Below are 115,343 nucleotides of genomic sequence, written 5' to 3'. Positions count from 1 at the left end.
CCTGTGTCCCAGACTTCGATGACCAGGCGCTGCGCGTCAAAACGACCCCGCACTTCCACGGTATGCCCGTCCTGCAGCTGATACGCATGTTCGACGACGTTATTGACGGCTTCGACAACCGCCAGCTCAAGCTGCATGGTCGCGGCCTCCGACATGCCTGCCTGTTCTGCCAGTTGATGCAACCAGGGTGCGACCAGATGAACGTCATCGTAGCTGCTTTTGATCGAGATTCTGTGACTGTCCATAATGAAGTCGCCTGGTTACTTGTGATTGGGAGGGTCTGCACGCATCAGTGCAGCGATTTCCTGCGCCGTGTCGTGCGGCTTTACCGCGTTTCTGACATCGTCCAGCACGAACCCGATGTCTGCGGCTTGTATATCGATCACGGTGTCATCCATGGGGTCGATGCATTTATTACCGAACACGATCTTGCCTTCGAGATGAGCAAGGCCGCTGACCCGCGTGTAGTCCTCGACGATACAATCCTTGAGCAGGGCACCAGACTCCACCACGCAGTTGGCACCGATCACCAGCGGACCGACCAACTTAACGCCGGGCTGGATCTGTGTGCTGCCACCGATATACACGGGGGGTGTGATCTCCACCTGATCGAAATCCACACTGACATTGATGCCGGTATGGACGCCAGGCCGGATCTCGCGACCTGGCATCCTGAAGCCATGCACCTCGCCTTCGAGGATGCTGCGCGTCACAGTCCACACATCCTGCACATTGCCGATGTCCAGCCACTGGAACGGCAGCGCGATGCCATAGAAGGCTTTGCCAGCACTGGCCAGGGCCGGGAACAGCTGGCCGCCGATGTCGTACTCTGTCGCAGACGGGATGTAATCCAGCACTTCGGGCTCAAAGATGTAGATGCCGGTGTTGGCCATATTGGATACGGCCTGCTCGGGTGCGGGCTTTTCCTGGAATTGCAGGATGCGTCCATCGTCATCCAGCTTCACCACGCCATACTTGAACACTTCTTCGGGTGGCACCTCGCGGATGATGATACTGACGATGGCCTGTTTCTCACGGTGGATGCGCAGGGCTTCGGTGAGGTCCAGATCGATCCAGGCATCCCCGCACACCACCACGAAGGTCTCATCGAAGAAGCCGGAGAAATCCTGGATCTTCTTCATGCCACCCGCCGAACCCAGCGGGCAGCCGGTGGCCACCCCATCCACGAAGGAGCCCTCGTAGGAATACGCCATCTGTACACCGAATTGCTCGCCGTCACGGAAGTAATCTTCGATGACCGGCGCAAGGTGACTGGTGTTGACCATGATCTGGGTCACGCCATGCTGCTTGAGCAAAGCCACGATGTATTCCATCACCGGCTTGCGCACCAGCGGTATCATCGGCTTGGGAATGTCATGGGTGATGGGCCGCACCCGTGTTCCCTTGCCCGCCCCCAGTATCATGGCTTTCATGGCCGCTCCCGATCAGCTATTCAATTTGGCGACAGCATCGGCTTCGCTGGCAACGATCACGAACACCCGGTCCATGCGGGTCAGTTTGAACAACTCGGCCACGATGCCGGTCGCGCCGCATAGCACCAGATCACCACGTGCGCCCACGGTCTTGAGCACCGCGACCACCGCACCCAGCGCACTGCTGTCCATGAACTTGACCGCTGTCAGGTCCAGCACCAGCCGGGTCTTGCCTGCCGCGACCGCATCCACGAAGAACTGCTTGAACTGCACCACCTTGGCGGCATCGAAGCGCTCCTGATTGAAGCTGATGCAGCTCACCCCGTCGACCGTTTTTTCATCGAGGAACATAGATATCGTCTCTTTCTAATTTTTGAATGGGTGCACTATCCCCGTTGAACTCCAGGATCAGGCAACTCACATCGTCATTGAATGGTTGGCCCAGACCCCGCCAGTTTTTCACCTGCTCATAGATCGCCTGCTTGCACTGGTCCAGCGCTTGGTCGTGCATGATGCGGAACAAGGATTTCAGCTTTTGCTGTCCGAACACCGAATGCTTGGCATTCTCGCAATCGGTCACGCCATCCGAGTAAACGCACAAGCGGTCACCACGCTTCAAGCTCAGCTGGACCGCTTCATAGCTGGCATCTTCCACCAGCCCGATCGGAAAACCACCTTCGCCCAGGCATCGTATGTCACGGCCACCGGCTGACATCAGCAAGGGGCAAGGATGCCCGGCCTGCACCAGCGCCAGCTCACCAGTACGCGTATCGATGATACCAAACAGCATGGTGAAGTATTCGCCAGTATCGGTCTTGCGCATGTAACGGCTGTTATACAGGGTAAGAAAGGAGGTGGCTGTTTCGGATAAATCACCAAAATGGGCCAGCAACTCGGCGATATGGGCCGTGGAGGCCAGCATGTCGTTGTGCACGGTGAATGCATGCATGGCCGCTGTCACGCCGTGACCGGAAACATCCACGGCATAGAACATCACGCGATGCTCGTCCACCTGGAAATAATCCATGATGTCGCCGCCTACATGGTTGGAGGCCTCGAAGAACCATTCGAACCGGACATTGCAGATCGTCGTCGGGGCGGGCAGCAAGGCAACCAGGGTATTGCGTGCTTCGGCAAGCTCCTGCTGCAGTTTGTGGTGTGATTCCGACAACGAGGCATGCAGGTCTGCCTTTAAGCGCATGTCACGCCGCAGGAAGCGGTCTGCGAACAGCAGGCTGCTGGCGATGATGATGAACAACACGATCAGTGCCGCTTCAAGCTTCAGGTAATAATCATGTTCGGAAGCACGACGGCTTTGTAGCAATGCAGCTTCAGTCGCCAACATGCCATCGAACAGCCCAAGGATCTCGGCATCGTCAAAGATCAGCGTCTTGGCCTGTGCTGCCTTGATGACTTCGTCCGGGGTAAGCGTGCCACGCAGACTGATGAGCTTGCGATGACTGCCAGTACGATCACCGATCAGTTGCAGCAGCGTTTCCAGCTTGCCTTGCTGCTGCTGACTGTCCGACATGAGGGTGGTCAGTTTGACCATGGACTGGTTCAAGCCCAGATAAGCCCGGTCATAGCGCTTCAGGTATTCTTGTTCGGCACTGAGCTGATAGCGCAGGTGATACAAAGACAAGTTGTTGAAATGGAACTTGGAATCCGCGATCTGCAGCATCACCGCTTCGGTGTGCGAGACCCATTGTGTGCTCTGGTTCAGGGATTGTTTGAGCAACAGTGCGCCGACCAGTACAGCGAACGAGAGCAAGGTAGGCGCAATCAATATCATCGACACCTTGGTCTCGATATCGATCTGACTAAACCACGATTTGAGCCTGGAATTGAGGTTCTGAATGGCCATCTACATCCGAATACAGTTCAGGTAGGCTGACCATCAACATGATGGTTGCCATGACGAATCTAACCATATTCAGCGGCTAATTGAACAGCGCTCAGAAAAAATTACAGCAAATCTTTACGCCTCAACTGCATGCATACAACAGATATCCCGGCCGTGATGGAACAGGGGGTCAGTCGCGGCGGATGCGGTACATGGCCAGGCTACCCAACAGGTTGGGCAGGCGGTGCACCGCCTCACCGTTGGTGATGACGCGCCGCTCCAGCACCTGAATGTGGTGATTGACACAGAATTCGTCAAAATCCTTGATGGTGCACAAGTGCACGTTAGGCGTGTCGTACCACTGGTAGGGTAGCTCTTCAGACACTGGCATCTGCCCGGCGATCAGCTGCATGCGGTGACGCCAATAGCCAAAATTCGGGAAGGTGACGATGGCTTCACGGCCGACGCGCAACATCTCCTGCACGATGCCCTCGGTGTTGCGCATGGCCTGCAGGGTCTGCGACAGGATGACCACATCGAAGGAACGCGCCTCGAAACCGGACAGGCCGGCCTCCAGGTCCATCTGGATCACATTGACGCCGTTGCCCATGGCGGCCAGGCAGTTGGCATCGTCTTTCTCCACGCCATAGCCGCGCACTTCCAGCGATTGCCGCAGGAACTGCAACAGGCTGCCATCACCGCAGCCCAGGTCCAGCACCTTGCCACCGAAGGTCATCCAGCCTGCGATGATGGCAAAATCCTGCCGGAACTCGGCGCTATTCAGCGGGCTGGTCATGATGCAACTCCTGTATCAGCAGCACTGCGACTAGCGTCATCCGCTGCACTCAGCACCGTACCCAGATAGGTACGCAGAATGGCGTGGTAATGCGGATCCGGCATCAGGAACGCATCGTGGCCATGTGCCGCGGTCACTTCGGCATAGCTGACCGACAGCTCGTTATCCAGCAGCGCCTTGACGATCTCGCGTGAGCGCGCCGGCGAGAAGCGCCAGTCACTGGTGAAAGACACCACCAGGAATTTGGCTTTGACCCCGGCCAATGCCGCCGACAAGTCGCCACCATAAGGCAGCGCCGGGTCGAAATAATCCAGCGCACGCGTCATGCGCAGATAGGTATTGGCGTCGAACTCGCCGGCGAACTTGTCGCCCTGATAGCGCAGGTAGGATTCCATCTCGAATTCCACATCGAAGCCATATTTGATGTTGCCGTCGCGCAGCTTGCGCCCGAACTTGGCGCCCATGGCGTCATCGGACAGGTAGGTGATGTGGCCCAGCATGCGCGCGATGCGCAAGCCACGGCGCGGCACCACACCCTGCGCGTAATAATCGCCACCGTAGAACTCCGGGTCAGTGATGATGGCCTGGCGTGCCACTTCGTTGAAGGCCATGTTCTGTGCGGTGAGGTTGGGCGCCGAGGCGATCACCAGCGCATGACGCACACGCTCCGGGTAGGCCAGCGTCCACTGCAGCGCCTGCATGCCCCCCAGGCTGCCGCCGATCACCGCGGCCAGCTGCGAGATGCCCAGATAATCGGCCAGCCTGGCTTGTGAATTGACCCAGTCTTCCACGGTGACTACCGGGAATGCGGCACCCCAGGGCTTGCCAGTAGCAGGATTGAGGGTGGCCGGCCCGCTGGAGCCATGACAGCCACCCAGATTATTGAGGCCGATCACGAAGAATTTATTGGTATCCAGCGGACGCCCCGGGCCGATCAGGTTATCCCACCAGCCCGGATACTTATCCTCCTCGCTGTGCTTGCCCGCCACATGGTGGTGGCCGGACAGGGCGTGACAGATCATGACCGCATTGGAACGGTCGGCATTCAGAGTGCCATAGGTCTCGTAGACCAGGTCGTATTGCGGCAGGATCTCGCCGCTTTTCAATGCCAGCGGTTCGCTGAAATGAGCGATTTTTGGCGCGACGATGCCGATAGAAGTAGATTCAGACATGCGCGGATTATACTACGCCTTATGCATAGCAAACTCTCGGCCTATCAAGGCATTGCGCCGGTTCTGGCGGCTGGCGTGTACGTTCATGACAGCGCCACCGTCATCGGTGACGTGCATGTTGGAGAAGATGTCTCCATCTGGCCCGGCGTGGTGATCCGTGGCGATGTGAACCATATCCGCATCGGGCGCGGCAGCAATATCCAGGACCTCTCCGTGCTGCACGTCAGCCACAAGAGCGCCGCTGACCCGCAAGGCTCGCCCCTGATCGTGGGCGATTACGTCACCGTGGGGCACAAGGTCATCCTGCACGGCTGCACCATACAGAATGAATGCCTGATCGGCATGGGCAGTATCGTCATGGACAAAGCGATCATCGAGAACCAGGTGTTACTGGCGGCGGGCAGCCTGGTGCCTGAAGGCAAGGTGCTGCAAAGCGGGCATCTGTACATGGGCAGCCCGGCGCGGCAGGTGCGCGCCTTGACCGCAGACGAAGTCGCGTATCTGCGCTACTCTGCCGACAATTATATCGCGCTCAAAAACCATTACCCGGAATCGACGACGCCTCGCTGACGGGCGTGGCGCGATGCACGCGACCAGCCCAGCCAGCGCTTAGTGCTTGCGTGTATAGCGTGCGCTCATAAACTGCTGCCACACGCCACCTTCTCCCAAGGTGTACGAAGTCAAGCGGCGCTCACCTTCATTGACGATCTCGATCACGTCACGGTATTGCAGGACCTTGCCTGGCGCAGTGAAATCCGGTCCGCTGGTACTCAGTGTCAGGATACGGCCTGTAGTATCCAGCTTTCCTTCGTACACCCATAGATGGCTCATCATCGAGCCTAGCCAGGTACCCACATAGACTTGCTTGACCGGGTCATACCCCAAGGTCATTTGCATGGTGGCAACACCCCCGCCCGGCATCTCGCCCTGCCCACTAAGCTGCACCCAGAAATCGCCCAACATACGGCCGGTTTCCGTACTTTTGAACTGTTGAGCGGCCTGCCCTGGCTCGCACACTCCCTCGGATTCACCTTGCCACTCACCTTGCAACTGCTTTAACCAGTCATGTTCTGGACCAGGCTGCATCTCCATACGGCCTCCTGAATGAAATATAGATAGATCGTTGTCGAATCTAGCGCTGGTTGCCATCATGTTGCGAGCTTGATTGAACAGGAAACATGCTAAGCCCTGAAAGGTGTGATGACAACCATGCGAAGAGCGCAGCCAGTGCAACTAGGCGTGGTGAGCAGGATGCCAGCGGGCTGTCAGTTCAAACTCGCCGACTCAAACTCCCGGTTCAAATGAGAACAAAGGTGTGCAGCGCGAGGTCAAGCTGCCTTGCGCAGCGTCAGGTTGATGCGGACATTGCCCAGCAAGGGGTGTGAACCAGGCTTGACCGGCAGCACGCCATGGTAGCGCAGCCTGTCCTCCCCACCCCACACCAGCACATCGCCATGCTGCAGCGGCACACGCATGGCTTTGTCGCTGCGGCGGGCACCTCCCCACAGGAACACCGCCGGCAGGCCCAGCGAGACCGACACGATGGGCTGATTGAAATCCTGTTCGTCCCTGTCCTGATGCAGTCCCATGCGCGCGCCGGGTTGATACTGGTTGATGAGGCAGGCATCGGGCACGAAGTCCGCATAGCCGGCTTGCGCAGCTGCCTGGGTGGCCAGTTGCAACAACACCGCTGGCATAGGTGGCCAAGGCTGATTAGTGTGCGGGTCACGTTCGCTGTAGCGGTAACCACGCCGGTCACTGATCCAGCCCAGCGCGCCACAACTGCTGGTCAACACCGACATGGGCTGACCGCCGGGTGTGACCATCTGCCGCAGTGGCGCGTGTGCCAACGCGTCTGCGATACCTGCCAGCAGTACGGATTCTTCTGCCAGGGCATTACCGTGCAGCCAGACACTACCGCTGCCCAGACGCGTGGATTGAGACTCAGACTGCCATAGCGACAAATCCATGACCTCTGCACCACTCTCGCTGTGTTTTCTGCTGTTGCTGCAATGCTGTTCCAATCACTAAAATGGCGGGGCCGCCGCTTGCCGGAGCTTGATCAGCCGCGACCGCTGTGCGCCATGATCGCGGCATGAAAGTTCGCCACGGCATGCTGCATCTGGCCATCTTCAATCAATTGCGCCAGCGTATTGTGCTCACCGTGCTTGCCAGCCAGCAATGACACATTGGGCAAGTCTAACAGGCGCTCGGCATGTGCCACGTCAAAGCGGCAGGTCGATCCATAATGGCAATGCACCACCGCATGGGGGCTGCGAGCCGCCAGGCCAGGCAGCACATCGTGTGGAACACTGGCTCCGCGGGCCAGGATACGCTTGAGTATGGAAGCACGGCCGCCGCCTGATTCTTCAAGATTGGGCATCTTGGTGTGCGGCGACAGGGCCAGAGCACCTGCAGCAGGCATTTCGCCTGCATAAATCAGCGCGCCTGTCGCATTCAGCGAATACCCCATCAGACCATAAACCGGATAAGAAAGCGCCTGCAACTGTTCCGCCAGAAGCTGCTGGGATGCCGGTCGATTGAACAAGTTCGTACCAAAACCGAACAGGCCGCCCAGACGTGAGCGGTCTATGACCCGCACCAGGGAGATCTTTTGCTCACGCAGCATGGATAACACGATCTCGAAATCAAACATGATCTCTTTGGCGGGGCCGGTGATCCAGACGATGCAGCTATCATGACCAAACCGGTAATGGTGGATAGCGCCATCATCAAACATCTCATCCGGGCGTGAATGGTGCTGGGCCACTGCAAACTGGCTGGCTGGAGCCGTGCTGACTTCTTCAACACGCTGAGCCAGCTGCCGGATCTCTTCATGATCATCCGGCAAGGCTGCGGATTTAAGGATCAGCCCCTGCAGGCGCTGCGCCTCCTGCCAGACCCCCAGCTCAAGCAGTCTATGGGCAAACTGTATGCGCAAATGCGCGCCTTCTTCACCGGGCGTGGCGTTCAGCATGATCGATATTGCCTGACGGTACATGCCCATGCGCAGCGCGATCTCGATACGCCGCTTGATACGTTGCTGCTTTTTCAACAAGGACAGGCTGGCTGAGCTCGCGCGCAGCTCCTCCTCGGACACCGCAGCAGGCAGACCAAAGTGCACCAGCAGGGCATTACGCTGACGTGGCTGACTGAGACCGTCCGATATCGCGGTGAGCAGCTCTGCTGAACGCAGCCTGAGCTCTGCAGGCAGGGCTGCAATCAATTCCTCCAGGAACTGAATGCCTGTCTTTGGAATGTTGGCAACCACCAGACCATCAGCATGCTCAGCCAGGTCGGATGGCCGATAAACACGCAAAAGCGCCACAGCAAACAGCTTGAAACTGGCATGGACTGGAACCGACGCTGCGACGGACTGCAATTGCAACAATGAATCAAAACTGGCAGTGGCTGCACAGGCATACAACCAACGTGAATACTGCTTGACCCCGCTCACCGCGCCGGGACTGGCTTGCATCAGCACGAGATAAAAACCGAACTGGCGATGCGTATAAGCAAGCTCGGCCAGCTTGCGCAAACCGGCTTGCGAAATAGCGCCCTCGCGCAAACAGCGTTGCAGCGTCAGGATGGCATCCTGTTCACGCTCAAGACTGAGCTCGGCCGCACACTGCATCAAGCGCATGGCAGACAGCTGGTCCGTTTCGGTTGCGGTCATCTGCGCCAGAATGGCCAGGCATTCAGCCAGCTTTCCACTTGCGCGTGCGGCCTCCGCTTTCAGCATGTGGATGGCAAAGCCGGATTTACCCGTATAAGCCGCCAACCAGTCATCGGCCTGCGCATAGGCTTTGACTGACAACGCCAGCCGCACCGCCGACATCAGAATACCGGCCGAATTCCTCTGCAAGGTTATGGCCTGTTCAAGCGCCGCCAGGCCCGCCGCCATGTCATTCACCTGTAAAGCCTGCCGTGCCTGATCGACCAGGCTTCTGGCTTGCGCCATCGAAACTGCCAACATCATTTTATCCATGTGCCCCAAGCCACTAGTTCATATCATCGCGGATTATTATGATTTTTTATACATCGTTTTATCCCTGCTGATAACTACCCAACATAATGGGTTTCATGTTCATAAAACCCGTCACTGTCACGAAACCGGCACAGCCACACATGATGCTGGCGGGGATCAGACAGCCCAGCGGCGTCTGTCATCATGTTTCACTGCATAAACATAGATATAGACAACTCGCCCTGCTTGATGTCTATATATTGTGTTTTTAATGGTTGACACCCACCATACCTTCCGCGCTATAGTGACAACACTACGGTTCTCGGTGCTGTTTCCAGCATCGGATTAAAAGGGAATCCGGAAGCCCTGTATCCATTTCAACTCATGCCCAGCGCATCGGTTGCGCTGCACACAAGGCCAAGCCGGAGCTGCCCCCGCAACTGTGATCGGCGAGCCTGTTGTCCATCTAGCGTCACTGGGAGTGTTGTATAACTTCCGGGAAGACCGACAACCTGCATAGACCCGATAGCCAGGAGACCTGCCGTGGATTTTCATCAACGTTTGAGGCGGGGTGTCCTCGGCACGGAATTGGCGCGCGCTGTCTACGCGGTGACCGCCGCTTCTTTGTAGTCTCCAGTCGCTGACATGCTGTGCTGCCGGAGCCGTCCCCCGCCCTTTGACAGGGAGCCCCACATGGACGACACCGTATTTTCCAGCCCGCATGCCGCCACACTGCAAGTCATCCGCCGCAATGGCAGCGTGGTGACCTTCGACGCCGACAAGATCACCCTCGCCTTACACAAAGCCTTCCTTGCCGTGAACGGGCAAAACAAGGTATCCAGCCATCTGCGTACGCAATTGCAGACGCTGACGCAGACCGTGCTGCAAGCGCTGATGCGCCGCCTGCCATCCGGTGGTGCCGTGCACATCGAAGACATCCAGGATCAGGTGGAACTGGCACTGATGCGCTCCGGCGAACACGATGTGGCGCGCGCCTATGTGCTGTACCGCGAGAAACGCGCAGCCGAACGCAGCCAGCAGCAGGCCGCAACACCCACGCTGCACATGCTGTGCAATGGCCAGCGCCAGCCCTTGCAGCCTGCGCTGCTGATCGCGTTGGTCAGCGACGCCTGCATAGGCCTGGGCGACGCGGTACAACCCGCCCGCGTGGTGGATCAGGCCCTGCGCGACCTGTACGACGGCATCCCCTTCGACGAAGTGCGCCGTGCCCTGATCCTGTCTTCACGCAGCCTCATCGAGCACGAACCCGCTTACAACCAGGTCACCGCGCGCCTGCTGCTGGACCAGCTGCGTGCCGAAGTCCTCGGCGAAGCCACCCCGCATGCCGCCATGCACCAGCGTTATGCCGAATACTTCAGCGACTACATCCGCATCGGCGTCAATGCCGAGCTGCTCGACGAGCGCCTTGCTCAGTTCGACCTGCAACAGCTGGGGGCTGCGCTGGAGGCCGACCGTGACCTGCAATTTGCTTATCTGGGCCTGCAAACCCTGTATGACCGTTATTTCCTGCACATCGAGGAACGCCGCATCGAGCTGCCGCAAGTGTTCTTCATGCGCGTGGCCATGGGCCTAGCCATCAACGAGATCGACCGCGAAACACGCGCCATCGAGTTCTACCGCGTGCTGTCCAGCTTCGATTTCATGAGCTCCACGCCCACCCTGTTCAACAGCGGCACGCGCCATTCGCAACTGTCCAGTTGCTACCTGACCACGGTCAGCGATGATCTGGACGGCATCTATCAGGGCATCAAGGAGAACGCACTGCTGCAGAAATTCGCAGGCGGCCTGGGCAATGACTGGACCCCGGTACGTGCGCTGGGCTCGCGCATCAAGGGCACCAATGGCAAGAGTCAGGGCGTGATCCCCTTCCTCAAGGTGGTCAACGACACCGCCGTTGCCGTCAATCAGGGCGGCAAGCGCAAGGGTGCGGTATGTGGCTATCTGGAAACCTGGCATCTGGATCTGGAAGAGTTCCTGGACCTGCGCAAGAACACCGGCGACGACCGCCGCCGCACTCACGACATGAACACCGCCAACTGGATCCCCGATCTGTTCATGCAGCGCGTGCAGGCCAATGCCGACTGGACATTGTTCTCACCCTCCGACGTGCCCGACTTGCATGACCTGTACGGCAAAGCCTTCGAAACCGCCTACTGCCACTATGAGCGCCGTGCCGACAATGGCGAGATCAAGCTGTTCAAGCGCGTACCGGCCGTGCAGCTATGGCGCAAGATGCTGTCCATGCTGTTCGAGACCGGCCATCCGTGGATCACCTTCAAAGACCCATGCAACATCCGCTCGCCGCAGCAACACGTGGGCGTGGTGCATAGCTCCAACCTGTGCACCGAGATCACCCTGAACACCTCGGACACCGAGATCGCCGTGTGCAACCTGGGCTCGGTCAACCTGCTGGCCCACCTCAAGGCCGAAGGCGAAAGCTATGTACTGGATCAGGACAAACTGGCCGCCACCATCCGTGTGGCGATGCGCATGCTGGACAATGTGGTGGACATCAACTTCTACGCCGTAGGCAAGGCACGCAACGCCAACTACCGTCATCGCCCGGTGGGTCTGGGCATCATGGGCTTCCAGAATGCCTTGCATGCCATGCGCGTAGCCTACGCCTCGCAAGCCGCGGTGGAGTTCGCGGACCGCGCCATGGAAGCAGTGTGCTACCACGCCTACCTGGCCTCCACCTATCTGGCCGAAGAGCGCGGTGCCTATTCCAGCTTCAAGGGCAGCCTGTGGGATCAGGGCATCCTGCCGCTGGACACGCTGAACCTGTTGTCCGATGCACGCGGTGGTGCTGTGGAGGTGGACCGTACCGCCACGCTGGACTGGGATGCTCTGCGCAGCCGTATCCAGCAAGTGGGCATGCGCAACTCCAACTGCGTCGCCATCGCGCCAACCGCCACCATCTCCAATATCGTTGGCGTGTCGGCCAGCATCGAGCCGGAATACCAGAACCTGTACGTCAAATCCAACCTGTCCGGCGAGTTCACCGTGGTGAATGAACAACTGGTGCAGGACCTGAAAGCGCGCGGCCTGTGGGATGACGTGATGATCTCCGACCTCAAGTACTACGACGGCTCGCTGGCTGCCATCGCCCGCGTACCGGCCGAGCTCAAGCAGCTGTATGCCACGGCCTTCGAGGTGGATCCGGTATGGCTGGTGGAAGCCGCTGCGCGCCGCCAGAAATGGATCGATCAGGCGCAATCGCTGAACCTGTATTTCGCTGCACCTTCAGGCAAAAAACTCAATGACGTCTACATGCTGGCCTGGTTGCGTGGCCTCAAAACCACCTACTACCTGCGCTCGCTGGGGGCCACGGCGGCCGAGAAATCGACCGGCCAGGGCGGCGAACTGAATGCAGTGTCGTCATCGGTGACGGCACCCGCAGAAGCCGAGCCTAAACAGTGTTTGATTGATGACCCGGAGTGCGAAGCCTGCCAGTAATGCGAATGGGTAAGTCGCGCTGAACATCCTGACCGTCATTCCCGCGCAGGCGGGAATCCAGGCAAGTCTGAAAAGCAGACGAAGCTTGAGACTAATCGCTGGTTATATTTACTTCGTTAATTAGGACTGGATTCCCGCCTGCGCGGGAATGACGAAGTGGATGCAAGGAGGGGCAGGGTTTGCAATGTCGAGAATTAGAACAACGGTTTGCCACAACAAATACCGCAAACTTTACCAAGAACAGGAAACCAATATGTTGAATTTTGAAGAAGCCATCATCACCGCCCCTCCGGCCTCGCCGCTGGAAAAAGCACCTGAGTTGCCCCTGGCGCCACTAACATCCGTGCCGCCAACGCCGCTGGTCGCCGCCAACCAGCCCTCCGCCAGCGGCCGCGTCAATGCCAACGACAAGCGCATCATCAACGGCCAGACCGATGTGAATCAGCTGGTGCCGTTCAAGTACCACTGGGCCTGGGACAAATACCTGGCGGGCTGCGCCAACCACTGGATGCCGCAGGAGGTATCCATGAGCCGCGACATCGCACAGTGGAAGGACAGCACCGCGCTGAGCGCCGACGAGCGCCTCATCGTGAAGCGCAATCTGGGCTTTTTTGTCACCGCCGATTCGCTCGCCGCCAACAACATTGTGCTGGGCACCTACCGCCACATCACCGCGCCCGAATGCCGTCAGTATCTATTGCGCCAGGCCTTTGAAGAGGCTATCCACACCCACGCCTATCAGTACATCGTGGAAAGTCTGGGGCTGGACGAGAGCGAGATCTTCAACGCCTACCAGGAGATCCCCAGCATACGCGCCAAGGATGATTTCCTGATCCCGTTCATCAACACGCTGACCGACCCCGAGTTCAAGACCGGCACGCAGCACAGCGACCAGCAACTGCTGCGTTCGCTGATCGTGTTCGCCTGCATGATGGAAGGCCTGTTCTTCTATGTGGGCTTTGTGCAGATCCTCGCGCTGGGCCGCCAGAACAAGATGCCGGGGGCCGCCGAGCAGTATCAGTACATCCTGCGCGACGAATCCATGCACTGCAATTTCGGTATCGACCTCATCAACACGCTCAAGCAGGAGAACCCGGCGCTATGGACGCCCGCCTTCCGTGAGGAGATCCGCGACCTGATGCAGCAAGCGGTGGAGCTGGAATACCGCTACGCCGAAGACACCATGCCGCGCGGCGTGCTGGGCCTGAACGCCGGCATGTTCAAGGAATATCTGCGCTTCATCGCCAACCGCCGTCTGCAGCAGATCGGCATCGATGCGCTGTATCCGGGTGCCAGCAACCCGTTCCCGTGGATGAGCGAAGTGATTGACCTCAAAAAGGAGAAGAACTTCTTTGAGACCCGGGTCACCGAGTATCAAACGGGTGGGGCGTTGAGCTGGGATTAAAAAGCGGAGATGCGCCAAGCCAGCATTGGCTAGGCTCTCATAGGCTAAGCGGTCATCGAACGCGCGCCAGCTCCACAAACGCGCGCAGGTAGTCGATGTCGGCATCGGCTTCGCGCACACCCAGAAAGATCTGTTTGGCGATGCCAGCCTGGCCCAGCCGGATGGCGCGCACATTCAGCTTGGCCGCGTATTCCTCCACCAGCCAGCGCGGCAAGGCCGCCACGCCGCGACCACTGGCCACCATCTGCAGCATGATGTCAGTAGTCTCGATCGGCTTGTGCCGCCTGGGGCTGATGCCGGCCGGCATGAGGAATTGCGTGTAGATATCGAGCCGGTCTATGGCCACCGGATAGGTGATCAGCACTTCATCCAGCAGCTGTTCGGGCTGCACGTACACTGCATCGCGCAAGGGATGCTCAGGCCCGACCACCAGCACCTGCTCGTAATCGAACACCGGCTCGAACAGCAGGCCACTTCGGTACAGCGGATCCGGCGTGACCAGAATATCGATGTCATAGCCGAACAGCGCGCCCAGGCCACCGAACTGGAATTTCTGCTTCACATCCACATCCACGTTCGGCCAGGCGGCCAGATAAGGCGAGACGATCTTGAGCAGCCACTGGTAGCAGGGGTGGCATTCCATGCCGATGCGCAAGGCACCGCATTCACCGCGTGCGAATTGCTTGAGGCGCTCTTCCGCGTGGCTCAGTTGCGGCACCAGCCGGTTGGCCACGGCCAGCAGATATTCACCCGCCTGAGTGGGGTGCAGGCTGCGACCCTCACGGCGCCAGATGGCCACGCCTAACTGGTCTTCCAGCTTGCGCATGGTGTGACTCAGCGCCGACTGGGTCAGATGCAAACGCTGGGCGGCCGCCGTCAGCGAGCCGTGCTGATCCACCTCACGAATGATGGCCAGATGCATGCGTTCCAGTATCGCCATATCCATCCTTGATGAAAAATATTCATTGATAGATGAAACAATACCATTTTTATTCATTTGAATAGCACTCTACGATAGCGCTACTCAAAAACCACTCAAAAAATACAAGCGAAGGAAAACAGCATGGCACACACCCATAACCTCGGCTTCCCGCGCATCGGGGCCAAGCGCGAGCTGAAGTTCGCGCTCGAATCCTATTGGAACGGGCAATCTTCGCGCGAGGAACTCAAATCAGTAGGCGCTGCATTGCGCCGCAAGCACTGGCAGGAACAGTCGGCACTGGACCTGACGCCCGTGGGCGATTTCGCCTTTTACGATCAGGTGCTGGACATGAGCTTCACGCTGGGCAACCTGCCTGAACGCGTGCGCGATTTTCATGGCGACCCGCTGGACAACTATTTCCGCGTGGCGCGCGGCCGCTCTGCGCAGCCTTCAGAAGCGCATGACCATTGCTGCCATGGCGTTGCGGCGGGCGAAATGACCAAGTGGTTCGATACCAATTACCACTATATCGTGCCCGAATTCAGCTCCAGCACCGCGTTCCAACTGGATGCCAGCCGCCTGCTGGAACAACTGGCCGAAGCGCGGGCGCCGGGCGTCAAAGCCAAGCCGGTGATCATAGGCCCGCTCACCTATCTGGCCATCGGTAAAACCAAGGATGGTTCCGAAAAGCTGACGCTGCTGGAGCGCCTGTTGCCGGTGTACGTGGAACTGCTCGCCACACTGGCCGCACAAGGCGTGGAATGGGTGCAGATCGACGAGCCCATCCTGGTGACGGAGCTGGATGCCAGCTGGCAGCAGGCGTTCACGCATGCTTATCAGGTGCTGGGCGCCAGCAAGGTCAAGCTGCTGCTGGCCACTTATTTTGGCGAACTGTGGGACAACCTGCCGCTGCTGGCCAGCCTGCCGGTGCAGGGGGTGCACATCGACGCCATCAACGCACGGCAGGAAGTGGACGCGCTGCTCGCCCAACTGCCGCCCGAGCGCGTGCTGTCGCTGGGCGTGATCAATGGCCGCAACATCTGGAAGACCGACCTGAACGCCACGCTGGACTGGCTGGAACCGCTGGCCCAGCGCCTGGGCGATCGGCTGTGGATCGCGCCATCCTGCTCTTTGCTGCATGTGCCGGTGGATCTTGATAGCGAGCAACAACTGGATGGCGAGATCAAATCCTGGCTGGCGTTCGCCAGGCAGAAACTGGAAGAGCTGCAGGTGCTGGCCAGCGCGCTGAATCAAGGCCGTGCCGCCGTGAAACAAGCGCTTGCCGCCAACCGCGCCGCCATCGAAGCACGCCGCCACTCGGCACGCGTGCACAACCAGGCCGTGAAAGCCGCCATCGCTGAAATCAACCCGCAACTGGGTGAGCGCAACAGTGCGTATACACAGCGCGCCGCCCGGCAGGCCGCCTTGCTGAAGCTGCCAAAATTCCCGACCACGACCATAGGCTCGTTCCCGCAGACCGCTGCGATCCGCCAGGCGCGTCGCCGCTTCAAGGCGGGCGAGATCGACGAAGCCACCTACAACGCCGCCATGCGCGCAGAGATCGTGCACAGCGTGCGCGAACAGGAGGCTCTGGGGCTGGATGTGCTGGTGCACGGCGAAGCCGAGCGCAACGACATGGTGGAATACTTCGGTGAACAGCTGGAGGGCTACGCCTTCAGCCAGTTCGGCTGGGTGCAATCCTACGGCTCGCGCTGCGTGAAGCCGCCCATCCTGTATGGCGACATCAGCCGCCCCAAGGCCATGACCGTGCACTGGACCCGCTTCGCACAAGCGCTCACCGACAAGCCGATGAAAGGCATGCTCACCGGCCCGGTCACCCTCCTGAACTGGTCCTTCGTGCGCGACGACCAGCCGCGCTGGGTGTCCTGTTACCAGCTGGCGCTGGCGATACGCGCCGAAGTGCTGGATCTGGAAAAGGCCGGTGTGCGCGTGATCCAGATCGACGAAGCCGCCCTGCGTGAAGGCCTGCCGCTACGCAGATCGGAATGGCAGCACTATCTGGAGTGGGCCGTCACGTCGTTCCGCATCAGCGCCAACGGCGTGGGCGACGCAACGCAGATCCACACCCACATGTGCTATTCCGAGTTCAATGACATCATAGCCGCCATCGCCGACATGGATGCCGACGTGATCACCATCGAGACTTCGCGTTCGGATATGGAACTGCTGGACGCCTTCGACCACTTCAATTACCCGAACGAGATCGGGCCGGGCGTGTACGACATCCACTCGCCCAACATCCCCAGCGAAGCGCACATCGTGCAACTGATGCAGAAAGCCGCCGAGCGCATCCCGGCCGAACGGCTGTGGGTGAACCCGGACTGCGGCCTGAAAACCCGGCAATGGCATGAAGTGATCCCTGCGCTGCGTAATATGGTGGCCGCCGCGCAGAAGTTGCGTGAAACGCTGGCGTAAACGCGAACGGAAGTGTGAAAAACAAGACCCTGATTTCAGCGCGACTAGCTAAATACTAGCGCTGAAGGCAGGGCCTTTTTCTGCAGATCGACTGTGCGATATGTGTGGATTCGACCATACCGCCAAAACAGGCAGCAACTTAGCCTAAGCCCCTGAAATTTTAGACCAGCTGCTCGAACAAGCGCCTGGTCCTCAAACCTTGCATTCGAACCGTAAATAGTCAGTAAGCCGCCTGGACTCCGCAATGTCATCGTGTGGCACCAGCAGGTAACGCCAAGGCTTGCCACCGACCGATACAGCGTATTCCGACGCATGCTTGCACCAGCTCACTGCTGCTGCAGCTTTGGCCTGCACTTCTTGGGTTTCGATGTCAGCCCGGGCTTTGGTCTCGACCATGAAAATCATGGCTTCCGTCTCGGCCACAAAGTCAGGGATATACTCCGGCTGCTCACTGCCCAACTTGTAGTAAATCTGGAACTGCCCCTTGGCGGGCTTGAACCACTTCAATGTATCCCGTTCAAGAATGACTGCAAAACGCCGCTCCGTGTCAGAGTCAAACTTCTGCAACGGATACAGACAGCGAGTAAAGCCACCAAACAGCATCTGTTTGATCTTGCCCAGCTCAGTCACGGTTTCGCGATAGTGTTGCGCCGTCTGCCCCGCGATTACAGTGTAGTTACAAGGTTTAAGTTCGGTGTAACCACGGCTGACCTGCACATCGTATCCAGCTGCATCTTCCCAGAAATGAGCCATCATCTCGACCCGAATCAATCGCGCCAGCTCTGCACCATAGGTGTCGAACACCTCGTGCAGTTCATTTTCTGAGTAATTCTGCTTTTGGTAATGAGCAACTGCCTGCCCAGCCAGGTCGTACAGCAGCTCAGCCTGTGTGAAGTAGTCGATATCATCAAAGTCGATCAGCTTCTTGACGATGTAATCCTCAAAGCGCTGCTCCTTGAGGCCTGCCTCCCGGCTCATGGTGAACTGCTCATTCGTGCGAAGTTCCTGCCCGACGATTTCACGCTGCCCCGGCTGAAAGTTGGGTAGCGCACCCAATTTGAACGGATGGAAGCCAGTAGTGACTTTGCCCGTAGGCACTACCGCTATTCGGGGAATGTCGATAGTTTGTTGCACCACGATTGCGGTGGTCCTGGATACTACTGCCGACAGATCAAAGGCAGGCGCGTTATCATCCACGTCCGCCAGCAAGTCGCCCTGGGCAGGCTTCAGCCGTTCTGCCACTTCAGCAAGAATAGCTGATTGGACTTGGGGGTTAAGCAATGCTGCGCTGGTCGGCACAAACTCGCGCTTTGCCTCGTACTGACCGATCACCGCCATCACCGCACGTGCAGCTTGAAGCTCGCGTTCCGTGGTGAACATTGGGACAAAGGATGATCTGGCCGAGCCCATGTCTGCATTTGTATGGGCACTGCTTATCGGTGGCAGATTGGTAAGCCCAAGCTGAGTCATCGCCCCGGAGCCCACCTGCACACTCACCTTTTTGTCGTCAGCACTCGGCGCCTCAAGGATTACCTGTTTCAGCCTGATCGGTGAGTCGCCCCGGTTGGCTTCGTCGATGATCTCCTGAAACTTGTCATGTGCCACGATGTTGAGCCGATCTACCGCTGCCACGCCCGTGCGCTTTCCATAAGGCAGTCGTAGACCACGCCCGATGGACTGCTCGATTAGCGTGCGCGCGTTGGCGGCGCGCAGTGGCACGATAGTGTAGAGGTTGGTCACGTCCCACCCCTCTTTGAGCATGTTGACGTGAATGACGATCTCGGTGGGTTCATCCACGCTTTCCACCGCAAGAAGGCGTGTGATCATCTCTTCTTCCTCCGCGCCGGTGCGGCTGGAGTCCACCTGGATCACCTTGCCCTGGTAACGGGCATCAAAAAAGGCTGCTGACTCCATAAGCGCCAAAAGTTGCCCGGCATGTGTGGTATCCCGCGCAATCACAAGCATGAAAGGCTTGACCACCTTGACGCCGTTTTCGCGGGCGTACGTTAGCAGCTCGACCTTGGTAGTTTCGTGCAGGCGAACACCATCCTCCAGCTTGATCTTCTCGGTCTCTTCGGCTGAATGCGCCTTGGCGTCAAAGTTGCGCTGGGTCACAGCCGCTGGCTCTTTGACGAAACCGTCTTCCATCGCTCGTGCCAGTGGGTAGTCCATCACCACGTTCTTGAAAGGCACGGGGCCACGGGATGACTCGACAAAGGGTGTTGCGGTCACCTCAAGACCAAACAGCGGCTTCAGCTCATTGATGGAGCGCACCCCGGCGCTGGCGCGGTAGCGGTGTGACTCATCCATCAGCAGCACCAGATCGTCCAGGCCGGCCAAGTGGTTGAAGTAGCTGTCGCCCAGCACCTCTTTCATCCGCTTGATACGCGGCTCCCTGCCGCCGCGCACTTCCGAGTTGATCTTGGAGATGTTGAAGATATTGATACGCACATCGTGCGCAAAACCGCCCAGTGTCGATACAGCCTGATCCTGCACAACAGCGCCCGTCTGGTCGTAGTTGTCGCCCGTGATGATCAATGGTGGTTGCTGAGCAAACTCGGCGATCCCCTTGAACACGTACTTGGAGGTGTTGCGGGTAAAGTCAGCAATCAGCTTGTTGTAGATCGTCAGGTTCGGGGCCAGCACAAAGAAGTTGTTGATGCCATGCGCCAAGTGCAAATAGGCGATGAAGGCCCCCATCAGGCGCGTTTTACCTACCCCCGTTGCCAGCGAGAAACACAGGGAGGGGAACTCGCGCTCAAAGTCTTCCAGCGTGGAAAATTCAGCCTTGAGCGTGGACAGAATGGCGGAGACATCGCGCTCGTGAGTCAGCAACTCGGGTGCAGCCTCCAGTGCCCGCAACAGACGGGAGAGCGATTCCGCCTGCGGCGACCGCAATGACAAACGGGCCGCAATGTGGTTCTGAACGCGGGCGCTCATGCTTCATCTTCCTTGTTATTGATATCAGTTATCCGAAAATTTCGGATAACTGATTCTTCCGCCAACTCACTCTCCAGCTCTTCCACCGTTGGCAGGCTTGTTGCCAAGGTTTCCGGCAGTGAGCGCACCAGTTCGTACTCGGCAATACCAATCGGCTTGTCTATGCCTGAGAGCGCATATTCGGCCACCAGCCGGTCCTGGGTTTTGCATAACAGCAGGCCGATGGTGGGTTTATCGTCTGGCGCTTTAATTTGCCGATCCACGGCGGTCAGATAAAAATTCAACTGCCCGGCGTGTTCGGGCTTGAACTCGGTGGCTTTCAGCTCCACCACCACATAGCACTTCAGGCGCGTGTGATAGAACAACAAGTCGATAAAGAACTCCTTGTCGCTTACCTCCAACCGGTATTGCTGCCCGACAAAGGCAAAGCCGCTGCCCAGTTCCAGCAGGAAGCGGGTAATGTGCCGTACCAGCGCGTTTTCGATATCGCGTTCATGCGCTTCATCACCCAAGCCGAGAAAGTCGAACAGATAGGGGTCTTTCAGCGTTTCGTGCGCCAGTTCCGAATGCGGCTTCGGCAATCGGGCCTGGAAGTTGGTGACGGCTTGACCTTGGCGTTCGTGCAGCTGGCTGCGGATATTCAGTTCCAGCGTAACGCGCGACCAGCCCTCGGCGCGGGCTTTCTCGGCGTAGTACAGCCGCAGGGAGGGGTCTTTGATCTTGTCTAGCAGCGTACACAGGTGGAACCACGGCAATTGTGCAGCAGACTGCTGCACAATTTCGACGTCCGGCCAGCTTTCCGCAAACGCCCGCATATACATCAGGTTACGCGTGGAAAACCCCTTCATCTCCGGAAAAGCGATTCGCAGGTCGCGCGCCAGCCGCTCGATCACCTTGCTGCCCCAGCCTTGTTGGGCTTGTCGTTCCAGAATGTCGCGGCCGATCTGCCAGTAAAGCCGCACCAACTCGGCGTTGGCAGCCAGCGCCGCGCGCTGCCGGGCCGCGGTCACGCGCGACTTGATGTCGGCCAGCCAGTCAGCGTAGTCCGCAGGAAACAAGGCACTCTTCTTGTTCATGCCTTACCCCCCCGCATCGCCAAACAAATCCACCGTCTGCGAAACCGCTTTTTTATTGCCCCCTTTTCCCGCCTGCGGGAGAAGGGCCGGGGGTGACGGCGGCTGCGCCAAGGGCAGGTTCGCTACATTCAGGCTGTAGTCATCGCGGCCCCACTCGCAACGGGCCAGTACCATCTTGGGAATCTTTTTCAGCGTAAGGTTAGGCCAGCGCTCGGAGGCCAAGGCTGCAGTGATGCCGTGGAAGGCGGCGCAGCAGACGAGCAAGCTCTGATCGCTACCGACTTCATCGGATAGCGCTTGCAGTTGCTCGGCCGACAGGTTTTGAGTCGTGACGTAGATGAAGTCACGCTCGCTGGAATGCCCGTGCTGCCACCATTGCACCTCGGATGGTGCATAGGTAAAGCCCTCCAACTTGGCAAGTGCCTCCGCCAACTGCGCCGCGTTGTACTCGGGATTGATGACCGGATTGCCCCAGCGATCACTGACGATCAGGCTAGGTGCGAGCTTATAGTAGCGGAAGCCACCACCACCCTGCCAGCTCACACTTTCGGTAATGCCGCCCTTGTCTTCACCATCAATCACCTTTTTAAGACGCGGGATGATATGCGTGTGGCAGTGCTCGCCCAGCTCTACCATGATCCAGCGGCGGCCCATTTTGTGCGCGACTGCCCCGGTGGTGCCGGAACCGGCGAAAGAGTCGAGTACCAAATCACCCGGCTGAGTCGCTACATGCAAAACAGTTTGGAGCAGCCTTTCTGGCTTTGGCGTTGAAAAAACTTCATGCCCGTAAAGGGCCAACATCTCCTTTGCGGCGTCTTGGTTGTGTCCAGCCAAGGTGTGCTTCCAGAGTGACATCGGCATCATTCCCTGATTGATCTCAGAAAAGAAATTTTTCAGTGCAGGGACACTATTTTTTCCTTTAGTACCCCACCATATCCGGCCCTCACGCGCGTTCTTCTCGTGCACTTCGCGCGACATTGCCCATACGCGGGTGCGTTTCGGTAAGACTTCTTCGCCTGTATTTGGTTGGCGGATTGGGTAGTACAGATTAGGACGCTCATCTACACTGTAACGACACGTATAGTCCATCGCCTTCCAAGGGCCGCGAGGGTCGTTGTCTGGATTTTTGTATCGCCCAGATTGATCTTCTGTCAGTGGGAAAAGATTTCTCCGAAAGCTTGCGCTCTTTCGGTAAACAAGGATGTGATCGTGGACATATCCAAAATCCTTGGTGTCAGGTGGTGGGGAATACCTCTTCTCCCAGGCGATGTCACAAAGAAAATTGCTGCGCCCAAAGACCTCATCGCAAATGACCTTGAGATAGTGAGCTTCATTGTCATCAATGGTGATCCAGAGCGAAGCCTCGTCTGACATCAGCCGACGAATGATCTCTAGCCGATCACGCATTAGGCCTAGCCAAATGGAGTGCTCCAAACCGTCGTCATAGTGCTCGAATGCGCTGCCGGTGTTGTAGGGAGGGTCAATAAAAACGCATTTCACTTGGCCCGAGAATTCCTGTTCCAGCGCCTTAAGCGCAAGAAGGTTGTCCCCGAAGATCAGCCGGTTATCGAAAATGTCGTTGTCAGAAAATCGGTGTGTAGCATGGAATGACCTGTGCGGGTCTTCCAGCAGGATGCGCGGCTCCAGCTTAGGCCGCTTTTCCTTGCCGATCCAAGTGAGTTCTAGTTTTTGTTTGTTGTTCATTGACGGTCTCCGCTCATCCCACTTTCTTTTTGACGGGTGCGTCAAACATTTCATGGTTGATGGGGGATTCGAGACGACCGTTATTGAGCAGCGTCAGAACTAAATCTACATTGCTTTCGTTGACCACAATGACTCCATCCTGAACGATCAGCCCCCAGTTTTTCTCTTGATTCACCTTGATAAGGTCGACCAGATACTGTGGATTTTTGTAATACCCACTTTTCTGAATGGACGATATTTTTCTCAACAGGTGAAGGTTCGCCCCGACACTTTTACGGATTGGCTCTACGTCGTTGAATACCTTTAACTGAAGGAACTCGCCGAGAACAACATCCCGGTTTTTCTCCATGCCTGCCCTGAAATTCAAGGCGTTTTCAAATTCTTTTTTATTGGTGATAAAGGTTGTTCCGTCATAGGCGAAAAAGTCGATATGGGTGTCAATGGCAAATATTTTTTTGTCTTCAAGATCGACCAGTTTTTTGTCCTCGAACAGAAAATAAGACACCGACGTGACCTTGGCCGCTTGCGTGAATTTGTTGATCTTCCGTACGCCGTACACCACGTTTTCGCCGTGTTCAAGTTTGATGACATAAGCCCATGAATTCAGCAGGTCTTCGTATTTTTCAACTTTAGGATTGGTGAGTCCTTTATCGACCTCGCCCTGAATTTTCACAAAGTCGGTTTCAGATGACTCGATAGTAAATAGCTGGTTGTCCTGGTCTGCCGTGAGGAAGTCATACGCTTCGAGCTTGTAGTCAGCCCCTTGTATCCGGTCTGTGACAGCTTTCTTGAGCTTGTTCAGCAGCTTTTTGTCGACGTCAACACGCAACACGGAATAGTGGGCCTGCTTGTGAAGATCTAGACGCCGCTTGACTAGCCATATCGTTGTTGCCCAAGGGTTGAAATCGGTTTGGCGTAGTTGGCTTATTTTGTTTTTGATCGTGGTCGCCATTATTTTTGTTCCTCAGGTTTGACACTGCTGACGAAGTAAAGGTGGCTGGATAAGCGCTCAATGATGCAGGTGTCACCCAGCTGGAATTCATGTTTAGAAATCAGCAAGCCTTGAACATCACGCTTGCCATCCTTGAACTGGCAGTCATAAAGGCCGTAGCCAGCCAGTGCCATAACGGGGTTGATGAATACGTTCTTTGTCCGGTAGGCCAACGCAAACATCAGTGCCATGAAGACGAAAAGACTCAGCAGCGTCTTCCAATCGCCAAGGTTGAAGTTGTAGAAAGAGATCATGTAGGGAATGGTGTAAGTGAACATGTCGCCTGATTTATTCGAGACCTTCGTCACTTTTACAGGCAGACCACTTTTGATCTTGTTGGCAGCCAAGAGAACAACTGCGCAAGCCAGCGAGGTCACGACGACAATCATCGCAGCCGTCACCGGGTGACTGGGGAGGTAGGTCTTGTTGTCTAAATCTTTGATGATAAAAATGAGCGCCAATGGAAAATAGGAGCTGATGAACATCAATAGTGATGGAATAAATCGCAATTTCATTGCAACGCCCATTCAACGGTGAACAGGGTCTGCTCTTGCATATCCTGCTGCAACTTAGCTTCCAACTGATTGATAAGATCATTGCGCTCAGACTCAATGGCATCTTGGCGATTGAACAGCTCGTGCCGGAGCTTCGTTCGCTTGCCTTCCAGCTCCCTTTGCTGCTTCTGCCATGACAGTTTCTCTTCCAGTGTGGGCGCACTGGCTGCCGTGCGCCGCACTTCCTTGATCTGGCGGTCGATCTCTTTGATCTCTTGCTCAATGCCCAGCTTCAGGTCGTCCGCCCATGCATCGAGCTTCTGGACTTCCTGCTCGAAGTAGCCTAGGTTGCGTTGATTGATTTCTCGAAGCACGGCGCTTGCGCGTGCCTTTAAGTCATCACTGAGAGGCGATGCCTCGGCGCAACCATAGTCGAGAGGATGCGCTCGTGCGGGTAAGCGCAGCAGCTTTTCAGGGTCGTCTTCAGCCAGCACGTGGCCGTCTGATGTGATAGCTGCCACAACCAGGCACTGCTCCTGACTGCCCAGGGCTTCAACCGACACTAACTTCAAAGTTAACAAGCCGGTTTTGCCACGATACGGCTTAAGGGTGCTGACTTGGGCGCCGTGTGCATCGTAATCAAAAACAAGCCGCGTGCCGGCAAGCTCACGGCTCCTGGCTTGCGTTGTTACCCACTCTGCAAGGGGGTGGCCGATCCTATAGAGGTGTGCATCGCCAGAGCGGCGAGGCAACTCATAGCGCCCCAGCTCAACCATGCCCAGACTGCTTGCTGGCAGGTGCTTAAGCACGAACCCATCGTCGTCAAAAAGGGCATAATCCGCCAGTTCGGCTCGCGTCAGGGCTAACAGCATGTGTTCGTATTTGCTGCGTGCGGCGCGGCTGTCTTCCGCCCGGATGCGCAATTTGTCTTGTACTTCTTCGTCGAAGTTTTCCAGCAGAATTTGCCGCGTCTTGACCATGGCCTCGTTGATCTCGCCAGAAAGGTCGCGCTGCAACTGCTCGAAGCTGGCCTTGATTTCCTCGGGGTCTCGGCAGTGCTGGTAGATATCTGCAATGCGCCGCTCGAAATCCACACCGGAGCCAATGGCCCCAAGCACTTCGTCACTGGCACCAAACACGCCTTCAAACAACTGGAATTTTTGATCCAGCAGTTCGTAGACTCTGGCGTCAGCTTCATTGCTGCGGTCCACGAAGTTGACTACCACCACATCGAACTTCTGCCCGTAACGATGGCAACGGCCGATGCGCTGCTCGATGCGCTGCGGGTTCCATGGCAGGTCGTAGTTGATGACCAGCGAGCAAAACTGCAGGTTGATGCCCTCGGCCCCCGCTTCGGTGGCGATCATCACTGTACCGCGCTCTTTGAAGTGCTCGACCAGTGCGGCACGTGTGTCGGCGGTTTTGGAGCCAGTGATGCGATCTGTTCCCTCATGGCGCTTGAGCCAGTCTTTGTAGACAGCTTGTGCTCGGCTATCGCTATTGGTGCCGTTGAACAGGACAATGCCCTCTCCGTAAGGCGTACCCGCCAGGAGAGAAAGCAGATATTCCTGCGTGCGCTTGGACTCGGTGAAGATGATGGCTTTTTTGGCCGCCCCAAGACGCTCCAGCTCTGCGAATGCTCTATCTAGCGCGGTCAGCAATGCTTTGCCCTTGGCATTGTCGCGAATATTAGTCGCTAAGGCCTTGAAGTGCCTTAATTCGGCGATTTCATGCGCGATTGCGTCTCGTTGGCTGTCGAGAGATGTTGCGTTGTTTTTTTCCTGCTCATTCGATTCGTCAGCGCGCTCTTCTTCGGTTTGGTCGAGTGACTCATAGTCATCATCAAATACTTCCACAAGATCAGGAATATCGGCAGACTCGTCGAGTTCGCCTTGAAGCCGCTTGGCCATGGTCTCCAGCGCACCCGCAATTGCGTGGGTAGATGAGGCCAGCAACTTCCATAGCACCAGAGAGATCAGTTGCCGTTGCCCCTCTGGGAGCGCTTTGAGATTAGGCCGCCGCAGATACTCTGCGACAAGGTTGGATAGTTCCCGCTCCTCGGTGGATGGAGTGAACTCTTCAACGATGGCCCGCCTTGCTGTGTAAGGCACGTACTGCTGAACCTGGCGGCGCAACGTGCGTTTACACACAGTGGCGAGGCGGCTTCTAAGCGCGGTGAAAGCCTGTTCCCTAGGCTGCGCCGTGAACTGCGAGCGAAAGCTGTCAATGTCACCAAAGACGCGGTCATCGATCATGCTGACCAGACCGTAAAGCTCCAGCAGCGAGTTTTGCAGCGGTGTTGCAGTCAACAGCACTTTTGAATGCACGTGGGCTAGAGCATCTTTCAGCGTCTTGGCGATCACGTTGCTGGTTTTGTAGACGTTGCGTAACCGATGCGCCTCGTCGAGCACCACCAAATCCCAATCGATGGCCTTGATGTCGTCTGCTTTCGACTTCGCAAACTGGTACGAGCAGATGACTGGACCCGATGCCATCAGGAATGGATTCTGACGCTCCTGCTTGCGTATGGCGTTGTAGTTCTTGGCCTCCAGAATCAGGCCCTGCAGATTGAATTTGTCCTGAAGCTCCTGATGCCATTGCTTGCGCAAGTTGGCGGGTACGATGATCAGAATACGGCGGCGACGTTCGGCCCAGCGCTGCGAGATCACTAACCCGGCTTCGATGGTTTTCCCGAGCCCGACTTCATCCGCCAGAATGACCCCTCGCGAGAGCGGATTGGCGCAGGCGAACAGGGCTGCTTCAACTTGGTGCGGATTGAGGTCAACCTGAGAGTCAACCAGGGTGGATGCAAGGGACTCCACACTGTCGCCCGCTGCGCGCCGGGTCAGCAGCCACGCGTAGTACATGCTTTGTTGTGGAGTGAGGAGCTGCTGTGTCATCAAACTGGAGTTTTCAAGCCATCGGGTTTAATTAAAATTTAGACTCAAATTTCTAATCGCTTTCGAAACGACAAGTTGAACATATCACAACTAGATAATTAGCTCATCAGAATGAGGGGGTTCTCGCTGCAGTCACTCTTCGATGTCCGGCCAGATCGTTGGCATGGCTGATCTCGGTAAACCTTTCGAACTTCATTAACCCAGCTACTGCATCCGCCTGGTCATAGCCATGCTCCAGCATCAGCCAGCCACCCGCTACCAGGTGGTGCGGCGCTTGCGCGACAATATGGCGGATGTCATCCAGGCCGTCGGCCCCGGAGGCGAGCGCGCTCATGGGCTCAAAGCGCAGATCGCCTTGTGTGAGATGCGGGTCACCGGCGGCGATGTAAGGCGGGTTGCTGACGATAAGATGGAATCGCGCGCGGTCAGGCGCACCTTCTGGCTGGCTGTTCAGCGCGCTGAACCAGTCGCTTTGCAACAGCCGCACATTGGCAAGACCGAGCTGCAGGGCGTTGTGCTGGGCTACGTTGAGTGCGGCGGCGGAAGCATCGACAGCGGTGACCTGCACCTGCGGGCGCTGCTGCGCGATAGCAAGTGCGATGGCGCCGGTGCCGGTGCCGAGGTCCAGTACCTGAAAGCCCTGAGCCTGGCAGCCTTGCTGCAGGTCATCAGGCTTGAGCAAAGGTGTTGCCGGGATCTTTGCCAGCGCGGCTTCGACCAGCGTTTCGGTATCCGTGCGCGGGATCAGCGTATCGGCCGTGACGCGCAGCGCCAAACCGTAGAACTCACGCTGCTCAAGGATATAGGCGATGGGTTCACCGGCCAGTCGGCGCTGCAGCAGCGCGTCGAACGCGGCCTGCTGGGGGGCGGTGAGTGCTTCCTGATCATGGCTGATCAGCCAGGCATGACTGACGCCCGCCAACACGGCGGAGAGCAGCATACGCGCCTCATTACGCGCTTCACGGCTATCAAGAAGTAGCACGTCGGCCAGTTGTTGATGGGCGGCACGCAACAGCTGCTGTATGGAGGCCATGGCGGTCAAGGACGCAGATTGCGCCACAGCACAACAACGATGATCAGGTTGAGCTGCAACAGCGCCAGCACCAGCCAGGAAGGCTGACGCAGCAGCTCGATCACTTCCAGCGGCAGGTAGACCGCAGCACTGGCCAGGCCCAGCCATTTGGCCCAGCGCTTGCCGAACCAGAGTCCGTAGGCCTCGGCCCAGCGCAGCGCGACATAGACCAGCCCGCCTGTGGCGATCATGAGCATGCGCGGCTGGGTGAAATCGTGCGCCAGTTCCAGCAGGAAACGAGGCGTGTGTTTGGCGGGGTTGAGGTGCAAGTGCAACATGACCTGTTCCAGCGCCATCTGCCAGTCGGTATCCAAGTGGCTGAACAGGGCGATGGCCGTGAGCAGGATCAGCAAACCGCGACCAAAGGCCAGCAGCGCGATGGCGCGCAAGCTGGCTGGTGTACTTTCTGGTGTACTTACGGCGCCACTTTTCACACTTGCTGGCTTGATCGCCATGCGGGTTCCCGGTTGTTCTAGTGCTGGTTGGCTTGCGACTGGTTCACTCAGCCTGCTTACATTCTGGCGGCTGATCACTCAGCCTGCCCAACTTGAATCAGGCTTAAATTAGCCTTGCCTGAATTAGCTTAGCCTGATTATCCGTATTTGATTAACCAAACTTAATTATCTTCGCCCAGCGTGGCCAGCAGGTCGGCCTGGTGCTCCGCCGCCAGCGCGCCGATGAGTTCGTCCATATCGCCCTCGGTGATGGCGTCGATCTTGTACAGCGTGAGGTTGATGCGGTGGTCGGTGATGCGGCCCTGCGGGTAATTGTAGGTGCGGATGCGTTCGGAGCGGTCGCCCGAACCGATCAGCGATTTACGCTCGGAGGCGATCTTGGACTGCTGCTCGTCTACCTGCTTGGCCTTGATACGCGCGGCCAGCACCTGCATGGCCTGCGCTTTGTTGGAATGCTGGCTGCGGCCATCCTGACACTCGACCACCAGGCCGGTAGGGAAATGGGTGATACGCACGGCGGAGTCAGTCTTGTTGATGTGCTGACCACCCGCGCCAGAGGCACGGAAGGTGTCGATACGGATATCCGTCGGGTTGATCACCACATCACTCACCTCATCGGCTTCCGGCAGGATGGCCACGGTACACGCGGAGGTGTGGATGCGGCCCTGGGTCTCGGTCTCCGGTACGCGCTGCACGCGGTGGCCACCCGATTCGAACTTGAGTCTGGAGTAAGCACCGAAGCCCTCTATCTTGGCGATGACTTCTTTATAGCCGCCCACTTCGGATTCGCTGGCCGACACCACTTCCACCTTCCAGCGTTGACGCTCGGCATAGCGGCTGTACATGCGGAACAGGTCACCGGCGAACAGCGCCGATTCATCACCACCCGTACCGGCGCGGATCTCCAGGAAGATGTTGCGCTCGTCGTTGGGGTCCTTGGGGAGCAGCAGTTTTTGCAGCTGCAGAGCGATCTCCTCCTGACGCGCCTTGGCGGCTTCGATCTCTTCCTGTGCGAAGGCTTTCATCTCCGGGTCGGACAACATCGCCTCGGCTTCACGCAGGTCGGCCTGGCAGCGCTCGTAAGCACGGTATTGCTCGACGATGGGGGTGATCTCGGCGTGTTCACGCGTGAGCTTGCGGTAGCCGTCCATGTCGTTGGTGGCGCCTTCACTGGACAGCAGGCGGTTCAATTCGTCTAGGCGCTCGCTCAAGGAGGCGAGCTTTCTGAGCATTGAAGGTTTCATAGGGCGGGTTTCATTCGGCTTGTTTCTTGGTGTTGAGTCACTCAGCGGCAGGTTGCGGGCGACAGGCCGCGGTTAATTGTCCAGCTGGTACAGCTGTCGCAGCAGCGTATCCAGTTGCGCGTGGTCATGCCCGTGCTGCTGGTTGAGCGCATGACTGGGGCCATGCAGCAGTTTGTTGGTGAGCGCATTACTGAGCGCGTCGAGGACGGCGGCCGGGTCTTCGCCACGCGCCAGCATGCGCTGGGCTTTTTCCAGCTCGTTCTGGCGCATGCGCTCGGCCTGGTCACGCAGCGCGCGTATGGTGGGCACGGCCTCGCGGTTCTTCAGCCAGTGCATGAAATGGTCGACACGGGCGGCGATGATGGTCTCGGCCTCGGCGGCGGCTTCCTGCCGACTGCCCAGACCCTGTTGCACCACTTGCGCCAGGTCATCCACGGTATACAGGAACACGTCATCCAGCGCCGCGGCTTCGGCTTCCACATCGCGCGGCACCGCCAGGTCGACGATGAACATGGGTTTGTGTTTACGTGCCTTGATGGCGCGCTCCACCATGCCCAAACCGATGATGGGTAACTGGCTGGCGGTACAGGTGACCACGATATCGAATTCGGCCAGCCGGTCCGGCAGATCCATGAGCAGCATGGCCGCCCCGCCGATCTTCTCGGCCAGCGCCTGACCGCGTTCCAGCGTGCGGTTGGCCACCACCATGGCGGCCGGTTTCTGCGCAGCAAAATGGTCGGCACACAGGGCGATCATCTCGCCCGCGCCCACGAACACCACCTTGCGACCGGCCAGGTTGCCAAAGATTTTCTGCGCCAGCTTGACCGCTGCGGCGGCCATGGACACCGAATTGGCGCCGATCTCGGTGGTGGTACGCACTTCCTTGGCCACGGCGAAGGTGCGCTGGAACAGCTTGTGCAGCAAGGTGCCCAGCGTGCCTGCATCTTCGGCGATACGCACCGCCTGTTTCATCTGCCCCAGGATCTGCGGCTCGCCCAGCACCATGGAATCCAGCCCGGCGGCCACGCGGAAGGCGTGCTTGACCGCGTCCTGCTGTGGCAATGTGTAGGTGTAAGGCTGGATGTTCTGCGGATTGAGCTGGTGATATTGCGCCAGCCAGGCCAGCGCGCGTTGCGGGTCGTCGGTGTTGCAATACAGTTCGGTGCGGTTGCAGGTGGACAGGATCGCCGCCTCGCTCACGCCGAAACCCGCGCCCGGCGCGGTCAGCGCACGCAGGGCGGGGCCCAGATGCTCGTGCTGAAAGGCGACATGTTCGCGGATGGAAAGCGGAGCGGTGGTGTGGTTAACCCCGACGGTGAATAATTGCATGGGCGTGATTTTCCAGCATCAGACGGGCATAAGCAACAATTTCAGCCGCTTAGGCTGTATCTGTCGCGCAGATTGCGGTTAAAATAGGGTCTTTTCGCGCAACCGAAGTTAAAAACAACATGGCCAAACAATTCCGCATCGCCCCTAGCATCCTTTCCGCCAACTTTGCCAAGCTGGGCCAGGAGATCACCGATGTGATCACTTCCGGCACCGACATCGTGCACTTTGACGTCATGGACAACCACTACGTTCCCAACCTGACCATAGGCCCGCTGGTGTGCGAAGCGATCCGCCCGGTCACCGATGCCATCATCGACGTGCATCTGATGGTGAAGCCGGTGGACCGCATCATCCCGGATTTTGCCAAGGCCGGTGCCAACATCATCACCTTCCACCCGGAAGCGTCCGACCATATCGACCGCAGCCTGTCGCTGGTGCGTGAGCACGGCTGTAAATCCGGCCTGGTGTTCAACCCGGCCACGCCGCTGGATTACCTGGATTACGTCATGGACAAGGTGGACATGATCCTGCTGATGTCGGTGAACCCTGGCTTCGGCGGCCAGAAGTTCATTCCAGGCACGCTGGACAAGCTGCGTCAGGCCCGTGCCCGTATCGATGCCTACACCGAAAAGACCGGCCGCGAGATCTGGCTGGAGATCGACGGTGGCGTGAACCCACAAAACATCGCCGAGATCGCCCGTGCGGGTGCCGACACCTTCGTGGCTGGCTCTGCCGTGTTCGGCAAGGCCAGAGACACCGACCCTAACCGCTACAACACCGTGGTCGGCGAACTGCGCGCCGCACTGGCGACGGTTTAAGGCCTGTAACCATGACATTTCCTATCCTGAGCTGGCGATGGTGGCACTGATCTAGCCACTGGCCCGGTTTGTCCGGGCATCGTCATCGTCTGTACTCAGGATTAGGGGATTTTCATGTTGCACACTATCAATCAAGCGGAATTCGACGCCCTCGCCAGTGAGGGTTATAACCGGATCCCGCTGGTGGTCGAAACCTACGCGGATCTCGACACACCACTTTCGCTTTACCTCAAACTCGCCAATCAGCCGTATTCCTATCTGCTGGAATCGGTGCAGGGTGGCGAACGCTTCGGCCGTTATTCCATCATCGGTTTGCCCGCCAGCACCCGCATCGTCGCGCGTGGCCGCTCGGTTGAGGTCATCCGCAACGGGCAGGTCATCGAACAGGCCGCGGACGTCAATCCGCTGGATTTCGTACAGGCGTTTCAGCGCCGCTTCAAAACGCCACCTTATGCTGGCCTGCCACGCTTCACTGGCGGCCTGGCCGGTTACTTCGGCTATGAGACCGTAGGCTATATCGAGCGCCGCTTGGCCGAGGTGAGCAAACCCGATGCCCTGGGTGTGCCGGACGTGCTGCTGATGGTGTCCGAGCAACTGGCCGTGGTGGACAACCTGTCGGGCAAACTGTATTTCATCGTGTATGCCGACCCGGCGGAGGCCAACGCCTACACGCAGGCCCGCCAGCGCCTGAGCGAACTGCTGCAACTGCTGCGTACGCCCGCCAGCATCCCGTCAGCCCGCCCGCTGCCTGCCAGCAGCGCCAGCTCCGAATTCGGCGAAGCTGGTTTCAAGGCAGCGGTGGAGCAGGCCAAACGCTATATCTTCGATGGCGACATCATGCAGGTGGTGCTGAGTCAGCGCATGTCGCAGCCCTTCGCCGCGCCGCCGCTTTCCTTGTACCGTGCGCTGCGCAGCCTCAACCCCTCGCCCTATATGTTTTATTACGACATGGGCGATCACCATGTGGTGGGCGCTTCGCCGGAGATCCTGGTGCGTCTGGAACATGACATGGTGACCGCACGTCCCATCGCCGGTACACGGCCACGCGGCAAGACGCGCGAACAGGATATTGCGCTGGCCGAAGAGCTATTGGCAGACCCCAAAGAGCGTGCCGAACACGTGCAGCTGATGGACCTCGGCCGCAACGATGTGGGCCGCGTGGCGCAGACCGGCACGGTCAAGGTCACCGACAGCATGGTCATCGAGCGCTATTCGCATGTGATGCACATCGTCTCCAATGTGGAAGGCAAGCTGAAGCCGGGCATGGATGCCATCGACGTGCTCAAAGCCACCTTCCCGGCCGGCACCGTGAGCGGCGCCCCCAAGGTGCGCGCCATGGAGATCATCGCCGAACTGGAGCCCAGCAAGCGCGGCATCTACGCGGGCGCGGTGGGTTATCTGGGCTTCAATGGCGACATGGACGTGGCCATCGCCATCCGCACCGGCGTCATCAAGGACAACACCCTGTATGTGCAGGCCGGGGCTGGCATCGTGGCTGACTCGGTAGCGGACAGCGAATGGATGGAAACGCAGAACAAGGCCCGCGCCGTGCTGCGTGCTGCCGAGCTGGTGCTGGCCGGCCTCGATACCGATTGCGAAGGAGAGTAAGCGTGTTATTGATGATAGATAATTACGACTCCTTCACCTACAACCTGGTGCAATACCTGGGTGAGCTGGGGCAGGACGTGCAGGTGTACCGCAACGACGAGATCGACCTGGCCACCGTGGCCAGGCTGAAGCCACGCCATATCGTCATTTCACCCGGCCCGTGCACACCTAACGAAGCCGGCATCTCGGTGCCGCTGATCCACGAATTCGCAGGCAAGATCCCCTTGCTGGGCGTGTGCCTGGGCCATCAGAGCATAGGCCAGGCTTTTGGCGGCCGTATCATCCACGCCAAGCAGCTCATGCACGGCAAGACGTCGCAGATCCACCACCACAATGTCGGCGTGTTCCGCGACCTGCCCAACCCGTACACCGCCACGCGCTATCACTCGCTGGTGATCGAGCGCGAGACCATCCCGGACTGTCTTGAGATCACCGCGTGGACAGACGATGGAGAGATCATGGGCGTGCGCCACAAGACGCTGCCCATCGAAGGCGTGCAGTTCCATCCGGAATCCATCCTCACCGAGCATGGCCATGCCCTGCTGGACAACTTCCTGAAGGCGTACTGACATGGCCGACATCAAGGCGGCACTGACCCGGCTACTGGCGCGCGAGAACCTCACGCACGCCGAGATGCATGCGCTGATGCAGGACGTGATGACAGGCGCGCTGACCCCGGCACAGATCGCCGGTCTGCTGGTCGGCCTGCGCATGAAGGGCGAGACCGTTGAGGAGATCAGCGCAGCTGCGCAGGTGATGCGCGAGCTGTCCACCAAGGTCGCCATCCAGGACACGACCCATCTGGTTGACACCTGCGGCACCGGCGGTGACGGCATCCAGACCTTCAATGTCTCCACCCTGAGCGCCTTTGTGGCCGCTGCAGCAGGCGCCAAGGTGGCCAAGCATGGTGGCCGCTCGGTGTCTTCCACCTGCGGCAGCGCCGACGTGCTGGAAGCGCTGGGCGTCAATGTCAACCTGAGCCCGCAGCAGGTAGCACAAAGCGTGGACAGCATAGGCATAGGCTTCATGTTCGCGCCCAACCACCATAGCGCCATGAAACATGCCTCGCCGGTGCGCCGCGAACTGGGCATACGCACACTGTTCAATCTGCTGGGCCCGATGACCAACCCGGCGGGTGCACGCCGTCAACTGATGGGGGTGTTCCACCGCGACCTGACCGGCCTGCTGGCCCGTGTGCTGCAGCAACTGGGCAGCGAGCATGTGCTGGTGGTGCACGGCGCGGACGGCATGGACGAGATCTCCTTCTCTGGCGATACCTGGGTAGCCGAGCTCAAGCACGGTCAGGTGCAGGAATATGTGGTGAATCCGCAACAGTTCGGCCTGCCGCTGCATCCACTGGCCAGCATCCAGGTGGCCGATGCGGCCGCTTCGCGTGACATCATCCTGTCGGTGCTGGCAGGCCACACCGGCCCGGCACGCGACATCGTGCTGCTGAATGCAGGCGCGGCTATCTATGTGGCGGGTGTGGCCCGCGACATGCAGGCCGGCATCGCAGAGGCCGCACGCATGCTGGACAGCGGTCTCGCGCTAGACAAGTTACATGCGCTGCAGGCCTTGAGTAACAGCGCATGATGCGCCTGCTGCTGATCCTGGTGATGGCCGTGATCTTCACGGTCAACCGTCACAATGCCAGCAGCGCACCAGATCAGTGGCAGCAAGATGGCGTCAGCGCTATTGCACAAGCCTATGCTAAGCAGTGCAGCAAGTTAAAAGTGCAAGCGGAAGGCGTGTTCAGCTCATGTGCTTGATGCAAAGACAGCAGCTCCGTTATTACGAAAGAACCTCATGTCGGACATACTGAACAAGATCATCGAAACCAAACGCGTCGAGATCGCCGCGGCACAAGCGCTCATGCCCGTGGACGAACTGCGCCAATTGGCGCATGACGCACCGGAGGCCCGTAATTTTGCCGGCAGCCTGCACAGCAAGCTGCTGGCCGGCAAGCCCGCCGTGATCGCCGAGATCAAAAAGGCCAGCCCATCCAAAGGCGTGATCCGCGAAGACTTCCGTCCGGCCGAGATCGCACGCAGCTACGCCAACGCCGGGGCCGCCTGCCTGTCGGTGCTAACCGATGCGCAATACTTCCAGGGCTCGGCAGACTATCTGAAGCAGGCACGCGCCGCCTGCAAGCTGCCGGTACTGCGCAAGGACTTCATGATCGACGCTTATCAGGTGTATGAAGCGCGCGCCATGGGGGCAGACTGCATCCTGCTGATCGTGGCGGCGCTGAGCCTGCCGCAGATGCAGGAGCTGGAAGACATCGCCAATGACCTGGGCATGGCCGTGCTGGTGGAGTCGCACAACGCCGAGGAACTGGAACTGGCACTGCAGCTGGAAACGCCCCTGATCGGCATCAACAATCGTAATCTGCGCACTTTCGAGGTCAGCCTGCAAACCACACTGGACCTGCTGCCCATGATCCCTGACGACCGCTGTGTGATCACCGAATCCGGCATCTTCACGCCTGAAGACGTGGCACTGATGCGCGAGCATGACGTGCAGACTTTCCTGGTCGGCGAAGCCTTCATGCGCCAGCCTGACCCGGGCATGGCGCTGAACGCCGTGTTTGGCTAAGCTGGTGACATCCTCACCGCCTCTTTGACCGCCATCCTGATTGCCTCTGAACGCCACGCCAAGATTGCTACTATGACTTCGAGGAACGCACCATGACCCAGTTCATCGCCCGCCGCCCGCGCCGCATGCGCCGTGACGATTTCTCGCGCCGCCTGATGCGCGAGCATCGCCTGTCCGTGGATGACCTGATCTATCCGGTATTCGTGCTGGAAGGCGAGGGCCAGACCGAGGCCGTAGCTTCCATGCCTGGCGTGCAGCGCCAGAGCATTGATGTGCTACTGAACACAGCAGCGGAATGCGTCGCGCTGGGCATTCCTGCACTGGCGCTGTTCCCGGTGGTGCCCGCCCGATACAAGAGTCTGGACGCCGCCGAAGCCTGGAACCCGGACGGCCTGGTGCCACGCACGGTACGCGCCCTGAAAGCCGCCTTCCCGGAACTGGGGGTGATCACCGATGTGGCGCTGGACCCCTACACCACACACGGTCAGGACGGGCTAATCGCCGACAGTGGCTATGTGATGAACGACGAGACCGTGGAAGCACTGGTACAGCAGGCCTTATGCCATGCGGAAGCCGGTGCGGACGTGGTCGCCCCGTCCGACATGATGGATGGCCGTATCGGTGCCATCCGCGATGCACTGGAAGAAAGCGCTTACATCCACACGCGCATTTTGGCCTATTCGGCCAAATATGCCTCGGCGTTCTACGGCCCGTTCCGCGATGCGGTGGGCTCGGCGGCGAACCTGGGCAAAGGCAATAAATACACTTACCAGATGGACCCGGCCAACAGTGACGAGGCGCTGCAGGAAGTGGCGCTGGATCTGGAAGAAGGCGCAGACATGGTGATGGTCAAGCCTGGCATGCCTTATCTGGACATCGTGCGCCGCGTAAAGGACGAATTCGGCGTACCGACCTATGCCTATCAGGTCAGCGGTGAATATGCCATGCTGAAAGCCGCCGTGCAGAACGGCTGGCTGGACGAACAAAGCTGTGTGATGGAAGCCTTGCTGGCCTTCAAGCGCGCCGGTGCCGACGGCATCCTCACTTACTTCGCCATGGACGTCGCACGCTGGCTGCAGCATAAGTGAATTTAAGCAGCGAAAAGCCGACCTGAACATAGACTGGCGATGGGTAGGCTGTGAGTGCCTAGCCAAGGATGCCACTAGCCGCCGGAAACTAGCTGTTAAAAACTAGCCCAGCGCGGCTTGCGGGTCCGGGGTCGCCTGCTCACGCAGCAATGCGCGCACCTCTTCGATGCCGGCACGCAGTGCGTTGCCACCGCTAGCCGCATGCTTGGTTGGCACACGCTGGCCATCCACTTCGAACACGCTGAGGCGGATCAGCCCGTTCGGGCCGTCCAGCGTGAACACTGGCACCTTTTTGCGTTCACCACCCTTGCGGTGCTCACTGGCACCGCTCACACGGTAGGATTTTTCATTGGTCTCGTACGGCACCTGGCTGTTCAGCAGGAAGATCTCCACGTCCTTGAGGCTGTCCGCAAACAGGTGGATATGGGTCTCGGCATACTTTCCTGCCGTACCTTCCAGCACGGCACCGGTCAGATGTGGATTGAAGCGCTGCAGCAGTTGCATCACCACCAGCGCATCGCTACGCAGCTGGCGCAGGCTGGCCGGCTGGTCGTCGCTGTTGTACAACTCGTGGTAAACACGGATCTCGGCCTCGATCTCGGCATTGCTGGGCAAGTCGGCTGAAGCCGCACCCAGCTGACGCCCTGCCTTCTTCTTCGCGTAGGCGAAATCATGGATGCCGTCCTCGGCCATCATCGCGGCAGCGAGTTGAGCGATGCGCTGGCGCATCTGCCAGCTGGTACTGTCTTTGGCCATGGGCCTTGCCTTGCTAAAACAATTGATCTGGTTGCAGCGGCGAACGTTTCCTGGTGTCGGCTGACTCCGCTCTTCTGGGCTCGGCCTTGGCAGGCGCAGGCTGCGCCATGCGCGGGTCGATCTGCGATTTCGGTTCTGTGACAGGTTTGGTCTCGGCCACCACTCTGCCCGCTGGAGCCGAGGCAGGCGTCACCACGGGGGCTGGTAATGCCGCTCCAGCGCCTGGCGATGGGTGCCCGGGGAACGGGGTGATGGGGTCCGGCTCTTCGGTGTACTCCGGCTCTGGCAAGGTATCGGCTGGCGGGAACTCGTCATAGAAATATTCGTAGTAACCGCCCTCACCCTCGACCGAGCGCAGACCGGTGTAAGGATTGACTTTGATGCTGTTGATGCCGGGAGGCACGCTCATGGGCTGATCCGGCATGCCTTTCAGCGCTTCGGCCATGTAATTGATCCAGATCGGCAAGGCCGCCTGACCGCCGGTTTCGTTGTTGCCCAGCGACTTGGGCTGGTCATAGCCTATCCAGGCCACCGCGACGTGTTTGGGGTTGTAGCCGGCGAACCAGGCATCGAACTGGTTGTTGGTGGTGCCGGTCTTGCCAGCCAGATCACTGCGGCCCAGTTGACGGGCTTTGGCGGCAGTACCGACACGCGCGACATCCTGCATCATCGAGGTCATCAGGAAGGCATTGCGCGGATCAAGCACGCGCGGCGCGTCCTGACCAGCACGCAGGATGCGGCTCTTGTCCACCACCTTGCCCTGACTGTCCTCGATGCGGCTGATGATATAGGGCCGCACACGGAAGCCACCATTGGCGAACACCGCATACGCGCCAGCCAGCTGCCAGGCGGTCACCGAACCGGAACCCAGCGCCATGGCCAGGTAAGCTGGATGGTCTTTGGTGGAGAAGCCGAAGCGCGTGATGTAATCCTGCGCGTAAGACACGCCTATGCCTTGCAGGATACGCACCGACACCATGTTCTTGGACTTGGTCAGTGCAGTACGGATACGGATGGGGCCCTCGAACTTGTTGTCATAGTTGCGTGGTTCCCAGGCTTGCCCGCTGCCGGTTTCGGTGGAGCTGATGTAGATAGGCTCGTCCTCGATCAGCGTAGCCGGGGTGTAGCCTTTTTCCAGCGCGGCGGAATAGATGAAAGGCTTGAAACTGGAGCCGGGCTGACGCCAGGCCTGAGTGGCGTGGTTGAACTTGTTGCGCTCGAAGTTGAACCCGCCCACCAGCGCGCGTACTGCACCATCTTCGGAATCCAGCCCGACCAATGCCGCTTCCACCTTGGGCAGCTGCGAGATATGCCAGACTTCGCCCAGCTTCATGATGCGCACCAGCGCACCGGCCACCAGTTTGCGCTTTTCCGGCTCTTTTTCGTTGAGCTGCTTCTTGACCAACTCCAGCCCGGCACCGGTGATGACGACCACCTCACCGTATTTGGTATAGACCTCCACCTGCTTGGGCGAGGAGGTCATGACCAGGGCAGGCAACAACGGTGGATAGGCTTCGACCTCGTCCAGCGCTTCGTCCATCCAGGTGTTGTCCGTCGCACCCTCAGGGGCTTTGAGCTGTTTTTCCGGCCCACGATAGCCATGACGTCTATCGTAGGTGAGCAGGCCCTGGATCAACGCCTCATTGGCGGCCTCCTGATTGGCTTTGCGCAAGGTGGTATAGACCTTCATCCCGCTGCTGTAGATGTCGTCCTTGTAGCGCTCGAACATCGCCTGACGGGCGATCTCGGCCACATAGTCGGCACTCAAGTCCAGCGCCTGACGCGTCTTTTTGGCTTTGACCGGCGTATCCAGTGCGGCCTGATAGGTCGCATCATCGATGAAGCCCAGCGCGTTCATGCGGCGCAGCACGTATTGCTGACGTGCCATGGCACGCTTTGGGTTCACCAGCGGGTTGTAACGTGATGGTGCCTTGGGCAGGCCGGCCAGCGTGGCCAGTTCGGCGACATTGAGCTTGCTCAAGGGCTTGCCGAAATAGACCTGCGCAGCAGCAGCATAACCATAGGCACGCTGACCAAGGTAGATCTGGTTGATGTAGATCTCCAGGATCTGGTCTTTGGTCAGGCTGTGCTCGATCTTGATCGCCAGCAGGGCTTCGTTGAGCTTGCGTGTGGCGGTCTTTTCGCGCGACAGATAGAAGTTGCGTGCCAGCTGCATGGTGATGGTACTGGCGCCTTCCTTGAAGCCGCCTGCGGTCACATTGGCGATGGCGGCGCGCAGGATACCGATGGTGTCCACGCCACCATGCGTGTAGAAGCGCTCGTCCTCAGCGGCGAGGATGGCATGCTTCAAGTCTTGAGGTACATCCTGAATGGAGACCAGCGCGCGGCGCTCTTCGCCGAACTCACCGATCAGATGACCATCTTCTGTGTAGACGCGTAACGGAACCTTGGGGCGATAATCGGTCATCGCTTCCAGGGAGGGCAGGTTAGGATAGATCAGCACGGCGGCGATGCCGACCAGCGCGGTCGCGACCAGCCCCAGCACCACACCTGCCAGCACCAGTAACTGCAACCATTTTTTCAGGAACATGGGAAAGTGTTTCTAACTAGAATCCAAACCCATCTTAATATATGTGGGCAGGATATTGAACCTAAATCTGCCGCAGCCCTTACTGCGATGGACTCCTCCGGACTGATAACGCAGCAATCGACCCGGTTCATCCTCATGCCTGCTTGAGCTGTAAGCACCGCTCTTCGCCGTGATAGCGCAGGAATCTGACAGGCGCAACGTATTCCCTTAAAATAAAGCGTTTATTTGATCGCTGGACTCTCAGCCAATGCAGGACAATATTTTTCTGGTCGGCCTGATGGGCGCGGGCAAAACCACTGTGGGTCGCCTGCTCGCCAAGCATCTGGGCTATGACTTCTACGACAGCGATCATGAGATCGAGCATCGCACTGGCGTGCGCATCCCGCTCATCTTCGAGATGGAAGGCGAGGAAGGGTTTCGCAAGCGTGAAGCCATGATCATCGACGAACTCACCCAGCTGGGGCCTATCGTACTGGCGACCGGCGGTGGCGCCATCCTGCAGCAGGAGAATCGCGACCACTTGCGCGAGCGCGGCACGGTGATCTATCTAGCGGCCAAGGTGCATGATTTGTGGCAGCGTACGCGCCATGACCGCAATCGCCCGCTGCTGCAAACCGAAAATCCACGCGCACGACTGGAGCAATTGCATGGTCAGCGCGACCCTTTGTACCGCGAAGTGGCGGCACTGGTAGTGGAAACTGGCGGTCAGCCGGTGACACAACTGGTGCACCACATCGAATCTTTATTGAATACCCGCAGGACGGTTCAACAGCATGCAAACCCTTAACGTCGAACTCGGCGACCGCCGTTATCCCATCCATATCGGACGTGGCCTGCTGGCGCAAGCAGCGCTGATCCTGCCGCACCTGAAACGCAAGCAGGTCGCGATCGTCACCAACACCACGGTGGCGCCGCTCTATCTTGAAAAACTGGCACAGCCGCTGCGTGACGCGGGTGTTGCCGTGATCAGTATCGTGCTGCCGGATGGCGAGGCCTACAAGAACAGCGCGACGCTGAACCTGATCTACGATGCGCTGCTGGAGAACCGTTGCGAGCGCAGCACCACCCTGATTGCACTGGGTGGGGGCGTGGTGGGCGACCTCACCGGCTATGCCGCAGCCACCTATCTGCGTGGCGTGCCCTTCGTCCAGGTGCCGACCACGCTGCTATCACAGGTGGATTCTTCTGTAGGCGGCAAGACCGGCATCAATCATCCGCTGGGCAAGAACATGATAGGGGCGTTCTACCAGCCACAGCTGGTGCTGGCCGACATCGACACATTGCACACACTGCCTGAGCGCGAACTGGCAGCCGGGCTGGCCGAAGTGATCAAATATGGCCTGATCCGCGATCTGCCGTTCTTCGAATGGCTGGAAGCACATATCGACAAGTTGACGGCACTGGACACCGATGCCATGCGCTATGCGATCTACCGCTCCTGCGAGAACAAGGCGGAAGTGGTGGCCGCGGACGAGCGTGAATCAGGCGAGCGCGCCCTGCTCAACCTGGGGCATACCTTTGGCCATGCCATCGAGAACGGCATGGGCTATGGCGTCTGGCTGCACGGTGAAGCGGTCGCGGCGGGCACCATGATGGCCGCCGACCTGTCGCGTCGCATGGGCTGGCTCAGTGATGCCGAAGTGGCCCGCATGGATGCCATCTTCCGCGCTGCCAGGCTGCCACTGGAGCCCCCTGGTTTGGGCGCAGACCGCTATCTGGACTTGATGGGGCTGGATAAAAAAGTGCTGGACGGCAAGATCAGGCTGGTACTGCAGCAAGGCATAGGCAGATCCGTCGTTTCCAGTGACTACGATGTGGCCGCTCTGCGCGCCACGCTGGAAAGCCCGCTGCATGGCTGATGCGGTGTCGACGGCTCATACACAGCCGGCTACCATACTGGCCCCTTACGCTGCCGACCCGGCACACAGCCAGGGCCGTCACCACGCGGAACCAGCACCACAAGGGCGCAATGAGTTCCAGCGCGACCGCGACCGTATCATCCACTCCAGCGCGTTCAGACGTCTGGAATACAAGACTCAGGTATTCGTGAATCATGAAGGCGACCTGTTCCGCACCCGCCTCACCCATAGCCTGGAAGTGGCGCAGATCGGCCGCGGCATCGCGCGCTCACTCGGCTTGCACGAAGACCTGGTCGAAGCCATCGCGCTGGCGCACGACCTCGGGCACACGCCATTCGGCCATGCCGGCCAGGACGCCCTCAACGCCTGCATGAAAGAATACGGCGGCTTTGAGCACAACCTGCAATCGCTGCGCGTCATCGACCACCTTGAGCAACGCTACGCCGAGTTTGACGGGCTGAACCTGACCTTCGAACTGCGCGAAGGCGTCCTCAAACACTGTGCGCTCAAGAATGCAAGGCAACTGGGCGATGTCGGCCAGCGTTTTCTGGACAAGACACAACCTTCGCTGGAAGCGCAAGTCGCCAACCTCGCCGACGAGATCGCCTATAACAACCATGATGTGGATGATGGCCTGCGCTCCGGCCTGATCAAGCTGGAGCAGCTTGCGGAAGTCAGGCTGTTCGCCGATCAACTGCAAGGCGTGCAGGAAAAATACCCGGACTTGCGCGGCCGTCGCCTGATCCATGAAACCATACGCCGCATGATCAATGCGCTGGTGGTCGATCTGTGCATGCAAAGCACGCTGAATATCCAGATGGCCGCGCCGGCCGATATCGACGCCGTACGCCGCAGCCCGCCACTGATCGCTTTCAGCAGCGGGATGCAGGCTCAACAGGCTGAGCTCAAGCGTTTTTTACGCAACAAGCTGTATCGACACTACCGTGTCAACCGCATGAGCGCCAAAGCCGAGCGCATCATCCGCCAGCTGTTCGAGGTGTTCATACAAGATGCCAGCCTGATGCCGGACGAATTCCAGCTGCGCGCCCGCGAAGACCATGCACGTGCGGTTGCAGACTATATCGCCGGCATGACAGACCGCTATGCCATACGCGAATATCGCCGCTTGTTCGCCATCGAAGAGCAGCCACTCTAGCCTGCTTACACATTGTTGCGCTTTTGCAACACTTTGATACAACTTACTCAACCAGTCTGCATTCAGCGCTTGCTGTGCGTAATCGCGCTTTGGCATACTGGCCCTACCTTCTCGTAAGGGGAGTTCGCGAACTCTGTCGTCGGATCCGCAACTCAAGGTAGATCAGACGAATTTAATTAGAAATATATTAGGAGATACAGATGAACAAGAAACTAGGCTTGGCAGTTGCTGGTGCCGTCATGGCATTCGGCGCTTCTGCTGCAAACGCTGGCATCATCATCCCAGCTGGCGATTGGACGCTGGACATCGGCGGTAACGTCAACACCTTCTACACCTACAACAAGTGTGATCGTAACAGCGGCATCGCTGGTCAAACCGCTTGCTTCGGTGCTGGCACTGTTGATGACAACCAAACCAACATCACCACCGGCCTGCTGCCTAACTACCTGAGCGTATCCGGTAAGACCCGCCAGAACGATCTGGACGTAGGTTTCACCATCAGCCTGCAACCAGGTAGCTCCACCAACAACGCTCTGATTCAAAACCAGAACGGCAACAACCAAGAAAACCGTCAAGCATTCCTGACCTTCGGTGATGCTAGCTGGGGTACCATCAAGCTGGGTAAGGATCTGGGCATTTTCGGTTCTGACGCTATCCTGAACGACATGACCCTGCTGGGCGTGGGCGGCGGCGGCTTCCTGAGCGGTAACACCACCACCATCGGCGGTATCGGTACCGGTTACCTGTACGCTGACTGGAAGGCACAAGTTTCCTACATGTCCCCTAACTGGAACGGCTTCAGCTTCGCAGCTGGTGTTATGCAACCTTGGAACAACTTGGCTCTGAACGCTGACGCAGCAATTGGCAGCCGTTCTACCCCAGGTTTTGAAGGTAAGGTTAACTACGAGTGGGCTGGTGATGTTTCCGGTAAGATCTGGGCAAGCTTCATCACCCAAAAACTGGAAGATCTGGGCGCTGGTGGCATTCTGGGTGACGAAACCGCTCGCGGCTTCGACGTCGGTGCAACCGTTAAGGTAGCTGGTTTCGGCCTGACCGGTTACTACTACGACGGCAAGGGTATCGGTACCACCGGTTTCCTGCTGGGCGCAGTTGATGCTGCTGGTAAGCGTCGTGATTCCGACGGCGGCTACGTACAAGCTACCTACGCTTTGCCAGGTATTGGCACCAAGCTGGGCGCTAGCTACGGCGTGAGCAATCTGGACAACACCGGAACTGACGGTGCTGCGAACTTCGTTAAGAAGAACGAGCGCTGGACCATCGGTGCTTACCATCCTCTGACCAAGCACCTGAATCTGGTTGTGGAATACTCGCAACTGGATACCGAGTCCCATGCAGCTGTTCAAGACAGCGAGCAAAAGACCATCGCTGCTGGCGCGATTCTGTTCTTCTAATTTAGTTTAGAAGGCAGTACGCTTAAAAACGGCACCCTAGGGTGCCGTTTTTTATTGCCTAAATTAGTTGAAATAAATCAAAACACTAGTCGATTTCAAACCCTAATGCTGGCTTCCTCCTAGCCTTATCCGGCCAGGCATTACTCGTCGATGCCTAACTCCTGGATCTTGCGGGTCAACGTGTTGCGCCCCATGCCAAGTTGATTGGCAGCTTCGATACGTCGTCCACCGGTATGCTGCAATGCCTTGCGGATCATGATGCGTTCAAACTCTTGTGTGCGTGTTTCCAGCACGTCCTGCTCACCGCGATTCAATGCATCCATGACTTCCGCAGCGAGCGCTTCCTGCCAGGAAGCCGTGCTCAATGGCCTGGCTGCGTCTTCTTTAAGCTCAGGTGGCAGGTCAGCGACATCGATGTTCTGACCAGGCGCCATCACGGTCAGCCAGTGGCAGACGTTTTCCAGTTGCCGTACGTTACCACTCCAGTTCATACCCGCCATGTATTTCAGCGCAGCCACAGAAGGCTGTTTTGCCTCCACGCCCAGACCTTGCGCGCTTTGCTGCAGAAAGTGCCGTGCCAGCAAGGGCACATCTTCACGTCGCTCACGCAGTGGCGGCAAGCGTAGACGGATCACATTCAGGCGATGGAACAGATCTTCACGGAACAGGCCCTGCTTGACGCGCTCTTCCAGATCCTGATGGGTTGCGGCGATGATGCGTACATTGACCTTGACCGGCTGGTGCCCGCCCACGCGATAGAACTGCCCATCACACAACACGCGTAGCAGCCGCGTCTGCAGGTCGGAGGGCATGTCACCGATCTCGTCCAGGAACAGGGTACCGCCATCTGCCTGTTCAAAACGCCCGCGACGTGCAGCCTGCGCGCCGGTAAATGCACCACGCTCATGGCCGAACAGTTCTGATTCCAGCAGATCCTTGGGGATGGCTGCAGTGTTGATGGCGATGAACGGCTTGTCTTCACGCGGGCTGTGCCTGTGCAACGCGCTGGCCACCAGCTCCTTGCCGGTACCGGATTCACCGTTGATGAGCACCGTGGCGTGCGACCGGCTCAAGCGGCCGATGGCACGAAACACTTCTTGCATGGCAGGCGCCTGGCCGATGATCTCGGGCGTGGCTTCCGGGGCGACCGCTTCGATCGCCTGCCGCATGCTCTCGTCCACAGCACGGCGGATGATGTCCACGGCCTGGTCCACATCGAAGGGCTTGGCCAGATATTCGAACGCGCCGCCCTGGAATGCGGCAACCGCACTTTCCAGATCTGAATAGGCGGTCATGATGATGACCGGGATATCCGGCAAGCGCTGTTTGATCTCCTGCAGGAAATCCAGCCCGGAGCCATTCGGCATGCGGATATCGCTGACCACCACCTGTGGCGTTTCCTGCTCCAGCCCGTTCAGGGCTTCCGCAATGGACGCAAAGGTCTTGAATTCCATGTCCGTACGGCCCAGCGCTTTTTCGAACACCCAGCGGATGGAACGGTCGTCGTCAATGATCCAGATTGGTTTCATGATGTCCTGTAAGTTACGTGTGGTTCTGAATAATCATTGCCGTGCGGCAACGTGTTTCCTGACACTGCTTTCAATCGGCAAGAGGATGGTGAACGTCGTCCTGCCCGGCTGGCTCTCGCATTCGATCATGCCATGATGCTGGGTCACAAAGGTTTGCGCCAGGGTCAGACCCAGGCCAGAACCACCTTCACGACCAGACACCAACGGATAGAAGATGCGGTCACGTATGTCTTCCGGGATGCCCGGGCCGCTATCCACGATCTGTAATTTGATGGCCACGCGGTAGCGCTTTTTGGCCAGCGTCACCTGCCGTTCGGCCCGCGTTCGCAGCGTGATCTGACCAGTGCCCTGCATGGCCTGTACCGCGTTACGTGCGATATTCAGCACGGCCTGGATCAGTTTTTCGCGGTCACCGATCAGCTCCGGCAAGCTGGTATCGTAGTCGCGACGCACCACGATGCTTTGCGGCGATTCCGCCAGTAACAAGCTGCGTACGCGCTCGAGCACCTCATGGATGTTGGTCGGCTCGTATCGAGGCACGCGATGCGGCACCAGCAAGCGGTCCATCAAGGTCTGCAGGCGATCCGCTTCCTTGATGATCACCTGCGTGTATTCTCGCAGCGAAGGCTGCGGCAACTCATGTTCCAGCAACTGGGCTGCGCCGCGCAAACCGCCCAGCGGGTTGCGGATCTCATGCGCCAGATTACGCAGCAATTCCGCGTTGGCTTGTTGCTGGATCAGCATGCGCTCCTCGCGCGCGATACGCAATTGCTGATCCATCTGCTGAAACTCCAGTACCAGACAGGCCGGCTTGAGATCCACCGGCGTGACCGCACAGGTCACCGCCAATGAGTGCTGACGCAGCGTGGTGATGGGGAATTCATGCTCACGGAACGGGCTATTGTGCTGGATGGCATTATCCACGGCCGAATGCAGGATCTCGCAGCCGGGAAACACCTGCGACAACTCCAGGCCTTCGATCTGACGCGCACTGAGTGCAAACAGGATCTCGGCACCGGGGTTGGTATAAACCACGTGGCGTTCACGGTCCAGCAGAATGACGGCCGTGGCAAGGTGTTCGAGTCCAGCGAATGAAGAAGGGATTGTTTGTACCATGGCGCTCAACTTAAGCAAAAGCCAGGCCAGTGCAAAAGCCAGGGCAGTGATAGACAGCCGGGACAATACTAGCGGATCAGCTGCAGCTCTTTCTGTAGCAACTGGATATTGCGCTCGTGATTGGCGAGATCCGCGCGGATCTGCTCGATCTTTCGGCTATGACGACTGCTGGCACGGCCATCTGCTGCCAGCTCTGGCGCGGCACTCGCTTCTGCATACTGCTTACGCGCCTCAAGCAATGCCTGTTGTTCACTTTGAAGCTCGCTACGCAGGATCACCTTGCGCATGTCGTCGCGTTGCAGCTGAGTGGCTGTGTCAATGCGCGGGAACCCATTACTCAAGGCAGGCGCGGCGATACGTGGCGGCTTATCCACGGCAACGCCATTGGCGGAATTGCTGATCGGCTTGCTGGCAGGCGCAGGCGACTGCGGGATGCGGGTTTCCAGGTTGAGGCTGCGTGCGTCTTTGCTGGGTACATTCGAATAGGTGGCGCGACCTTGCGCGTCGCGGCTCACGTAGATCTCGGCGTGCACGGCGAACGCCTGACACAACGGCCATGCAAGTATCAGCAGAACAGTGACTTTATGCATGCAGGCAGTGTAGTGGAGTTGCTAAAGTGAAACAACCCGAGCACGGGTCTGCGCGCAGCAACGAAGCGTGCAATCTACAGATGCCAGAAACGCAAAAGGCGGGTTTCCCCGCCTTTTGCTTGCTACGCTCTGCTAGTGATTAGCCGCTCTAGCGATTAACAGCGCGATTAGCAGCTGTAGTACAGACCGAACTCAACCGGATGCGGCGTCATGCGCACCTTGTTCACTTCGTCCATCTTCAGTGCGATGTAGCTGTCGATCCAGTCTTCGGAGAACACGCCACCACGGGTCAGGAACTCACGATCCTTGTCCAGGGCTTCCAGCGCCATTTCCAGCGAAGAACAGACGGTTGGGATCATTGCATCTTCCTCTGGAGGCAGATGGTACAGATCCTTGGTCGCTGGCTCGCCTGGGTGGATCTTGTTCTGCACGCCATCCAGACCAGCCATCAGCAGAGCGCTGAATGCCAGGTAGGGGTTGGCGATAGGATCCGGGAAACGGGCTTCGACGCGACGCGCCTTGTCGGAATGTACGAACGGGATACGGATGGAAGCAGAACGGTTCTTGGCAGAGTAGGCCAGCTTCACTGGTGCTTCAAAGTGCGGAACCAAACGCTTGTAGGAATTGGTGCCTGGGTTGGTGATGGCATTCAGGGCACGTGCATGCTTGATGATGCCGCCGATGTAGTACAAGGCGAAATCGCTCAGACCAGCGTAGCCATTGCCTGCGAACAGGTTCTTGCCATCTTTCCATACGGACTGGTGCACGTGCATACCGGAACCGTTATCACCAAAGAATGGCTTGGGCATGAAGGTAGCGGTCTTGCCGTAAGCGTGGGCGGTGTTCAGCACCACGTACTTGAGGATCTGGGTCCAGTCAGCGCGCTGTACCAGCGTGCTGAACTTGGTACCAATCTCACATTGACCAGCAGTCGCGACTTCGTGGTGATGCACTTCAACAGGCACGCCCATGGCTTCCAGGGTCATTACCATGGCGGAACGGATATCGTGCAGGGAGTCGACGGGGGGCACGGGGAAATAACCGCCCTTTACACCAGGACGGTGACCGGTGTTACCGCCTTCGAATTTTTCATTGGATGCCCATGCACCTTCTTCGGAGTTGATCTTCACGGAACAACCCTGCATGGTGTTATCCCACTGGATCGAATCGAAAATGAAGAATTCCGGCTCTGGACCGAAATAGGCCACGTCACCGATACCGCTGGATTGCAGATAGGCTTCAGCGCGCTTGGCGATGGAGCGTGGATCACGATCGTAACCCTTGCCATCAGTCGGGTCGATCACGTCACAGGTCAGGATCAGGGTGGGCTCGTCCATGAATGGATCGATGTTAGCCGTATCAGCATCAGGCATCAGTTGCATGTCGGAAGCCTGGATACCCTTCCAGCCAGCGATGGAAGAACCATCGAATGCATGACCTTCGGTGAACTTGCTTTCGTCAAATGCAGAGACAGGAACCGTTACGTGCTGCTCTTTACCCCGGGTATCGGTGAAACGGAAATCGACAAACTTGATGTCGTTGTCCTTCACCATTTGCATTACATCAGCGACCGCCATTTAATTCTCCTAATTAGATAGGTTTTGTTAAAAATCCGACATGTAACTCTAGCAGGAAATGTGCCACGATAAAATTGCAATATTTCATTTTGGCACAGCCGCTTAACCCGCGCCAGCAAGGCCGTTCGCACATTTATGGTGCGGCCTTATTATACCTCGCACCAATTGCGTGCACCTGCAAGCCTGCTTGTTTTGGCGCTATACTTGGCACTTATAGTATCCGGTAATTTGGAGTCATCATGGAGACACTGAACAAGATTTTGTTGCGTGCAAAGCAACGCGCAGAGCAATTACAGCTGCCGTACGCTGGTGCATTGACGCCAAACGAAGCGCATCAGGTGCAGCAACTGGTACCACAAGCCACCCTGATCGACGTGCGCAGCCGTGCCGAGCTGGAACTGGTGGGGCGCATCCCTCAAGCCGTGCACATCGAATGGGCGTTCTATCCCGGTATGAGTGCCAATCCGGATTTTGCAGCACAACTGGACACTCAAGTGGACAAAGAGCTGTTGACCATGTTCATCTGCCGTACCGGTGGGCGCTCGCACAACGCGGCGGCGGTAGCGGCAAAGCTGGGCTTTACCGAAGCCTATAACGTGCTGGAAGGCTTCGAAGGCGAAGCGACGCCAGACAGCAAACAACGCGGCAGGATTAATGGCTGGAAAGCCGCCGATCTGCCGTGGACCAACGCCTGACAGGTCATGCGCGATCACTACGCCGTCATCGGCAACCCGGTACAGCACAGCAAATCCCCACAGATCCACGCCATGTTCGCCGCCCAGACCGGCCAACACATCGATTATGGCCGGGTGCTGGCCGCCATTGATGGCTTCAGCAGCACCATCCACAGCTTGCGCGAGCAAGGCTACCGTGGCGCCAATGTCACCGTTCCGTTCAAACTGGAAGCGTTTGCGCTCAGCGATCAACTCTCCGAACGCGCGCATGATGCCGGTGCCGTCAACACGCTGATCTTCAATGAGCATGGCATCACCGGCGACAATACCGATGGCGCCGGTCTGGTGCGTGACATTCAACACAATCTGCAGCGCCCCCTGCAAGGGCAGCGCATCCTGCTGATAGGCGCGGGTGGCGCCGCCGAAGGCGTGCTGCATCCTCTGCTGGAACAGCAGCCACAGCTGCTGGTGATCGCCAACCGCACACTGGACAAAGCCTTGCGCATGATACGCCGCGTCGAAGAGCGCGGCGACCTGCGCTATGTGTCGGTCAATGCACAAGCGTTCGAAGCACTGGCAGGCCAGACCTTCGACATCGTCATCAATGCCACCTCCACCGGCTTAAGCGACAGCCAGTTACCCTTGCCGGAGCAGTTGTTTGCAGCGGGCGCGCTGGCATACGACATGATGTACGGCCGCGAAACCCCGTTCATGGCCTATGCGCGCCAGCAGGGCGCCGCCATGATCGCGGATGGCCTGGGCATGCTGGTCGAGCAGGCCGCTGAAGCCTTCTTTGTGTGGCGCGGCATACGCCCGCACACCGCCGCAGTCATCGCTGCACTGAGAGGATGACGCCATGAAAGCCTTGCGCCGTTGGCTGCTGCGCGGCCTGTTCCTGTTGTTCGTGATCGTGGTGGGCTATCAGCTGTGGATTTTTCTGCACATCTGCTGGTGGATAGACCACAACCCTGGCTCCAGCGCCTTCATGCGTGACCGGCTGGCAGTCATGCAGAAAGAGGATCCGAACGCCAAACTACGTCAGCAGTGGGTGGATTACCGGCATATCTCGGTCAGCCTGAAGCGTGCTGTCATCGCCTCCGAAGACGCCAAGTTCCTTGAACATCAGGGCTTCGACTGGGAAGGCATCCAGAAAGCCTACGAAAAGAACCTCAAAAAGGGCCGCATCGTCGCTGGTGGCTCCACCATCAGCCAGCAACTGGCCAAGAACCTGTTCCTGTCCACACAACGTACGCCCTGGCGCAAGCTGGAAGAAGCCTTCATCACCCTGCTGCTGGAAAAGATGATGAGCAAGCGCCGCATCCTGGAGATCTACCTGAACGTGATCGAGTGGGGCAATGGCGTGTTCGGCGCGCAAGCGGCTGCGCGCCACTATTACGGCATATCCGCGTCACAACTCAGCCCCTATCAATCCGCGCAACTGGCCGCCATGGTGCCCAACCCGCGCTACTACGACAAACGGCGCAACAGCCCCTACCTCGCCAAGCGCACCGGCACCATACAAGCACGCATGTACTACACCCCGGTGCCTTAATGTATCGAGCATCTGCTGACAAGTCAGCGCGGCGCTTGGCTTGACCGCGCACAGGAGGCTGAAAAATGGAAATGTTATGGTTGTTGGCACTGCTGCTGGTCATCGCTGGCGTCATCGGGCTGGTGTTCCCAGCCTTGCCCGGCATCCCCCTGCTGTACGGAGGCTTGCTGCTGGCTGCCTGGATCGATGACTTCAGCCTGGTGGGCGGCTGGACCATCGCCGTGATCGGTGTCATTGCCCTGATCGCCTGGCTGGTGGATCTGGTGGCCTCGGTCGTGACCAGTCAGCGCGCTGGCGCAAGCAAGCAAGCCTTGTACGGCACCATGATAGGTGGTGTGGTCGGCATCGTGGGCGGGGTGCCCGGCATCATCCTGGGGACGGTCATCGGTGCCATGCTAGGCGAGTTGATGGCCAGACGCGGCGCCGGTCAGGCCACACGGGTGGGCATCGCGGCCGGCCTGGGCTTTGTGCTGGCGCTGGCCGCCAAGGTGCTACTGGGCTTGCTGATGCTGGGGATGTTCGCCTATGCCTATTTTGTCTGAACAAGCGTTATCCGAAACGCATTTACCCAAACAGCACGCATGAAAGCAAGCTGCCTGCAGCGTCTTGGAAAAGCAGCGGCAAAGCCGCCAAGACGCTGCAGAAAATCACTTCAGCATAGGTAGCAAGTAGCGCCCGGTGTGGCTGGCAGCGCAAGTGGCCACTTGCTCAGGCGGGCCTTCTGCCAGAATGAATCCGCCACCATCACCCCCCTCCGGGCCCAGATCCACCAGCCAGTCGGCTGTTTTGATCACGTCCAGATTGTGCTCGATGATGACGATGGTGTTGCCATGGTCACGCAGTCTGTGCAGCACATCCAGCAGCAGCTGGATATCGGCAAAGTGCAGACCGGTGGTGGGCTCATCCAGGATATACAAGGTGCGGCCAGTGTCGCGCTTGGACAGCTCCAGTGCCAGCTTCACGCGCTGCGCCTCGCCGCCAGACAGCGTCGTCGCAGACTGACCCAGCGTGATATAGCCCAGGCCCACATCCAGCAGCGTGCGCAATTTGCGCTGTACCGCAGGCACGGCATTGAAGAAGTCATGCGCCTGCTCCACCGTCATCTCCAGCACTTCGCGGATGTTCTTGCCCTTGTAGTGGATCTCCAGCGTCTCACGGTTGTAGCGATGGCCCTTGCACACATCACACGGCACATACACGTCAGGCAGGAAGTGCATCTCGACGCGGATCACGCCGTCACCCTGGCAGGCCTCGCAGCGCCCACCCTTGACGTTGAAGGAGTAGCGTCCAGGCCCGTAGCCGCGGGCGCGTGATTCCGGCACCCCGGCGAACAACTCGCGGATGGGTGTGAACAGGCCGGTGTAGGTTGCGGGGTTGGAACGCGGCGTACGTCCGATCGGGCTCTGATCCACATCGACCACTTTGTCGAAATATTCCAGACCGGATACCTCGCCGAACGGTGCAGGCTCGGTGGAGCTGCCATACAGATGCTTGGCCACCACGCGATACAAGGTATCGTTGATGAGCGTGGATTTGCCGGAACCGGACACGCCGGTCACGCAGGTCAGCAAGCCGACCGGCAGCTTGAGCGTGACGTCCCGCAGGTTGTTGCCCGTGGCATTGGTGAGATGCAGCCAGCGCTGCGCGTCCGGGGCATGACGTTCGCCCGGCACTGCGATCTGCTTGCTGCCGCTCAGGTACTGGCCAGTGAGCGAGGCGGCGTTATTCTGGATCTCCTCTGGCGTACCGAAGGCCACGATATTGCCACCGTGTTCGCCAGCGCCCGGGCCGATGTCCACCACGTAATCGGCGGCCATGATGGCGTCCTGGTCGTGCTCCACCACGATCACGCTGTTGCCGATATCGCGCAGGCGCTTGAGTGTTTCCAGCAGGCGGTCGTTGTCGCGCTGGTGCAAACCGATGGACGGTTCATCCAGCACATACATCACACCAGTCAGGCCGGAACCGATCTGTGACGCCAGACGGATACGCTGCGCCTCGCCGCCGGACAAGGTCTCGGCCGAGCGCGACAGGGAAAGGTATTCCAGGCCCACGTTGGTGAGGAATTTGAGGCGGTTGCTGATCTCTTTGACGATCTTGTCGGCGATGGCCAGTTTCTGGCCGGTGAGCTCCAGCGTGTCAAAGAACACCAGCGCCTGACGCAGGGGCGATTCGCACACTTCGTGGATGTTGCGCCCTCCCACTTTGACGTGGCGTGCTTCGCGGCGCAGACGCGTGCCGCTGCAATCCGGGCAGGCTTTGGAATTCAGGTATTTGGATAGCTCTTCACGCACGGTCACCGAATCGGTCTCGTGATAACGGCGCTGCAGGTTGTTGAGGATGCCCTCAAAGGTGTGTGATTTGCTGAAGAACACACCACGCTCGTTGAGATAACGGAACGGGATCACCTCACGGCCGCTGCCATTGAGCAGAATCTCTTGAGTTTCAGGCGGCAACACCTCGAAGGCGGTATCCAGGTCAAAACCGTAATGTGTGGACAGGCTCTGCAGCATCTGGAAATAGAACTGGTTGCGCTTGTCCCAGCCCTTGATCGCACCGGCGGCCAGCGACAGATGCGGGAAGGCCACCACGCGCTTGGGGTCGAAGAAACTGATCTGGCCCAGGCCGTCACACTTGGGGCAGGCGCCCATGGGGTTGTTGAACGAGAACAGACGCGGCTCCAGCTCCACCAGCGAGTAATCGCACAGCGGGCAGGAGAATTTGGCCGAGAACAGATGTTCCTTGCCGCCATCCATCTCCATGGCGATGGCCTTGCCTTCGGCCAGACGCAAGGCGGTTTCGAACGATTCCGCGATGCGCTGCTTCATGTCCTCGCGCACCTTGAGCCGGTCCACCACCACATCCACATTGTGCTTGCTGGTTTTGGCCAGTTTGGGCAGGCTGTCCATCTCATAGATCTCGCCGTCCACGCGCACGCGCACGAAACCCTGTGCCTTCAACTCGTCGAACAGGTCCAGCTGCTCGCCCTTGCGGTTGCTGACCACCGGGGCCAGGATCATCAGCTTGGTGTCTTCCGGCAAGGCCAGCACACTGTCCACCATTTGCGATACGGTCTGCGCTTCCAGCTTGATGGCGTGCTCCGGGCATTCCGGATCACCGGCACGCGCGTACAGCAAACGCAGATAGTCGTGGATCTCGGTGACGGTGCCCACCGTGGAACGCGGGTTGTGCGAGGTGGATTTCTGTTCGATGGAGATGGCAGGCGACAGGCCTTCGATCAGGTCCACATCCGGCTTGTCCATGCGTGCCAGGAACTGACGGGCATAAGCCGACAGCGATTCGACATAGCGGCGCTGACCTTCCGCATACAAGGTATCAAAAGCGAGGGAAGATTTTCCTGAACCGGACAGACCGGTGATGACCACCATCTTGTTGCGTGGCAGATCCAGCGAAACATTCTTGAGATTGTGCGTGCGTGCACCGCGTATGCGTATGAATTCCATTAACCATCCGAACCGAAATAATCCCGATCAAGCAGCCGCCAGTCCATCCGCGCGATGCGGATACACCTACGACACCCTGAACCTGAGCCAGACCCAGGCACGTTGCGATTCAGCCGCATGTTGGCAATTCAACCGCCTGCTGAATGCGCGCAGCTAAAGACGCAGCCCACGCTTGCAAACCCGGCGGCGTGCCGGGCGCGAACACCGGGCCAGCAGCCAACGACACAAAGTCCGCACAGTGACAGGTACTTAAGCGAAGCAACCTGATAATATACGCAACTTTCCGCATTCCATTCAAATAGTTTTCATGGCCCATTCAGAACGTATGTCCTCGCTGGAGTTGCGGGCCAGCATGAGCCTGGCCTCCATCTATGGCCTGCGCATGCTGGGCATGTTCCTGATCCTGCCGATCTTCTCCATCTATGCAGAAACCCTGCCCGGCGGCGATAGCCATCTGCTGATCGGCCTGGCGCTGGGCGCCTATGGCCTGACCCAGGCCATGTTCCAGCTGCCGTTCGGCATGGCGTCCGACCGTTATGGCCGCAAGCGCATGATCTACATCGGCCTGGTGCTGTTCGTCATCGGCAGCCTGGTGGCCGGCTTTGCCGACAACCTCTATACCATCATCATCGGCCGCGCCATTCAGGGCGCAGGTGCAGTGTCTGCCGTGGTCACGGCGCTGGTGGCCGACCTCACGCGTGAAGAGCACCGCACCAAAGCCATGGCCATGATAGGCGGCACCATAGGCGTCACCTTCGCGCTGTCGCTGATCCTGGGCCCGGCGCTGAATCAGGTGATCGGCGTGCCCGGCATCTTCCTGCTTACCGGCGCGCTGGCCGCACTGGCCATCCTTGATGTCAAATTCCTGGTACCCGACCCGGTGGTCAGCCGTTTTCACTCCGATGCAGAAGCGGCGCCCAGCAAACTCAAGGATGTCCTGCGGAACAAGCAACTACTGCGCCTGAATTTTGGCATCTTCGCGCTGCATGCGGCACAGATGGCCATGTTCGTGGTGGTGCCGTTCGCCATCAAGCAGACCAGCGGCATGAGCGAGAACGATCACTGGCTGATCTACCTGCCCATCATGGTGTTGTCGTTCGTGCTCATGGTGCCGGCCATCATCTACGGCGAGAAGCGCGCCAAGCTCAAACTGATCTTTGTGGGTGCCATCAGCGTGATGTTGCTGGCACAACTGATGTTTGCTGCCAGCATCACCCACTTCTGGGGCATCATCCTCTCGCTGTCAGCCTATTTCGTTGCCTTCAACGTGCTGGAAGCCAGCCTGCCATCCATCATCTCCAAACTGGCACCGGCGGCCTCCAAAGGTACCGCCATCGGGGTCTACAACACCGCACAATCCATCGGTATATTCCTCGGTGGCACTCTGGGTGGTGTGCTGTCGCACTATTACGGTTATGCCTCGGTGTTCCTGTTCTGCAGCGTGCTGATGGGCATCTGGCTGCTGCTGGCCATCAGCATGCAGCCGCCACCTGCGGTCAAAAGCAAGATGTACCATGTGGACGAGATGAGCCCGGAAGCCGCCGCCAGTCTGGCCAAAGCGCTGGGCACACTGGCAGGTGTACGCGAAGCGGTGGTGCTTGCCGACGAAGGTTTGGTTATACTTAAGATAGACATGCAGCATGCTTTCGACGAGACGCAAGCACTGCAATTGATAGGGAGTGAATAATGGCATCGGTCAACAAAGTGATTCTGGTCGGCAACCTGGGACGCGACCCGGAAATGCGCTACATGCCCTCCGGTGACGCGCTGGCATCCTTCAGCATCGCCACCACGGACAGCTGGAAAGACAAGAACGGCCAGAAGCAGGAGCGCACTGAATGGCACCGTATCTCCATGTTCGGCAAACAGGCCGAAGTGGCCGGTGAATACCTGAAGAAGGGCTCCAGCGTGTACATCGAAGGCCGCTTGCAAACCCGCAAATGGCAGGACAAGGAAGGCAACGAGCGCCAGACCACCGAAGTGGTGGCCGACCGCATGCAGATGCTGGGCGGACGTAGCAGTGGTGGCAGCTACGACGGTGGCATGGACGACGGCGGCATGGACGATTTCAACCAGGCGCCGCCTGCACGGGCCGCCGCACCCAGCCAACGCAGCGCACCTGCTGCGGCAGGCGCAGCGGCTGGCACTGCTGCCGCTGGGGCGAAAAAATCAGGCGGGTTTGATGACTTTGAGGACGACATCCCGTTCTGATGCCGCTACCCGGGCTGGTGCCGTTGATTGGCCGCCATCCCTGTGGATGCTCAGCAAGACCGGCCTAGGCCGGTCTTTTTCATGCTGACAATCGCGTTAAGCTCTTGATAATCTGCCGCTAATCGCCATGTAGAGCTTGGCGCCTTCGGGTATAATTCGACTTTTTTCGGGGTGATGTCATGCCTATCTACGATTACCAGTGCAGCAGCTGCGGCTGCAAAAAAGAAGTGATGCGCAAGGTCAGCGAACCCAACCTGACCACCTGCCCATCCTGCGGACTAGAGACCTTCTCCAAGCAAGTGTCGGCACCGAGCTTCCAGCTCAACGGCACCGGCTGGTATGCCACTGACTTCAAGGGCAGCGGCAGCAAGCCGGCCAAGAAGACCGAAGAAGCCGCTGCACCTGCCGCCTGCAACCCTGGCTGCGCCTGCCACTAAGGCCCACATGAAACGCTACTTCATCACTGGCCTGCTGGTCCTGGTCCCGCTGTCCATCACCGTATGGGTGCTGAAGACCCTGATCGGAGTCATGGATCAAAGCCTGCTGCTGCTGCCGTACGAGTGGCGTCCGGAAGCCCAGCTGGGGCAGGACATTCCGGGCATAGGGGCCATCCTCACCCTGTTGATCATCTTCGGCACCGGCCTCATCGCCACCAATTTCTTCGGCAAACAGCTGATCCTGCTGTGGGAAAACCTGCTCGGCCGCGTGCCTGTGGTGAAAAGCATCTACAACAGCGTGAAGCAGGTATCGGACACCCTGTTCTCCGACTCCGGTAATGCCTTCCGCAAAGCCCTGCTGGTGCAGTATCCACGCCAGGGCAGCTGGACCGTGGCCTTTCTGACCGGCCAGCCCGGCGGGGACGTGGCGAACCATCTGCAGGGTGATTATGTCAGCGTCTACGTGCCGACCACGCCCAACCCCACTTCCGGTTTCTTCCTGATGATGCCGCGCGCTGACGTGATCGAGCTGGACATGAGCGTGGATGCCGCACTCAAATACATTATTTCCATGGGCGTCGTCGCACCTGCCGACAAGCCCGCACCTCTCCAACCTCCCATCCAATAAGAATTTCAATATGCGTACTCATTACTGCGGTCATCTGAACCGCGAACACATCGGCCAGACCGTCACCTTGTGCGGCTGGGCTCATCGTCGTCGTGACCACGGCGGCGTGATCTTCATCGACTTGCGCGACCGCGAAGGCATGGCGCAGATCGTCATCGATCCGGATACCCCGCAAGCGTTCCAGCTGGCCGAAACCGTACGCAGCGAATTCGTGCTGAAGATCGTCTGTAAAGTGCGCGCGCGCCCTGAAGGCACCGTGAACCCCAACATCCCCACCGGCGAAGTGGAGATGCTGGCCAGCGAGATCGAGATCCTCAACCCGTCGCTGACGCCACCGTTCATGCTGGACGACGACAACCTCAGCGAAATGGTGCGTCTGGAGCATCGTTACATCGACCTGCGCCGTCCTGCCATGCAAAAGAACATGATGCTGCGCTACCGTGTGGCCAAGACCTTGCGCGACCACCTGGACAGCAACGGTTTCATCGAGATTGAAACCCCGATGCTGACCCGTTCCACGCCGGAAGGTGCGCGTGACTACCTGGTGCCGTCGCGTGTGCATCACGGCATGTTCTTCGCGCTGCCGCAATCGCCGCAGCTGTTCAAGCAATTGCTGATGGTGTCCGGCTTTGACCGCTACTTCCAGATCACCAAGTGCTTCCGTGACGAAGACCTGCGCGCTGACCGTCAGCCCGAATTCACACAAGTGGATATCGAGACCTCCTTCCTGGGTGAAGAAGAGATCATGAACATCGTGGAAGACATGATCCGCAAGATGTTCAAAAGCGTGCAGAACATCGACCTGCCAGACCCGTTCCCACGCATGCCATTCAGCGTGGCAATGAGCCGTTATGGCTCCGACAAGCCTGACATGCGCGTCACCCTGGAGATCACCGAACTCACCGACGTGATGAAGGATGTGGATTTCAAGGTGTTCGCCGGTGCGGCCAACATGGACGGTGGCCGCGTGGCCGCGCTGCGCGTGCCTAACGGTGCCGGCATCAGCCGCTCCGAGATCGACGCCTACACCGAATTCGTCAAGATCTACGGCGCGCGCGGTCTGGCTTACATCAAGATCAACGACATCACCAAGCTCAACGAAGAAGGCCTGCAATCGCCTATCGTCAAGAACATCCACGGCTATGCGCTGAAAGCCATCATTGAGCGCACCGGCGCGCAGAACGGCGACATCGTGTTCTTCGGCGCCGACAAGGCCAAGGTGGTCAACGAAGCCCTCGGCGCGCTGCGCCTCAAGGTCGGCCACGACAAGGGCCACGTCGATGGCCGCGCCTGGGCACCGCTGTGGGTGGTGGATTTCCCCATGTTCGAACACGACCAAGAGAACGACCGCTGGGTCGCGCTGCATCACCCGTTCACTTCGCCCAAAGACGGCCACGAAGATCTGCTCACCAGCAACCCCGGCGCAGCGCTGTCCAAGGCTTACGACATGGTGCTGAACGGCTGGGAAGTGGGCGGCGGTTCCGTGCGTATCCACAAGCAGGACGTGCAATCCAAGGTGTTCGACGCCCTCAAGATCAGCAAGGAAGAAGCACAGGAGAAGTTCGGCTTCCTGCTCGACGCCCTGCAGTACGGCGCGCCGCCACATGGCGGCCTGGCCTTTGGTCTGGACCGTCTGGTGACGCTGATGGCGGGTGCAGAATCCATCCGTGACGTGATCGCCTTCCCCAAGACGCAGCGTGCGCAGTGCCTGATGACCAACGCACCGAACGAAGTGGACGAGAAACAGCTACGTGAATTGCATGTACGCTTACGTACCCAGAATGTGAGTTAAGTATGACTATCGACAATATGTCCGACGAGCAACTCAAGAATTATAGAGAGGAAATGCTGCGTCAGATTCCTGATGTTGGAGCTATTGGAAATGTGTCATTACAAAAAAAATTGAAGCTGAAAGATGACGTCTATTGGTTTGTCAGAAATAAACTGATAGAGGAAGGCAAATTATCAAAAGCAAAGGGAAAGGGTGGAAGTGTTACTAAAGTGAGCCAATTGGTTGAAGGCGCCCCCTTGGATGAAGAGGCAGCGTCAAATGCTGACAGAATTGCTGAACTGGATTTATACGAACCACTCCATAATGTGATTAAAGATCAGTGGGCAAAAGATTATCAACTTGATTCATTAGTTGGGGAAATTACCGGAAAGCAGGGTGCAAGGAACACTGGTGGTAAGTGGACTAGACCAGATATCACGGTTGCGAGCTACAAAACTTATCCATATGTTCCCGGAAAGCATTTTGAAATTATTACTTTTGAGGTCAAGCCCTCTGATTCAATAGACGTAACTGCTGTATATGAAGCACTTGCCCATAGGCGAGCGGCTACGAGGGCTTATGTAATTATTCATGTACCTTCAAACAAGCTGAATCTGCTAGAAGTGCAAATTGAGGAGTTATCTTCTGAAGCAAAAAAATTTGGTATTGGTGTAATACAAGTTGGTGACCCTAAAGATTATGCAACATGGGATGAAATAGTTGAGCCTACTAGACATGAACCCGACCCAAGTAGGTTAAACGATTTTCTAGCCACACAAGTTTCACAAGGTTTTCGAGAGCAAATAATTAGATGGTTTAGGTAAAGTGTTCAAGACTTAAGCTACCAATGACTATCAAGTCTCTCATACGCACCATCCCGCATTACCCCAAGCCGGGCGTGCAGTTTCGTGACATCACCACGCTGCTGAAAGACCCGCTGGGTCTCAAGGTGACGGTGGATGCGCTGGTCAAGCGCTATGCGGATCAGCGCATAGACAAGGTGGTGGGCATAGAATCGCGTGGTTTCATGGTGGGTGCGCCACTGGCCTATCAGCTGGGCGTGGGTTTCGTGCCGGTGCGCAAGCAGGGCAAGCTGCCTGCCGAGACGCTGGGCCATGATTACCAGCTGGAATACGGTAGCGACCGGGTGGAGATCCACACCGATGCCATCACGCCGGGCGAACGCGTGCTGCTGGTGGACGACCTGGTCGCGACCGGCGGCACCGCCCTCGCTGCAGCGACGCTGATCAGCAAGCTGGGCGGGACGCTGGTGGAATGTGCCTGTGTCATCGACCTGGTCAGCCTGGGTGGCCGCAAACGGTTGGAAACTGCGGACATCCCGCTGTTCGCGCTGTGTGAATACGAAGGCGATTAGTGCGTTATAAAACTCCGATCTCGGCGCTGGTGCTGATCCACACCTCCGATCTGCAAGTGCTGCTGCTGGAACGTGCCGACAAACCCGGCTTCTGGCAATCGGTGACCGGCAGCCTGGAAGATGGCGAAACACCTGCGCAGGCCGCCATACGCGAAGTGCAGGAAGAGACCGGCCTGCAGGCGCTGGATCACAACTTCTACGACATGCAGGCGTCCAACGTCTACGAGATCTACCCGCACTGGCGCCACCGTTATGCGCCTGGCGTCACTGAAAACACCGAACATCTGTTCGGGCTGGAATTATCCGCCGCGCTGCCGGTCAGGCTGGCGCCGGATGAACATCTGCAGTACACCTGGGTGGACTGGCGCACCGCCGCTGCACAGGTGTTCTCATGGACCAATGTCGATGCGCTACGCCGCCTGGGCCTGCGCTACGGACTAACCTTATAGGACTGAACACGATGGAAACCGCCGCCATGATCAAGGCTGAGCCGATCAAATTCGAGCGCTACCTGGCCACTCAGGAAGAGGAGCTGCAAGCGCGCATCCTGGCGGCCAAGGCCAAGCTGGGCAAACGCCTGGTCATCCTCGGCCACCATTACCAGCAGGAAAGCGTCTACCGCCATGCCGATTACACCGGCGATTCGCTGAAACTGTCGCGCTTTGCCGCCGACACCGATGCCGAGTTCATCGTGTTCCTGGGCGTGCATTTCATGGCCGAAGTGGCCGATATCCTGTCGCGCCCCGAGCAGATCGCCATCCTGCCCGATCTGTCAGCGGGCTGTTCCATGGCGGACATGGCCAACCTCGCCAAAGTGGAACGTTCGCGCCGCGAGCTGGCCAAGGTGCTGGATTTCGACGCGACCATCACCCCGGTCACCTACATCAACTCGGCTGCCGATCTGAAAGCCTTCTGCGGCGAGCATGGCGGCATCGTCTGCACCTCCACCAATGCCCCCAAGATCATCGAATGGGCATTCGCACAGCGCGAAAAAGTGCTGTTCTTCCCGGACCAGAACCTGGGCCGCTGGAGCGGTTACAAGATGGGCATCCCGCTGGAACAGATGCCCGTGTGGGACCCGGACCTGCCCATGGGCGGCCTCACCGAAGAACAGATCCGCAATGCCAAGATCCTGCTGTGGAAGGGCCACTGCGCCGTGCACCAGATGTTCCGCGAGCAGAACATCACGCGCTTCCGCGCCGAGCATCCGGATGGCTTTGTGATCTCGCACCCGGAGTCGCCGTTCGAGGTGTGCCTGAATTCGGATTATGTGGGCTCCACCGAATACATCCTCAAGACCGTCTCCGATGCACCCGCGGGCAGTAAATGGCTGGTGGGCACCGAGCTGAATCTGGTCAACCGTCTGGCCGACCAGATGAAGCCGCAGGGCAAACACGTGCAGTTCATGTCGCATGTGATCTGCGAATGCTCGACCATGGCGCGCATCGACCCGCAACACCTGGCCTGGACGCTGGAGAACCTGGCCGAGGGCAAGGTGGTGAACCAGATCAAGGTCCCGGAACACGAAGCCGAGTTGGCCCGCCTGACGCTGCAACGCATGCTGGACGCGTCCTAGGTCTGCGCAGCAGGGCATGACCCGCTTCGTCGCCAATAACCAGATCACGCTGCTGCGCAATGGCGAGGAATACTTTCCCGCCTTGCTGGATGCCATCGCCAGCGCGCGCTACGAAGTGCATCTACAGACCTTTATCTTCGAGGCCGACGACACCGGTCTGCGCGTAGCGGCAGCACTGCAGGCCGCAGCGCAGCGCGGCGTGTCGGTGCATGTGCTGCTAGACGGCTATGGCAGCCGCAAGCTGACCCGTACCGTGCTGGACGGCATGCGTGCCGAAGGCATCGAAGTGACCTTCTACCGCCCGCAGATCTCGCCGTGGACCTTGCAACGCAACCGTCTGCGCCGTCTGCACCGCAAGGTCAGCGTCATCGACGGCACCACCGCCTTCGTGGGCGGCATCAACATCATCGACGATTTGAACGTACCTAACGGCATGCCGCCGCGTGTGGATTACGCACTGCGCTTGCAGGGTCCGCTGGTCAAGGACATCCACACCAGTTGCGTGCGCCTGTGGCAGCGTATCTCCTGGGCCAATCTGCAGCGCACGCACAGCAGCCGCGTACCGCTGGCGTTACTTGACAACCCGCCGCCAGGGCAGTTGCGGGCGGCTTTCGTGGTGCGCGACAATCTGCTGAACCGGCGCGCCATCGAGCGCGCTTACCTCAAAGCCATCGGCAATGCGCGCGAAGAGATCCTCATCGCCAACGCCTATTTCGTACCGGGACGACGCTTCCGCCGCGCGCTGGTGTCCGCCGCCAGACGTGGCGTCAAGGTCAGGCTGTTGCTGCAGGGGCGCATGGAATACTGGCTGATGCTGGCGACGCATGCCTTCTACCGCCAGTTTCTGCGGGAAGGCATCGTCATCCATGAATACCACAAGAGCTTCATGCACAGCAAAGTGGCGGTGATCGACGGGCGTTGGGCCACAGTGGGCTCCTCCAACATCGACCCGTTCAGCCTGCTGCTGGCGCGTGAAGCCAATGTGATGGTGCTGGACGCGGATTTCAGCCAGCAACTGCGCAGCGATATCGAACGCTCCATCCGTGACGGCGGCCAGCAGGTGCATGCGGATGACTGGGAACGCGAGCGCTGGGGCAAGCGCGTGGTGTCCTGGCTGGTATTCGGTATGGTACGTGTGATTCTGGGCATGCTGGGCCACAGCAACAAGCATTAAGTGGTTTGCCGCCGCCCGCGCGAAACCGTATAATCGCGGTCTGCCCCAAAACGTTCAGTCAAAGTGCCGGTGTAGCTCAGTTGGTAGAGCAGCGCATTCGTAATGCGAAGGTCGTAGGTTCGATTCCTATCTCCGGCACCACAACATCCAATATAAAACAGTCGTTTATATTCAACTGGTCATTATCCGGGCCGCTTTGGCACAGTAACGGTGGCAAAATCCGATCTCCGAAGTGGAAGCATTTGTCGCATCTGAACACGCTGGTATCACTGGCCCTCAAGCTATGCAGATGCTGTAGCGACCGTAACGTTGATTTTACTTTGCGATCCCCAAAAACACGGCTAAGCATCGCTCAACTTCCAGTGTTGTATTCGCGTCCAGGTGGCCGAACACTGGCCCGATTTTGTCCCGCTTAACCGTTATCGCCTTGTCTACCATGACTTGTGATGGCTTCTGCAAGCCATTTTCAGCGCTGGGCTGAACATTGATCCGCAGCAAGGGCGCTGGTACCAGCAAGCTGCTTATGGGTAACACGGTGACAGAGCCATGTGTGCTGAACTGGTCTGCTTGAATTATCAGCGCTGGGTACGGTTTCCCAAAATCACCCTGCATGGCAATGGTCACCAGGTCGCCACGCATCACTCCGTCCAGCCGTCCACATCGGCTACCGCCTTTTCCATGAACGCCTGCAAATCACTATCTGCAACTTCTGCCTCTGCAACAAGGCGACATTGACGGCGGCATTCCTCAGCAAAGTCCGGGCTGCGTGTATCAGGTACCCAGATTTGCACTGGCCGCAATCCCGCCACACGCAGTGCGTTACGGTGCTTTTGTACTCTCGCGTTAACGTGTCTGGTGCCCATTGGGAATCCCCTATCAAGTTACATGCAACATAACAGGCCCTGACTCCGTTACATGCGACACACTTGGGCTGCTATCCCCATAGAGGACAGACTCAGGCGATCCATGATGGCGCCGCCATTTTATAGCGGCAGCCAGAAGGCCGGTTAAACGTGCTGGCACTTGTATAGACCAGCACTGGCGGATGATTCCCGCCACCATTTTCCCCACAAAGCCCCGTAAATCAGCACAAAATCTGTGTTCAGCTAGTAGCAATTCCTGATGACTGGGTTAAGATAGTGTTCCGCCAACTTTTTTAAGAGTGATCTTTCCTATGAACAAGCAAGAATTGATCGAGCAAATCGCCGCCAGTGCCGATATCAGCAAAGCCGCTGCTGCCAAGGTAATCGATGCTTTTACTGACAGCATCACCAGCGCTCTGAAGAAGGGCGACAGTGTAACCCTGATCGGCTTCGGTACTTTTGCAGTATCCGAGCGCGCAGCCCGCACTGGTCGCAACCCACAAACTGGCGCTGAACTGCAGATCGCTGCCCGCAAGGCCCCTGCATTCCGTCCAGGCAAGGCACTCAAGGACGCACTGAACTAAATTGGTTCTGTCCTTAACGTCGTCGCATAAACGCCAGCCAGTCTGGCGTTTATTCTTTCTGGCGCGCGCTTTCCTGCATGTGCGGCAAGGCCGTGCCCGGCTCCCAACCGCCGCCCAGTGCGCGCATGAGCTGTACCGTCGCGGCAAACTGTTGCCCGCGCAGCGTCAGCAGGGTGCGTTCATTGTTGAGCGCGATGTTCGCCACCGTCACCACATCGAGATAACTGATCAGCCCGGCCTGATACTGGTTGGTGCTGATCTCCAGCGATTGCCGTGCAGCCTGCAAGGCTTGCGTCTGCAATACGATCTCCTGCTGCAACACATTCAAGGCCGCCAGGTTGTCTTCCACCTCCTGGAACGCGGTCAGCGTGGTCTGGCGGTAGTTGGCTACTTGCTCGTCATAGGCGGCGATCGCCTGATCGCTCAAGGCACGACGTCGGCCCGCATCGAACAGGGTCAACGCCAGCGCAGGCCCGACCGACCAGAAGCGGTTGGCGATATCGATCAGGTTGGCCGAACTGGTACTCTGAAAGCCACCATTCACAGAGAGATTGACGGTAGGGAAGAAGGCTGCCTTGGCCACGCCGATCTGCGCGTTGGCCGCTGCGACGCGCCGCTCCGCCGCAGCCACGTCCGGGCGGCGTTCCAGCAGTTGCGAGGGCAGGCCCACAGGCACCAGCGGTAACTGTTCGGTGAGCCTGGTCACAGGAATGCTCAGGCTGGACGGCGGTTTGCCGGTCAGCACGGCGATGGCGTTCTCTAGCTGGGCACGCTGGATGCCGGTATCCAGCGCCTGGGCGCGCGTGGCATTGAGCTGGGTTTCGGCCTGTACCACATCGGCCTTGCTGGCCACGCCCGCTGCATAGCGATTACGCGTCTGCTGCAGGGATTTTTCATAGGTCGCGATGCTGTCTTCCAGCACCAGACGCTGGCTGTCCGCCAGCCGCAAGGCAAAGTAGTTCTGCACCAGCTCGGCCTGGGCACTCAGCAGGGCGGCGGATACATCGCTGGCACTGGCGTCGGTACCGGCACGGTTGGCTTCCACGGTGCGGCTGATGCGGCCCCAGATATCCGCCTCCCAGCTCAGGTTGGCCGACAAGGTATTGTTGGTGTTGAGCCGGTTACCGTTGAAGGTGCGGTTACCCAGCTGCGAAGACTGGCTGCGGGTACGTGACAGCGTACTGCCTATGGTGGGGAACAGGTCGGCACGTGCGGCACGTGTACCGGCGACCGCCTGTTGGTAACGGGCCAGTGCGGCGCGCAAGGTCTGGTTGGACACTTCCACTTGCGGCACCAGCTGGTTCAACAGTTCATCATTGAACACCTGCCACCAGGGGCCGCGCTGCACATGATCCTGCGGTTCAGCCTGCTTCCATTGCGTACCGTCGGCCTGCTTGAACGCCGCCGGGGTGTCCACCTCGGGTTTGATGTAATCCGGGCCTACCGTGCAGCCTGCCAGGCTGAACAGCAATAGCCAGATCGGTGTTTTCATCGTGTGTCTCATCCTTGTCCCAGTGTTGTCGCCAATCGCGGCTGGCTTGCACTGCCGCGCTTCCACCAGCGGCGCTGTGCCGCGTCCATATAGAGGTAGACCACAGGCGTGGTATACAAAGTAAGCAGCTGACTCACCATCAGGCCGCCAACAATGGCGATGCCTAGCGGCTGGCGCAGCTCGGCACCTTCGCCTATCCCCACCGCCAGCGGCACCGCACCCAGCAGGGCGGCCATGGTGGTCATCAGGATAGGGCGCAGGCGCATCTGGCAGGCCTTGAAAATGGCATCCTGCGCGGACAAGCCCTGCTCACGCTCCGCCATCAGCGCAAAATCGATCATCATGATGGCGTTCTTCTTGACGATGCCGATCAGCAGGATCACGCCTATGATGCCGATCAGGTTCAGATCCTGCCCCATGGCCAGCAAGGCCAGCAGCGCGCCGACCCCGGCACTGGGCAAGGTGGACAGGATGGTCAGCGGGTGCAGCAGGCTCTCATACAGGATGCCCAGCACGATATACACGGCCAGCAAGGTCGCCAGGATCAGCCAGGGCTGACTTTTGAGCGACTGCTGGAACACCTTGGCCGTGCCCGCAAATGCGCCCTGTACCGAAGCTGGCACACCGATACTCACAAAGGTGTCGCGTATCAGCTCGGTGGCTTCCCCCAGCGAGATGCCATCGGTAAGGTTGAAAGTCACCGTAGTGGCCGCGAACTGGGCCTGATGATTGACCTCCAGTGCGGTGCGCGTCAGTTCGTAGCGACTGAACGAGGACAGCGGCACCTGGGTACCATCGGCGGCGCGCACATAGATATAGTGCAGGGCGCGCGCATCGGCACTGAACTCGGGTGCCAGCTCCATCACCACGCGGTACTGGTTGAGCGGGTTATAGATCACGGACACCAGGCGCTGGCCGAAGGCGTTATTGAGCGCGCTGTTGATCTGCGCCATGCTGATGCCCAGCCGGGCGGCCGTGTCGCGGTCTATCACCAGCGAGGTTTGCAGGCCGCGATCTTCCTCGTCGGTATTCACGTCCTGCAGCTCGGGCAGCTGACTCAGTGCCTTGCGGATCTGCGGCGCCCAGTCACGCAGGTCCTTGAGGTTGTCACTTTGCAGGGTGTACTGGTATTGCGCATTGCCCTGACGCCCGCCGATACGGATGTCCTGTACCGATTGCAGGAACAACTGGGCACCCGGCTCCCCCTTGAGCTGTTCACGCAGGCGGTTGATGACCTCGTCGGTGCTCACATCGCGCTCCGCCACCGGCTTCAGGGCCAGGAACATCACGCCACTGTTGCGGCGGCCACCGCCGGTGAAGCCGACCACACTTTCCACCGCCGGGTCACGGCGCACGATGTCCATAAAATGGGTGAGCTTGTCCTGCATGGACTGGAACGAGATCTGCTGGTCGGCCTGGATGGAACCCGCGATACGGCCAATGTCCTGTTGCGGGAAGAAGCCCTTGGGGATGACCACATACAAATACACATTGAGGCTGATGGTGGCCAGCAACAGCACCAGCATCAGGGCGCGAAAACGCAAGGCCCAGTGCAGGGTGCGCGCATAGCCGTTCTGCATACGCGTGAAGGCACGCTCGAACGCCAGACTGACCCGTCCCGGCTGTACCGGCTTGTCGCGCAGCCAGCGCGCGCACAGCATGGGCACCAGCGTCAGCGACACCACCAGCGACACCAGAATAGCCACCGACAGCGTCACCGCGAATTCGCGGAAGAAACGCCCGACGATGCCGCCCATGAACAGAATGGGGATGAATACCGCCACCAGCGACAGACTCATCGCCAGCACGGTAAAACTCACTTCCCGCGCGCCCTGCAAGGCCGCCTGCATGCGGCTAGCCCCGGCCTCCAGCTGGCGCGTGACGTTCTCCACCACCACGATGGCATCGTCCACCACAAAACCGGTGGCGATGGTGAGCGCCATCAGCGACAAGGTGTTCAGGCTGTAACCGCACAGGTACATGGCGGCAAAGGTGCCGATCAGCGACACCGGCACCGCAATGGCGGGGATCATGGTGGCGCGCCAGTCACGCAGAAAGATGAACACCACCAGGATCACCAGCGCGATGGCGATGAACAAGGTATGCGTCACCACATAGATGGACGCGCGTATGCCCACGGTGCGGTCCTGCACCAGCGCGATATCGATGGCGGCCGGCACACTGGCACGCAGCACCGGCATCAGCTCCTTGACCCGGTCTACCGCCTCGATGATGTTGCCACCCGGCTGTGCACGCACCAACAGCAGCACGGCCGGTTTGCCGTCGGACAGGCCCGCGTTGCGCACGTCCTGCACCGAATCCGTGACCTCGGCCACGTCCCCCAGACGCACTGCCGCCGCATTGCGGTAGCGGATGATCATGGGCAGGAAATCCTCGGCACTATCCAGCTGGTCGTTGGCGGCGATCTGCCATTGCTGCTCGCTGCCCGCCAGTGCGCCCTTGGGACGGTTGACGTTGTTGCTGGCGATGGCGTTACGCACCTCGTCGAGGTCCAGGTCGTACTTGTTGAGCGCACGCGGGTCTATATCCACACGTACCGCCGGCAAGGAGCTGCCACCCACGCTGACTTCACCGATGCCGCGCACCTGCGCGATCTTCTGCGCCAGGATGGTGGATGCGTAGTCATACAGCTCGCCACGCCGCATGGTATTCGAGGTCAGCGCCAGGATCATGATGGGCGCAGAAGCCGGGTTCACCTTGCGGTAGGTGGGGTTGGACGGCAGGCCGGTGGGCAGGGTGCTGCGTGCCGCATTGATGGCCGCCTGCACATCGCGGGCGGCCCCGTCGATGTCACGGTCCAGGTCAAATTCCAGATTGATACGCACCGAGCCCAGCGAGCTGCTGGAAGTGATCTCGGTGACCCCGGCGATACGTCCTAGCGCGCGCTCCAGCGGCGTGGCCACGCTGCTGGCCATGATCTCCGGGCTGGCGCCAGGCAGGCTGGCACTCACCGAGATGTTCGGATACTCCACTTGCGGCAAAGGGGCCACCGGCAACTGACGCAAGCCCACAAAACCGGCCAGCACGATACCCAGCGTCAACAAAGTGGTGGCCACCGGCCGCCGTACGAATAATGCCATCATGGACATATCAGGCCGCCCTGGCAGTCCACTGCCGCAGGCGCTGTGCCGTGCGGTCAAAAGCCAGATAGATCACCGGGGTGGTGAACAGTGTCAGCACCTGACTCACCAGCAAACCACCCACCAGCGCGATACCCAGCGGCTGACGCAGCTCCGAGCCCACACCGCCCGCGATCACCAGCGGCAGCGCGCCCAGCATGGCCGCCATGGTGGTCATCAGGATAGGGCGCAAGCGCAGCAGGCAGGCCTGGTAGATGGCCTCCTCGGGGGACTTGCCCTCGTTACGCTGCGCGTCCAGCGCAAAGTCTATCATCATGATGGCGTTCTTCTTGACGATGCCGATCAGCAGGATGATGCCGATGATGGCCACCACACCGAGGTCGCTGCCGCTCAGCATCAGGGCCAGCAAGGCTCCCACCCCGGCACTGGGCAGCGTCGACAGGATGGTCACCGGATGGATGAAGCTTTCATACAGCACACCCAGCAGGATGTAGACGGTGATGATGGCCGCCAGGATCAACCACAGCTGATTGCCCAATGCAGCCCGGAACGCCTGGGCAGCGCCCTGGAAACTGGTCTGCATGCTGTCCGGCAGGCCAAGCTCGGCCTGCGCCTGCTCGATGGCCTGCACCGCATCGCCCAGTGAATAGCCTTCTGCCAGATTGAACGACAGCGTACTCACCGGGAACTGGCCCAGCCGGCTCACCAGCAGCGCGGCTTGCTGTTCGCGCACGCTGGCCACCGCCGTCAACGGCACTTGCGCGCCTTCTGCGGTGGTGAGGTAAAGGTTGGACAGCGCCTGCGGACTTTGCTGCAAGTCAGGACGCACTTCCAGGATCACGCGGTATTGGTTGGACTGCGTGAAGATGGTGGAGATCATGCGCTGGCCATAGGCGCTGTACAGCGCATTGTTGATGTCTGCCACGCTGATGCCCAGGCGTCCCGCCGCCTGTCTGTCTATATCCACATAGGCCTGCAGGCCTTTCTGCTGCAAGTCACTGCTGACTTCGGCGATCTGCGGCAACCCGGTCAGTGCCTGCTGCAAGCGCGGTACCCAGATGTTGAGCTGCTGCTGGTCCGGGTTGCTCAGCGTGTATTGGTACTGGTTACGGCTGACCTTGTCCTCGATGGTGAGGTCCTGCACCGGCTGCAGATAGACATGGATGCCGTTCACTTCTGCGGCACGCTGCTGCAGACGCGCCAGGATAGTGTCCGCCGAGGCATCCCGCTCCGCATGTGGCTTCAGGTTGATGAGCAAGCGACCACTATTCAGTGTGGCGTTGATGCCGTCCACCCCGATGAAGGAGGTGACGCTGGCCACGTCCGGGTCGTCCCCCATCACCTCGGCCAGGCGTTGCTGACGCTCGGCCATGGCGGTGAAGGAAACCGTTTGCGGCGCTTCGGTGATGCCTTGCAGCAGGCCGGTGTCCTGCACCGGGAAAAAGCCCTTGGGGATCATCACATACAGCACCACAGTGAGTGCCAGCGTCGCCACCGCCACCACCAGCACCATGGGCTGACGTGCCAGCACCCATTGCAGCGCACGCCCATAGGCCGCGGCCAGGCGGTCGAAGCCCTTGCCGACCACCACATCGAAGCGGCTGCGCTCCTGCTCCGGGATATGCCGCAACAAGCGCGCGCACATCATAGGCGTGAGCGTGAGTGAGACCACGGCCGAGATCAGGATGGCCACCGCCAGCGTGATCGCGAACTCGCGGAACAGGCGGCCGACCACATCGCCCATGAACAGCAAGGGGATGAGCACGGCGATCAGCGACAGCGTCAGCGAGATGATGGTGAAGCCGATCTGGCTGGCGCCTTTGAGCGCGGCCTGCATGGCACTCTCGCCGCGCTCCAGATAGCGCGCGATGTTCTCTATCATGACGATGGCGTCATCCACCACAAAACCGGCGGCGATGGTCAAGGCCATCAAAGTCAGGTTGTTGATACTGAAACCCGCCACATACATCACGGCAAAGGTGCCGATCAGCGACAGCGGCACGGCCACCGCCGGGATGATGGTGGCGCGCAGGTTGCGCAGGAACAGGAAGATCACCAGCACCACCAGTGTCACCGCCAGCACCAGCTCGAACTGCACATCGTGCAGGGCGGCGCGGATGTTCACGGTGCGGTCACTCAACACCTCCACGCGCATGTCGGCGGGCAGATTGGCCTGCAGCTCCGGCAGCAGCGCACGGATGCTGTCCACCACCTTGATCACATTGGCGCCAGGCTGGCGCTGCACATTGAGCAGGATGGCCGGCTTGCCATTGGCCCAGGCGGCCAGCTTGCTGTTCTCGGCGCCGTCCACCAGCGTGGCCACATCGCCTAGCTTGACTGCCGCACCGTTGCGGTAAGCAAGCACTAACTTACGGTAATCTTCCGGGCTACGCAGCTGGTCGTTGGCATCGATGGTGGACGCCCGTGACGGGCCGTCGAAACTGCCCTTGGCCTGATTCACATTGCCGCTAGTAACGGCGGTGCGCACATCGTCGATATTCAGGCCTTGCGCAGCCAGTGCGCCCGGATCCACCTGGATGCGTACCGCGGGGCGCTGACCGCCACTCAGCGACACCAGGCCCACCCCGGACAATTGCGAGATCTTCTGCGCCAGACGTGTATCGGTCAGGTCCTGCAAGCTGGGCAGCGGCAGGGTGTCCGAAGTGATGGCCAGCGTGATGATGGGCGTATCCGCCGGATTCACCTTGCTGTAGATGGGCGGCGTGGGCAAGTCCTGCGGCAGCAGGCTGGCGGCGGCATTGATGGCCGCCTGCACTTCCTGCTGGGCTGAATCCAGCGTGCGTTCCAGGCTGAACTGCAGGGTGATCACCGAGGCACCGCCCGAACTGCTGGACGACATTTGCACCAGCCCCGGCATCTGCCCGAACTGCCGTTCCAGCGGGCCAGTGATGGAGGCCGCCGTGACCTCCGGACTGGCGCCCGGATACAGCGTCACCACCTGGATGTTGGGGTAATCCACCTCGGGCAGGGCAGACAGGGGCAGCAGGCGGTAGGCGAGCAGGCCGACGATGAGGATCGCCAGCATCAGCAGAGAGGTCGCGATCGGCCTCAGGATGAAGATGCGTGACGGATTCATGGCGCAGTGCGGGCTGGTTTGGCAGATGCTGGTTTGGCAGATGCTGGTTTGGCAGATGAAGGATCAGCTCGTCTGCCACTAGGCTTGTCCGCCTTGTCGGATAACACCACAGGCTTGGCCAGCGCCACTTCCGCACCTTCACGCAGTTTGTCAGCACCGTCGGTGACCACCTGCTGGCCAGGCTGCAATTCACCACGTACGGCGGTGATGTCACCTTCAACAGTCAACACCTGCACCGGCTTCACGGTCACGGTACGGTCAGCCTTGACCACATACACATAATCGCCCTGTGCACCACGCAGTATTGCATTGTTGGGCACCGTCAGTACTTGCTTCAGCGTGGAGGTAAGCAGTCGCACATTGACGAACTGGCTGGGGAACAAGGCTTCGTCTGCGTTGCTGAATTCCCCTTTGAGCTTGACGGTGCCGGTGGTGGTATCGACCTGGTTATCCAGGCTGCTCAGCACGCCTTCGGCCAGAAGGGTCTTCTGGTCACGTGCGTAGGCACTGACCGGCAGGCGCTCACCCTTGCGCAGCGGGCCCAGCACCGCAGGCAGATCATCCTGCGGCAGCGAGAACACCACATTGATGGGTTTGATCTGCGCGATAGTGAGCAGGCCGGTGGCATCCGCACTGCTCACCATATTGCCGGCATCCACCAGACGCAGACCGATGCGACCGCTCACTGGCGCGGTGATGCGCGTGAAACTGAGCTGCAGTTTGGCGTTATCGATCACGCCCTGGTCGGTCTGGATGGCACCCTGATACTGGCGCACCAGCGACTCTTGCGTATCCAGCTGTTGCTTGGCCAGCGAGTCCTGCGCCAGCAGGGTCTGATAGCGCTGCAGATCCAGTTCGGCGTTCTTGAGCAAGGCGCGGTCACGCGCCATCTGGCCTTCTGCCTGCGTCAATTGCACCTGATAGGGACGCGCATCGATCTCGGCCAGCAAATCGCCCTTGTTCACATATTGGCCTTCCTTGAACAGCACACGGATCAGCTGGCCGTCCACGCGCGGCTTGACGATGACATTGCTGATCGGCGTCACGGTGCCGATGGCGTTCAGGTATTGCGGGATGTCCTGCTGCTTCACTTCTGCCACCCCCACGGTGGACATCTGGTCGCCACCACGGCCGCCCTTTTTACCGAATTTGCCGGGCTTGCCAGGCGGCCCCGGTTTGTCCGTGGCCGTCTGCTGTGCAGCCTGGTCAGCGGCCTGATCATCAGACGCCACAGGCCAGAACCACCAGGCAGCCACTGCCAGCAACGCCAACACAAACAACCATGGCAGCACACTACGAATGAAGGAGGAGGAACGAGGGGCGGGACTGGCCGTCATGATTATTCTCTGGGTCGCGTGACAGAAAAAGCAGTAGGGTAAAAAGGCTTCAGGTAATGCGATACATTACCTGAAGACCCGGTGAGGTGGAGTGAGTTTCCTCAGTTAAGTGCCACGGCAGAGGCTCAGCTAGCCGTAGGCGCCTTGTCTACTGGTTTGCGCTTTTCACGCCACTGTTGCATCTGCTGTTTCTGCTCTTCAGTCAGCACGGCAAAGAACTGATGCATGGCCTCGGCGCGCGCAACCGTCATCTGGGCACGCAGCCTGGCCTGGTCGTTAGCAAGCTGTTCGACACGGCTACGGTCAAAATCCTTGGTACGCGAAGCGGCATACAAAGCCTGCTGTGTCTCGCGCATGGCCTCACGGTTCTTTTCCTGTGCGGCGCGCTGCTTTTCAAAGATCTGCTTGGCCTGCGCCTGTTGCTCGGGCGTCATCTTCAGTTTGTCCATCTTGTGCTGCCAGAACGCGCCCTGCGGACCCTTGCCGTCCGGGCCATGGCCACGGTGGCTGGCGTGTTCACCACGCGCCGGACCATGACAGTTTTCACCTGAACCGGCAAAGCTGCTGATGCTCAGGGTGGATAGAACGGCAGCGAGAACGCCTGCCAGCATGAGATGCTTACGATTGGATTGCATGGTGATGTTCCTTTTCAATGGATCAAGAAATAACGGCATCAAGTCGGCTTAGTAAGCCCGGTAGATGATGGAAACCGGAGGTGCATAGAACTGCCAGTTGTTGCCCACGATCCACCAGCTGCCGTTGCGACCGGCATGCCAGCCGTGGTGCCAGTAACCACCATGGCGGCGTGGCAGATCATGACGATAGGTGTAGTGCGGTACGCCGCGGCCACCATAATGATGGCCAGTGGAATAGTAGTTGCCACGGTAGTGATCGTGACGGCCATAGTCATGGCGACTGTAGTCATGACGGCGATGGTCGTTGCCACGGTAATCGTGACGACGGTCATCACGGCCACGGTCACCACCACGGTGCTGCTGTCCATGATTCTCATAGCCATGACCACCACGATGACCGCGGTCGTCACGGTCGGCATAAGCCGGGCCAGAGATCGCGAGCACCAGACCGACAGCGGTCAGACTTGAAGCGATAAGCTTGCTAATCTTCATGATGCATACTCCTCAATTGCGATGGGTGGGCGGCCCGGATTTTGTTGCCCGGTGCTATGAGGGCCATATTCCACTAAATGTTTGTATGCTTGGGTTACGCTGGTGTAAAACTAGGTAAAAGTATGTAAAGCGCCAGCACAGGCACTACGGACAGGGGCAGAATGCACTGCGTCTGTTACCGTTCTGGTGGAGCTGCTGTGCGAAAGGAGTCGCAATTGCTAAATGTGTTGATGATCGATGACGACATCGAACTATGTCAGATGGTGCGCGAATACTTGTCCGCCGAAGACATCGGCATACAGACCGTGCACGATGGGGAAGAGGGCGCCAAGCTGGCGCTGGCAGGTCAGGCTGACCTGGTGATCCTGGACGTGATGATGCCCCGCATCAACGGCTTCGACACCCTGCGTCTGATCCGTGCCAGCAGCCAGATCCCGGTCATCATGCTCACCGCCAAAGGTGACGAGATCGACCGCATCATCGGTCTGGAACTGGGCGCGGACGACTACCTGGCCAAGCCCTTCAACCCGCGTGAACTGGTGGCCCGTCTGCGTGCCATCCAGCGCCGCACCGGTCAGCGCAACCAGCCGGCAGGCGAGACCCTGCTGGTCGGCAACATTATCATCCACCCGGCAGAACGCATGATCGCATGGCGCGGTCAGGCACTGGACATCACCAGCAGCGAATACAGCCTGCTGGAAGTGCTGATCCGCAATGCAGGCCGCGTGGTCAGCAAGGCAGACCTGTTCGAACAGGCCCTGGGCCGCGCCGAGAGCCGCTATGACCGCAGCATCGATGTGCACATCAGCAATCTGCGCGCCAAACTGGGCCTGCTGGACGATGGCCGTTCGCCCATCCAGACCGTGCGCGGGGTGGGTTACCAGCTCATCCCGGGAGAATAAGCATGGGCAGACTGTTCTGGAAGATGTTCATCGGCTTCTGGCTGACGCTGGTGATCACGGGCGCGGCCGTGGGTATCGCGGTCTATTTCGAGCGCGTCAACTCGGACGAGGAGTTCTCCACCGACCGGCGCTCTGAATTTCTGGTCACCATGGCCGCCAACGCGATCCAGTTCGGCGGCAAAGCCGCACTGGATGCACAGTTCCGGCAATGGCCCAGCGCGCGGCCGATCGACGTGCTGGTGGTCAACGCGCAAGGGGTGGATATCTATCATAGACCGGTGCCGCCCAAGGCGCTGCAGCAGGCACGCGTGTCGCTGGCCACCAACCAGCCTTCACCCAGCCTGCGCAAAACGCAGGACGTGAGCGGTGCGGAATACATCGTGTTCGTCCCGGCGCATCACAAACGTCCGGGCGGCCCGCTCAAGAACAGGCTGCCACCGCCCGAGATGCAGATGCTGATCGCCTTCATCGCCAGCCTGATCTTCAGTGCCCTGTTCGCAGGCTACATGACGCGGCCTATCCGGCATCTGCAGCATGCCAGCCGCAAGCTGGCCGACGGCGACCTCAATGCCCGCGTCAGTGACAATATGGGCAGACGTAACGACGAGCTGGCAGATCTGGGGCGTGACTTCGACTTCATGGCCACGCGCCTGCAGACCCTGGTCGATTCGCAGAAACAGCTGCTGCATGATGTCTCGCATGAACTGCGCTCGCCGGTAGCGCGCATGCGGCTGGCGGCTGGCCTCGCCCAGCAGCAACCGGAAAAACTCGCCACGGCGCTGGAACGCATCGAACGCGAAACCGAGCGCCTGGACGACCTGCTGGGCCAGATCCTCACACTGGCCAGACTGGATGCCGGTTTGCTGGCAGATTCCAACGAGCGCATCTGCCTGAACGAACTGCTGGCCGACATCGTGCACGACGTCAATTTCGAAGCGCAGGCGGTGGGCAGCGAAGTGGTGCTGCAAGCCACGCGCGATGTCTACATGCCGGGCAGCTACGAGCTGCTGCACCGCGCGTTCGAGAACGTGATCCGCAACGCACTCAAATACAACCCGGCCGGGCAGACTGTACTGGTGCGCCTGTATCAGGATGAAAGCGGCGTGCATGTCACCGTGCGCGACCACGGACCCGGGCTGGCCGAAAGCGAGCTGGAGGCGGTGTTTGAACCCTTCTACCGCGCCAGCACCAGTCAGGGTGGTGGCTTCGGGCTGGGCCTGGCCATCGCCAAGCGTGCCGTGCTGCGCCACCAGGGACGCATCCTGCTGAGCAACCGCGCCGAAGGCGGGCTGCTGGTGGAGATGGTATTCGATAGCGCCGCTCAGGCAAGCAGCTGAGCAGTAGCCGGTTCATCAACCCAGCGCAATATTAAAGCAGCGCAATAAAAAAGGAGGCCTGAGCCTCCTTTTTTATCGCCTATGCTGCTGGCCCAGCTACTGCCGGATCAGATAATCGAACGCCCCCAGCGAGGCCTTGGAGCCTTCACCCATGGCGATGATGATCTGCTTGTAAGGCACCGTGGTCACGTCACCGGCAGCGAACACGCCGGGCAGCGAGGTCTGGCCATGTGAGTCGACCTTGATCTCGCCGAACTTGCTAAGCTCCACCGTGCCCTTGAGCCAGTCGGTGTTGGGCAGCAAGCCGATCTGCACGAACACGCCTTCCAGTTCCAGCTTGTGATCGAGGCCGGTGGCGCGGTCCTTGTAGATCAGGCCGTTGACCTTGTCTGCACCTGTCACCTCGGTGGTCTGCGCGTTGATCACCACGGTCACGTTGGGCAGGCTGAACAGCTTGTTCTGCAGCACGGCATCCGCACGCAGCTTGGTGTCGTACTCGATCAGGGTGACGTGGCCGACGATACCGGCCAGGTCGATAGCGGCTTCCACGCCGGAGTTGCCACCGCCGATCACGGCCACGTTCTTGCCCTTGAACAAGGGGCCGTCGCAGTGTGGGCAGTAGGCCACGCCTTTGCCGCGGTACTCGCGCTCACCCGGCACGTTGAGTTCTTTCCAGCGTGCACCGGTGGCGATGATCACCGTCTTGCTCTTGAGCGTGGCGCCGCTTTCCAGCTTGATCTCGATCAGTTCGTCACGCTTGAGCGATTCCGCACGCTGCAGGTTGATGATGTCCACATCATAACTGCGCACGTGTTCTTCCAGCGCGGCCACCAGCTTGGGGCCTTCGGTTTCCTTGACCGAGACGAAGTTCTCGATGCCCAGCGTGTCCATCACCTGACCGCCAAAACGCTCGGCCACGATGCCGGTGCGTATGCCTTTACGGGCCGCGTAGATCGCCGCTGATGCACCCGCCGGGCCACCACCGACGATGAGCACGTCGAATGGTGCTTTCTTGTCCAGCTTGGCGGCTTCACGTGCCACCGCACCGGTGTCCAGCTTGGCGAGGAACTCTTCCACCGTCATCCGACCGGAACCGAATGGTTCGCCGTTCAGGTAGGTGGTCGGCACGGCCATGATGTTGCGACCATTGACCTCGTCCTGGAACAGCGCACCGTCGATGACGGTGGTTTTCACCTTGGGGTTGAGGATGGCCATCAAGGCCGTGGCCTGCACCACGTCCGGGCAGTTGTGGCAGGACAGGCTCATGTACACCTCGAAGCTGAAATCGCCGTCCAGCGCCTTGATCTGCTCGATCACCTCGGGCTCCACCTTGGGCGGATGGCCGCCGGTCCACAGCAGGGCCAGCACCAGCGAAGTGAATTCGTGTCCCATGGGGATGGCGGCAAAGCGTACGCCCTCCGTCTCGCCTTCGCGGGCGATCACGAACGATGGCTTGCGCGCATCCTCACCGCTGGCATCAAAGCTGACCTTGTCGGACAGGCTGGCGATCTGCTCCAGCAGGCCGCGCATTTCGGTGGCATTGGCGCTGTTGTCCAGCGTAGCGATCAGGCGGATCGGCTGGCGCAGCATGCCTAAATAAGTCTGCAACTGGGTCTTGAGGGTATCGTCGAGCATGGTGTTCTCCAGTGACTGGGTGCAAGCACCCTGGTGTTTCAGGCTAGTGTTTCAAGCAAGTGTTTAAAGCATAAATTCAGCGTGCAAACACCCTGCGCCTTGCACTCCGGGTGCAGGCCGATGTTCAAAAATCGTACAGGGGGATCGCGTCGAGGGCAGGACATGGACTGATACGCCTATGCCCTGTACTCGACGCCCTGCCGCAGCAGGGGCGTCTCGTGACTACATATCGCTACTGTCTTTCATCAGACAGGCGTCAGCCGCCTTAGATCTTGCCGACCAGATCCAGGGATGGGGTCAGCGTCTTTTCGCCTTCCTTCCACTTGGCTGGGCACACTTGACCTGGGTTGTTGGCCACATATTGCGCGGCCTTCAGCTTGCGCAGGGTTTCGTGCACGTCACGCGCGATGGCGTTGTCGTGGATTTCTGCGGTCTTGATCACGCCGTCCGGATTGATGATGAAGGTACCGCGCAGTGCCAGGCCTTCTTCTTCAATGTGCACGTGGAAAGCACGAGTCAGCTGATGGGTCGGGTCGCCGACCAGCGGGAACTTGGCCTTGCCCACGGCTGGGGAGGTTTCGTGCCAGACCTTGTGCGAGAACTGGGTATCGGTGGTGACGATGTACACTTCGGCACCGGCCTTCTGGAATTCGGCATAGTTGTCAGCGGCATCTTCGACTTCGGTAGGGCAGTTGAAGGTGAACGCGGCTGGCATGAAGATCACCACAGACCACTTGCCACGCAGGTCTGCGTCGCTCACGGTGATGAACTTGCCATTGTGGAAGGCATTGGCACTGAAAGGGGCCACTTGGGTGTTGATCAAAGAACTCATAGTCAGATACTCCGTGGTTGGTTAAAAATGAACAGCGATTGTATGCCGGGGCATGTCTTTAGTGAAATTGAATGTAAATATCGTATTGATAGATTTTTACAATGTGATGTCAGTGTGCCGATGTTCAAGCATGAATAAACACATGGATGACGCGTCGGCATGCTGCAATGTACCGCTCAGTTGACTGGCCCTCAGCAAAAAAGTTGGCTGAACAACGCAATTCCGCTCTGCAAGACACAACGGGCCCGCCTTGAAGTGCGTGCTAGGTTATATTGAGCAACACTCGATTAATTCAAGATAAAAAACCAAGGTTGCGAGGAGGACGCATGATAAGGACCCTGTTGCGCGGCTTGTGCCGCCTGCTGTTCAGGATAGAGGTGCATGGCAAGCAGCATCTGCCGCATCAAGGCAAGGTGCTGGTCATCGCCAATCATCAATCCTATCTGGACGGCTTGCTGATCGGCCTGTTCCTGCCGTTCCGCGCCACCTTCGTCATCCATACCACGGTACTGGATAACTGGCTGTTCCGGCAGATATTCCGTTACGTGCCCTACCTTGCCGTGGACCAGACCAGTGCGCTGGGCATGAAGAAGATCCTCAAGCTGGTGGACAGCGGGGAAGCGGTGGTGATCTTCCCCGAAGGCCGCATCAGCACCACTGGCAGCCTGATGAAAGTGTACGAAGGGCCGGGTTTCATCGCGGCCAAGACCGGCGCGCAGATCGTGCCGGTGCGCGTCGAGGGCGCCGCCTGTTCCATCTATGGCCGCCTCGATCGCGCCTTCCCCAGACCGGTGTTTCCCAAGATCTCGCTGTACATACAAGCGCAAGAACAGATCGCCATGCCGGAAGCAGCCAACTCCAAACTGCGCCGCAAGCTGGCGGGCGACGCCATGCAGCAACTGATGCAGCGCATGCTGGCCACGGGGCACAGCGAGCACACCCTGTTCAGTGCCTTGCTGCAAATCATCCGTCTGCATGGCCGCCGCCGCCAGGTCATGGAAGACATACGCCAGACCCGCGACAGCTATGGCAGCCTGCTGAAAAAATCGCTGGCACTGGCGCGTCTGGTCAGCAAGATCAGTCAGCCCGGCGACACGCTGGGTGTGCTGATGCCCAACCTCAACAGCACGGTGTGCCTGATCTACGGCATGAGCGCCGTACAGCGTGTGCCTGCCATGCTCAACTACACGGCGGGTGCGCAAGGCATGCACAGTGCCTGCGTCACGGCCGGTATCCGCGTCATCCTCACCTCGCGCCAGTTCCTGGAAGCCGCCAAGCTGACCGAGATGGTGGCGGCCATCCCGGATGTGCAACTGGTGTATCTGGAAGACCTGCGTGCGCGCTTCACGCTGCCAGACAAGCTCTGGTTGCTGGGTTACGCGCTGTGGCGGCCGCAGCAGGTCAGCATCCCCACCAGCGCCGATGCGCCCGCTGTGGTGCTGTTCACCTCCGGCTCGGAAGGCAAGCCCAAAGGCGTGGTGCTGTCGCATCGCAACATCCTCAGCAACGTGACCCAGATACGCGCCGTGATCGAGTTCTCGCCACACGACAAGTTTTTCATGGCACTGCCGCTGTTCCATGCCTTCGGCTTCACGGCCGGGGCTATCCTGCCAGTGCTGTCGGGGGCCGGATTGATGCTCTACCCCTCGCCGCTGCATTACCGCGTGATCCCGGAGGTCATCTACGACCGCAACTGCACGGTGCTGTTCGGCACCAGCACCTTCCTCGCTCACTATGGCAAGTTCGCGCACCCCTATGATTTCAACCGCCTGCGCTATGTGGTGGCGGGTGCAGAAAAGCTGGCCGATAGCGTCAAACAACAATGGATGGACAAGTTCGGCATCCGCATCCTGGAAGGCTATGGCGCTACCGAGTGTGCGCCGGTGCTGGCGGTGAACACACCGATGGCGCAGCGCGCTGGCAGCGTAGGGCGCTTGATGCCCGGCATGCAGTATCAGCTGCTGACGGTGCCCGGCATCTCACGCGGTGGACTGCTGCATGTGCATGGCCCCAACGTGATGCTGGGTTATTACTTCCATGATCACCCGGCGCGCCTGCATCCCACGGCTGCCATATTGGACGGTCACACTGAACGTGCAGGCTGGTACAACACCGGCGACATCGTGGAGGTCGATACCGAAGGCTATGTGCATATCCTGGGACGGGTCAAACGTTTTGCCAAGATCGCCGGGGAGATGGTGTCGCTGGAAGTGGTGGAACAGATCGCCGTGCATGCCTCACCCGAGCACCAGCATGCCGCCAGCACCCAGCCTGATGTGCAGCGCGGCGAGACCATCCTGCTGTTCACCACGGATGCCCAGCTCACACGCGAGGCTTTACAAACCACAGCGCGCCAGCTGGGCAGCCCGGAGATCGCGGTGGCACGCCGCATCATCGTGGTCAAGGAGTTGCCCTTGTTAGGCACCGGCAAGCTCGATTATGTCGCGCTCAAATTGCTGGCAGAATCACAGCAGTGACGCCGTGTCACCGCAAACACCCTTCAGAGACATAGCGCGATTGAAAAGGAAGCCTGCATGCAAGCCAGTTTGATACCCGGGCAGGAGGATGCAAGACCACTGCTGACACGCGGCATGCTGGCCGTGCTGATCGCCCAGTTCCTGTCGGCACTGGCCGACAACGCCCTGCTGTTCGCTGCCATCGCCTTGCTGCGGTCGCAGGCCGCACCTGCCTGGCAGTTACCGCTGCTGCAGGAGTTCTTTGTGCTGGCCTTCATCCTGCTGGCACCCTTCGTCGGACCGTTCGCTGACAGCCTGCCCAAAGGCCGCGTGATGATGCTCGCCAACAGCATGAAATTCATCGGTGCGGCGGGCATGCTGTGCGGGCTTAACCCATTGCTTGCCTATGCCATGGTGGGGCTGGGGGCAGCGGCCTACTCACCCGCCAAGTACGGCATCCTGTGCGAGCTGGTCAGCACCGACAAACTGGTCAAGGCCAACAGCATGATGGAAGGCTCCACCATCGTCGCTATCCTGCTGGGCGCCGTGCTGGGCGGCTGGCTGGCCGGGCAATCGGTGCAAGGCGCGCTGATGGCCATCACTACCTGCTACCTGCTGGCGGCGCTGATCAATCTGCTGATCCCGCGCCTGCCAGCGGCGCATCCGCTGCACCAGTTGTCACTCAAAGCGCTGCTCAAGGACTTTCTGATCGCGCTACGCACGCTGTTCGGCAATGCGGATGCGCGTTTCTCGCTGCTGGGCACCAGCATCTTTTGGGCAGCAGGCAGCACCTTGCGCTTCCTGCTGGTGGCCTGGGTACCGGCCACCTTGCTGATCACCGATAGTGCGCAGGCACTGAGCACGGCCGCCAACCTGAGTGGTGTGGTCGCCATCGGCATCGCGGTTGGCGCTGCGGCGGCGGCGCGCTATGTGACGCTGGCCACGGTGAACCGCGCCTTGCCTGCCGGCTTGCTGATCGGCGGCCTGATCATGGCGTTTTCGCTGGTAGACCAGCTGTCACTGGCCATCACCCTCCTCATCATCACGGGTGCCTGTGGCGGCTTTTATGTGGTGCCACTGAATGCGCTGCTGCAGGAACGCGGTCATGAAAGCGTGGGCGCCGGGCATGCCATCGCCGTACAGAACCTGTGCGAGAACTTCTGCATGCTGGGCATGCTGGGCATGTACACGCTGATGCACAAACAGGGGGCCAGCATCAGCACCTCGACCGTGGCTGTGGGGGCACTGGTGCTGGTCGCCATCAGCGTATTATCGTTTGCAAGATGGCGCGCCGCGGGCAGAAACGCTTAGCGAGTGCGCCCGCAATCTAATGAAAATCATGAGTAGCCATTCATGAGTTTAGGCACGTGATTAAATCCGGCTGGCAGTAAAGTACTACTCACGTAATGCAGTTGCGATTCGCAAATGCGGGACGAAATCTAAAACTAAGGAGATTCATCATGTGGACCAAGCCAGCTGCTACCGAAATGCGTTTCGGTTTTGAAGTCACCATGTACGTTTGCAATCGTTAATTCGATCGCATCGTCATGCAACGGGAGCTTAGGCTCCCGTTTTCGTTTGTAGACTCCCGTTTTAATTCCCCGATCCCTCACCCCGGCCACCCGATCAGATGGTCGGTACTTTAAATCTTCATGCGGCGGCGTGCATCAGCACACACCCGCCTGAATGATGACCGCCTGATCCCGGCAGCATGGGGTTGGCGTTGTAGCACGCCTTTTCTTTAGGTCTTTTCTTTAGGTCTTTTCTTTACAATGGTCGCCATGACCACTTTATTCGTTTCTCACGGTGCGCCCACACTGGCGCTGGAACCCGGCAAAACCGGCCAGGCACTGGCAGCACTGGCCGGTGAACTGGAGCGGCCTGCTGCCATTCTGGTGATCTCCGCGCACTGGGATACCGCTCAGCCACAAGTTTCGCTGGCCGTCACGCCAGAGACCATCCACGATTTTTACGGTTTCCCCAAGCCACTGTACGCTTTGCAATACCCTGCGCCGGGCGCCCCTGCACTAGCCAGTAAGGTGGCAGGGTTGTTACAGCAAGCGGATATTGCCGTGGCGCTGGATGCCAGCCGCGGTCTGGATCATGGTGCCTGGGTGCCGCTGATGATGATGTACCCGGAGGCCGACATCCCGGTCACCCAGCTTTCCATGCAGGGGCAGGCCGGTCCTGCAGCCCACTATGCCCTGGGGCAAGGGCTGCGTGCACTGCATGCCGACAAGGTGCTGATCCTGTGTTCTGGCGCCATCACCCATAATCTGCGCGACTTTTCGGGCGGCAGCCGCGATCAGGCGGCGCTCGACTATGTGCCTTTGTTCAGTGACTGGATGGCGGGGAAGATCGCGGAACAAGACATGACCAGCCTGCTGGATTACCGTCAGCGTTGCCCGCAAGGGGTACGTGCGCATCCGCAAGACGACCATCTGTTACCGCTGTTTGTGGGCCTGGGCAGCGGGCAGGGTGTGCCGCGACGCATACAGCCGGAAACCACCTACGGCCTGCTGGCCATGGATATCTACCTGTGGGATGCAGCGCACTAGCGCGTGCTATATGCGCTGTCAGAAATGACCGGCGAAGGTAAGAAGCCGGGACCTGAACATGAACCTGATGCCAGCACAGCTCAAACCTAAGAGAGCTTAGGCGGTTCAGTTAGCGCTGGCCGCGCGCAACTTGAAGCCTTTGGGAAGCAACACCCAGATCTTGCCCGGCTGCTTCATGGCACCCGCGCGCTGACCTGCTTCTGCACCCGCACCCCAGTAGAAATCAGCCCGCACGCCACCTTTGATGGCACCGCCCGTATCCTGTGCCAGCATCAGCTGGCGCAAGGCCTGACTGCTGTTGGGCTGGGTCGTGGACAGGAACAATGGCGCACCCAAGGGGATATAACGCGGGTCCACCGCCACACTGCGCTGCGCGGCGATGGGCACACCCAAGGCACCTAGCGGGCCGGGCAGACCAGCTGGCAGTTCACGGAAGAACACATAGCTCGGGTTCTGGTTGAGCAACTCACGCAGCTTGTCCGGGTTGTTGCGTCCCCACTGCTTGATGCTCTGCATGGACGCCTGTTCCAGGGTCATCTCGCCACGCTCCACCAGCACTCTGCCTATGGACTGGTAACTGTAGCCGTTCTGATCGGCATAGCCCACGGGCACGCGTTCGCCCGATTCCAGCTGGATGATGCCCGAGCCCTGCACCTGCAGGAAGAACAGGTCGATGATGTCATCCACCCACATGAATTCCAGGCCGCGCAGTGGCGCAGCAGGCGCTTCGATGTCGCTGCGCGGGTAATAGGGCAGCAGCTTGCCGTCCACCAGACGGCCACGCACGCGCTTGTTGGCCAGCTCCGGATACAGCTCACCCAGCTCTACCGTGATGAGATCAGCGGGGCGGCTGTACAGCGGATAACGATAACGCTCGGTGGCTTTACGGCTGCCTTTGAGCAAGGGCTGGTAATAGCCGGTGATCAGGCCGGTGTCGCTGCCATCCACATTGGTGGCGCGGTAAACATCGAAATGCTGACGCAGAAAACTCTGGATAGCGGCACTGCTGCGCGGATTGAGTTGGGCGGATCTTTCGCATACTGCTTTCCAGGCAGCGCGGTTGACCAGCGTGCTGCAGCTTTGCAGCCAGGCCGGCCAGGCCGGCCGCAGATCGTCCTGCTGCAAGCCTTCCATCTGCTCCCAACTGGCGGCCTGCAAGGTGGTGTAATCGACCGCCTTGACGCTGTCGACAGGCTGGGGCTGGATCATCGGCTTGCCACCCTCCACCGGGATCTGCACGGGAGGGAGCTCGCCCTGAGCCGCTGGCGGCGTTGCAGGGGCGGGCTGGGCTGGCGGGCTGGGAGGCGGAGCGACGGGCTTGACGGCTTGCTGGCCGCAGGCGGTTTGCAGCAGGACCAGACAGACAAGCAGGGGCAGACGCATCGTATCCTAGTGCAGGACGCGCGGCATGGTCAGCTCGAACTGCGCGATCGCGGCTTCGAACTGGGTGCCGTCTTCTGCGGTGAGGTAATAAGTGCCTTGCATGGTGCCGCTCGGGGTGGCGATCACCGAACCGCTGGTGTACTGGAACTGTTCACCCGGCTTCAGCAGCGGCTGCTCACCGACCACGCCCAAACCACGCACCTCGTTGACGTCGTCATGGGCATCGGTGATGACCCAGTGACGGCTGATCAGCTGCGCAGCCACCGTGCCCACATTGGTCACGGTGACCGTGTAGGCAAAGGCGTAACGGTTCTGTTCGACATCAGACTGCTCGGCCAAAAACGCTGTTTCAACCTGCACCGAGAATTCATAGCGTTTGTGCGTAGGCATGTGGCGTCCTTACTCGATCATTCCGCTGGTTGGGGAGCTAGGCGCGGCCGAGTAGAGCTTTTTCGGCATGCGGCCAGCCAGATAGGCATCACGGCCGGCTTCGACCGCACGCTTCATGGCGCTGGCCATGAGGATGGGGTCGCGCGCAGCGGCGATGGCCGTGTTCATGAGCACGCCCTGACAACCCAGCTCCATGGCGATGGCCGCGTCTGAAGCCGTGCCTACGCCCGCATCCACCAGCACCGGGATATTGGCATTTTCGATAATGATCTGCAGGTTCCAGGGGTTGAGGATGCCCATGCCGGAGCCGATCAGCGAGGCCAGCGGCATCACCGCACAGCAGCCGATGTCTTCCAGCTGCTTGGCGATGATGGGGTCATCCGAACAGTAAACCATGACATCGAACCCGTCCTTGACCAGAGTCTCGGCGGCTTTCAGCGTCTCGATCATGTTGGGATACAGCGTCCTGGGGTCACCCAGCACTTCCAGCTTGACCAGTTTGTGGCCGTCCAGCAGCTCGCGCGCCAGACGCAAGGTACGCACTGCATCATCGGCGGAATAGCAGCCCGCAGTATTGGGCAGGTAGGTGAATTCTTCAGGCGGCAGGTAATCCAGCAGCGAAGCCTCACCGGCATTCTGGCCGATGTTGGTGCGGCGGATGGCCACGGTGACGATCTGGGCACCACTGGCGTCGATGGCGGCACGCGTCTCGGTGAAATCCTTGTACTTGCCCGTGCCCACCAGCAAGCGGGAATGGTAAGACTTGCCTGCGATATTCAATGTATCCATATATCCGTATCTATGTCTCAGCCGCCACCCACTGCGCCTACGATCTCCAGCTTGTCACCGGCCTTGAGCGCGGTCGCCTGAAAAGCGCTGCGCGGCACGATATCACCGTTGAGTTCGATGGCCAGACGTTTACCCTGCAAGCCCAACAGGGTCACCAAGGCCTCGACAGTGAGGCTGCTGTGGTCAAAATCTCTGGAATTGCCGTTGATCAACAAATGCATCGGGTGAACGGGAGCTTAAGCTGTAAAAGCACCATTTTACGTAGGTTCAAGCACTTTTAGCAAACCAGCCGCCACCTGAACGCAGGGGTGAGCAGGCTTGGAACAAGTTTGCACAGGCTGGCGTTCGCCACGTAAAATGGGCAGCGCTGCGGGTGTAGTTCAATGGTAGAACGCCAGCTTCCCAAGCTTGATACGCGGGTTCGATTCCCGTCACCCGCTCCAGCCAGCCCTGAATGCAGACAGCAAGCCTGCGAGCGTTCAGAACTCCAGCATCTCAAAATCTTCCTTGCGCACGCCGCATTCCGGACAGGTCCAGTTCGGTGGCACGTCTTCCCAGCGCGTACCCGGGGGGATGCCGTCTTCAGGCCAGCCTTTTTCTTCTTCGTAGATCCAGCCGCATACATTACAGATCCAGGTTTTCATCGCATACTGTCTTTCGTGATTATTCAGTCACATATTACGCTAAAATGATGGGCTGAATTCCATAAAACCGTGCAGGCACAACGCCTGTCCTAGCAGAACAAACAATGCCCCAGACCCCGAATCGCAGTCTTTCCAGCAACCCCATCCATCCTGACATGAACCCCATGCCTCCAGCCGTCATGACTTTTGCAGCCACCGACCCCACCAGTGGCGCCGGCATCCAGGCTGATATCCTGACGTTTGCCAGCATAGGCTGCCACCCGCTGTCCGTGATCACCGCATTGACCGTGCAGGACACGCTGGGCGTGGACAATGTGATGGTGTTCGATGCCGACTGGGTCAACGAGCAGGCGCGCATCGTGCTGGAAGACATGCAGGTCTCTGCCTTCAAGCTGGGCATGCTGGGCAGCGTGGAGAATATCGCGGTCATCGCCGAGATCATGGCGGATTATCCGGACATTCCCCTGCTGATCGACCCGGTGCTGTCTTCCGGGCGCGGCGATGAGCTGGCCAATGAGGAGATGCAGGCGGCCATGATAGACCTGCTGTTCCCGCAGGCCACGCTGATCACGCCCAACAGCCTGGAAGCACGCCGGCTGGCCTTCAACGACGATTACGATGACAACGAAGATGCTTCGCTGGATGACAGCGCCAAGCGCCTGCTGCAGATGGGCTGCGAGCACGTGCTGATCACCGGCACCCACGAGCGCAGCGCCGAGGTGGTGAACACCCTGTATGGCAGCAAGGGGCAGATCAAGTCTTTCCACTGGGAACGCCTGCCCGGCAGCTACCACGGCTCCGGTTGCACCCTGACCTCCGCCATCGCCGCCTGCATGGCGCATGGCCTGACCGTGGAAGAAGCCGTCGCGGAAGCTCAGGAATACACCTGGCAGACCCTGCGCCACGCGTTCCGTCCCGGCATGGGCCAGTACATCCCGGACCGCATGTTCTGGGCGCGCGACGAGGAAGACGAAAGTGAGCAGGGCTAAGCCCGTACTGCGCGGCCTGTACGCCGTCACGCCGGATCTGGACGACACCGCCTCCCTGTGCCGCATGGTGGAAGCCAGCCTGCGCGGCGGTGCGGCGCTGCTGCAATACCGCAACAAACTGGCCGATTCGCGCCTGCGCATCGCCCAGGCCAGCGCACTGTTGCCGCTGTGCCGTCAGTACAAGGTGCCATTGATCATCAATGACGACCTCAAGCTCTGCCTGGCACTGGATGCCGACGGCGTACACCTGGGTGCCAGTGACGGCGACCTGCAGGCAGCACGTGCCCGTCTGGCGCCGCATCAGCTGCTGGGTGCCTCCTGTTATGACCAGCTCGAACTGGCGAACTCGGCAGCGGGAGCGGGGGTCGATTACATCGCATTCGGCGCCTGTTTCAGCTCTGGTACCAAACCGCAGGCCGTGCAGGCCAGCCTGACCCTGTTCCAGACGGCCAGGCAAGCGGGCTTGCCGGACAGCGTCGCCATCGGTGGCATATCGCTAGAAAATGCAGCGCAGGCCATCGCGGCTGGCGCCAGTGCGATTGCCGTGATCGGCGCGCTCTGGAATAGTGCCGATATCGAGCACACTGCCCGACAATTCCATCAATTATTCACGCATCGAGCATCATGACCTCACGTAACCAGCAACTGTTCGAACAATCACAGCGCCTGATCCCGGGCGGCGTCAACTCGCCGGTGCGCGCTTTCCGCTCCGTAGGCGGCACACCCGTGTTCTTCAAACGCGGCAAAGGCTCGCGCCTGTGGGACGAAGACGGCAAGGAATACATAGACTACGTGGGTTCCTGGGGCCCGATGATCCTGGGACATGCACATCCTGAGGTGTTCGCTGCGGTGCAAAAAGCTGCCGAGAACAGCCTGTCGTTCGGCGCGCCGACCGCACTGGAACTGGAGATGGCCGAGCTGATCTCGACGCTGGTGCCCAGCATGGAACAGGTCCGGCTGGTCAGCTCCGGCACCGAAGCCACCATGAGCGCGATCCGCCTGGCACGTGGCTACACCGGCCGCAGCAAGATCCTCAAGTTCGAAGGCTGCTATCACGGTCATGCTGATTCCCTGCTGGTCAAGGCAGGTTCTGGCGCACTGACCTTCGGCCAACCCAGCTCCGCAGGTGTGCCACCCGAGCTGGCCGCGCACACGCTGACGCTGGCCTACAACGACAATGCCGCGGTCGAACAGCTGTTCGAGCAGATGGGCAGCGAGATCGCCTGCATCATCGTAGAGCCGGTGGTGGGCAACATGAACCTCATCGTGCCGCAGAACGACTTCCTGAATCTGTTGCGCGCACAGTGCACCAAGCATGGTGCAGTGCTGATCTTTGATGAAGTGATGACCGGCTTCCGTGTCGCACTCGGTGGCGCGCAAGCACTGTATGGCATCACACCTGACCTGACCACGCTGGGCAAGGTCATCGGTGGCGGCCTGCCGGTAGGTGCGTTTGGTGGCCGCCGCGACATCATGAATTGTCTGGCTCCACTGGGGCCGGTGTATCAGGCTGGCACCTTGTCCGGCAACCCGGTGGCGGTTTCGGCCGGCCTCGCCACACTGAAGCTGATCCAGACGCCCGATTTTCATGCACGCCTGAACCAGACCACGCACCAAATGGTGCAGGGGCTGGTGAATAGTGCACGCAATGCTGGCGTCACCTTCAGCGGCCAGAATGTGGGTGGCATGTTCGGCCTGTACTTCAGCGCCAGCTGCCCGGACAGCTTCGATGCGGTGATGCAGTCAGACAAGGAGGCGTTCAACCGCTTCTTCCACGCCATGCTGGAAGCAGGCATCTATCTTGCTCCATCCGCTTTCGAAGCAGGCTTTGTTTCTGCCGCACATACAGCAGAAGACATTGCCGCCACGATAGCGGCGGCTGACAATATCTTCGCGCACTGGTAAAGGCGGCCATGCCCCTCGTGTGCGCATGAATTTTGCTCTATGTGATTGAACTCATAATATTTTGACGGTAACATTGAAGGTTCGCTGAATAATCGCGGCCAAGCTGATTTTGGCCGTACAACGCGCAAATACCTTCGATTTGTGCGTGATTTAAGAAAAGAGAGCTTGAAAATCACAATCGACGGTTCGCCGTGCAAGCACCTTTGCGCAGCCACACCGCAGATTTTCGAGGATGTCTTGAAGTCGAGGGATGGATAGGGGCAAATAGTTTGGTAACGCAAGTCAATACGCCGATCAATGCGGCGCAAGTGAGTGAGACGCAAGCGCTGAACAAGCCAGAGAAACAGGGCCTGTATAACCCTGCCAATGAGCATGACGCCTGTGGCGTGGGTTTCATTGCCAACATCAAGGGCAAGAAGAGCCACGACATCGTGCGCAATGGCCTGCAGATCCTGGCCAACCTGACGCACCGTGGTGCCACCGGCTACGACCCCAAACTGGGTGACGGCGCCGGCATGCTGATCCAGATGCCCGATGCGTTCATGCGCAAGGAAGCGGCCAAGCTGGGCATCACCTTACCTGCAGTCGGCCAATACGCCGCCGGTACCGTGTTCCTGCCGCAATCCCAAAACGGACTGATCGCCTGTGAATCCGTGGTGGCCCGCATCATCCACGAAGAAAAGCAGACCCTGCTGGGCTGGCGCGACGTGCCGCGCGACAACCGCAATATCGCCAATGCCGCACGCGAAGTCGAGCCGGTGATGCGTCAGGTGATGATCGCCAGCACCGCCGCCAGCCAGGACGAGTTCGAGCGCAAGCTGTTCGTCATCCGCAAGCGCATCGAACATGCCGTGCGTGCACTGAAGCTGGAAGATGGCAACCAGTTCTATATCCCGTCGCTGTCCAGCCGTACCCTGGTTTATAAGGGCATGCTGCTCGCCAACGAAGTCGGCACCTATTATCTGGACCTGCAGGACGAGACCATGGTCTCCGCCCTTGCACTGGTGCACCAGCGCTTCTCCACCAACACCTTCCCGGCCTGGGAACTGGCGCACCCGTTCCGCATGATCGCGCACAATGGCGAGATCAATACCATGCAGGGCAACGTCAACTGGATGGCAGCGCGTCACGCCGCCATGCGCTCCGACCTGATCGGTGAAGATCTGGAAAAGGTCTGGCCGCTGATCGCCGATGGCCAATCCGACTCCGCCGCCTTCGATAACGCGCTGGAGCTGCTGGTGGCCGGTGGTTACTCGCTGCCACACGCCATGATGATGCTGATCCCGGAAGCCTGGTCTGATCCGCTCATGGATGAAGAGCGTCGCGCCTTCTACGAATACCATGCCGCACTGATGGAACCCTGGGACGGCCCGGCCGCCGTGGCCTTCACCGATGGCCGCATGATAGGCGCCACGCTGGACCGTAACGGTCTGCGTCCGGCACGTTATCTGGTCACCGATGACGACCACGTGATGATGGCCTCCGAAATGGGCGTGCTGACCTTCCCGCAGGAACGCATCATCAAGAAATGGCGTCTGCAGCCAGGCAAGATGCTGCTGATCGACATGGAACAAGGCCGCATCATCGACGATGCCGAAGTCAAGCAGCAACTGGCACAGGCCAAGCCATACAAGCAGTGGATCGAAAAATCCCGCTATTTCCTGGGCGACCTGCCCAAAGTGGACGGCAAGCTGGAGATGGCCGCCGACATGCTGGATATACAGCAAGCCTTCGGCTACACGCAGGAGGACATCAAGTTCATCCTGCAACCCATGATCACCAATGGTGAAGAGGGTGCCGGCTCCATGGGCAATGACAGCGCGCTGCCCGTGCTGTCCAACAAAGCCAAAACCCTGTACAGCTACTTCAAGCAGCTGTTCGCGCAGGTGACCAACCCGCCTATCGACCCGATCCGCGAAGAGCTGGTCATGTCGCTGGTGACCTTCATCGGCCCCAAACCCAACCTGCTTGGCATCAACGAGACCAATCCGCCGCTGCGACTGGAAGCCAGTCAGCCGGTATTGATGCTGGATGAACTGGACCAGTTGAAAGCCATCGACACGCTGACCCAGAACCGTTACCGCGCGCTGACGCTGGACATCACTTATCCAGTAAGCCTGGGCAATGCGGGCATGGCCAACGCCATCGAGGCGCTCAGCAAAGCGGCCTGCAAAGCCGTCAACGAAGGCTTCAATGTGCTGATCCTGTCTGACCGTCAGGTCAGCCAGAGTCGTATCGCCATTCCGGCCTTGCTGGCCTGTGCTGCGACCCACCAGACACTGGTGCATTCCGGCTTGCGCACCAACACCGGCCTGGTGATCGACACCGGCTCCGCACGCGAAGTGCATCACTTTGCATTGCTGGGCGGTTACGGTGCCGAAGCCGTGTGCCCATGGCTGGCCTTCGAGACCATCAACCAGATGGCCGCCAAGGATGGCAAAGACCCCAAGGAAGCCGCCAAGAAATTCGTCAAAGCCATCGGCAAGGGCCTGCACAAGGTGATGTCCAAGATGGGCATCTCCACTTACCAGTCTTACTGTGGCGCACAGATCTTCGAGGCCATCGGTCTCAACAGCGCCTTCGTGAAGCAATATTTCACCGGCACCGCCACCAACGTCGAAGGCATAGGCCTCAATGAAGTGGCCGAAGAAAGCCTGCGCCTGCATAACGCGGCCTTCAGTGACGACCCGGTACTGGCTGGTGCGCTGGACGCAGGCGGTGAATATGCCTTCCGCGTACGTGGCGAAGAACACATGTGGACCCCGGATTCCATCGCCAAGCTGCAACATGCGACGCGCACTGGTCAAACCGAGACCTACAAGGAATACGCCAAGCTCATCAACGACCAGACGCGCCGTCACATGACCTTGCGTGGCCTGTTCGAGATCAAGAACATAGGTGCGCCGGTACCGCTGGCGGAAGTGGAACCTGCCAAAGAGATCGTCAAGCGTTTCGCCACGGGTGCGATGTCGCTAGGCTCCATTTCCACCGAAGCACACGCCACGCTGGCCATCGCCATGAACCGTATCGGTGGTCGCTCCAATACCGGTGAAGGCGGTGAAGATCCCAAGCGCTTCATTCCGGTCGCCAAGGACACCACCATGTCTGCCGTGATCGGCAGTAGCCAGATCGAAGTGGATATTCCGCTCAAAGCGGGTGACTCCATGCGCTCCAGCATCAAGCAGGTAGCTTCCGGCCGCTTTGGTGTGACCGCGGAATACCTGGCTAACGCCGACCAGATCCAGATCAAGATGGCACAAGGTGCCAAGCCCGGTGAAGGCGGTCAACTGCCCGGCCACAAGGTCAGCCCATACATCGCGGAACTGCGTTTCTCGGTGCCCGGCGTAGGCCTGATCTCGCCGCCACCGCACCATGACATCTATTCGATCGAAGATCTGGCACAGCTGATCCACGACCTCAAGAACGCCAACCCCAAGGCTTCGGTCTCGGTCAAGCTGGTATCGGAAACCGGCATCGGCACCGTGGCGGCAGGCGTGGCCAAGGCCAAGTCCGACCACATCGTGGTGGCTGGTCATGACGGCGGCACCGGCGCATCGCCGATCTCCTCGGTCAAGCACGCTGGCACCCCCTGGGAGCTGGGGCTGGCTGAAACCCAACAGACGCTGGTGTTGAACCAGCTGCGCGGCCGTGTCGTGGTGCAGGTCGATGGTCAGATGAAGACCGGCCGCGATGTGGTCATAGGCGCACTGCTGGGCGCAGACGAATTCGGTTTCGCCACCGCACCGCTGGTGGTCGAAGGCTGCATCATGATGCGTAAATGCCACCTCAATACCTGTCCGGTCGGCGTTGCCACGCAGGACCCGGAACTGCGCAAGCGCTTCACCGGCCAGCCTGAGCATGTAGTCAATTACTTCTTCTTCGTCGCCGAAGAAGTGCGCGAACTGATGGCCGAGATGGGCATCCGCAAGTTCGACGACCTGATCGGCCGTGCCGATCTGCTGGACATGCAAGCCGGCATCGCGCACTGGAAGGCGCAGGGCCTGGATTTCAGCCGTATCTTCCATCAGCCCAAGGTCAGTGCAGCGGTCTCGCGTCGGCATAACGAAGATCAGGAACACGGTCTGGAACGCGCCCTCGACAACAGCTTGATCGCGAAAGCCAGCCAGGCGCTGGAAAGCGGTGAAAAAGTAGTCATCGAAACGCCTATCCTCAACACCAACCGTACGGTAGGCACCATGCTGTCGCACGAGATCGCGCGCCGCTATGGCCGTGCCGGTCTGCCGGACGACACCATCACGGTCAAACTCAGCGGCACCGCCGGCCAGAGTTTTGCCGCTTTCCTCACGCAAGGCATCAGCTTCGAGCTGACCGGTGAAGGTAACGACTACGTAGGCAAGGGCCTGTGTGGCGGTCGCATCGTGATCAAGCCGCCAGTGGCCTTCCGCGGCATACCAGAGCAGAACATCATCGCGGGTAACACCGTGATGTATGGCGCCACCAGTGGTGCCAGCTACCTGCGTGGCGTGGCCGGCGAGCGCTTCTGTGTACGTAACTCCGGCGCCTCTGCCGTGGTCGAAGGCGTGGGTGACCACGGCTGCGAATACATGACGGGCGGTACCGTGGTGGTGCTGGGCCTGACCGGGCGCAACTTCGCTGCTGGCATGTCGGGTGGCGTAGCTTATGTGTACGATGAAGACGGCATGTTCGCCAAGCGTTGCAATATGAGCATGGTCAGCCTGGAAAAGGTCGAATCTGCGGAAGCCAGCGTCGGTCAGGTGCAGCATCTGGGCCAGCCGGACGAAGTCACGCTGAAGACGCTGATCCAGCAGCACGCCGATTACAGCGGCAGTGACCGTGCCAAGATGATCCTGGCAGACTGGAACAATCAGCGCGCCAAGTTCGTCAAAGTCATGCCGAACGAGTACAAGCGTGCATTGACCGAAATGGCCGCTGCTGCACAAAAACAAGCGGCCTGAGTCGCAAGTTAAATATAGAGATTGATAAAACGCTATGGGTAAAGTGACCGGGTTTATGGAGTACGAGCGACTGTCAGAAGACTATCTGCCAGTCCCGGACCGTATCAAGAACTACAAGGAATTCGTGCTGCACCTGACCGACGATCAGGCCAAGCTGCAAGGTGCGCGTTGCATGGACTGCGGCATCCCGTTCTGCATGAGCGGCTGTCCCATCAACAACATCATTCCGGACTGGAATGATTTGGTGTATCAGCAGGACTGGCGCCGTGCCATCGACGTGCTGCATTCCACCAACAACTTCCCCGAATTCACCGGCCGTATCTGTCCGGCCCCATGCGAAGCCGCCTGTACGCTCAACATCAATGCGGATGCCGTGGGTATCAAGTCCATCGAACACGCCATCATCGACAAGGCTTGGGAGAACGACTGGGTAGTGCCTCAGCCACCCACGCACAAGACTGGTAAAAAGGTCGCTGTGGTCGGTTCCGGCCCGGCTGGCCTGGCTGCTGCACAGCAACTGGCCCGCGCCGGTCACGACGTGGTGGTACTGGAAAAAGAAAGCCGCATCGGTGGCCTGCTGCGTTACGGTATCCCTGACTTCAAGATGGAAAAGTCCCACATCGACCGCCGCATGGCGCAGATGCAAGCCGAAGGCGTGGAATTCCGCACCGGCCAGTACGTGGGCGAGAACGTCAGTGCCGATGCGGTGGTCAGCGAATACGACGCCGTGATCCTCGCGGGCGGTGCCGAGCATCCACGTGACCTGCCCGTGCCCGGCCGTGAGCTGGATGGCGTGATGTTCGCCATGGATTTCCTGACCCCGCAGAACAAGGTGGTGGCGGGTGACACCATCCCCAATCAGGTGATGGCCACCAACAAGCATGTGGTCGTGATCGGCGGCGGCGATACCGGTTCCGACTGTGTAGGCACCTCCAACCGTCATGGCGCCGTCTCCATCACCCAGTTCGAGCTGATGCCCCAGCCACCTGAAAAAGAGAACAAGGAACTGACCTGGCCGAACTGGCCACTCAAGATGCGCACCTCCAGTTCGCATGAAGAAGGCGCCAACCGTGACTGGTCTATCACCACCAAGGGCCTGATCGGCGAGCATGGCAAGGTCACCGCCCTGAAGGCCGCCAAGGTCGAGTGGAAAGACGGCAAGATGTCCGAAGTGCCGGGCTCCGAGTTCACCATCCCGGCCGATCTGGTGCTGCTGGCCATGGGTTTCGTCAGCCCGATCCAGAAAGTGCTGGACGCCTTCGGTGTCGAGAAAGACAACCGCGGCAACGCCAAGGCCAGCACCGATGGCGAAGGCTGCTACACCACCAGCAAAGCCAAGGTGTTCGCCGCTGGCGACATGCGCCGTGGCCAGTCACTGGTGGTTTGGGCGATTCGTGAAGGCCGTCAGTGCGCACGTGCCGTGGATGAGTTCCTGATGGGGTCTTCCGAGCTGCCTCGCTAAGGCCTGCTGGTTCGTAGCACAAACCGAAGTAGAATCATGGGGGATACCGCTGCGTATCCCCTAATTTTTTAAGTGAAGCCGATGACTGTCCTGCAAAACGATACCTTTCTGCGTGCCCTGATGCGCGAATCCACCGAATACACGCCGGTGTGGATGATGCGTCAGGCCGGGCGTTATCTGCCAGAGTACCGTGACAGCCGCAAACACGCTGGCAGCTTTCTGCAATTGTGCAAAAGCCCGAATTTCGCCACCGAAGTCACCTTGCAACCGCTGGACCGCTACCCGCTGCTGGATGCCTCCATCCTGTTCTCTGACATCCTCACCGTGCCGGATGCCATGGGCCTGGGCCTGTATTTTGAAGAGGGCGAAGGTCCCAAGTTCGAGCGCACACTGCGTGAAGAAGCCGACATCCTCAAACTTGCCGTCCCGGACATGGGCAGCCTGCAGTATGTGTTCGACGCCGTCAGCCAGATCCGCCGCACCATCAACGGCCGTGTGCCGCTGATCGGCTTCGCTGGCAGCCCATGGACACTGGCCACCTACATGGTGGAAGGCAAGGGCGGCACCGATTTCCTCACCATCAAGAAGATGGCGTATACACGACCGGACCTGCTGCACCGCATTCTGGACATCACCGCGCAAGCCGTCACCCAATACCTCAACGCGCAGATCGCCGCCGGTGCACAAGCGGTGATGGTATTCGACTCCTGGGGTGGTGCGCTGTCCCACAACGCTTACCGTGAGTTCTCGCTGCAATATCTGGAAAAGATCATGCATGGCCTGACGCGCGAACATGAAGGCCGCATCGTGCCACGCATCAGCTTCACCAAGGGTGGCGGCCTGTGGCTGGAAGCGCAGGCAGGCATAGGTGCGGATGCGCTGGGCCTGGACTGGGCCGTGGACATCGGCAGCGCACGCGCACGCGTCGGTGAGCAGGTGGCACTGCAGGGCAATCTGGACCCGGCCATCCTGCTATCCACACCGGCTGCCATCGAAAAAGAAGTCGCCAGCATCCTGGCCAGTTACGCTGCCGTGGACGGCAAAGGCCATGGCCATGTGTTCAACCTGGGGCACGGCATCACGCAGTGGACCCCCCCGGAAAACGCCGCCGCCATGCTGGCCGCGGTGCGCGCTTACAGTCTGCAATACCACGTCGCGTAATAGTGACTACCCATCCGGCGTTTCAGTGCAGACTAACCTTCAGGTTAGGTCGGAGCTAAAACGCCGCCGCCATGCTGGCTGCGGTGCGGGCCTACAGTCTGCAGTACCACATCGCGTAATAGTGACTACCCATCCGGCGTTTCAGTGCAGACTAACCTTCAGGTTAAGTCGGAGCTAAAACGCCGCCGCCATGCTGGCCGCGGTGCGGGCCTACAGTCTCCAGTACCACATCGCGTAATAGTGACTACCCATCCGGCGTTTCAGTGCAGACTAACCTTCAGGTTAGGTCGGAGCTAAAACGCCGCCGCCATGCTGGCTGCGGTGCGCGCTTACCGTCGGCAGCGACAACTTTGCTTAACATTTCGTCTATCGGTGAATCCCTTGACCTGCATCAAGGCAAAAGCGGCCAGCAGCGCTAGCATGGATGGGAATTCAACTCATACAGACTGGAGCGCAGCATGCTCAAGGATCTACTCGGTAGTTTGTCCGGGGTGCTCAGCATCATCAGCATCGCACTGGTGATCGTGATGGGCGCTTATCTGACGGTAACGTTGATGAGGCTAAGCCGTGCGGAAGTGCCACGAAAATAGCCGCTGTTTTCAAGCGGCCTTGGCTTTCAACACCACAGGCTCCACCACTACGGTGTTACTGGTGTCCATGAACCAGACCTGATCGTCTTCGATATTGCATTGCAGCTGCATGCCACGCTGCACCATGGCAGCCAGCGCCTGTGTGCTTTCCTGCGGCAGATTGATCACGGTGAGGTTCTTCAAACGCGCGAACTGGGCGCTGTTCTGCGCGTACCACATCTCCGCCACACGCCCACCATAGCAATACACGATGACCTGATCGGCACGCCCGCAGGCTTTGCGAATGAGCTTTTCGTCGGGCAGGCCCACATCGATCCACCGTTCGATCACACCGGTCAGATCCTTCTGCCACAGATCCGCTTCTTCATCGTCGGTCATGCCCTGGCCAAACGTCAGGTATTCATGGGCGTGCAGGGCGAATGCCAGCAAGCGTACCATCAAGCGTTCGTCGGTCTCTGACGGGTGCTGCGACAAGGTGAGTGCATGCTCGTGGTAGTAATGCCGCTGCATATCGGCGATTTGCAGATTGACTTTGTAAACGGTGGATTTGATCGCCATGGTGGCAGCAAGGTCCTAAAAATATCAAAAGTGAGCCGGTAGCCGGGCAATCGGTTAGTCGGCTCAAAGGCAGCTAGAACTCCAATGGATCGACATCGACCGCCCAGCGCACCTTGGCATTGAGCGGATGCTCGCGCAACGCGGCCACTAGTGTACGCAACAAACACTGCAATGGTGCACGGCTGTCCGCCTGCATCAGCAATTGCCCGCGTTCCATGCCTTTCAAACGCTCCATCTGCGGACGTACCGGCTCATAACTCAGCACATCCGTGCCATGCGCATGCGCCCAATCCGCGGCATAGCGTAACAGGCCGGACACCAGCGCAAACTCGTTGGCCTCGGCCTTGAGCAGGGCCAGATACTGGTAAGGCGGGAACTGCGTGATCGCACGCTCCTGTAACAGCGCCTGCGCATAAGCCGCGTAATCCTGGCTACGCAGCGCGTTGAACAAGGCATGCTCCGGAAAGGCGGTCTGGATCAGCACTTCACCCGGTTTATCGGCACGTCCGGCACGGCCCGCCACCTGCATCAACTGCGCGAACAAACGCTCGGCAGCACGGAAATCCGGGCTGAACAGCGCGCTGTCCGTGTCGATCACGCCCACCAGCGTGAGCTTGGGAAAGTCATGCCCCTTGGCCAGCATCTGGGTGCCCACCAGAATATCCACTTCATCCGCATGCACCGCCGCGATCATGTCTGTGAGTGCGTCTTTACGCCGTGTGCTGTCTCTGTCCACGCGCAGGATGCGTGCCTGCGGCAGCAGCGCCGCCAGCGTCTGTTCCAGGCGCTGCGTGCCGTGACCGGTGGCATGCAGGTCGGCGTTGCCACAACTGGGACACTGCCGGACGATCTTTTCTTCATGCCCACAGTGATGGCAACGCAAGCGCCCCTGACGCAGGTGCACCACCAGCCGGCTGCTGCAGCGTGTGCACGGCGCTATCCACTGACAGGCGCCACACAGCAGCACCGGGGCGTAGCCACGCCGGTTGATGAACAACAGGCTCTGTTCGCCACGTGCCAGACGGGTACGCATGGCCTCTATCAAGGCGGGCGACAGGCCGTCCTGCAATGGCTGTTTGGTGACGTCGATGCAGCGGATCTGCGGCAAGGCCGCTGCGGCCACGGCACGCTGTCCCAGGCTGAGCAAACCGTATTTGCCGGTTTGAGCGTTGTGCCAGGTCTCCAGCGCAGGCGTGGCCGAACCCAGTACGATGGGAACACCGGCGCGTTGCGCGCGCACCAGCGCCACATCGCGTGCGTGATAGCGCATGCCGTCCTGCTGTTTATAGGAACCGTCGTGCTCCTCATCCACGATCACCAGCCTCAGGTGGGGCATGGGCGTGAACACGGATAAACGGGTGCCGATGACGATGCGCGCCTGACCTGATTGCGCCAGACGCCAGTTCTGCAGGCGTTCACTTTCGCCCAGATTGCTGTGCAAGGACACCAGCGGGAATTGCGGCAATCGGCTACGGAAACGCGCTTCCAGCTGCGGCGTCAGGTTGATCTCGGGTACCAGCACCAGTGCCTGCCCTGGCTTATCCGCCAGCTGCTGTTCGATGAGACGCATATACACTTCGGTTTTGCCGCTGCCGGTGATGCCGTGCAGCAGAAAAGGCGCGAACTCCTTGGCCTTCGCCAGGATACGCGTCACTGCTTCGGCCTGGTCAGGGTTGAGTATGGGCGGCATCAGCGTACTTGGGCTGGCAAGGCTGAGCCCGGCGATGACTTCGTGCGCGGTCAGCCAGCCCATCTGCTGCAGCGCGTTCACGGCCTTGCGCCAGCTCGGCGAGAGGGCCGCCAGTGCAGCTTCGCTCATGCCGGAACCATGCTGCCCGACCTGTTGCAGCAAGGCCGAGTAAAGGCGGCGCTGTATCGCCTGGCGCTTGGGGATGGCGTCCAGCCCGGCGGCAAGGCCGAGTTCGTTTAGCGCGTACAGGTACTGCTTGCGGCTGACGGCAGCCTGGGTCTGACGCAGGCGCGTAGGCAAGGCCGACAGCAAGGCCTGACCATAAGGGTAGTGGTAATAATCTGCGCAGAACTTGAGCAAAGCCAGCGTATCCGCATCCAGCAGCGGTTCGTGCTGCAGCACTTGCGTGATGGTTTTGAGCCTGGCGGGATCGAATGCGCTGTCTGCGCTGTGTCCGAGTACGATGCCGACCTGCTGACGCCGACCGAACGGCACTACCACGCGCTGCCCCACTTGCGTGGGGATCTCGCCAGCACAATAGTCAAATTGACGGTCTAGTGGGACATCCAGGGCGACCTGGACAAACGGTGCGGTCATCTCAATACGCTACTGCTGCGTTACAGGTTGATCGATAAACCTCAGCGCGTGGGTTAAAATATGTTTCTTTATCCATTGTTAGCCATCCTGTCTTGAAAGCACATCTTACCGAATTACTGACGCAGGCCGCAAAAAGCCTGTCACTGGACCTGACTGCGCAGAGCGTGCAGCTGGAACGTCCAAAAACAGCACAGCATGGCGACTTCTCCACCAACCTGGCGATGACGCTGGCCAAACCCTTGCGTCAGAACCCGCGTGCCATCGCCGAAGCGCTGATCCAGGCCTTGCCTGCGTCCAGCCAGGTGGCCAAGGTGGAGATCGCCGGTGCCGGCTTCATCAACTTTTTTCTGAGTGGTGAAGCACGTCATGCGGTGGTGCGTCAGATCCAGGCCGAGGGCAGCTGCTATGGCAGCAACAATCTGGGCAAGGGCCACAAAGTGCAGGTGGAGTTCGTTTCTGCCAACCCCACCGGGCCTTTGCATGTAGGTCATGGCCGTGGGGCGGCCGTCGGCGACTGTCTGGCGCGCCTGCTGGCCGCCAATGGCTGGGCGGTCACACGCGAATTCTATTACAACGATGCTGGTGCACAGATCGACAATCTCACCTTGTCGGTGCAGGCACGCTGTCAGGGCATCAGCCCGGACGATGCACGTTTTCCCGCCGATGGTTATCGCGGTGAATACATCGCCGATATCGCCCAAGCTTATCTGGCAGGGCAAACTGTCACGGCCGATGACATGGCGGTGACGGCCAGTGGCGATGTCCACGATGCCGAATCGATACGTCGCTTCGCCGTGGCCTACCTGCGCCACGAGCAGGACCTGGACCTGCGTGCGTTCCAGATCAAATTCGACGTGTTCTCGCTGGAATCCGCGCTATACAGCAGCGGCAAGGTCGAGCAGACCGTACAGGCCCTCATCAACAGCGGTCATACCTATGAGCTGGACGATGCCTTGTGGCTGAAGACTACCGCATTCGGTGACGACAAGGACCGTGTCATGCGCAAGAAGGAGGGGGGTTACACCTACTTCGTGCCGGATGTGGCCTACCACCTCGATAAATGGCAGCGCGGTTTCACGCGTGTCATCAACGAACAGGGCGCCGACCATCACAGCACCATCACGCGTGTGCGTGCCGGCCTGCAAGCGGTGGATGTCGGCATCCCGGCTGGCTGGCCGGACTATGTGCTGCATCAGATGGTGACCGTGATGCGCGGTGGCGAAGAGGTCAAACTGTCCAAACGTGCCGGCAGCTACGTCACCCTGCGTGACCTGATCGAAGAAGTGGGCTGTGACGCCACACGTTACTTCCTGGCCGCTCGTCGTGCCGATTCGCAGCTGGTGTTCGATATCGATCTGGCCCGCGCACAAACCAACGACAACCCGGTGTATTACATCCAGTATGCGCATGCGCGTATCTGCAGTGTATTGAGCCAATGGGGTGGAACATCCATGAGTTTGCACCAGGCCGACCTGACCCCGCTGACCAGTGCTTATGAGGCCGCTCTGCTGCAACGCCTGAGTGAATTCCCGGAAGTGGTGCAGAATGCGGCCAGCGAGCTGGCGCCGCACATGGTGGCCAACTACCTCAAGGATTTAGCCGCCGATCTGCACAGCTATTACAATGCAGAAAAATTCCTTATCGAGGATGAAGCGCTCAAGCTGGCCCGCATGGCACTGATCAGTGCCACACGCCAGGTTTTGGGCAACGGTCTGCATCTGTTGGGCGTCAGCGCACCAGAAAAAATGTAAACACCAACACCACGACCAGCACGCCCAAACCAACACTAGCAAAGACCATCGCCTTAGGCACCGAGGAAAATGAAGTGAGCCGAGATTACAAGCCCGTACAACGCCGCGCCAAACCCAGTGGTGGCAGCCCATTGATGACAGGTGTGCTACTTGGGGTGTTGCTGGGGGTCGGGCTCTCGCTGGGTGTAGCCCTCTACATCAAGGGCAGCGATATCGCCCTTGGCTTCAGAGCGCCCTCTGTGGCACCGCCTGTCTCCCCGCCAGCAAAGTCTCTCGAAACCGAGCCAGAGGCCAGCGAGGGCAGCGAAAAGCCCCGTTTTGATTTTTACACCATCCTGCCGGGCTCGGAAAAAGCCGTCAGCGAGCAGGAGATCCTCGAAGCTCAGCAAGCCCCTGCACCGCCTGTGGCAGAGAAAAAAGCAGTGAGCCTGTATCTGCAGGTTGGTGCTTACAAAACGGCCCAAGAAGCAGACAACATGAAAGCCAAGCTGGCCTTGCAGGGCATGGAAGTGGTGGTGCAGACCGCTGACATTCCGGGCAAAGGTATACTGCATCGCGTCAGACTGGGCCCGTACAACGACCTGGTGCAAGCCAATGAAGCGAAATCTGAACTGGAACGGAACGGTTTCAGCGCGAATATAATCAAAGTTGATGCAAACTAACCCTGACTTAAGGACAAAATGATGATGAGAAACATACTGGCGGGCCTGTTGCTGATCCTGAGCAGCCACGTGATGGCTGGCGGTGTCAGCAATAACCAGTTCAAGCCTACCATGGAGAACATCCCGGCCTTGAACGCCAGCAAGATCGAAGTGATCGAGTTGTTCTGGTATGGCTGCCCGCACTGCTATCAGCTGGAGCCCACGCTGGAAGCCTGGGTCAAGAAACTGCCGGCTGACGTGAGCTTCCGCCGCGTGCCCGGCATCCCGCGTGCTGACTGGGAACCGATGGCCAGAACCTACTACGCCATGGAAGCACTCAAACTGACCGACAAGCTGCACGGCAAGCTGTTCGAAGCCATCCACAAGCAAAAAGCCTTTGACCCACGCGACAAGAACGCGGCCATCGCCTGGCTCACCAAGGAAAGCGGTCTGGACACCAAGAAAGTAGAGGGCGCTTACAACTCCTTCTCCAATAACACCGAGATCAGCAAAGCCCTGAAGATCTTCCGCTCCTCAGGCGCCACTGGTGTACCGTCACTCATCATCGATGGCAAGTACGTCAGCTCCACCACCATCGCGGGCGGCAACCTGGAACTGATCGAAGTGGCCGACTACCTGATCGCCGAGACCCGCAAGGAACGCGCAGCAGGCAAATAGCAAACCCTGGCAACCTGAACTTACAAACAAAAGGCGAGCCCCCATGTCAGCGTCAGCAAGCAAAGTCTTCATCACCGGTGCATCCAGTGGTATCGGCCTGGCACTGGCGCGACATTACGCAAAGCAGGGTGCGCAGCTGGGCCTGGTGGCGCGCCGTCGTGAGCTGCTCAACAAGCTCGCTGCCGAGTTCCCGGGGCAATGCCAGGTGTATGTGGCCGATGTACGCGCTGCGGACGCCATGGCGACCGCGGCGGCCAGCTTCCTGCAACAATGCGGCACACCTGACATCGTGATCGCCAACGCGGGTGTCAGTCGCGGCACCCTCACCGAAGACCCCGCCGACATCGCTGCGTTTCGTGCTGTGATCGAGATCAATGTGCTGGGCCTGGTGCATACCTTCCACCCGTTCATCGCCGCCATGCGTGAGCGTGGTGATGGCCAGCTGGTCGGTATCGCCAGCGTGGCTGGCATACGCGGCTTGCCCGGTGCCGGTGCCTATAGCGCCTCCAAAGCCGCTGCCATCAATTACCTGGAAAGCCTGCGCGTCGAAATGGCGGGGAGTGGCATCGCGGTCACTACCATCGCACCCGGCTACATCCGCACCCCGATGACCGATGTGAACCAGCACCGCATGCCTTTCCTGATGGACGCGGATGTCGCCGCCCGCAAGTTCGCCGCTGCCATCGCCGCCAAACGGCGTTTTGTAGTGATCCCATGGCAGATGGGCATACTGGCACGCCTCATGCGCCTGATGCCGGCCGTACTGTGGGATTGGGGCTTGAAGAACGCACCACGCAAAGCCAGAATGAACTGGGACTGGCTTTAACATACTCAGGCTTCGCGCGCTGTACCAAGGAACCTGCCATGTCATCGATCACTGTTGAACATCAGCCAGATCCCGCCCGTTTACAGGCGCTGGGCGTGAAACACTGGCCCACCTGGTCCAAGGAAGTATCGGTGTTTTCTTGGACTTACACCGACCGCGAAACCGCCTATATCCTCGAAGGCGACGTGACCGTGACACCAGAAGGTGGTGTGCCGGTAAGTTTCGGTGCGGGCGATCTGGTCAGCTTCGCCGCAGGTTTGGTATGTCGCTGGGAGGTCAAGCAGCCGTTGCGCAAACATTATCGTTTCGGTTAATTCAGCCTGTTTTCAAGACCTTGCTGGCATGACAGGCCGAAATTCTCTAGAATAGCGGCTGGTGTGAAGTCAGCAGTACTCGCTTTCTCTTACCTCGTTGTTCGTTACGATCAACCCTCCCTATAAATCGGCATGCATGGGCTTACCCGTGCCTGCAACGAAAGGATTAGCACAAATGGCAAACGTATTCATCGATAACAATCCAACTCCTGAGCGCCTGGCTGAACTGGGTGTGTCCAAGTGGCCAACCTGGACCAAGGAAGTGTCCGTATTTCCGTTCGAATTCAACGCACGTGAAACCGCTTACATTCTGGAAGGCGAGTGCACGCTGACCCCAACCGACGGTAGCGCGGCGATCAACTTCAAGGCTGGCGATCTGCTGGTATTCCCGGCTGGTCTGGAAGTGACCTGGGAAGTGAAGAAGACCCTGAAGAAGCACTACAAGCACGGCTAAGTCGTCATTTGCTGTCTTCCGGCCAGGCTTGATATCTGCCCGGATGCAGTGCTGATACAAAAAAACTGCGGGGCTTGCGCCACCGCAGTTTTTTTACGTTTACATCCCGCTAAGCAAACCGCAATTGCGTTGATCCGCTTGTTTTGAACGATATGCTCAAGCTATCAGCTGGCGTGCAGCGGCGATGGCCAGTTTGACCTGACGTGGCGCAGTGCCGCCGATGTGGTCGCGGCTGGCCAGCGAGCCTTCCAGAGTCAGCACGGCATACACGTCGTCACTGATCTGCGCACTGAACTGCTGTAGTTCTGCCAATGGCAGATCGGACAGATCGCAACGCTTATCCACCGCATGGCGTACAGCCAGCGCGACCACTTCATGCGCATCGCGGAAGGGCATGCCCTTCTTGACCAGATAATCCGCCAAGTCGGTCGCCGTGGCGTAGCCCTCGAAGGCGGCCTGACGCATATTGGCCTTGTCCACCTTGATGCCGCGCAGCATGTCTGCGTAAATCTGCAAGGTCACCAGCAGCGTATCGGCGGTGTCGAACAGGGGTTCCTTGTCTTCCTGATTGTCCTTGTTGTAAGCCAGCGGCTGGCCCTTCATCAGAGTCAGCAAGGCCACCAGATGGCCGTTGACGCGGCCGGTCTTGCCACGCACCAGCTCGGGCACATCCGGGTTCTTCTTCTGCGGCATGATGCTGGAGCCGGTGCAGAACCGGTCCGCGATATCCACGAACGCGAAACGCGGGCTGGACCACAGGATCAGCTCTTCCGAAAAGCGCGACAGATGCGTCATGAGCAGCGCGGCCGCCGCCGTGAATTCAATAGCGAAGTCACGATCCGAAACGGCATCCAGCGAATTGCGGCATACCCCATCAAATCCCAGCGTGCGGGCCACCTGTTCACGGTCGATCGGATAACTGGTGCCCGCCAACGCCGCGGCACCCAGTGGCAGACGGTTGATGCGCTTGCGTGCATCGACGAAGCGTTCGGCATCGCGTTGCAGCATCTCGAAGTAGGCCAGCAGATGATGACCGAAGGTGACGGGCTGGGCGACCTGCAGGTGCGTGAAGCCTGGCATCACGGTATCGAAATGCTGTTCCGCCAGATCAAGAATGGAGGTCTGCAGACCACGGATGCCGGCCACCACCTCATCGCTGACGCTACGCAGCCACAGGCGCACATCGGTGGCCACCTGATCATTACGGGAGCGGCCGGTATGCAAGCGCTTACCAGCATCGCCTATCTTGTCAGTCAGACGCTTCTCGATGTTGAGATGCACGTCTTCCAGATCGAGCAGCCACTCGAACTGCCCGGCGCGGATCTCGGCCAGGATCTCGGCGAGGCCGGTCTCGATGGCGTTCACATCGGCCACACTGATGATGCCTTGCTGGCCCAGCATCTGGGCGTGAGCGAGCGAGCCCTGGATGTCGAATTCTGCCAGGCGTTTATCGAAGTCCACCGAGGCGGTGTAACGCTTGACCAGCTCGGCGACAGGTTCATGGAAACGGCCGGACCAACTCTTGGATTTATCTTGCATGTTTGTACTTTAGATGAGGCTAGGGTGGAAAAAGGCTTAAAAATAATGCGCTTAAGTATAAAGCACTCAAGTATAAAGTAATCAGGACATAATTTCCCCTGTGCTAAAATCGGTTTTCCGTTCATTTATGGCGAAATCGCCTGTTTCTCTTTGATTTCATGTCCGCTCATCCAGCCAAACTGATCATCGCCACACGCGAAAGCGCACTTGCCCTGTGGCAGGCCCATCATATCCAGGCACGTCTGCAGGCCTTGTATCCACAGACCCTGGTCGAGATCCTGGGCATGACCACCACCGGGGACCAGATCCTGGATTCCCCGCTGTCACGCATAGGCGGCAAAGGCCTGTTCGTGAAGGAGCTGGAACAGGCGCTGGCCGACGGTCGCGCCGATCTGGCCGTGCATTCCATGAAAGATGTACCCATGCACTTGCCGGAAGGCTTCATGCTGGCCGCCATCGGTGAGCGTGAAGACCCGCATGACGCTTTTGTCTCCAACGTGCACGCGCGTCTGGAAGATCTGCCGGAAGGCAGCATCGTCGGCACCTCCAGTCTGCGCCGCCAAAGCCAGCTGCAGGCCAAATTCCCGGGTTTGAAGATCGAGTCCCTGCGTGGCAACCTGCAAACGCGTCTGCGTAAACTGGATGAAGGCCAATATGCAGCCATCATCCTGGCCGCTGCCGGTTTGATGCGGCTAGGCCTGGAGGGCCGTATCCGTCAGCGTATCCCGACCGAATTAAGTATCCCGGCCGTCGGGCAAGGTGCGCTGGGCATCGAGATCAACGCCGCACGCACCGATCTGCTGGCTATCCTGGCACCGCTCAATCACCCGGATACCGCCGCCTGTGTGGAAGCCGAACGCGGCATGAGTCGCGCGCTGGCTGGCAGCTGCACGGTACCGTTGGGCGCTTATGCCGAGAAGCAGGGGGATCAATTGCACATGACCGGTTTTGTTGCCAGCGTGCATGGTCGCGAGATGCTGCGTGAAAGTCTCATCGCTGCCGCCGAGGCGCCTGAGCAAGCCGGTCAGGCACTGGCACAAAAGCTGATCGCACGCGGTGCCGACCGTATCCTCGCGGCACTGGCTGATGGCGCAGAACACTGAGCCTGGCCTGGGCGCCGGGCAGGCCCTGCAGGGACGCAGCATCGTCATCACGCGCCCGCCGGGGCAGGCCGGCAAACTCAGCGCACTGATCCGTGCACAAGGCGGTACGCCAGTGTTGCTACCCCTTATCGCCATCGCAGCGCTGCAAGATGATGAACCTCTAGATCAACAGCTGGGCCAACTCGACAAGCAGGACTGGCTGATCTTCATCAGTACCAATGCCGTTGAATATGGCATGCCCAAACTGTTGCAACACGGGCTGCCGCACGGGGTGCGTTTTGCCGCCATCGGCCCGCAGACCGCAGGCGCTTTACAGGCACATGGCATAGGCGATGTGCTCATCCCGCAAGGTCGTTTCGATAGCGAAGCGCTGCTGGCCTTACCGCAGATGCACGCCGTGGCAGGGCAGCAGGTGATGATAGTGCGTGGCGTAGGTGGGCGCGAAGTACTGGCCGAAACCCTGCGCGCACGTGGTGCCAACGTCTGTTTTGCCGAGTGCTACCGGCGTATAAACCCCCAAAAGGAGGATAACGCCCTCAAAAGCCTGTGGCAGAATGCACAGATGGATGCACTGGTAGTCACCAGCAGTGAAGCCATGCGGCATTTGCAGGCACTGGCGGGCCCTTGGCTCAAGGAAATACGCTTGTGCGTGAACCACGCGCGCATTGCAGAATCATTACCTGTTGACGCTCACGTTTTTGTAGCACAGGCACCGGGCGATGAGGCCATGCTGAATTGCCTGATCGCGGCCTTGCAAGACCGATGAGCTGCGTACACAGGAAAGGCAACCGTTTGTTTAGACCGCAGTGAACGCTCAACCTGATAAAGGCAAGATGACACAAGCAAGATGACCCAAGAAAGCACAGAGATCGTGGCAAGCGAAGTCGTCGTCAGCGCATCCAGGCCATCCATCAGCAGTAGCGCCGGGCGCTTCGCCCTGATACTGGTGGTCCTGGCGCTGGGCCTCATGGCGTGGATGTGGTGGGCCAGCAACCAACGCGCACAGCAGCTGGAGCAGAGCCTGGCTGTACGTCTTGACGACTTCAATGCGCGCACCCAGGAAACGCTGACCATCGCCAAACTGGCCGAGGAACGCAGCGTGACCCTGGCCGCCCGTGCCGAGATGCTGGAGCAGCGCCTGGCCGAATCACGCGGACAGCAAGAGGCACTGCAAACGCTGTACTACGAGCTGGCCAACAACCGCGAAGAACGCATCATCTCCGAAGTGGAACAGCTGGTCATCATTGCCAGTCAGCAACTGCATCTGGCCAGCAATGTGCGCTCGGCGCTGCTGGCACTGCAAACCGCAGAAAGCCGTCTGCAGCAGCTGAACACCCCGCAAGTCATCCCATTACGCAAAGCGGTGGGGCAGGACATCCAGCGTCTGCAAGCACTGCCTACCGTAGACACGGTAGGCATCAGCCTGAAACTGGAAGGCCTGGCTGACAGTGCTGACATACTGCCGCTGGTCAGTGAGCGCCATCCCAAAGCCACCGCCCTGGCCACTGGGCCATCGCTGGCCGGCAATACCTGGCAGCGTCTGGGTGCCGAGATCTGGCATGACCTCAAACAAATGATACGGCTGGAGCGCGTGGATCGCCCGGAGCCACCATTGCTGGCGCCGGAACAACATTTCTTTCTGCGCGAGAATTTCAAACTGCGTCTGCTGACCGCGCGTCTGGCGCTGCTGCAACACGACGAAGCGACCTATCGGGCCGACCTGCAGGCTGCGGAGAAATGGTTGGCGGCTTATTTCGATTTGCGCGAGATCTCCACCAATAACGCCCTGACCACCTTGAAACAGTTGTCTGCCAGCACCATTGTCATCGACCTGCCTGATATCAACGAGACGCTGGGCCTGGTCAGCAAGTACAAACTTTCACTCGAACGCTCGCCCGGGCAGGAAGCACGCTCCTGATGCGTTGGCTGTTCTGGTTACTTCTGGTGCTGGCCTTATCCATAGGCGTGTCCTTATTGGCAGGCAGCAATCAGGGCTATGTGTTGATCGTACGCTCGCCTTACCGGCTGGAATTGTCGCTGAACCTGCTGGTCATCCTCATCGTGCTGAGCTTTGTGCTGCTGCATGTGCTGCTGCGTTTCATCCACTACAGTCGTCGTTTGCCCGCCAATGTGCGTGCGCACAAGACCGCACAGCGTGTACGCGATGGCCAAACGGCATTGAAGCAGGCGCTGCACGCCATGAGCGAGGGCGATTACGAGACGGCCGAAAAAGCCGCCTCCAAGGCACTGGAGCTGGGTGAAGATGCCAGCATCAGTGCATTGACCGCGGCACGGGCTGCACACAAACGCAAGCATCGCAGCCAGCGCGACTATTACCTGGCTGAAGCCGAGCGGCTGGCACCGGAAGCCAGTGTCGCAAGATTGCTGGCACATGCCGAACTGCTGCTGGATGACCGTCAGTACAGCCAGGCTTTGCATCTGCTGCAACGTCTGGAAAAGACCGCTCCACGCCATGGTGCCGGCCTGGTGTTGCAGCTCAAGGTGCAGTTACGCCTTGGTAACTGGGAGCAGGCACTGGCGCTGAGTCAGCAAGTGCAAAAGCTGCAGGCGATGGAATCCTGGCAGCTGCGTGAATTCCGCCTGCAAGCCCTGCAGAACATGCTGCAACGTCATGCCAGCAACGTGGATGCGCTGCTCAGCTTCTGGCAAGGCATCGCCGAGGAAGACCAGCAACGTCTGACGCGGCCTGCGGCACTGGCCTTCATCCGTGCTGGTGATGGTGATCGTGCCGCCGAACTGGTGGAAATGGCGCTGACGCGGGAATGGGATAGCGACCTGGCCGCACTGCTTGGCGACTGCCTGAGCACTCAGCCACAGAAGCAGTTGCAACAAGCCGAACACTGGCTGTCGCAACATCCGGACGATGCGGCTTTGCTGCTGTCACTGGGCAATATGTGTCTGCGACTGGGACTGTGGGGCAAGGCACAAAGCTATCTGGAAGCCAGCATCGCGGTACAGCCCAAAGTAGCCGCACATTTGGCGCTAGCCGACTTGCTACAGCAACAGGGCCAGCAGACACTGGCCCACGAGCATTACCAGCACAGCGCACGGCTTGCCTTGCAAGCAGGCTGAGCCCCGTGCGTGGCTGGCCCACCTGCTGGACGCCGCTCTAGCTAAAGCCTGGTTTATTTGGCGGGCACCGGCGTGGCGAAGGTGAACGCATCCGAATAGAACGCACCTTCGGGCAGGCCTTGAGCAGAAAATTCCGCGTGCGCGGCCTCCACCATGCCAGGCGCGCCGCAGCAATACACTTCATATGCACTCAAGTCTGCGTGATCGGCCAGCACCGCCTGATGGACCAGACCGGTACGGCCATCCCAGCCATCCTGCGGCAATGGGTCTGACAGCACCGGGATGTAGGTCAGGTTGGGATGGGCTTCCTGCCAGCGTTGCGGCAAATCGTGCATGTAGAGATCCTCGCGCGTGCGGGCTCCCCAGTACAACAGGATACGCCGCCCGGTTTGATGATGCAGCGCGTGCTCGATGATGCCTTTGATGGGCGCGAAGCCGGTACCACCGGCCACCATGAGCATGGGCTTGTCGGATTCTTCACGCAGATAGAAGCTGCCGAACGGGCCTTCGATGCGCAGTATGGCTTTTTCCTGCATCTCGTTGAATACGTATTGGGTGAATTGTCCGCCTTGCACCAGACGCAGGTGCAACTCCAGCAAGGCATCATCGTGCGGTGCGTTGGCTAGCGAGAACGCACGGCGCTTGCCGTCCTTGAGTAGAAACTCCACGTACTGGCCGGCCATGAACTGCATGCGCTCATTGCTGGGCAGTTTCAGGGACAGCTTCATCACATCGTGCGACAGTTTTTCCATCCGTTGCACGCGCGCCGGCATGATGCGCGGGCGTACGCTTTTGCTGTCACTGATCTCGCGGCATTCGATTACCAGGTCGGATTGCGGCAGGGCACAGCAGAACAGGGTCTTGCCATCCAGTTTCTCTTCGGCACTGATGGCACCATATTGATGCTGCTCGCACAGCACCTCGCCACTCAGCACCTGTCCCTTGCAGGCACCACAGGCACCGTTACGACAGCCGTAAGGCAGATTGATGCCGGCTTCGATCGCGGCACTAAGCACCGTTTCACCACTGGCAACGGTAAAGGAATGGCCACTGGGCTGTATGGTCACCTGATAAGACATGCTGAAATCCCTCATGGAGGCAATTACTTAAACGCAAAAACCGGCTGGTTCGCAAAGTGCGGCAGTTTATCACATGGCCTGTACTCACTGCTCCGGCAGGCGTGGGCGCGGTGGCTCGTCCACTTTGCGGTACTCGCCCTCGATGATGTCATCGTTGGCTGCCCGGCCTGCTGGTGCCTGCCCGCGCAAGGAGGTACCGGGCAACAGTAGCAGCACCAGCGCGATGATATCGGTGAGTACTCCCGGGATCAGCAGCAGCACGCCTGCGACCAGGTT

100 protein-coding genes, 2 tRNA genes and 1 riboswitch (2 of these 103 cut by a window edge) are annotated in these 115,343 nt (G+C 59.2%); of the genes, 55 read left to right on the top strand and 47 right to left on the bottom strand.

Annotation, left to right across the window (positions count from 1 at the left end):
• The 6 genes from ED236_RS04435 to metX form a co-directional block, all read right to left on the bottom strand.
• Window positions 1-245, bottom strand: the 5' portion of a protein-coding gene (locus tag ED236_RS04435) for an ATP-binding protein (RefSeq protein WP_123236764.1). Its footprint begins 196 nt before the window's first position; 245 of the gene's 441 nt are visible here — the first part of the coding sequence; the start codon lies at window positions 243-245; the stop codon falls past the left edge of the window.
• Between the two features lie 15 nt (window positions 246-260).
• Window positions 261-1,433 carry a nucleotidyltransferase family protein gene (locus ED236_RS04430; protein ID WP_123236763.1) on the bottom strand — a complete coding sequence of 391 codons (1,173 nt, stop codon included), beginning with the start codon at window positions 1,431-1,433 and terminating at the stop codon, window positions 261-263.
• A 12-nt stretch (window positions 1,434-1,445) separates the two neighbouring features.
• On the bottom strand, window positions 1,446-1,784 hold the full coding sequence (locus ED236_RS04425) for an STAS domain-containing protein (RefSeq protein WP_123236762.1): 339 nt from the start codon (window positions 1,782-1,784) through the stop codon (window positions 1,446-1,448).
• Entirely contained in the window at window positions 1,771-3,297 is a 1,527-nt protein-coding gene (locus ED236_RS04420) for a SpoIIE family protein phosphatase (protein WP_123236761.1), read from the bottom strand. The genes ED236_RS04425 and ED236_RS04420 overlap by 14 nt, the downstream gene beginning before the upstream one ends.
• Window positions 3,298-3,466: 169 nt before the next feature.
• On the bottom strand, window positions 3,467-4,072 hold the full coding sequence (gene metW, locus ED236_RS04415) for a methionine biosynthesis protein MetW (RefSeq protein ID WP_123236760.1): 606 nt from the start codon (window positions 4,070-4,072) through the stop codon (window positions 3,467-3,469).
• Window positions 4,069-5,244, bottom strand: a complete 1,176-nt coding sequence (metX, locus tag ED236_RS04410; RefSeq protein ID WP_123236759.1) for a homoserine O-succinyltransferase MetX — start codon at window positions 5,242-5,244, stop codon at window positions 4,069-4,071. Before metX ends, metW begins: the two co-directional genes overlap by 4 nt.
• A gap of 21 nt (window positions 5,245-5,265) precedes the next feature.
• On the opposite strand from metX, the gene ED236_RS04405 reads away from it, so the two are divergent.
• On the top strand, window positions 5,266-5,814 hold the full coding sequence (locus ED236_RS04405; protein WP_123236758.1) for a gamma carbonic anhydrase family protein: 549 nt from the start codon (window positions 5,266-5,268) through the stop codon (window positions 5,812-5,814).
• Between the two features lie 39 nt (window positions 5,815-5,853).
• Here ED236_RS04405 and ED236_RS04400 read toward each other — a convergent pair whose 3' ends face one another.
• From ED236_RS04400 to ED236_RS04390, 3 genes are all read right to left on the bottom strand, one after another.
• Window positions 5,854-6,336, bottom strand: a complete 483-nt coding sequence (locus tag ED236_RS04400) for a DUF1579 domain-containing protein (RefSeq protein WP_123236757.1) — start codon at window positions 6,334-6,336, stop codon at window positions 5,854-5,856.
• A gap of 236 nt (window positions 6,337-6,572) precedes the next feature.
• Window positions 6,573-7,214: a DNA oxidative demethylase AlkB gene (alkB, locus tag ED236_RS04395; RefSeq protein ID WP_123236756.1), complete on the bottom strand. Its 642-nt coding sequence runs from the start codon at window positions 7,212-7,214 to the stop codon at window positions 6,573-6,575.
• 92 nt (window positions 7,215-7,306) lie between these two features.
• Entirely contained in the window at window positions 7,307-9,205 is a 1,899-nt protein-coding gene (locus tag ED236_RS04390) for a hypothetical protein (protein ID WP_123236755.1), read from the bottom strand.
• 312 nt (window positions 9,206-9,517) lie between these two features.
• A riboswitch (cobalamin riboswitch) is annotated at window positions 9,518-9,771 on the top strand.
• 133 nt (window positions 9,772-9,904) lie between these two features.
• On the opposite strand from ED236_RS04390, the gene ED236_RS04385 reads away from it, so the two are divergent.
• Together ED236_RS04385 and ED236_RS04380 are read left to right on the top strand one after the other, a co-directional pair.
• Entirely contained in the window at window positions 9,905-12,688 is a 2,784-nt protein-coding gene (locus tag ED236_RS04385; protein ID WP_123236754.1) for a ribonucleoside-diphosphate reductase subunit alpha, read from the top strand.
• A 253-nt stretch (window positions 12,689-12,941) separates the two neighbouring features.
• Window positions 12,942-14,093 carry a ribonucleotide-diphosphate reductase subunit beta gene (locus ED236_RS04380; protein WP_123236753.1) on the top strand — a complete coding sequence of 384 codons (1,152 nt, stop codon included), beginning with the start codon at window positions 12,942-12,944 and terminating at the stop codon, window positions 14,091-14,093.
• Window positions 14,094-14,145: 52 nt separating this feature from the next.
• Here the strand turns inward: ED236_RS04380 and ED236_RS04375 are convergent, their stop codons facing one another.
• Entirely contained in the window at window positions 14,146-15,027 is an 882-nt protein-coding gene (locus ED236_RS04375; protein WP_205125646.1) for a LysR family transcriptional regulator, read from the bottom strand.
• 129 nt (window positions 15,028-15,156) lie between these two features.
• On the opposite strand from ED236_RS04375, the gene metE reads away from it, so the two are divergent.
• A complete protein-coding gene (metE, locus tag ED236_RS04370; RefSeq protein WP_123236752.1) occupies window positions 15,157-17,451 on the top strand; it encodes a 5-methyltetrahydropteroyltriglutamate--homocysteine S-methyltransferase in 2,295 nt (764 codons plus the stop codon).
• Between the two features lie 192 nt (window positions 17,452-17,643).
• Here the strand turns inward: metE and ED236_RS04365 are convergent, their stop codons facing one another.
• From ED236_RS04365 to hemA, 10 genes are all read right to left on the bottom strand, one after another.
• Entirely contained in the window at window positions 17,644-20,391 is a 2,748-nt protein-coding gene (locus ED236_RS04365; RefSeq protein ID WP_123236751.1) for a DEAD/DEAH box helicase family protein, read from the bottom strand.
• Window positions 20,388-21,467 carry a PDDEXK nuclease domain-containing protein gene (locus tag ED236_RS04360; protein WP_123236750.1) on the bottom strand — a complete coding sequence of 360 codons (1,080 nt, stop codon included), beginning with the start codon at window positions 21,465-21,467 and terminating at the stop codon, window positions 20,388-20,390. Before ED236_RS04360 ends, ED236_RS04365 begins: the two co-directional genes overlap by 4 nt.
• 3 nt (window positions 21,468-21,470) lie before the next feature.
• Window positions 21,471-23,171, bottom strand: a complete 1,701-nt coding sequence (locus ED236_RS04355) for a site-specific DNA-methyltransferase (protein WP_123236749.1) — start codon at window positions 23,169-23,171, stop codon at window positions 21,471-21,473.
• 13 nt (window positions 23,172-23,184) lie between these two features.
• A complete protein-coding gene (locus ED236_RS04350) occupies window positions 23,185-24,123 on the bottom strand; it encodes a Kiwa anti-phage protein KwaB-like domain-containing protein (protein WP_123236748.1) in 939 nt (312 codons plus the stop codon).
• Complete coding sequence (locus ED236_RS04345; protein ID WP_148042245.1) at window positions 24,123-24,677, bottom strand: hypothetical protein; 555 nt, start codon at window positions 24,675-24,677, stop codon at window positions 24,123-24,125. Before ED236_RS04345 ends, ED236_RS04350 begins: the two co-directional genes overlap by 1 nt.
• Window positions 24,674-27,556 (bottom strand): SNF2-related protein, encoded by a 2,883-nt coding sequence (locus tag ED236_RS04340; protein ID WP_193726062.1) that lies wholly within the window; start codon window positions 27,554-27,556, stop codon window positions 24,674-24,676. Before ED236_RS04340 ends, ED236_RS04345 begins: the two co-directional genes overlap by 4 nt.
• A gap of 106 nt (window positions 27,557-27,662) precedes the next feature.
• Entirely contained in the window at window positions 27,663-28,589 is a 927-nt protein-coding gene (gene prmC, locus ED236_RS04335) for a peptide chain release factor N(5)-glutamine methyltransferase (RefSeq protein ID WP_123237101.1), read from the bottom strand.
• Between the two features lie 5 nt (window positions 28,590-28,594).
• The gene (locus ED236_RS04330) at window positions 28,595-29,083 is read right to left on the bottom strand and encodes a DUF2127 domain-containing protein (RefSeq protein WP_123236745.1); all 489 of its coding nucleotides are present in this window, start codon (window positions 29,081-29,083) and stop codon (window positions 28,595-28,597) included.
• A 161-nt stretch (window positions 29,084-29,244) separates the two neighbouring features.
• Window positions 29,245-30,327 carry a peptide chain release factor 1 gene (gene prfA / locus ED236_RS04325; protein ID WP_123236744.1) on the bottom strand — a complete coding sequence of 361 codons (1,083 nt, stop codon included), beginning with the start codon at window positions 30,325-30,327 and terminating at the stop codon, window positions 29,245-29,247.
• 72 nt (window positions 30,328-30,399) lie between these two features.
• The gene (hemA, locus tag ED236_RS04320; protein ID WP_123236743.1) at window positions 30,400-31,656 is read right to left on the bottom strand and encodes a glutamyl-tRNA reductase; all 1,257 of its coding nucleotides are present in this window, start codon (window positions 31,654-31,656) and stop codon (window positions 30,400-30,402) included.
• Between the two features lie 119 nt (window positions 31,657-31,775).
• Here hemA and rpe point away from each other — a divergent pair, with 119 nt between their 5' ends.
• The 7 genes from rpe to hemB all read left to right on the top strand — a co-directional run bounded on the left by rpe (window position 31,776) and on the right by hemB (window position 37,765).
• Window positions 31,776-32,474: a ribulose-phosphate 3-epimerase gene (rpe, locus tag ED236_RS04315; protein WP_123236742.1), complete on the top strand. Its 699-nt coding sequence runs from the start codon at window positions 31,776-31,778 to the stop codon at window positions 32,472-32,474.
• 114 nt (window positions 32,475-32,588) lie between these two features.
• Window positions 32,589-34,082 carry an anthranilate synthase component I gene (gene trpE, locus ED236_RS04310; RefSeq protein WP_123236741.1) on the top strand — a complete coding sequence of 498 codons (1,494 nt, stop codon included), beginning with the start codon at window positions 32,589-32,591 and terminating at the stop codon, window positions 34,080-34,082.
• 2 nt (window positions 34,083-34,084) lie between these two features.
• On the top strand, window positions 34,085-34,651 hold the full coding sequence (locus ED236_RS04305; RefSeq protein WP_123236740.1) for an aminodeoxychorismate/anthranilate synthase component II: 567 nt from the start codon (window positions 34,085-34,087) through the stop codon (window positions 34,649-34,651).
• Between the two features lies 1 nt (window position 34,652).
• A complete protein-coding gene (gene trpD / locus ED236_RS04300) occupies window positions 34,653-35,675 on the top strand; it encodes an anthranilate phosphoribosyltransferase (protein WP_123236739.1) in 1,023 nt (340 codons plus the stop codon).
• Window positions 35,675-35,851 carry a hypothetical protein gene (locus tag ED236_RS04295; protein ID WP_162299579.1) on the top strand — a complete coding sequence of 59 codons (177 nt, stop codon included), beginning with the start codon at window positions 35,675-35,677 and terminating at the stop codon, window positions 35,849-35,851. Before trpD ends, ED236_RS04295 begins: the two co-directional genes overlap by 1 nt.
• Window positions 35,852-35,888: 37 nt before the next feature.
• The gene (trpC, locus tag ED236_RS04290) at window positions 35,889-36,677 is read left to right on the top strand and encodes an indole-3-glycerol phosphate synthase TrpC (protein ID WP_123236737.1); all 789 of its coding nucleotides are present in this window, start codon (window positions 35,889-35,891) and stop codon (window positions 36,675-36,677) included.
• Window positions 36,678-36,769: 92 nt separating this feature from the next.
• A complete protein-coding gene (hemB, locus tag ED236_RS04285; protein WP_123236736.1) occupies window positions 36,770-37,765 on the top strand; it encodes a porphobilinogen synthase in 996 nt (331 codons plus the stop codon).
• A gap of 102 nt (window positions 37,766-37,867) precedes the next feature.
• Here the strand turns inward: hemB and ED236_RS04280 are convergent, their stop codons facing one another.
• Window positions 37,868-38,521 (bottom strand): hypothetical protein, encoded by a 654-nt coding sequence (locus ED236_RS04280; RefSeq protein WP_123236735.1) that lies wholly within the window; start codon window positions 38,519-38,521, stop codon window positions 37,868-37,870.
• 13 nt (window positions 38,522-38,534) lie between these two features.
• A complete protein-coding gene (locus tag ED236_RS04275) occupies window positions 38,535-41,072 on the bottom strand; it encodes a PBP1A family penicillin-binding protein (protein WP_123236734.1) in 2,538 nt (845 codons plus the stop codon).
• Window positions 41,073-41,319: 247 nt separating this feature from the next.
• Here ED236_RS04275 and aroK point away from each other — a divergent pair, with 247 nt between their 5' ends.
• The 4 genes from aroK (at window position 41,320) to ED236_RS04255 (ending at window position 45,499) form a co-directional block, all read left to right on the top strand.
• Window positions 41,320-41,859 (top strand): shikimate kinase AroK, encoded by a 540-nt coding sequence (gene aroK, locus ED236_RS04270; RefSeq protein WP_123236733.1) that lies wholly within the window; start codon window positions 41,320-41,322, stop codon window positions 41,857-41,859.
• Window positions 41,846-42,931, top strand: a complete 1,086-nt coding sequence (gene aroB / locus ED236_RS04265) for a 3-dehydroquinate synthase (protein WP_123236732.1) — start codon at window positions 41,846-41,848, stop codon at window positions 42,929-42,931. The genes aroK and aroB overlap by 14 nt, the downstream gene beginning before the upstream one ends.
• A gap of 4 nt (window positions 42,932-42,935) precedes the next feature.
• The gene (locus tag ED236_RS04260) at window positions 42,936-44,087 is read left to right on the top strand and encodes a deoxyguanosinetriphosphate triphosphohydrolase (protein WP_240032032.1); all 1,152 of its coding nucleotides are present in this window, start codon (window positions 42,936-42,938) and stop codon (window positions 44,085-44,087) included.
• A gap of 200 nt (window positions 44,088-44,287) precedes the next feature.
• Window positions 44,288-45,499: a porin gene (locus tag ED236_RS04255; protein WP_123236730.1), complete on the top strand. Its 1,212-nt coding sequence runs from the start codon at window positions 44,288-44,290 to the stop codon at window positions 45,497-45,499.
• A gap of 140 nt (window positions 45,500-45,639) precedes the next feature.
• Here ED236_RS04255 and ntrC read toward each other — a convergent pair whose 3' ends face one another.
• The 4 genes from ntrC to glnA all read right to left on the bottom strand — a co-directional run bounded on the left by ntrC (window position 45,640) and on the right by glnA (window position 50,311).
• On the bottom strand, window positions 45,640-47,028 hold the full coding sequence (gene ntrC, locus ED236_RS04250; RefSeq protein ID WP_123236729.1) for a nitrogen regulation protein NR(I): 1,389 nt from the start codon (window positions 47,026-47,028) through the stop codon (window positions 45,640-45,642).
• Between the two features lie 33 nt (window positions 47,029-47,061).
• Window positions 47,062-48,144: a nitrogen regulation protein NR(II) gene (gene glnL / locus ED236_RS04245; RefSeq protein ID WP_123237100.1), complete on the bottom strand. Its 1,083-nt coding sequence runs from the start codon at window positions 48,142-48,144 to the stop codon at window positions 47,062-47,064.
• 68 nt (window positions 48,145-48,212) lie between these two features.
• Complete coding sequence (locus ED236_RS04240; protein WP_162299578.1) at window positions 48,213-48,677, bottom strand: DUF4124 domain-containing protein; 465 nt, start codon at window positions 48,675-48,677, stop codon at window positions 48,213-48,215.
• Between the two features lie 224 nt (window positions 48,678-48,901).
• Window positions 48,902-50,311, bottom strand: coding sequence for a type I glutamate--ammonia ligase (gene glnA, locus ED236_RS04235; RefSeq protein WP_123236727.1), 1,410 nt, complete (start codon window positions 50,309-50,311; stop codon window positions 48,902-48,904).
• A gap of 239 nt (window positions 50,312-50,550) precedes the next feature.
• On the opposite strand from glnA, the gene ED236_RS04230 reads away from it, so the two are divergent.
• The 4 genes from ED236_RS04230 to ED236_RS04215 all read left to right on the top strand — a co-directional run bounded on the left by ED236_RS04230 (window position 50,551) and on the right by ED236_RS04215 (window position 53,079).
• On the top strand, window positions 50,551-51,006 hold the full coding sequence (locus ED236_RS04230) for a rhodanese-like domain-containing protein (RefSeq protein ID WP_123236726.1): 456 nt from the start codon (window positions 50,551-50,553) through the stop codon (window positions 51,004-51,006).
• A gap of 6 nt (window positions 51,007-51,012) precedes the next feature.
• On the top strand, window positions 51,013-51,837 hold the full coding sequence (gene aroE, locus ED236_RS04225; protein ID WP_123236725.1) for a shikimate dehydrogenase: 825 nt from the start codon (window positions 51,013-51,015) through the stop codon (window positions 51,835-51,837).
• Window positions 51,838-51,841: 4 nt separating this feature from the next.
• The gene (mtgA, locus tag ED236_RS04220) at window positions 51,842-52,537 is read left to right on the top strand and encodes a monofunctional biosynthetic peptidoglycan transglycosylase (protein ID WP_123236724.1); all 696 of its coding nucleotides are present in this window, start codon (window positions 51,842-51,844) and stop codon (window positions 52,535-52,537) included.
• Window positions 52,538-52,602: 65 nt separating this feature from the next.
• Window positions 52,603-53,079, top strand: coding sequence for a DUF456 domain-containing protein (locus ED236_RS04215; protein WP_123236723.1), 477 nt, complete (start codon window positions 52,603-52,605; stop codon window positions 53,077-53,079).
• A gap of 105 nt (window positions 53,080-53,184) precedes the next feature.
• Here the strand turns inward: ED236_RS04215 and uvrA are convergent, their stop codons facing one another.
• The gene (gene uvrA, locus ED236_RS04210; RefSeq protein WP_123236722.1) at window positions 53,185-56,001 is read right to left on the bottom strand and encodes an excinuclease ABC subunit UvrA; all 2,817 of its coding nucleotides are present in this window, start codon (window positions 55,999-56,001) and stop codon (window positions 53,185-53,187) included.
• A gap of 307 nt (window positions 56,002-56,308) precedes the next feature.
• Here uvrA and ED236_RS04205 point away from each other — a divergent pair, with 307 nt between their 5' ends.
• The 11 genes from ED236_RS04205 to ED236_RS04155 all read left to right on the top strand — a co-directional run bounded on the left by ED236_RS04205 (window position 56,309) and on the right by ED236_RS04155 (window position 65,314).
• On the top strand, window positions 56,309-57,688 hold the full coding sequence (locus ED236_RS04205) for an MFS transporter (RefSeq protein ID WP_123236721.1): 1,380 nt from the start codon (window positions 56,309-56,311) through the stop codon (window positions 57,686-57,688).
• Window positions 57,688-58,212 (top strand): single-stranded DNA-binding protein, encoded by a 525-nt coding sequence (locus ED236_RS04200; RefSeq protein ID WP_123236720.1) that lies wholly within the window; start codon window positions 57,688-57,690, stop codon window positions 58,210-58,212. Before ED236_RS04205 ends, ED236_RS04200 begins: the two co-directional genes overlap by 1 nt.
• 179 nt (window positions 58,213-58,391) lie before the next feature.
• Window positions 58,392-58,649, top strand: a complete 258-nt coding sequence (locus tag ED236_RS04195) for an FmdB family zinc ribbon protein (protein ID WP_123236719.1) — start codon at window positions 58,392-58,394, stop codon at window positions 58,647-58,649.
• Window positions 58,650-58,656: 7 nt separating this feature from the next.
• Window positions 58,657-59,277, top strand: coding sequence for a DUF502 domain-containing protein (locus ED236_RS04190; protein ID WP_123236718.1), 621 nt, complete (start codon window positions 58,657-58,659; stop codon window positions 59,275-59,277).
• 10 nt (window positions 59,278-59,287) lie between these two features.
• Window positions 59,288-61,069: an aspartate--tRNA ligase gene (gene aspS, locus ED236_RS04185; protein ID WP_123236717.1), complete on the top strand. Its 1,782-nt coding sequence runs from the start codon at window positions 59,288-59,290 to the stop codon at window positions 61,067-61,069.
• Between the two features lie 2 nt (window positions 61,070-61,071).
• Entirely contained in the window at window positions 61,072-61,872 is an 801-nt protein-coding gene (locus tag ED236_RS04180) for a hypothetical protein (RefSeq protein ID WP_123236716.1), read from the top strand.
• 23 nt (window positions 61,873-61,895) lie between these two features.
• The gene (locus ED236_RS04175) at window positions 61,896-62,423 is read left to right on the top strand and encodes an adenine phosphoribosyltransferase (protein ID WP_123236715.1); all 528 of its coding nucleotides are present in this window, start codon (window positions 61,896-61,898) and stop codon (window positions 62,421-62,423) included.
• Entirely contained in the window at window positions 62,423-62,872 is a 450-nt protein-coding gene (nudB, locus tag ED236_RS04170) for a dihydroneopterin triphosphate diphosphatase (protein WP_123236714.1), read from the top strand. The genes ED236_RS04175 and nudB overlap by 1 nt, the downstream gene beginning before the upstream one ends.
• Before the next feature lie 26 nt (window positions 62,873-62,898).
• Window positions 62,899-63,999 carry a quinolinate synthase NadA gene (gene nadA / locus ED236_RS04165; protein ID WP_420820416.1) on the top strand — a complete coding sequence of 367 codons (1,101 nt, stop codon included), beginning with the start codon at window positions 62,899-62,901 and terminating at the stop codon, window positions 63,997-63,999.
• Between the two features lie 16 nt (window positions 64,000-64,015).
• Complete coding sequence (gene clsB / locus ED236_RS04160; protein ID WP_123236713.1) at window positions 64,016-65,173, top strand: cardiolipin synthase ClsB; 1,158 nt, start codon at window positions 64,016-64,018, stop codon at window positions 65,171-65,173.
• Between the two features lie 65 nt (window positions 65,174-65,238).
• Window positions 65,239-65,314 (top strand) — tRNA-Thr (locus ED236_RS04155).
• Between the two features lie 174 nt (window positions 65,315-65,488).
• Here ED236_RS04155 and ED236_RS04150 read toward each other — a convergent pair.
• Both ED236_RS04150 and ED236_RS04145 read right to left on the bottom strand, forming a co-directional pair.
• Window positions 65,489-65,812, bottom strand: coding sequence for a type II toxin-antitoxin system PemK/MazF family toxin (locus ED236_RS04150; protein WP_123236712.1), 324 nt, complete (start codon window positions 65,810-65,812; stop codon window positions 65,489-65,491).
• The gene (locus tag ED236_RS04145) at window positions 65,812-66,036 is read right to left on the bottom strand and encodes an antitoxin MazE family protein (RefSeq protein WP_123236711.1); all 225 of its coding nucleotides are present in this window, start codon (window positions 66,034-66,036) and stop codon (window positions 65,812-65,814) included. Before ED236_RS04145 ends, ED236_RS04150 begins: the two co-directional genes overlap by 1 nt.
• A gap of 311 nt (window positions 66,037-66,347) precedes the next feature.
• Between ED236_RS04145 and ED236_RS04140 the strand changes: the two genes are divergently transcribed.
• Window positions 66,348-66,620, top strand: a complete 273-nt coding sequence (locus ED236_RS04140; RefSeq protein ID WP_123236710.1) for an HU family DNA-binding protein — start codon at window positions 66,348-66,350, stop codon at window positions 66,618-66,620.
• Between the two features lie 49 nt (window positions 66,621-66,669).
• On the opposite strand, the gene ED236_RS04135 is transcribed toward ED236_RS04140, so the two are convergent.
• The 6 genes from ED236_RS04135 to ED236_RS04110 form a co-directional block, all read right to left on the bottom strand.
• The gene (locus ED236_RS04135) at window positions 66,670-68,112 is read right to left on the bottom strand and encodes an efflux transporter outer membrane subunit (RefSeq protein ID WP_205125635.1); all 1,443 of its coding nucleotides are present in this window, start codon (window positions 68,110-68,112) and stop codon (window positions 66,670-66,672) included.
• 8 nt (window positions 68,113-68,120) lie between these two features.
• The gene (locus tag ED236_RS04130) at window positions 68,121-71,216 is read right to left on the bottom strand and encodes a multidrug efflux RND transporter permease subunit (protein WP_275669203.1); all 3,096 of its coding nucleotides are present in this window, start codon (window positions 71,214-71,216) and stop codon (window positions 68,121-68,123) included.
• Between the two features lie 7 nt (window positions 71,217-71,223).
• Complete coding sequence (locus ED236_RS04125; protein WP_123236707.1) at window positions 71,224-74,310, bottom strand: MdtB/MuxB family multidrug efflux RND transporter permease subunit; 3,087 nt, start codon at window positions 74,308-74,310, stop codon at window positions 71,224-71,226.
• The gene (locus tag ED236_RS04120; protein WP_123236706.1) at window positions 74,307-75,647 is read right to left on the bottom strand and encodes an MdtA/MuxA family multidrug efflux RND transporter periplasmic adaptor subunit; all 1,341 of its coding nucleotides are present in this window, start codon (window positions 75,645-75,647) and stop codon (window positions 74,307-74,309) included. Before ED236_RS04120 ends, ED236_RS04125 begins: the two co-directional genes overlap by 4 nt.
• A 125-nt stretch (window positions 75,648-75,772) precedes the next feature.
• Complete coding sequence (locus tag ED236_RS04115; protein WP_162299577.1) at window positions 75,773-76,282, bottom strand: Spy/CpxP family protein refolding chaperone; 510 nt, start codon at window positions 76,280-76,282, stop codon at window positions 75,773-75,775.
• A gap of 48 nt (window positions 76,283-76,330) precedes the next feature.
• The gene (locus ED236_RS04110; RefSeq protein ID WP_123236704.1) at window positions 76,331-76,774 is read right to left on the bottom strand and encodes a hypothetical protein; all 444 of its coding nucleotides are present in this window, start codon (window positions 76,772-76,774) and stop codon (window positions 76,331-76,333) included.
• A 224-nt stretch (window positions 76,775-76,998) separates the two neighbouring features.
• Here ED236_RS04110 and ED236_RS04105 point away from each other — a divergent pair, with 224 nt between their 5' ends.
• Both ED236_RS04105 and ED236_RS04100 read left to right on the top strand, forming a co-directional pair.
• The gene (locus ED236_RS04105) at window positions 76,999-77,676 is read left to right on the top strand and encodes a response regulator (RefSeq protein WP_338053155.1); all 678 of its coding nucleotides are present in this window, start codon (window positions 76,999-77,001) and stop codon (window positions 77,674-77,676) included.
• Between the two features lie 2 nt (window positions 77,677-77,678).
• On the top strand, window positions 77,679-79,013 hold the full coding sequence (locus ED236_RS04100) for a sensor histidine kinase (RefSeq protein ID WP_123236702.1): 1,335 nt from the start codon (window positions 77,679-77,681) through the stop codon (window positions 79,011-79,013).
• Between the two features lie 96 nt (window positions 79,014-79,109).
• Here the strand turns inward: ED236_RS04100 and ahpF are convergent, their stop codons facing one another.
• Window positions 79,110-80,648, bottom strand: coding sequence for an alkyl hydroperoxide reductase subunit F (gene ahpF / locus ED236_RS04095; protein WP_123236701.1), 1,539 nt, complete (start codon window positions 80,646-80,648; stop codon window positions 79,110-79,112).
• Between the two features lie 265 nt (window positions 80,649-80,913).
• A complete protein-coding gene (ahpC, locus tag ED236_RS04090) occupies window positions 80,914-81,480 on the bottom strand; it encodes an alkyl hydroperoxide reductase subunit C (RefSeq protein WP_123236700.1) in 567 nt (188 codons plus the stop codon).
• 326 nt (window positions 81,481-81,806) lie between these two features.
• Here ahpC and aas point away from each other — a divergent pair, with 326 nt between their 5' ends.
• From aas to ED236_RS04070, 4 genes are all read left to right on the top strand, one after another.
• On the top strand, window positions 81,807-83,957 hold the full coding sequence (gene aas / locus ED236_RS04085) for a bifunctional acyl-ACP--phospholipid O-acyltransferase/long-chain-fatty-acid--ACP ligase (protein ID WP_123236699.1): 2,151 nt from the start codon (window positions 81,807-81,809) through the stop codon (window positions 83,955-83,957).
• A 57-nt stretch (window positions 83,958-84,014) separates the two neighbouring features.
• Window positions 84,015-85,247: a lysophospholipid transporter LplT gene (gene lplT, locus ED236_RS04080; protein WP_123236698.1), complete on the top strand. Its 1,233-nt coding sequence runs from the start codon at window positions 84,015-84,017 to the stop codon at window positions 85,245-85,247.
• A 149-nt stretch (window positions 85,248-85,396) separates the two neighbouring features.
• Window positions 85,397-85,468: a pyrroloquinoline quinone precursor peptide PqqA gene (gene pqqA, locus ED236_RS12720; protein WP_081987173.1), complete on the top strand. Its 72-nt coding sequence runs from the start codon at window positions 85,397-85,399 to the stop codon at window positions 85,466-85,468.
• Window positions 85,469-85,717: 249 nt separating this feature from the next.
• A complete protein-coding gene (locus tag ED236_RS04070; protein ID WP_123237098.1) occupies window positions 85,718-86,494 on the top strand; it encodes a DODA-type extradiol aromatic ring-opening family dioxygenase in 777 nt (258 codons plus the stop codon).
• A gap of 105 nt (window positions 86,495-86,599) precedes the next feature.
• Here ED236_RS04070 and mltA read toward each other — a convergent pair whose 3' ends face one another.
• Genes mltA through thiS form a run of 4 tightly spaced genes read right to left on the bottom strand, consistent with a single transcriptional unit; the run spans window position 86,600 to window position 89,277 of the window.
• A complete protein-coding gene (gene mltA, locus ED236_RS04065) occupies window positions 86,600-87,877 on the bottom strand; it encodes a murein transglycosylase A (RefSeq protein ID WP_123236697.1) in 1,278 nt (425 codons plus the stop codon).
• Window positions 87,878-87,883: 6 nt separating this feature from the next.
• Window positions 87,884-88,267: a Co2+/Mg2+ efflux protein ApaG gene (gene apaG, locus ED236_RS04060; RefSeq protein WP_123236696.1), complete on the bottom strand. Its 384-nt coding sequence runs from the start codon at window positions 88,265-88,267 to the stop codon at window positions 87,884-87,886.
• A gap of 9 nt (window positions 88,268-88,276) precedes the next feature.
• Window positions 88,277-89,056 carry a thiazole synthase gene (locus tag ED236_RS04055; RefSeq protein ID WP_123236695.1) on the bottom strand — a complete coding sequence of 260 codons (780 nt, stop codon included), beginning with the start codon at window positions 89,054-89,056 and terminating at the stop codon, window positions 88,277-88,279.
• 17 nt (window positions 89,057-89,073) lie between these two features.
• Window positions 89,074-89,277, bottom strand: a complete 204-nt coding sequence (gene thiS, locus ED236_RS04050) for a sulfur carrier protein ThiS (RefSeq protein WP_123236694.1) — start codon at window positions 89,275-89,277, stop codon at window positions 89,074-89,076.
• A gap of 148 nt (window positions 89,278-89,425) precedes the next feature.
• On the opposite strand from thiS, the gene ED236_RS04045 reads away from it, so the two are divergent.
• Window positions 89,426-89,499 (top strand) — tRNA-Gly (locus ED236_RS04045).
• A gap of 36 nt (window positions 89,500-89,535) precedes the next feature.
• Here the strand turns inward: ED236_RS04045 and ED236_RS04040 are convergent.
• A complete protein-coding gene (locus ED236_RS04040) occupies window positions 89,536-89,700 on the bottom strand; it encodes a rubredoxin (protein ID WP_123236693.1) in 165 nt (54 codons plus the stop codon).
• A gap of 155 nt (window positions 89,701-89,855) precedes the next feature.
• Between ED236_RS04040 and thiD the strand changes: the two genes are divergently transcribed.
• The 7 genes from thiD to ED236_RS04005 all read left to right on the top strand — a co-directional run bounded on the left by thiD (window position 89,856) and on the right by ED236_RS04005 (window position 100,744).
• A complete protein-coding gene (thiD, locus tag ED236_RS04035) occupies window positions 89,856-90,689 on the top strand; it encodes a bifunctional hydroxymethylpyrimidine kinase/phosphomethylpyrimidine kinase (protein ID WP_123236692.1) in 834 nt (277 codons plus the stop codon).
• A complete protein-coding gene (gene thiE, locus ED236_RS04030) occupies window positions 90,676-91,317 on the top strand; it encodes a thiamine phosphate synthase (RefSeq protein ID WP_123236691.1) in 642 nt (213 codons plus the stop codon). Before thiD ends, thiE begins: the two co-directional genes overlap by 14 nt.
• Window positions 91,314-92,594 carry a glutamate-1-semialdehyde 2,1-aminomutase gene (hemL, locus tag ED236_RS04025; protein ID WP_123236690.1) on the top strand — a complete coding sequence of 427 codons (1,281 nt, stop codon included), beginning with the start codon at window positions 91,314-91,316 and terminating at the stop codon, window positions 92,592-92,594. The genes thiE and hemL overlap by 4 nt, the downstream gene beginning before the upstream one ends.
• Window positions 92,595-92,902: 308 nt before the next feature.
• The gene (gltB, locus tag ED236_RS04020; protein WP_193726065.1) at window positions 92,903-97,531 is read left to right on the top strand and encodes a glutamate synthase large subunit; all 4,629 of its coding nucleotides are present in this window, start codon (window positions 92,903-92,905) and stop codon (window positions 97,529-97,531) included.
• Window positions 97,532-97,565: 34 nt separating this feature from the next.
• Window positions 97,566-98,993, top strand: coding sequence for a glutamate synthase subunit beta (locus ED236_RS04015; RefSeq protein ID WP_123236688.1), 1,428 nt, complete (start codon window positions 97,566-97,568; stop codon window positions 98,991-98,993).
• An 81-nt stretch (window positions 98,994-99,074) separates the two neighbouring features.
• Window positions 99,075-100,154: a uroporphyrinogen decarboxylase gene (gene hemE, locus ED236_RS04010; RefSeq protein ID WP_123236687.1), complete on the top strand. Its 1,080-nt coding sequence runs from the start codon at window positions 99,075-99,077 to the stop codon at window positions 100,152-100,154.
• A gap of 458 nt (window positions 100,155-100,612) precedes the next feature.
• Window positions 100,613-100,744, top strand: coding sequence for a DUF3149 domain-containing protein (locus ED236_RS04005; protein ID WP_123236686.1), 132 nt, complete (start codon window positions 100,613-100,615; stop codon window positions 100,742-100,744).
• Between the two features lie 9 nt (window positions 100,745-100,753).
• On the opposite strand, the gene ED236_RS04000 is transcribed toward ED236_RS04005, so the two are convergent.
• Window positions 100,754-101,302 carry a YaeQ family protein gene (locus tag ED236_RS04000; RefSeq protein ID WP_123236685.1) on the bottom strand — a complete coding sequence of 183 codons (549 nt, stop codon included), beginning with the start codon at window positions 101,300-101,302 and terminating at the stop codon, window positions 100,754-100,756.
• Between the two features lie 73 nt (window positions 101,303-101,375).
• Window positions 101,376-103,589: a primosomal protein N' gene (locus tag ED236_RS03995; protein ID WP_123236684.1), complete on the bottom strand. Its 2,214-nt coding sequence runs from the start codon at window positions 103,587-103,589 to the stop codon at window positions 101,376-101,378.
• A 92-nt stretch (window positions 103,590-103,681) separates the two neighbouring features.
• Here ED236_RS03995 and argS point away from each other — a divergent pair, with 92 nt between their 5' ends.
• The 6 genes from argS to ED236_RS03965 all read left to right on the top strand — a co-directional run bounded on the left by argS (window position 103,682) and on the right by ED236_RS03965 (window position 108,253).
• Window positions 103,682-105,340, top strand: coding sequence for an arginine--tRNA ligase (argS, locus tag ED236_RS03990; protein WP_123236683.1), 1,659 nt, complete (start codon window positions 103,682-103,684; stop codon window positions 105,338-105,340).
• Between the two features lie 74 nt (window positions 105,341-105,414).
• The gene (locus tag ED236_RS03985) at window positions 105,415-106,002 is read left to right on the top strand and encodes an SPOR domain-containing protein (RefSeq protein WP_123236682.1); all 588 of its coding nucleotides are present in this window, start codon (window positions 105,415-105,417) and stop codon (window positions 106,000-106,002) included.
• A gap of 21 nt (window positions 106,003-106,023) precedes the next feature.
• Window positions 106,024-106,659 (top strand): thiol:disulfide interchange protein DsbA/DsbL, encoded by a 636-nt coding sequence (locus ED236_RS03980; protein WP_338053148.1) that lies wholly within the window; start codon window positions 106,024-106,026, stop codon window positions 106,657-106,659.
• 43 nt (window positions 106,660-106,702) lie between these two features.
• Window positions 106,703-107,485, top strand: a complete 783-nt coding sequence (locus tag ED236_RS03975; protein WP_123236681.1) for an SDR family oxidoreductase — start codon at window positions 106,703-106,705, stop codon at window positions 107,483-107,485.
• Between the two features lie 38 nt (window positions 107,486-107,523).
• Window positions 107,524-107,799 carry a cupin domain-containing protein gene (locus ED236_RS03970; protein WP_123236680.1) on the top strand — a complete coding sequence of 92 codons (276 nt, stop codon included), beginning with the start codon at window positions 107,524-107,526 and terminating at the stop codon, window positions 107,797-107,799.
• Window positions 107,800-107,974: 175 nt separating this feature from the next.
• A complete protein-coding gene (locus ED236_RS03965; RefSeq protein ID WP_123236679.1) occupies window positions 107,975-108,253 on the top strand; it encodes a cupin domain-containing protein in 279 nt (92 codons plus the stop codon).
• A 156-nt stretch (window positions 108,254-108,409) separates the two neighbouring features.
• Here the strand turns inward: ED236_RS03965 and argH are convergent, their stop codons facing one another.
• Entirely contained in the window at window positions 108,410-109,792 is a 1,383-nt protein-coding gene (argH, locus tag ED236_RS03960; RefSeq protein ID WP_123236678.1) for an argininosuccinate lyase, read from the bottom strand.
• A 158-nt stretch (window positions 109,793-109,950) separates the two neighbouring features.
• Between argH and hemC the strand changes: the two genes are divergently transcribed.
• The 4 genes from hemC (at window position 109,951) to ED236_RS03940 (ending at window position 113,988) form a co-directional block, all read left to right on the top strand.
• On the top strand, window positions 109,951-110,895 hold the full coding sequence (gene hemC / locus ED236_RS03955; protein WP_123236677.1) for a hydroxymethylbilane synthase: 945 nt from the start codon (window positions 109,951-109,953) through the stop codon (window positions 110,893-110,895).
• Window positions 110,879-111,661 carry a uroporphyrinogen-III synthase gene (locus ED236_RS03950; protein WP_123236676.1) on the top strand — a complete coding sequence of 261 codons (783 nt, stop codon included), beginning with the start codon at window positions 110,879-110,881 and terminating at the stop codon, window positions 111,659-111,661. The genes hemC and ED236_RS03950 overlap by 17 nt, the downstream gene beginning before the upstream one ends.
• Window positions 111,662-111,742: 81 nt before the next feature.
• Window positions 111,743-112,813, top strand: coding sequence for a uroporphyrinogen-III C-methyltransferase (locus tag ED236_RS03945; RefSeq protein WP_123236675.1), 1,071 nt, complete (start codon window positions 111,743-111,745; stop codon window positions 112,811-112,813).
• On the top strand, window positions 112,813-113,988 hold the full coding sequence (locus ED236_RS03940) for a heme biosynthesis HemY N-terminal domain-containing protein (protein WP_123236674.1): 1,176 nt from the start codon (window positions 112,813-112,815) through the stop codon (window positions 113,986-113,988). Before ED236_RS03945 ends, ED236_RS03940 begins: the two co-directional genes overlap by 1 nt.
• Window positions 113,989-114,041: 53 nt before the next feature.
• Here the strand turns inward: ED236_RS03940 and ED236_RS03935 are convergent, their stop codons facing one another.
• Together ED236_RS03935 and ED236_RS03930 are read right to left on the bottom strand one after the other, a co-directional pair.
• Complete coding sequence (locus ED236_RS03935; protein ID WP_123236673.1) at window positions 114,042-115,067, bottom strand: CDP-6-deoxy-delta-3,4-glucoseen reductase; 1,026 nt, start codon at window positions 115,065-115,067, stop codon at window positions 114,042-114,044.
• Between the two features lie 84 nt (window positions 115,068-115,151).
• Window positions 115,152-115,343, bottom strand: partial view of an FxsA family protein gene (locus tag ED236_RS03930; protein WP_123236672.1) — the 3' end only. The gene runs 231 nt beyond the window's last position; the window shows 192 of its 423 coding nt (coding positions 232-423); its start codon lies beyond the right edge, outside the window; it ends in the stop codon at window positions 115,152-115,154.

Origin of the sequence: Pseudomethylobacillus aquaticus, assembly GCF_003730115.1 — a bacterium.
GTDB lineage: Bacteria > Pseudomonadota > Gammaproteobacteria > Burkholderiales > Methylophilaceae > Pseudomethylobacillus > Pseudomethylobacillus aquaticus.
This window is presented reverse-complemented; position numbering and strand designations above follow the sequence as displayed.

Excerpts from the sequence above, each read along its gene's own strand:
- ED236_RS04430 (WP_123236763.1), bottom strand. The coding sequence starts at position 1,433 with ATGAAAGCCATGATACTGGGGGCGGGCAAGGGAACACGGGTGCGGCCC.
- ED236_RS04425 (WP_123236762.1), bottom strand. The coding sequence starts at position 1,784 with ATGTTCCTCGATGAAAAAACGGTCGACGGGGTGAGCTGCATCAGCTTC.
- ED236_RS04420 (WP_123236761.1), bottom strand. The coding sequence starts at position 3,297 with ATGGCCATTCAGAACCTCAATTCCAGGCTCAAATCGTGGTTTAGTCAG.
- metW (WP_123236760.1), bottom strand. The coding sequence starts at position 4,072 with ATGACCAGCCCGCTGAATAGCGCCGAGTTCCGGCAGGATTTTGCCATC.
- metX (WP_123236759.1), bottom strand. The coding sequence starts at position 5,244 with ATGTCTGAATCTACTTCTATCGGCATCGTCGCGCCAAAAATCGCTCAT.
- ED236_RS04405 (WP_123236758.1), top strand. The coding sequence starts at position 5,266 with ATGCATAGCAAACTCTCGGCCTATCAAGGCATTGCGCCGGTTCTGGCG.
- ED236_RS04400 (WP_123236757.1), bottom strand. The coding sequence starts at position 6,336 with ATGGAGATGCAGCCTGGTCCAGAACATGACTGGTTAAAGCAGTTGCAA.
- alkB (WP_123236756.1), bottom strand. The coding sequence starts at position 7,214 with ATGGATTTGTCGCTATGGCAGTCTGAGTCTCAATCCACGCGTCTGGGC.
- ED236_RS04390 (WP_123236755.1), bottom strand. The coding sequence starts at position 9,205 with ATGGCGCAAGCCAGAAGCCTGGTCGATCAGGCACGGCAGGCTTTACAG.
- ED236_RS04385 (WP_123236754.1), top strand. The coding sequence starts at position 9,905 with ATGGACGACACCGTATTTTCCAGCCCGCATGCCGCCACACTGCAAGTC.
- ED236_RS04380 (WP_123236753.1), top strand. The coding sequence starts at position 12,942 with ATGTTGAATTTTGAAGAAGCCATCATCACCGCCCCTCCGGCCTCGCCG.
- metE (WP_123236752.1), top strand. The coding sequence starts at position 15,157 with ATGGCACACACCCATAACCTCGGCTTCCCGCGCATCGGGGCCAAGCGC.
- ED236_RS04365 (WP_123236751.1), bottom strand. The coding sequence starts at position 20,391 with ATGAGCGCCCGCGTTCAGAACCACATTGCGGCCCGTTTGTCATTGCGG.
- ED236_RS04360 (WP_123236750.1), bottom strand. The coding sequence starts at position 21,467 with ATGAACAAGAAGAGTGCCTTGTTTCCTGCGGACTACGCTGACTGGCTG.
- ED236_RS04355 (WP_123236749.1), bottom strand. The coding sequence starts at position 23,171 with ATGAACAACAAACAAAAACTAGAACTCACTTGGATCGGCAAGGAAAAG.
- ED236_RS04350 (WP_123236748.1), bottom strand. The coding sequence starts at position 24,123 with ATGGCGACCACGATCAAAAACAAAATAAGCCAACTACGCCAAACCGAT.
- ED236_RS04345 (WP_148042245.1), bottom strand. The coding sequence starts at position 24,677 with ATGAAATTGCGATTTATTCCATCACTATTGATGTTCATCAGCTCCTAT.
- ED236_RS04340 (WP_193726062.1), bottom strand. The coding sequence starts at position 27,556 with ATGACACAGCAGCTCCTCACTCCACAACAAAGCATGTACTACGCGTGG.
- prmC (WP_123237101.1), bottom strand. The coding sequence starts at position 28,589 with ATGGCCTCCATACAGCAGCTGTTGCGTGCCGCCCATCAACAACTGGCC.
- ED236_RS04330 (WP_123236745.1), bottom strand. The coding sequence starts at position 29,083 with ATGGCGATCAAGCCAGCAAGTGTGAAAAGTGGCGCCGTAAGTACACCA.
- prfA (WP_123236744.1), bottom strand. The coding sequence starts at position 30,327 with ATGAAACCTTCAATGCTCAGAAAGCTCGCCTCCTTGAGCGAGCGCCTA.
- hemA (WP_123236743.1), bottom strand. The coding sequence starts at position 31,656 with ATGCAATTATTCACCGTCGGGGTTAACCACACCACCGCTCCGCTTTCC.
- rpe (WP_123236742.1), top strand. The coding sequence starts at position 31,776 with ATGGCCAAACAATTCCGCATCGCCCCTAGCATCCTTTCCGCCAACTTT.
- trpE (WP_123236741.1), top strand. The coding sequence starts at position 32,589 with ATGTTGCACACTATCAATCAAGCGGAATTCGACGCCCTCGCCAGTGAG.
- trpD (WP_123236739.1), top strand. The coding sequence starts at position 34,653 with ATGGCCGACATCAAGGCGGCACTGACCCGGCTACTGGCGCGCGAGAAC.
- ED236_RS04295 (WP_162299579.1), top strand. The coding sequence starts at position 35,675 with ATGCGCCTGCTGCTGATCCTGGTGATGGCCGTGATCTTCACGGTCAAC.
- trpC (WP_123236737.1), top strand. The coding sequence starts at position 35,889 with ATGTCGGACATACTGAACAAGATCATCGAAACCAAACGCGTCGAGATC.
- hemB (WP_123236736.1), top strand. The coding sequence starts at position 36,770 with ATGACCCAGTTCATCGCCCGCCGCCCGCGCCGCATGCGCCGTGACGAT.
- ED236_RS04280 (WP_123236735.1), bottom strand. The coding sequence starts at position 38,521 with ATGGCCAAAGACAGTACCAGCTGGCAGATGCGCCAGCGCATCGCTCAA.
- ED236_RS04275 (WP_123236734.1), bottom strand. The coding sequence starts at position 41,072 with ATGTTCCTGAAAAAATGGTTGCAGTTACTGGTGCTGGCAGGTGTGGTG.
- aroK (WP_123236733.1), top strand. The coding sequence starts at position 41,320 with ATGCAGGACAATATTTTTCTGGTCGGCCTGATGGGCGCGGGCAAAACC.
- aroB (WP_123236732.1), top strand. The coding sequence starts at position 41,846 with ATGCAAACCCTTAACGTCGAACTCGGCGACCGCCGTTATCCCATCCAT.
- ED236_RS04255 (WP_123236730.1), top strand. The coding sequence starts at position 44,288 with ATGAACAAGAAACTAGGCTTGGCAGTTGCTGGTGCCGTCATGGCATTC.
- ntrC (WP_123236729.1), bottom strand. The coding sequence starts at position 47,028 with ATGAAACCAATCTGGATCATTGACGACGACCGTTCCATCCGCTGGGTG.
- glnL (WP_123237100.1), bottom strand. The coding sequence starts at position 48,144 with ATGGTACAAACAATCCCTTCTTCATTCGCTGGACTCGAACACCTTGCC.
- glnA (WP_123236727.1), bottom strand. The coding sequence starts at position 50,311 with ATGGCGGTCGCTGATGTAATGCAAATGGTGAAGGACAACGACATCAAG.
- ED236_RS04230 (WP_123236726.1), top strand. The coding sequence starts at position 50,551 with ATGGAGACACTGAACAAGATTTTGTTGCGTGCAAAGCAACGCGCAGAG.
- aroE (WP_123236725.1), top strand. The coding sequence starts at position 51,013 with ATGCGCGATCACTACGCCGTCATCGGCAACCCGGTACAGCACAGCAAA.
- mtgA (WP_123236724.1), top strand. The coding sequence starts at position 51,842 with ATGAAAGCCTTGCGCCGTTGGCTGCTGCGCGGCCTGTTCCTGTTGTTC.
- ED236_RS04215 (WP_123236723.1), top strand. The coding sequence starts at position 52,603 with ATGGAAATGTTATGGTTGTTGGCACTGCTGCTGGTCATCGCTGGCGTC.
- uvrA (WP_123236722.1), bottom strand. The coding sequence starts at position 56,001 with ATGGAATTCATACGCATACGCGGTGCACGCACGCACAATCTCAAGAAT.
- ED236_RS04205 (WP_123236721.1), top strand. The coding sequence starts at position 56,309 with ATGGCCCATTCAGAACGTATGTCCTCGCTGGAGTTGCGGGCCAGCATG.
- ED236_RS04200 (WP_123236720.1), top strand. The coding sequence starts at position 57,688 with ATGGCATCGGTCAACAAAGTGATTCTGGTCGGCAACCTGGGACGCGAC.
- ED236_RS04195 (WP_123236719.1), top strand. The coding sequence starts at position 58,392 with ATGCCTATCTACGATTACCAGTGCAGCAGCTGCGGCTGCAAAAAAGAA.
- ED236_RS04190 (WP_123236718.1), top strand. The coding sequence starts at position 58,657 with ATGAAACGCTACTTCATCACTGGCCTGCTGGTCCTGGTCCCGCTGTCC.
- aspS (WP_123236717.1), top strand. The coding sequence starts at position 59,288 with ATGCGTACTCATTACTGCGGTCATCTGAACCGCGAACACATCGGCCAG.
- ED236_RS04180 (WP_123236716.1), top strand. The coding sequence starts at position 61,072 with ATGACTATCGACAATATGTCCGACGAGCAACTCAAGAATTATAGAGAG.
- ED236_RS04175 (WP_123236715.1), top strand. The coding sequence starts at position 61,896 with ATGACTATCAAGTCTCTCATACGCACCATCCCGCATTACCCCAAGCCG.
- nadA (WP_420820416.1), top strand. The coding sequence starts at position 62,899 with ATGATCAAGGCTGAGCCGATCAAATTCGAGCGCTACCTGGCCACTCAG.
- clsB (WP_123236713.1), top strand. The coding sequence starts at position 64,016 with ATGACCCGCTTCGTCGCCAATAACCAGATCACGCTGCTGCGCAATGGC.
- ED236_RS04150 (WP_123236712.1), bottom strand. The coding sequence starts at position 65,812 with ATGCGTGGCGACCTGGTGACCATTGCCATGCAGGGTGATTTTGGGAAA.
- ED236_RS04145 (WP_123236711.1), bottom strand. The coding sequence starts at position 66,036 with ATGGGCACCAGACACGTTAACGCGAGAGTACAAAAGCACCGTAACGCA.
- ED236_RS04140 (WP_123236710.1), top strand. The coding sequence starts at position 66,348 with ATGAACAAGCAAGAATTGATCGAGCAAATCGCCGCCAGTGCCGATATC.
- ED236_RS04135 (WP_205125635.1), bottom strand. The coding sequence starts at position 68,112 with ATGAAAACACCGATCTGGCTATTGCTGTTCAGCCTGGCAGGCTGCACG.
- ED236_RS04130 (WP_275669203.1), bottom strand. The coding sequence starts at position 71,216 with ATGATGGCATTATTCGTACGGCGGCCGGTGGCCACCACTTTGTTGACG.
- ED236_RS04125 (WP_123236707.1), bottom strand. The coding sequence starts at position 74,310 with ATGAATCCGTCACGCATCTTCATCCTGAGGCCGATCGCGACCTCTCTG.
- ED236_RS04120 (WP_123236706.1), bottom strand. The coding sequence starts at position 75,647 with ATGACGGCCAGTCCCGCCCCTCGTTCCTCCTCCTTCATTCGTAGTGTG.
- ED236_RS04115 (WP_162299577.1), bottom strand. The coding sequence starts at position 76,282 with ATGCAATCCAATCGTAAGCATCTCATGCTGGCAGGCGTTCTCGCTGCC.
- ED236_RS04110 (WP_123236704.1), bottom strand. The coding sequence starts at position 76,774 with ATGAAGATTAGCAAGCTTATCGCTTCAAGTCTGACCGCTGTCGGTCTG.
- ED236_RS04100 (WP_123236702.1), top strand. The coding sequence starts at position 77,679 with ATGGGCAGACTGTTCTGGAAGATGTTCATCGGCTTCTGGCTGACGCTG.
- ahpF (WP_123236701.1), bottom strand. The coding sequence starts at position 80,648 with ATGCTCGACGATACCCTCAAGACCCAGTTGCAGACTTATTTAGGCATG.
- ahpC (WP_123236700.1), bottom strand. The coding sequence starts at position 81,480 with ATGAGTTCTTTGATCAACACCCAAGTGGCCCCTTTCAGTGCCAATGCC.
- aas (WP_123236699.1), top strand. The coding sequence starts at position 81,807 with ATGATAAGGACCCTGTTGCGCGGCTTGTGCCGCCTGCTGTTCAGGATA.
- lplT (WP_123236698.1), top strand. The coding sequence starts at position 84,015 with ATGCAAGCCAGTTTGATACCCGGGCAGGAGGATGCAAGACCACTGCTG.
- ED236_RS04070 (WP_123237098.1), top strand. The coding sequence starts at position 85,718 with ATGACCACTTTATTCGTTTCTCACGGTGCGCCCACACTGGCGCTGGAA.
- mltA (WP_123236697.1), bottom strand. The coding sequence starts at position 87,877 with ATGCGTCTGCCCCTGCTTGTCTGTCTGGTCCTGCTGCAAACCGCCTGC.
- apaG (WP_123236696.1), bottom strand. The coding sequence starts at position 88,267 with ATGCCTACGCACAAACGCTATGAATTCTCGGTGCAGGTTGAAACAGCG.
- ED236_RS04055 (WP_123236695.1), bottom strand. The coding sequence starts at position 89,056 with ATGGATACATTGAATATCGCAGGCAAGTCTTACCATTCCCGCTTGCTG.
- thiS (WP_123236694.1), bottom strand. The coding sequence starts at position 89,277 with ATGCATTTGTTGATCAACGGCAATTCCAGAGATTTTGACCACAGCAGC.
- ED236_RS04040 (WP_123236693.1), bottom strand. The coding sequence starts at position 89,700 with ATGAAAACCTGGATCTGTAATGTATGCGGCTGGATCTACGAAGAAGAA.
- thiD (WP_123236692.1), top strand. The coding sequence starts at position 89,856 with ATGAACCCCATGCCTCCAGCCGTCATGACTTTTGCAGCCACCGACCCC.
- hemL (WP_123236690.1), top strand. The coding sequence starts at position 91,314 with ATGACCTCACGTAACCAGCAACTGTTCGAACAATCACAGCGCCTGATC.
- ED236_RS04015 (WP_123236688.1), top strand. The coding sequence starts at position 97,566 with ATGGGTAAAGTGACCGGGTTTATGGAGTACGAGCGACTGTCAGAAGAC.
- hemE (WP_123236687.1), top strand. The coding sequence starts at position 99,075 with ATGACTGTCCTGCAAAACGATACCTTTCTGCGTGCCCTGATGCGCGAA.
- ED236_RS04005 (WP_123236686.1), top strand. The coding sequence starts at position 100,613 with ATGCTCAAGGATCTACTCGGTAGTTTGTCCGGGGTGCTCAGCATCATC.
- ED236_RS04000 (WP_123236685.1), bottom strand. The coding sequence starts at position 101,302 with ATGGCGATCAAATCCACCGTTTACAAAGTCAATCTGCAAATCGCCGAT.
- ED236_RS03995 (WP_123236684.1), bottom strand. The coding sequence starts at position 103,589 with ATGACCGCACCGTTTGTCCAGGTCGCCCTGGATGTCCCACTAGACCGT.
- ED236_RS03980 (WP_338053148.1), top strand. The coding sequence starts at position 106,024 with ATGATGAGAAACATACTGGCGGGCCTGTTGCTGATCCTGAGCAGCCAC.
- ED236_RS03975 (WP_123236681.1), top strand. The coding sequence starts at position 106,703 with ATGTCAGCGTCAGCAAGCAAAGTCTTCATCACCGGTGCATCCAGTGGT.
- ED236_RS03970 (WP_123236680.1), top strand. The coding sequence starts at position 107,524 with ATGTCATCGATCACTGTTGAACATCAGCCAGATCCCGCCCGTTTACAG.
- ED236_RS03965 (WP_123236679.1), top strand. The coding sequence starts at position 107,975 with ATGGCAAACGTATTCATCGATAACAATCCAACTCCTGAGCGCCTGGCT.
- argH (WP_123236678.1), bottom strand. The coding sequence starts at position 109,792 with ATGCAAGATAAATCCAAGAGTTGGTCCGGCCGTTTCCATGAACCTGTC.
- hemC (WP_123236677.1), top strand. The coding sequence starts at position 109,951 with ATGTCCGCTCATCCAGCCAAACTGATCATCGCCACACGCGAAAGCGCA.
- ED236_RS03950 (WP_123236676.1), top strand. The coding sequence starts at position 110,879 with ATGGCGCAGAACACTGAGCCTGGCCTGGGCGCCGGGCAGGCCCTGCAG.
- ED236_RS03945 (WP_123236675.1), top strand. The coding sequence starts at position 111,743 with ATGACCCAAGAAAGCACAGAGATCGTGGCAAGCGAAGTCGTCGTCAGC.
- ED236_RS03940 (WP_123236674.1), top strand. The coding sequence starts at position 112,813 with ATGCGTTGGCTGTTCTGGTTACTTCTGGTGCTGGCCTTATCCATAGGC.
- ED236_RS03935 (WP_123236673.1), bottom strand. The coding sequence starts at position 115,067 with ATGTCTTATCAGGTGACCATACAGCCCAGTGGCCATTCCTTTACCGTT.